Annotated in this window: 111 protein-coding genes, 3 tRNA genes and 2 pseudogenes (1 of these 116 cut by a window edge); 67 read left to right on the top strand and 49 right to left on the bottom strand. The window is 63.7% G+C overall.

Annotated elements, in window-relative coordinates:
* The 5 genes from ACJ70B_RS01125 to ACJ70B_RS01105 form a co-directional block, all read left to right on the top strand.
* Window positions 1-251, top strand: partial view of a cupin domain-containing protein gene (locus ACJ70B_RS01125; protein WP_408958582.1) — the 3' portion only. 226 nt of this gene lie to the left of the window's left edge; 251 of the gene's 477 nt are visible here — the last part of the coding sequence; its start codon lies beyond the left edge, outside the window; it ends in the stop codon at window positions 249-251.
* Between the two features lie 104 nt (window positions 252-355).
* A complete protein-coding gene (gene cmk, locus ACJ70B_RS01120; RefSeq protein WP_408958581.1) occupies window positions 356-967 on the top strand; it encodes a (d)CMP kinase in 612 nt (203 codons plus the stop codon).
* Window positions 968-1,229: 262 nt separating this feature from the next.
* Window positions 1,230-1,712, top strand: a complete 483-nt coding sequence (locus ACJ70B_RS01115) for a hypothetical protein (protein ID WP_408958580.1) — start codon at window positions 1,230-1,232, stop codon at window positions 1,710-1,712.
* Window positions 1,705-3,282 carry a sodium/proline symporter gene (locus ACJ70B_RS01110; protein WP_408958579.1) on the top strand — a complete coding sequence of 526 codons (1,578 nt, stop codon included), beginning with the start codon at window positions 1,705-1,707 and terminating at the stop codon, window positions 3,280-3,282. Before ACJ70B_RS01115 ends, ACJ70B_RS01110 begins: the two co-directional genes overlap by 8 nt.
* 4 nt (window positions 3,283-3,286) lie before the next feature.
* Entirely contained in the window at window positions 3,287-3,763 is a 477-nt protein-coding gene (locus tag ACJ70B_RS01105; RefSeq protein WP_408958578.1) for a hypothetical protein, read from the top strand.
* A gap of 81 nt (window positions 3,764-3,844) precedes the next feature.
* On the opposite strand, the gene guaB is transcribed toward ACJ70B_RS01105, so the two are convergent.
* The gene (gene guaB / locus ACJ70B_RS01100; RefSeq protein ID WP_408958577.1) at window positions 3,845-5,347 is read right to left on the bottom strand and encodes an IMP dehydrogenase; all 1,503 of its coding nucleotides are present in this window, start codon (window positions 5,345-5,347) and stop codon (window positions 3,845-3,847) included.
* A gap of 514 nt (window positions 5,348-5,861) precedes the next feature.
* Here guaB and ACJ70B_RS01095 point away from each other — a divergent pair.
* From ACJ70B_RS01095 to ACJ70B_RS01075, 5 genes are all read left to right on the top strand, one after another.
* Window positions 5,862-6,761: a DUF5794 domain-containing protein gene (locus tag ACJ70B_RS01095; RefSeq protein ID WP_408958576.1), complete on the top strand. Its 900-nt coding sequence runs from the start codon at window positions 5,862-5,864 to the stop codon at window positions 6,759-6,761.
* 57 nt (window positions 6,762-6,818) lie between these two features.
* A tRNA-Trp gene (locus ACJ70B_RS01090) sits at window positions 6,819-6,993 on the top strand.
* 302 nt (window positions 6,994-7,295) lie between these two features.
* The gene (locus tag ACJ70B_RS01085) at window positions 7,296-7,424 is read left to right on the top strand and encodes a hypothetical protein (RefSeq protein WP_408958575.1); all 129 of its coding nucleotides are present in this window, start codon (window positions 7,296-7,298) and stop codon (window positions 7,422-7,424) included.
* A 112-nt stretch (window positions 7,425-7,536) separates the two neighbouring features.
* Window positions 7,537-7,671, top strand: coding sequence for a hypothetical protein (locus ACJ70B_RS01080; protein ID WP_408958574.1), 135 nt, complete (start codon window positions 7,537-7,539; stop codon window positions 7,669-7,671).
* On the top strand, window positions 7,661-9,664 hold the full coding sequence (locus ACJ70B_RS01075; protein ID WP_408958573.1) for a hypothetical protein: 2,004 nt from the start codon (window positions 7,661-7,663) through the stop codon (window positions 9,662-9,664). Before ACJ70B_RS01080 ends, ACJ70B_RS01075 begins: the two co-directional genes overlap by 11 nt.
* 1,685 nt (window positions 9,665-11,349) lie before the next feature.
* Here ACJ70B_RS01075 and ACJ70B_RS01070 read toward each other — a convergent pair.
* The 3 genes from ACJ70B_RS01070 to ACJ70B_RS01060 form a co-directional block, all read right to left on the bottom strand.
* A complete protein-coding gene (locus tag ACJ70B_RS01070) occupies window positions 11,350-11,961 on the bottom strand; it encodes an HD domain-containing protein (protein WP_408958572.1) in 612 nt (203 codons plus the stop codon).
* Window positions 11,962-12,474: 513 nt separating this feature from the next.
* Entirely contained in the window at window positions 12,475-12,834 is a 360-nt protein-coding gene (locus ACJ70B_RS01065) for a hypothetical protein (RefSeq protein WP_408958571.1), read from the bottom strand.
* Between the two features lie 71 nt (window positions 12,835-12,905).
* Window positions 12,906-13,562 (bottom strand): bacterio-opsin activator domain-containing protein, encoded by a 657-nt coding sequence (locus ACJ70B_RS01060; protein WP_408960139.1) that lies wholly within the window; start codon window positions 13,560-13,562, stop codon window positions 12,906-12,908.
* Between the two features lie 267 nt (window positions 13,563-13,829).
* Between ACJ70B_RS01060 and ACJ70B_RS01055 the strand changes: the two genes are divergently transcribed.
* Both ACJ70B_RS01055 and ACJ70B_RS01050 read left to right on the top strand, forming a co-directional pair.
* A complete protein-coding gene (locus ACJ70B_RS01055; protein ID WP_408958570.1) occupies window positions 13,830-14,111 on the top strand; it encodes a winged helix-turn-helix domain-containing protein in 282 nt (93 codons plus the stop codon).
* A 529-nt stretch (window positions 14,112-14,640) separates the two neighbouring features.
* Complete coding sequence (locus ACJ70B_RS01050; protein ID WP_408958569.1) at window positions 14,641-14,838, top strand: hypothetical protein; 198 nt, start codon at window positions 14,641-14,643, stop codon at window positions 14,836-14,838.
* Between the two features lie 66 nt (window positions 14,839-14,904).
* Here the strand turns inward: ACJ70B_RS01050 and ACJ70B_RS01045 are convergent, their stop codons facing one another.
* From ACJ70B_RS01045 to ACJ70B_RS01035, 3 genes are all read right to left on the bottom strand, one after another.
* Window positions 14,905-16,083, bottom strand: coding sequence for a redox-regulated ATPase YchF (locus ACJ70B_RS01045; RefSeq protein ID WP_408958568.1), 1,179 nt, complete (start codon window positions 16,081-16,083; stop codon window positions 14,905-14,907).
* 94 nt (window positions 16,084-16,177) lie between these two features.
* On the bottom strand, window positions 16,178-17,239 hold the full coding sequence (locus ACJ70B_RS01040) for a hypothetical protein (RefSeq protein ID WP_408958567.1): 1,062 nt from the start codon (window positions 17,237-17,239) through the stop codon (window positions 16,178-16,180).
* A 43-nt stretch (window positions 17,240-17,282) separates the two neighbouring features.
* A complete protein-coding gene (locus tag ACJ70B_RS01035; RefSeq protein WP_408958566.1) occupies window positions 17,283-18,014 on the bottom strand; it encodes a GNAT family N-acetyltransferase in 732 nt (243 codons plus the stop codon).
* A 199-nt stretch (window positions 18,015-18,213) separates the two neighbouring features.
* Between ACJ70B_RS01035 and ACJ70B_RS01030 the strand changes: the two genes are divergently transcribed.
* Both ACJ70B_RS01030 and ACJ70B_RS01025 read left to right on the top strand, forming a co-directional pair.
* Complete coding sequence (locus tag ACJ70B_RS01030; protein WP_408958565.1) at window positions 18,214-19,929, top strand: RICIN domain-containing protein; 1,716 nt, start codon at window positions 18,214-18,216, stop codon at window positions 19,927-19,929.
* Window positions 19,930-20,062: 133 nt separating this feature from the next.
* Window positions 20,063-20,512 carry a hypothetical protein gene (locus ACJ70B_RS01025; protein WP_408958564.1) on the top strand — a complete coding sequence of 150 codons (450 nt, stop codon included), beginning with the start codon at window positions 20,063-20,065 and terminating at the stop codon, window positions 20,510-20,512.
* Window positions 20,513-20,554: 42 nt separating this feature from the next.
* On the opposite strand, the gene ACJ70B_RS01020 is transcribed toward ACJ70B_RS01025, so the two are convergent.
* From ACJ70B_RS01020 to ACJ70B_RS01005, 4 genes are all read right to left on the bottom strand, one after another.
* Entirely contained in the window at window positions 20,555-21,121 is a 567-nt protein-coding gene (locus ACJ70B_RS01020) for a hypothetical protein (RefSeq protein WP_408958563.1), read from the bottom strand.
* A gap of 467 nt (window positions 21,122-21,588) precedes the next feature.
* Entirely contained in the window at window positions 21,589-22,293 is a 705-nt protein-coding gene (locus ACJ70B_RS01015) for a helix-turn-helix domain-containing protein (protein ID WP_408958562.1), read from the bottom strand.
* Between the two features lie 416 nt (window positions 22,294-22,709).
* Entirely contained in the window at window positions 22,710-23,633 is a 924-nt protein-coding gene (locus tag ACJ70B_RS01010; RefSeq protein WP_408958561.1) for an A/G-specific adenine glycosylase, read from the bottom strand.
* Window positions 23,634-23,736: 103 nt separating this feature from the next.
* On the bottom strand, window positions 23,737-23,946 hold the full coding sequence (locus tag ACJ70B_RS01005) for a hypothetical protein (RefSeq protein WP_408958560.1): 210 nt from the start codon (window positions 23,944-23,946) through the stop codon (window positions 23,737-23,739).
* Window positions 23,947-24,011: 65 nt separating this feature from the next.
* Between ACJ70B_RS01005 and ACJ70B_RS01000 the strand changes: the two genes are divergently transcribed.
* Window positions 24,012-24,335, top strand: coding sequence for a hypothetical protein (locus ACJ70B_RS01000; protein WP_408958559.1), 324 nt, complete (start codon window positions 24,012-24,014; stop codon window positions 24,333-24,335).
* Window positions 24,336-24,474: 139 nt separating this feature from the next.
* Window positions 24,475-24,603, top strand: coding sequence for a hypothetical protein (locus ACJ70B_RS00995; RefSeq protein ID WP_408958558.1), 129 nt, complete (start codon window positions 24,475-24,477; stop codon window positions 24,601-24,603).
* Window positions 24,604-24,772: 169 nt separating this feature from the next.
* Here the strand turns inward: ACJ70B_RS00995 and ACJ70B_RS00990 are convergent, their stop codons facing one another.
* Window positions 24,773-26,677, bottom strand: a complete 1,905-nt coding sequence (locus tag ACJ70B_RS00990) for a DHH family phosphoesterase (RefSeq protein WP_408958557.1) — start codon at window positions 26,675-26,677, stop codon at window positions 24,773-24,775.
* Window positions 26,678-26,803: 126 nt separating this feature from the next.
* Window positions 26,804-27,922, bottom strand: a complete 1,119-nt coding sequence (locus tag ACJ70B_RS00985; protein WP_408958556.1) for a PQQ-binding-like beta-propeller repeat protein — start codon at window positions 27,920-27,922, stop codon at window positions 26,804-26,806.
* 167 nt (window positions 27,923-28,089) lie between these two features.
* Between ACJ70B_RS00985 and ACJ70B_RS00980 the strand changes: the two genes are divergently transcribed.
* From ACJ70B_RS00980 to ACJ70B_RS00970, 3 genes are all read left to right on the top strand, one after another.
* Window positions 28,090-28,500, top strand: a complete 411-nt coding sequence (locus tag ACJ70B_RS00980) for a dehydratase (RefSeq protein ID WP_408958555.1) — start codon at window positions 28,090-28,092, stop codon at window positions 28,498-28,500.
* A 66-nt stretch (window positions 28,501-28,566) separates the two neighbouring features.
* Complete coding sequence (locus ACJ70B_RS00975; protein ID WP_408958554.1) at window positions 28,567-29,064, top strand: Mov34/MPN/PAD-1 family protein; 498 nt, start codon at window positions 28,567-28,569, stop codon at window positions 29,062-29,064.
* Window positions 29,065-29,158: 94 nt separating this feature from the next.
* The gene (locus ACJ70B_RS00970; RefSeq protein WP_408958553.1) at window positions 29,159-29,590 is read left to right on the top strand and encodes an adenylyltransferase/cytidyltransferase family protein; all 432 of its coding nucleotides are present in this window, start codon (window positions 29,159-29,161) and stop codon (window positions 29,588-29,590) included.
* A gap of 86 nt (window positions 29,591-29,676) precedes the next feature.
* On the opposite strand, the gene ACJ70B_RS00965 is transcribed toward ACJ70B_RS00970, so the two are convergent.
* From ACJ70B_RS00965 to ACJ70B_RS00955, 3 genes are all read right to left on the bottom strand, one after another.
* Entirely contained in the window at window positions 29,677-29,832 is a 156-nt protein-coding gene (locus tag ACJ70B_RS00965) for a hypothetical protein (protein ID WP_408958552.1), read from the bottom strand.
* Between the two features lie 130 nt (window positions 29,833-29,962).
* Window positions 29,963-31,690 carry a dihydroxy-acid dehydratase gene (ilvD, locus tag ACJ70B_RS00960; RefSeq protein ID WP_408958551.1) on the bottom strand — a complete coding sequence of 576 codons (1,728 nt, stop codon included), beginning with the start codon at window positions 31,688-31,690 and terminating at the stop codon, window positions 29,963-29,965.
* A 117-nt stretch (window positions 31,691-31,807) separates the two neighbouring features.
* On the bottom strand, window positions 31,808-32,518 hold the full coding sequence (locus ACJ70B_RS00955) for a glycosyltransferase (protein WP_408958550.1): 711 nt from the start codon (window positions 32,516-32,518) through the stop codon (window positions 31,808-31,810).
* A gap of 202 nt (window positions 32,519-32,720) precedes the next feature.
* Between ACJ70B_RS00955 and ACJ70B_RS00950 the strand changes: the two genes are divergently transcribed.
* The 13 genes from ACJ70B_RS00950 (at window position 32,721) to ACJ70B_RS00890 (ending at window position 46,855) form a co-directional block, all read left to right on the top strand.
* Complete coding sequence (locus ACJ70B_RS00950) at window positions 32,721-34,040, top strand: alpha-amylase domain-containing protein (RefSeq protein ID WP_408958549.1); 1,320 nt, start codon at window positions 32,721-32,723, stop codon at window positions 34,038-34,040.
* 147 nt (window positions 34,041-34,187) lie between these two features.
* Entirely contained in the window at window positions 34,188-35,171 is a 984-nt protein-coding gene (locus tag ACJ70B_RS00945; protein WP_408958548.1) for a beta-ribofuranosylaminobenzene 5'-phosphate synthase family protein, read from the top strand.
* 155 nt (window positions 35,172-35,326) lie between these two features.
* On the top strand, window positions 35,327-36,163 hold the full coding sequence (locus ACJ70B_RS00940; protein ID WP_408958547.1) for an RAD55 family ATPase: 837 nt from the start codon (window positions 35,327-35,329) through the stop codon (window positions 36,161-36,163).
* A gap of 74 nt (window positions 36,164-36,237) precedes the next feature.
* Entirely contained in the window at window positions 36,238-37,095 is an 858-nt protein-coding gene (locus ACJ70B_RS00935) for a hypothetical protein (RefSeq protein WP_408958546.1), read from the top strand.
* Window positions 37,092-37,517 (top strand): hypothetical protein, encoded by a 426-nt coding sequence (locus ACJ70B_RS00930; protein ID WP_408958545.1) that lies wholly within the window; start codon window positions 37,092-37,094, stop codon window positions 37,515-37,517. The genes ACJ70B_RS00935 and ACJ70B_RS00930 overlap by 4 nt, the downstream gene beginning before the upstream one ends.
* Before the next feature lie 64 nt (window positions 37,518-37,581).
* Window positions 37,582-37,911, top strand: coding sequence for a transcription factor S (locus ACJ70B_RS00925; protein ID WP_408958544.1), 330 nt, complete (start codon window positions 37,582-37,584; stop codon window positions 37,909-37,911).
* A gap of 155 nt (window positions 37,912-38,066) precedes the next feature.
* The gene (locus ACJ70B_RS00920) at window positions 38,067-38,798 is read left to right on the top strand and encodes an N-acetyltransferase family protein (RefSeq protein ID WP_408958543.1); all 732 of its coding nucleotides are present in this window, start codon (window positions 38,067-38,069) and stop codon (window positions 38,796-38,798) included.
* A gap of 114 nt (window positions 38,799-38,912) precedes the next feature.
* On the top strand, window positions 38,913-40,238 hold the full coding sequence (locus ACJ70B_RS00915; protein WP_408958542.1) for a DNA polymerase IV: 1,326 nt from the start codon (window positions 38,913-38,915) through the stop codon (window positions 40,236-40,238).
* A 137-nt stretch (window positions 40,239-40,375) separates the two neighbouring features.
* Complete coding sequence (locus ACJ70B_RS00910; protein ID WP_408958541.1) at window positions 40,376-41,653, top strand: J domain-containing protein; 1,278 nt, start codon at window positions 40,376-40,378, stop codon at window positions 41,651-41,653.
* Window positions 41,654-41,754: 101 nt separating this feature from the next.
* Window positions 41,755-42,294 carry a multiprotein-bridging factor 1 family protein gene (locus tag ACJ70B_RS00905; RefSeq protein ID WP_408958540.1) on the top strand — a complete coding sequence of 180 codons (540 nt, stop codon included), beginning with the start codon at window positions 41,755-41,757 and terminating at the stop codon, window positions 42,292-42,294.
* Window positions 42,295-42,372: 78 nt separating this feature from the next.
* Complete coding sequence (locus ACJ70B_RS00900; protein WP_408958539.1) at window positions 42,373-43,242, top strand: alanyl-tRNA editing protein; 870 nt, start codon at window positions 42,373-42,375, stop codon at window positions 43,240-43,242.
* 158 nt (window positions 43,243-43,400) lie between these two features.
* Window positions 43,401-44,639, top strand: coding sequence for a mandelate racemase/muconate lactonizing enzyme family protein (locus ACJ70B_RS00895; protein WP_408958538.1), 1,239 nt, complete (start codon window positions 43,401-43,403; stop codon window positions 44,637-44,639).
* 113 nt (window positions 44,640-44,752) lie between these two features.
* Window positions 44,753-46,855, top strand: coding sequence for an alpha-amylase family glycosyl hydrolase (locus ACJ70B_RS00890; protein ID WP_408958537.1), 2,103 nt, complete (start codon window positions 44,753-44,755; stop codon window positions 46,853-46,855).
* A gap of 107 nt (window positions 46,856-46,962) precedes the next feature.
* Here ACJ70B_RS00890 and ACJ70B_RS00885 read toward each other — a convergent pair whose 3' ends face one another.
* The 4 genes from ACJ70B_RS00885 to ACJ70B_RS00870 all read right to left on the bottom strand — a co-directional run bounded on the left by ACJ70B_RS00885 (window position 46,963) and on the right by ACJ70B_RS00870 (window position 50,645).
* Window positions 46,963-47,340 carry a hypothetical protein gene (locus ACJ70B_RS00885; RefSeq protein ID WP_408958536.1) on the bottom strand — a complete coding sequence of 126 codons (378 nt, stop codon included), beginning with the start codon at window positions 47,338-47,340 and terminating at the stop codon, window positions 46,963-46,965.
* A 167-nt stretch (window positions 47,341-47,507) separates the two neighbouring features.
* Entirely contained in the window at window positions 47,508-48,401 is an 894-nt protein-coding gene (locus ACJ70B_RS00880) for a sugar ABC transporter permease (protein WP_408958535.1), read from the bottom strand.
* Between the two features lie 3 nt (window positions 48,402-48,404).
* Window positions 48,405-49,421, bottom strand: a complete 1,017-nt coding sequence (locus ACJ70B_RS00875; RefSeq protein ID WP_408958534.1) for a carbohydrate ABC transporter permease — start codon at window positions 49,419-49,421, stop codon at window positions 48,405-48,407.
* A gap of 24 nt (window positions 49,422-49,445) precedes the next feature.
* Window positions 49,446-50,645, bottom strand: a complete 1,200-nt coding sequence (locus tag ACJ70B_RS00870) for an extracellular solute-binding protein (RefSeq protein WP_408958533.1) — start codon at window positions 50,643-50,645, stop codon at window positions 49,446-49,448.
* Window positions 50,646-50,950: 305 nt separating this feature from the next.
* Between ACJ70B_RS00870 and ACJ70B_RS00865 the strand changes: the two genes are divergently transcribed.
* Window positions 50,951-52,087 carry an ABC transporter ATP-binding protein gene (locus ACJ70B_RS00865; RefSeq protein ID WP_408958532.1) on the top strand — a complete coding sequence of 379 codons (1,137 nt, stop codon included), beginning with the start codon at window positions 50,951-50,953 and terminating at the stop codon, window positions 52,085-52,087.
* A gap of 81 nt (window positions 52,088-52,168) precedes the next feature.
* On the opposite strand, the gene ACJ70B_RS00860 is transcribed toward ACJ70B_RS00865, so the two are convergent.
* Complete coding sequence (locus ACJ70B_RS00860; RefSeq protein ID WP_408958531.1) at window positions 52,169-54,214, bottom strand: glycoside hydrolase family 15 protein; 2,046 nt, start codon at window positions 54,212-54,214, stop codon at window positions 52,169-52,171.
* A 191-nt stretch (window positions 54,215-54,405) separates the two neighbouring features.
* Here ACJ70B_RS00860 and ACJ70B_RS00855 point away from each other — a divergent pair, with 191 nt between their 5' ends.
* Window positions 54,406-55,464, top strand: coding sequence for a TrmB family transcriptional regulator (locus tag ACJ70B_RS00855; RefSeq protein WP_408958530.1), 1,059 nt, complete (start codon window positions 54,406-54,408; stop codon window positions 55,462-55,464).
* A 158-nt stretch (window positions 55,465-55,622) separates the two neighbouring features.
* Window positions 55,623-56,276: a bifunctional 4-hydroxy-2-oxoglutarate aldolase/2-dehydro-3-deoxy-phosphogluconate aldolase gene (locus ACJ70B_RS00850; protein ID WP_408958529.1), complete on the top strand. Its 654-nt coding sequence runs from the start codon at window positions 55,623-55,625 to the stop codon at window positions 56,274-56,276.
* Window positions 56,277-56,355: 79 nt separating this feature from the next.
* Here ACJ70B_RS00850 and ACJ70B_RS00845 read toward each other — a convergent pair whose 3' ends face one another.
* Window positions 56,356-56,577, bottom strand: coding sequence for a hypothetical protein (locus ACJ70B_RS00845; protein ID WP_408958528.1), 222 nt, complete (start codon window positions 56,575-56,577; stop codon window positions 56,356-56,358).
* A 343-nt stretch (window positions 56,578-56,920) separates the two neighbouring features.
* Here ACJ70B_RS00845 and ACJ70B_RS00840 point away from each other — a divergent pair, with 343 nt between their 5' ends.
* Window positions 56,921-57,097, top strand: coding sequence for a protein translocase SEC61 complex subunit gamma (locus tag ACJ70B_RS00840; protein ID WP_408958527.1), 177 nt, complete (start codon window positions 56,921-56,923; stop codon window positions 57,095-57,097).
* On the top strand, window positions 57,097-57,534 hold the full coding sequence (locus tag ACJ70B_RS00835; protein ID WP_408958526.1) for a transcription elongation factor Spt5: 438 nt from the start codon (window positions 57,097-57,099) through the stop codon (window positions 57,532-57,534). The genes ACJ70B_RS00840 and ACJ70B_RS00835 overlap by 1 nt, the downstream gene beginning before the upstream one ends.
* 188 nt (window positions 57,535-57,722) lie before the next feature.
* Here ACJ70B_RS00835 and ACJ70B_RS00830 read toward each other — a convergent pair whose 3' ends face one another.
* Window positions 57,723-58,010 carry a hypothetical protein gene (locus ACJ70B_RS00830; protein WP_408958525.1) on the bottom strand — a complete coding sequence of 96 codons (288 nt, stop codon included), beginning with the start codon at window positions 58,008-58,010 and terminating at the stop codon, window positions 57,723-57,725.
* A 103-nt stretch (window positions 58,011-58,113) separates the two neighbouring features.
* Here ACJ70B_RS00830 and ACJ70B_RS00825 point away from each other — a divergent pair, with 103 nt between their 5' ends.
* Together ACJ70B_RS00825 and ACJ70B_RS00820 are read left to right on the top strand one after the other, a co-directional pair.
* Complete coding sequence (locus ACJ70B_RS00825; RefSeq protein ID WP_408958524.1) at window positions 58,114-58,542, top strand: hypothetical protein; 429 nt, start codon at window positions 58,114-58,116, stop codon at window positions 58,540-58,542.
* Between the two features lie 25 nt (window positions 58,543-58,567).
* Complete coding sequence (locus ACJ70B_RS00820; protein ID WP_408958523.1) at window positions 58,568-59,332, top strand: PHP-associated domain-containing protein; 765 nt, start codon at window positions 58,568-58,570, stop codon at window positions 59,330-59,332.
* 84 nt (window positions 59,333-59,416) lie between these two features.
* On the opposite strand, the gene ACJ70B_RS00815 is transcribed toward ACJ70B_RS00820, so the two are convergent.
* The 4 genes from ACJ70B_RS00815 to ACJ70B_RS00800 form a co-directional block, all read right to left on the bottom strand.
* On the bottom strand, window positions 59,417-59,884 hold the full coding sequence (locus ACJ70B_RS00815; RefSeq protein WP_408958522.1) for a Mut7-C RNAse domain-containing protein: 468 nt from the start codon (window positions 59,882-59,884) through the stop codon (window positions 59,417-59,419).
* A 40-nt stretch (window positions 59,885-59,924) separates the two neighbouring features.
* The gene (gene polX, locus ACJ70B_RS00810; protein WP_408958521.1) at window positions 59,925-61,676 is read right to left on the bottom strand and encodes a DNA polymerase/3'-5' exonuclease PolX; all 1,752 of its coding nucleotides are present in this window, start codon (window positions 61,674-61,676) and stop codon (window positions 59,925-59,927) included.
* Window positions 61,673-62,113: a DUF5788 family protein gene (locus tag ACJ70B_RS00805; protein ID WP_408958520.1), complete on the bottom strand. Its 441-nt coding sequence runs from the start codon at window positions 62,111-62,113 to the stop codon at window positions 61,673-61,675. The genes polX and ACJ70B_RS00805 overlap by 4 nt, the downstream gene beginning before the upstream one ends.
* 80 nt (window positions 62,114-62,193) lie before the next feature.
* Window positions 62,194-62,400 carry a hypothetical protein gene (locus ACJ70B_RS00800; protein WP_408958519.1) on the bottom strand — a complete coding sequence of 69 codons (207 nt, stop codon included), beginning with the start codon at window positions 62,398-62,400 and terminating at the stop codon, window positions 62,194-62,196.
* A 167-nt stretch (window positions 62,401-62,567) separates the two neighbouring features.
* On the opposite strand from ACJ70B_RS00800, the gene ACJ70B_RS00795 reads away from it, so the two are divergent.
* The 3 genes from ACJ70B_RS00795 (at window position 62,568) to ACJ70B_RS00785 (ending at window position 65,528) form a co-directional block, all read left to right on the top strand.
* On the top strand, window positions 62,568-63,515 hold the full coding sequence (locus ACJ70B_RS00795; RefSeq protein ID WP_408958518.1) for a rhomboid family intramembrane serine protease: 948 nt from the start codon (window positions 62,568-62,570) through the stop codon (window positions 63,513-63,515).
* A 75-nt stretch (window positions 63,516-63,590) separates the two neighbouring features.
* Window positions 63,591-64,379 (top strand): endonuclease V, encoded by a 789-nt coding sequence (locus ACJ70B_RS00790; protein WP_408958517.1) that lies wholly within the window; start codon window positions 63,591-63,593, stop codon window positions 64,377-64,379.
* 201 nt (window positions 64,380-64,580) lie between these two features.
* The gene (locus tag ACJ70B_RS00785) at window positions 64,581-65,528 is read left to right on the top strand and encodes an SDR family oxidoreductase (protein ID WP_408958516.1); all 948 of its coding nucleotides are present in this window, start codon (window positions 64,581-64,583) and stop codon (window positions 65,526-65,528) included.
* A gap of 3 nt (window positions 65,529-65,531) precedes the next feature.
* Here ACJ70B_RS00785 and ACJ70B_RS00780 read toward each other — a convergent pair whose 3' ends face one another.
* The gene (locus tag ACJ70B_RS00780; RefSeq protein ID WP_408958515.1) at window positions 65,532-66,062 is read right to left on the bottom strand and encodes a hypothetical protein; all 531 of its coding nucleotides are present in this window, start codon (window positions 66,060-66,062) and stop codon (window positions 65,532-65,534) included.
* 107 nt (window positions 66,063-66,169) lie between these two features.
* Here ACJ70B_RS00780 and ACJ70B_RS00775 point away from each other — a divergent pair, with 107 nt between their 5' ends.
* The 4 genes from ACJ70B_RS00775 (at window position 66,170) to ACJ70B_RS00760 (ending at window position 70,694) form a co-directional block, all read left to right on the top strand.
* On the top strand, window positions 66,170-66,520 hold the full coding sequence (locus ACJ70B_RS00775; RefSeq protein WP_408958514.1) for an ArsR family transcriptional regulator: 351 nt from the start codon (window positions 66,170-66,172) through the stop codon (window positions 66,518-66,520).
* A gap of 61 nt (window positions 66,521-66,581) precedes the next feature.
* Window positions 66,582-66,962, top strand: a complete 381-nt coding sequence (locus ACJ70B_RS00770) for a DUF192 domain-containing protein (RefSeq protein ID WP_408958513.1) — start codon at window positions 66,582-66,584, stop codon at window positions 66,960-66,962.
* A 206-nt stretch (window positions 66,963-67,168) separates the two neighbouring features.
* Complete coding sequence (locus ACJ70B_RS00765) at window positions 67,169-68,701, top strand: (R)-citramalate synthase (RefSeq protein WP_408958512.1); 1,533 nt, start codon at window positions 67,169-67,171, stop codon at window positions 68,699-68,701.
* Between the two features lie 340 nt (window positions 68,702-69,041).
* Window positions 69,042-70,694 carry a right-handed parallel beta-helix repeat-containing protein gene (locus ACJ70B_RS00760; RefSeq protein ID WP_408958511.1) on the top strand — a complete coding sequence of 551 codons (1,653 nt, stop codon included), beginning with the start codon at window positions 69,042-69,044 and terminating at the stop codon, window positions 70,692-70,694.
* 31 nt (window positions 70,695-70,725) lie between these two features.
* Here the strand turns inward: ACJ70B_RS00760 and ACJ70B_RS00755 are convergent, their stop codons facing one another.
* The 4 genes from ACJ70B_RS00755 to ACJ70B_RS00740 form a co-directional block, all read right to left on the bottom strand.
* On the bottom strand, window positions 70,726-72,399 hold the full coding sequence (locus ACJ70B_RS00755; protein WP_408958510.1) for a 4Fe-4S ferredoxin N-terminal domain-containing protein: 1,674 nt from the start codon (window positions 72,397-72,399) through the stop codon (window positions 70,726-70,728).
* A gap of 267 nt (window positions 72,400-72,666) precedes the next feature.
* Window positions 72,667-72,751 (bottom strand) — tRNA-Ser (locus ACJ70B_RS00750).
* A 147-nt stretch (window positions 72,752-72,898) separates the two neighbouring features.
* A complete protein-coding gene (ppc, locus tag ACJ70B_RS00745; RefSeq protein ID WP_408958509.1) occupies window positions 72,899-75,589 on the bottom strand; it encodes a phosphoenolpyruvate carboxylase in 2,691 nt (896 codons plus the stop codon).
* 958 nt (window positions 75,590-76,547) lie between these two features.
* Window positions 76,548-76,688, bottom strand: coding sequence for a hypothetical protein (locus tag ACJ70B_RS00740; RefSeq protein ID WP_408958508.1), 141 nt, complete (start codon window positions 76,686-76,688; stop codon window positions 76,548-76,550).
* 1,056 nt (window positions 76,689-77,744) lie between these two features.
* Here ACJ70B_RS00740 and ACJ70B_RS00735 point away from each other — a divergent pair.
* Complete coding sequence (locus tag ACJ70B_RS00735; RefSeq protein WP_408958507.1) at window positions 77,745-78,107, top strand: hypothetical protein; 363 nt, start codon at window positions 77,745-77,747, stop codon at window positions 78,105-78,107.
* Between the two features lie 141 nt (window positions 78,108-78,248).
* Here ACJ70B_RS00735 and ACJ70B_RS00730 read toward each other — a convergent pair whose 3' ends face one another.
* Window positions 78,249-79,178, bottom strand: coding sequence for an NAD-dependent epimerase/dehydratase family protein (locus ACJ70B_RS00730; RefSeq protein WP_408958506.1), 930 nt, complete (start codon window positions 79,176-79,178; stop codon window positions 78,249-78,251).
* Between the two features lie 274 nt (window positions 79,179-79,452).
* On the opposite strand from ACJ70B_RS00730, the gene ACJ70B_RS00725 reads away from it, so the two are divergent.
* The 9 genes from ACJ70B_RS00725 (at window position 79,453) to ACJ70B_RS00685 (ending at window position 85,162) form a co-directional block, all read left to right on the top strand.
* Window positions 79,453-80,778, top strand: a complete 1,326-nt coding sequence (locus tag ACJ70B_RS00725) for an MFS transporter (RefSeq protein WP_408958505.1) — start codon at window positions 79,453-79,455, stop codon at window positions 80,776-80,778.
* 115 nt (window positions 80,779-80,893) lie between these two features.
* The gene (locus tag ACJ70B_RS00720) at window positions 80,894-81,346 is read left to right on the top strand and encodes a MaoC family dehydratase (protein WP_408958504.1); all 453 of its coding nucleotides are present in this window, start codon (window positions 80,894-80,896) and stop codon (window positions 81,344-81,346) included.
* Between the two features lie 9 nt (window positions 81,347-81,355).
* Window positions 81,356-81,478, top strand: a complete 123-nt coding sequence (locus ACJ70B_RS00715) for a hypothetical protein (protein ID WP_408958503.1) — start codon at window positions 81,356-81,358, stop codon at window positions 81,476-81,478.
* Window positions 81,479-81,545: 67 nt separating this feature from the next.
* Window positions 81,546-81,965 (top strand): universal stress protein, encoded by a 420-nt coding sequence (locus ACJ70B_RS00710; protein WP_408960138.1) that lies wholly within the window; start codon window positions 81,546-81,548, stop codon window positions 81,963-81,965.
* A 59-nt stretch (window positions 81,966-82,024) separates the two neighbouring features.
* Complete coding sequence (locus ACJ70B_RS00705) at window positions 82,025-82,426, top strand: universal stress protein (RefSeq protein ID WP_408958502.1); 402 nt, start codon at window positions 82,025-82,027, stop codon at window positions 82,424-82,426.
* 170 nt (window positions 82,427-82,596) lie between these two features.
* Window positions 82,597-83,502, top strand: coding sequence for a universal stress protein (locus tag ACJ70B_RS00700; protein WP_408958501.1), 906 nt, complete (start codon window positions 82,597-82,599; stop codon window positions 83,500-83,502).
* Window positions 83,503-83,569: 67 nt separating this feature from the next.
* Window positions 83,570-84,190: a metal-dependent hydrolase gene (locus ACJ70B_RS00695; RefSeq protein WP_408958500.1), complete on the top strand. Its 621-nt coding sequence runs from the start codon at window positions 83,570-83,572 to the stop codon at window positions 84,188-84,190.
* Between the two features lie 101 nt (window positions 84,191-84,291).
* A complete protein-coding gene (locus ACJ70B_RS00690) occupies window positions 84,292-84,723 on the top strand; it encodes a pyridoxamine 5'-phosphate oxidase family protein (RefSeq protein WP_408958499.1) in 432 nt (143 codons plus the stop codon).
* A 109-nt stretch (window positions 84,724-84,832) separates the two neighbouring features.
* Window positions 84,833-85,162 carry an ArsR family transcriptional regulator gene (locus tag ACJ70B_RS00685; protein ID WP_408958498.1) on the top strand — a complete coding sequence of 110 codons (330 nt, stop codon included), beginning with the start codon at window positions 84,833-84,835 and terminating at the stop codon, window positions 85,160-85,162.
* Between the two features lie 65 nt (window positions 85,163-85,227).
* Here ACJ70B_RS00685 and ACJ70B_RS00680 read toward each other — a convergent pair whose 3' ends face one another.
* From ACJ70B_RS00680 to ACJ70B_RS00665, 4 genes are all read right to left on the bottom strand, one after another.
* Complete coding sequence (locus ACJ70B_RS00680) at window positions 85,228-85,632, bottom strand: universal stress protein (RefSeq protein ID WP_408958497.1); 405 nt, start codon at window positions 85,630-85,632, stop codon at window positions 85,228-85,230.
* A gap of 101 nt (window positions 85,633-85,733) precedes the next feature.
* A complete protein-coding gene (locus ACJ70B_RS00675) occupies window positions 85,734-86,777 on the bottom strand; it encodes an NAD(P)/FAD-dependent oxidoreductase (protein ID WP_408958496.1) in 1,044 nt (347 codons plus the stop codon).
* Entirely contained in the window at window positions 86,774-87,136 is a 363-nt protein-coding gene (gene trxA, locus ACJ70B_RS00670) for a thioredoxin (RefSeq protein WP_408958495.1), read from the bottom strand. Before trxA ends, ACJ70B_RS00675 begins: the two co-directional genes overlap by 4 nt.
* Window positions 87,137-87,536: 400 nt before the next feature.
* Window positions 87,537-87,959: a CBS domain-containing protein gene (locus ACJ70B_RS00665; RefSeq protein ID WP_408958494.1), complete on the bottom strand. Its 423-nt coding sequence runs from the start codon at window positions 87,957-87,959 to the stop codon at window positions 87,537-87,539.
* A 256-nt stretch (window positions 87,960-88,215) separates the two neighbouring features.
* On the opposite strand from ACJ70B_RS00665, the gene ACJ70B_RS00660 reads away from it, so the two are divergent.
* Window positions 88,216-89,565, top strand: coding sequence for a hypothetical protein (locus ACJ70B_RS00660; RefSeq protein WP_408958493.1), 1,350 nt, complete (start codon window positions 88,216-88,218; stop codon window positions 89,563-89,565).
* A gap of 26 nt (window positions 89,566-89,591) precedes the next feature.
* Here the strand turns inward: ACJ70B_RS00660 and ACJ70B_RS00655 are convergent.
* The 4 genes and pseudogenes from ACJ70B_RS00655 to ACJ70B_RS00640 form a co-directional block, all read right to left on the bottom strand.
* A pseudogene (locus ACJ70B_RS00655) lies at window positions 89,592-90,026 on the bottom strand (VIT1/CCC1 transporter family protein); the annotation flags it as partial.
* Window positions 90,027-90,224: 198 nt separating this feature from the next.
* Window positions 90,225-90,686, bottom strand: a complete 462-nt coding sequence (locus ACJ70B_RS00650) for a YeeE/YedE family protein (RefSeq protein ID WP_408958492.1) — start codon at window positions 90,684-90,686, stop codon at window positions 90,225-90,227.
* Window positions 90,687-90,732: 46 nt separating this feature from the next.
* Window positions 90,733-91,290 carry a YeeE/YedE family protein gene (locus tag ACJ70B_RS00645; RefSeq protein ID WP_408958491.1) on the bottom strand — a complete coding sequence of 186 codons (558 nt, stop codon included), beginning with the start codon at window positions 91,288-91,290 and terminating at the stop codon, window positions 90,733-90,735.
* 8 nt (window positions 91,291-91,298) lie between these two features.
* Entirely contained in the window at window positions 91,299-92,492 is a 1,194-nt protein-coding gene (locus ACJ70B_RS00640) for an MBL fold metallo-hydrolase (RefSeq protein WP_408958490.1), read from the bottom strand.
* A gap of 246 nt (window positions 92,493-92,738) precedes the next feature.
* On the opposite strand from ACJ70B_RS00640, the gene ACJ70B_RS00635 reads away from it, so the two are divergent.
* Together ACJ70B_RS00635 and ACJ70B_RS00630 are read left to right on the top strand one after the other, a co-directional pair.
* Window positions 92,739-92,984, top strand: coding sequence for a sulfurtransferase TusA family protein (locus ACJ70B_RS00635; RefSeq protein ID WP_408958489.1), 246 nt, complete (start codon window positions 92,739-92,741; stop codon window positions 92,982-92,984).
* A gap of 1 nt (window position 92,985) precedes the next feature.
* Window positions 92,986-93,576 (top strand): DsrE/DsrF/DrsH-like family protein, encoded by a 591-nt coding sequence (locus tag ACJ70B_RS00630; RefSeq protein WP_408958488.1) that lies wholly within the window; start codon window positions 92,986-92,988, stop codon window positions 93,574-93,576.
* A 102-nt stretch (window positions 93,577-93,678) separates the two neighbouring features.
* On the opposite strand, the gene ACJ70B_RS00625 is transcribed toward ACJ70B_RS00630, so the two are convergent.
* On the bottom strand, window positions 93,679-94,200 hold the full coding sequence (locus ACJ70B_RS00625) for a GbsR/MarR family transcriptional regulator (protein WP_408958487.1): 522 nt from the start codon (window positions 94,198-94,200) through the stop codon (window positions 93,679-93,681).
* A gap of 63 nt (window positions 94,201-94,263) precedes the next feature.
* Here ACJ70B_RS00625 and ACJ70B_RS00620 point away from each other — a divergent pair, with 63 nt between their 5' ends.
* The 5 genes from ACJ70B_RS00620 to ACJ70B_RS00600 all read left to right on the top strand — a co-directional run bounded on the left by ACJ70B_RS00620 (window position 94,264) and on the right by ACJ70B_RS00600 (window position 99,589).
* Complete coding sequence (locus ACJ70B_RS00620) at window positions 94,264-94,959, top strand: ABC transporter ATP-binding protein (RefSeq protein ID WP_408958486.1); 696 nt, start codon at window positions 94,264-94,266, stop codon at window positions 94,957-94,959.
* A gap of 1 nt (window position 94,960) precedes the next feature.
* The gene (locus ACJ70B_RS00615) at window positions 94,961-95,683 is read left to right on the top strand and encodes a hypothetical protein (protein WP_408958485.1); all 723 of its coding nucleotides are present in this window, start codon (window positions 94,961-94,963) and stop codon (window positions 95,681-95,683) included.
* Window positions 95,680-96,411, top strand: coding sequence for a hypothetical protein (locus ACJ70B_RS00610; RefSeq protein WP_408958484.1), 732 nt, complete (start codon window positions 95,680-95,682; stop codon window positions 96,409-96,411). Before ACJ70B_RS00615 ends, ACJ70B_RS00610 begins: the two co-directional genes overlap by 4 nt.
* 241 nt (window positions 96,412-96,652) lie before the next feature.
* Window positions 96,653-97,576, top strand: a complete 924-nt coding sequence (locus ACJ70B_RS00605; protein WP_408958483.1) for a TSUP family transporter — start codon at window positions 96,653-96,655, stop codon at window positions 97,574-97,576.
* Between the two features lie 615 nt (window positions 97,577-98,191).
* Window positions 98,192-99,589, top strand: a complete 1,398-nt coding sequence (locus ACJ70B_RS00600; protein WP_408958482.1) for an ATP-binding protein — start codon at window positions 98,192-98,194, stop codon at window positions 99,587-99,589.
* 498 nt (window positions 99,590-100,087) lie between these two features.
* Here ACJ70B_RS00600 and ACJ70B_RS00595 read toward each other — a convergent pair.
* From ACJ70B_RS00595 to ACJ70B_RS00585, 3 genes and pseudogenes are all read right to left on the bottom strand, one after another.
* Window positions 100,088-101,018: pseudogene (locus tag ACJ70B_RS00595) on the bottom strand (tyrosine-type recombinase/integrase); the annotation flags it as partial.
* A 247-nt stretch (window positions 101,019-101,265) separates the two neighbouring features.
* Window positions 101,266-101,340: transfer RNA gene (locus tag ACJ70B_RS00590), tRNA-Glu, on the bottom strand.
* Window positions 101,341-101,439: 99 nt separating this feature from the next.
* Entirely contained in the window at window positions 101,440-102,708 is a 1,269-nt protein-coding gene (locus tag ACJ70B_RS00585; RefSeq protein ID WP_408958481.1) for a helix-turn-helix transcriptional regulator, read from the bottom strand.
* 178 nt (window positions 102,709-102,886) lie between these two features.
* Here ACJ70B_RS00585 and ACJ70B_RS00580 point away from each other — a divergent pair, with 178 nt between their 5' ends.
* Window positions 102,887-103,465 carry an MBL fold metallo-hydrolase gene (locus tag ACJ70B_RS00580; protein ID WP_408958480.1) on the top strand — a complete coding sequence of 193 codons (579 nt, stop codon included), beginning with the start codon at window positions 102,887-102,889 and terminating at the stop codon, window positions 103,463-103,465.
* 15 nt (window positions 103,466-103,480) lie between these two features.
* On the opposite strand, the gene ACJ70B_RS00575 is transcribed toward ACJ70B_RS00580, so the two are convergent.
* Entirely contained in the window at window positions 103,481-104,311 is an 831-nt protein-coding gene (locus ACJ70B_RS00575) for an ATPase (protein WP_408958479.1), read from the bottom strand.
* On the bottom strand, window positions 104,308-104,574 hold the full coding sequence (locus ACJ70B_RS00570; RefSeq protein ID WP_408958478.1) for a DUF5827 family protein: 267 nt from the start codon (window positions 104,572-104,574) through the stop codon (window positions 104,308-104,310). The genes ACJ70B_RS00575 and ACJ70B_RS00570 overlap by 4 nt, the downstream gene beginning before the upstream one ends.
* A 212-nt stretch (window positions 104,575-104,786) precedes the next feature.
* On the opposite strand from ACJ70B_RS00570, the gene ACJ70B_RS00565 reads away from it, so the two are divergent.
* Window positions 104,787-106,541, top strand: coding sequence for a histidine kinase N-terminal 7TM domain-containing protein (locus ACJ70B_RS00565; RefSeq protein ID WP_408958477.1), 1,755 nt, complete (start codon window positions 104,787-104,789; stop codon window positions 106,539-106,541).
* A 45-nt stretch (window positions 106,542-106,586) separates the two neighbouring features.
* Here ACJ70B_RS00565 and ACJ70B_RS00560 read toward each other — a convergent pair whose 3' ends face one another.
* Window positions 106,587-107,717, bottom strand: a complete 1,131-nt coding sequence (locus tag ACJ70B_RS00560) for an RNA ligase (RefSeq protein ID WP_408958476.1) — start codon at window positions 107,715-107,717, stop codon at window positions 106,587-106,589.
* A 126-nt stretch (window positions 107,718-107,843) separates the two neighbouring features.
* Between ACJ70B_RS00560 and ACJ70B_RS00555 the strand changes: the two genes are divergently transcribed.
* Window positions 107,844-108,530 (top strand): RNA ligase partner protein, encoded by a 687-nt coding sequence (locus tag ACJ70B_RS00555; protein ID WP_408958475.1) that lies wholly within the window; start codon window positions 107,844-107,846, stop codon window positions 108,528-108,530.
* Between the two features lie 35 nt (window positions 108,531-108,565).
* Here the strand turns inward: ACJ70B_RS00555 and ACJ70B_RS00550 are convergent, their stop codons facing one another.
* Window positions 108,566-111,613: an FAD-binding and (Fe-S)-binding domain-containing protein gene (locus ACJ70B_RS00550; RefSeq protein WP_408958474.1), complete on the bottom strand. Its 3,048-nt coding sequence runs from the start codon at window positions 111,611-111,613 to the stop codon at window positions 108,566-108,568.
* Window positions 111,614-111,662: the final 49 nt, after the last annotated feature.

Raw genomic sequence — 111,662 nt, 5'->3', positions numbered from 1 at the left:
ACGTTTCGGTCGACGAGGGCGAGGTCGTTCGATTCGCGCCCGGCGACTTCCAGCACGGCTACAACGACACCGACGAGCGGGTCGTCGGCTTCGCATTCGGCGCACCCGAGTCCAAACACGACTGGGGGCAGATCGAATCGATGCTCTACTGTCGGAACTGCGAGGCCGAAATCGGACACGGCCTCGAGCTCACCGACGAGGGGAACTTCCGGATGACGTGTACCGAGTGCGGTCGCTCGTTCGTCCCCTGATCCCGATTCGAATCCTCGTCCGTGCGGCCCGTTGGCGAACGCTATCCCGACTCCCACCGAATTTGAGCCGGAACCTTTTCACGGGGGACCGAGTGGGAAAACGTATGGGCACGCAAGACAGTTCGACCGAGGGGATCGACACAACGCTTTTCATCACCGTCTCCGGCCCGCCGGGTTGTGGGGCGACGACGCTGTGTGAACGCCTCGCCGACGCGATGGGCTGTCCGTACGTCTCCGGTGGCGACATCTTCCGGGAACTCGCCGAGGACCGCGATATGAGCTTAAACCAGCTCACCGCGAAGGCCGACGAGTCCGACGAAATCGACCGCGCGTTAGATCAGCGCCTCCAGCAGATCGCCGAGAAGTGGGGCATGGCCAACAAACCGTTCATCCTCGAGTCCCGGCTCGCGGGCTGGCTGGCCGGCGACCGCGCGGACCTGCGGATCTGGCTCGATGCCCCCGAAGACGTCCGCCTCGAGCGCATCGACGACCGGGTCGAAACCGAGGCCGAGATGCGCGTCCGCGAAGTCAGCGAGGCCGGCCGCTATCAGTCTTACTACGAGATCGATATCGACGACCAGACGTTCTACGACCTCTATATCAACACCGCCCGTTGGAGCAAACGGGGCGTGTTCACTCTCGTCAAAGCTGCGATCGAGGAGTACGATCCCGAACTCGACGAAGGTGCGTTCTCGACACCGACCCTCGACCCCTGAGCGGTCCCGTGTGTCTCCGCTGCACAACGGTACCGAAAGCAGTGTAGGCCGTCGTTTACAGCGGTCTCGCAACGCTATCGGCGAACTACTGAAGTAGGCGAACCTGATTTCGGTTGTACTACCCGATGATGGTGGGCGGTGTCAATAATCCGGGCCGCTTCGATCGGACAGCAGCCGCTCTCAGTCCGTTTCGTGCGATCGCTCGGGGGGCCGGGGCCGAACGGTACGATCTCGAGGGGAGCTCGATACATGGAGGGTGTGGATGCCGCGAAACGCGTTGATGGGGGCCATCGGGCTCCTCGCGGCGGCAGCCCTCGTCGCCCCGAGTATCGGGCTGTATCGGGTGTTCTCGTACGTCGCGGCGGCGTTCATCCTCGCCGTAGTCGCGTCCGCGTCGATCGAACACCGCGGCTCGTCGCTCGAACCGTACACCGGTCTCGTCGCCGGGCTCGCCGGGACGTTCGTCGTCGGGCTCACGGGCATCTGGCTGCTATGGAGTCCGGGCGTGACGAACTACGCGTACGTCCTGGGCGTGCCGAGGCCGACGCTCGTCTACTTCGCGCTTCTGTGGCTCGCTCCCGCGCTCGCGTCGATCTATTACTCGCTGGTTTTCGATCGGATCGGCAGCGAGGAGATCGTCGACGAAATTATCGCCGACGCTCGAGACCACCAGCAGCGAGCAGCGCTTCCGCTGGCTCCCCAGCGGAGCGACCGAACGACCGACGTGGAGGGAGACGATGACTGACGCGGCCGTCGTCCCGCTTCAGGCCGAGGGGATTCCGGTTGCGGACGATCCGATCATCCTCGCCTTCGGGGCGGTATACCTGCTGATTGTCGTCCTGATCGGCGCGTGGGGATACGTGCGCACTCAGACGACCGGCGACTTCCTCATCACGGGCAAGAGCGTCGGAACCTGGGTTCTCGCGATGACCGCCTTCTCTGTCATCCAGTCCGGATTCGGCTTCGTCGGTGGTCCCGAACTCGTCTACGCGTTCGGAACGACGCCGCTCTGGATTTTCTTTACCGCACCGCTTGGGTTTCTCCTGACCTGGGTCGTCCTTGCCAAACGGCTCCGACTGCTCGCGGACATCCGAAACGTCCTCACGCTGGCCGACGGCATGTACGTCCGCTACGAGAGCGACTGGGTGCGCGGGCTCACCGGACTGGCCGTCATCGTCGGCGTCATCGCCTATCTGGCGACGAACCTCGCGGCACTACAGTTCGTCATGCGCGCGATATTCGGCGTTCCGGTCGTCTGGGGACTGTTCGGCGGTGCCTTCATCCTGCTGCTGTACAGTATGCTCGGCGGCATGATCGCCGGCGTCTGGACCGACTTCTTGCAGGCGCTGACGATGATAACCGGCGCGGTGTTCGTCTTCGCCTACGCGATGTCGTTCGGCGGCGGTATGGAGACGATCTCGAGGAATCTCGCGACCGCAGATCCAGCCCTCGTCTCGCCGTTCGGAGCGATGGGCGGGGCGACGACGGCCGTCCTCGTCGGCGTCGCATGGTGGATCCTCTTCTCGGTCGGTGCCGCCGGCCAACCTCACCTGATCACGAAATTCTACATGAGCCGTAACCTGGAGATCCTGAAATGGGGTGCACCGATCGCCGCCCTCTCCTATGCGATCTCGAGCCTGATCGCCTTCTCGGCGGGGCTCTCGATGCGGGCGATGGTCGAAGCCGGTGAGATCGGGGAGACGTTCAGCGCGAGCGAGGTCGGGCCGGTCTTCGTCCTCGAGCACACGCCGAGTCTCGTCGCCGGGCTCATTCTCGCGGCGCTGCTCGCGGCGATCATGTCGACGAGCGATTCGTTTCTCAATATCGGTGCCGCGGCCGTCTCACGAGATATTCCGAGAGCGATGGGGCGGTCGATCGAGGACGATCGGACGGAACTCCGAGTCACGCAAGCGGCGCTGGCCGGACTGACGGTACTCGCGACGGGCGTCGTCTACTTCTCCGACGCGCTGGTCGGCATTCTCGGAACGATCGGGTGGGGCTTCTTCGCCGCCGCGTTCGTTCCCGTCGTCGTCTTCGGGATGAACTGGAAAGGGGCGACGAAAGAGGGTGCGATCGCGGCGATTGTCGGTGGGCTCACCGTCAACGTCTTCTACAGCGCCGTTCCGATGGCCGCGGAGGCGGCCGGCTACGACGGGATCGCCGGCGGCATGACGGCGCTCTATCCGTACCCGGACGTGTTCCCGGTCGGCACCGTCGCGCTCTTGGTCGCGGTCGTCCTGTTCGTTGGCGTCTCGCTGACGACTCAGGACGGCACCGAACTCCCCGCGGATCTCCACGCACTGCTCGAGCGCTGATCGCATGACCGCCGACCCCGCGATAACGGCCGAGACGACGATCGCCCGATTGACACACTGGGTTCGCCAACGACCGAACTCGCTCGAGTTCTGGGAGCTGGTCCTCACCGACGAACGGCTCTTATGGTGTTTCGTCGGAGAATCCTTCCGATCGTTGCTTCTGCGGGCGGACGTGGGAGAGCGCGATCGGGCCGCGGTCGCGGAGCTCTCGCCCGACGACATCATCGCGTTCGACGACCGGAACTTCGCCGTCTCGCTCGAGGCCCTCGACGAACTCCGACTCGTCACCGGAACTCGGCTCCGCCGAGCGCGACTTGTCGTCAGGTGGCAAACGAGCGACGCCACCGAACGCGACGATCGGACGCTCTACCGGGCGCGAACCGCCGCTCCGCAGCGGATGGCCGTGACCGCACTCGAGTCGGATTCGCGGCTCGCCGATGTCGACGTGACCGTCGAGACCCCGCGGTTTCCCCGCCTCTGAGCCGAGCGCGTCGCGCCCGGCCGGTTCTCTGGCACGTCGTCGTGCTCATCATCACGAGCGGGTACCGCGCCGAATCGGGCGTTACTCGCTGTCGGGCGAGTAGTTCGGCGCTTCGTCGGTGATGACGACGTCGTGGGCGTGGCTCTCGGCCTGGCCGGCCGAGGAGACGCGGACGAACTCCGAGCGCTCTTTGAACGCAGGGATCGTCTCCGCGCCGACGTAGCCCATGCCCGACTGCATGCCGCCCGCGAGCTGGTGGAGTTCGGACTGTAGCGAGCCCTTGTACGGCGTCGCCGCCTCGACGCCCTCGGGGACGTACTCGTCTTCCTCGTCGGGTTCCTCTTTCAGGTAGCGGTCGCCGTCGCCGGATTTCATCGCGCCGACCGATCCCATGCCGCGGTACTGCTTGTACTTCTTGCCGTTCATCGTGACGACCCGTCCCGGTGCCTCGTCGGTACCGGCGAAGTAAGAACCGAGCATGACCGCGTCCGCGCCGGCGGCGACCGCTTTGATCGCGTCGCCGGAGTACCGGATCCCGCCGTCGGCGATCACGGGCACGTCGTGTTCGGCGGCCACGTCCGCGACCTGTGCGACGGCCGTGATCTGGGGCATGCCGGATCCGGAGACGACGCGGGTGGTACAGATCGACCCTGGACCGATGCCGACCTTCAGGCCGTCCGCGAACTCGACTAAGTCCGCGGCCGCCTCGCGAGTGCCGATGTTCCCGACGACGACGTCGGCCTCGACGGACTCCTTGATCTCTCGAGCGCCCTCGATGACGTTTCGATTATGCGCGTGTGCAGTGTCGATAAACAGCACGTCTGCGCCGGCCTCGTCGGCGGCTTCAGCGCGGTCCTGCTCGAACGGGCTGACGGCGACGCCACAGCGCAGGCGGCCGTCCGCGTCGCGGACCGCCTCCTTGTACTCGCGGCGCTGGAGGATGCCCTGCATCGTGACGAGGCCGACAAGCAGGTTCTCGTCGTCGACGACGGGGACGCGCTCGATCTTGTGGTCGTACATCAGGTCGAACGCGTCGCGAGCGTCGATGTCCTCCGGTGCGGTGATGACCTCGTCGGTCATCGCCTCGGTGACCGGATCGTCCTCGTTGACCTCGAGGTGGGGACGGATGTCCGTACTCGAGATGATGCCCAGCACTTCGCCGTTGGTGTTGACGACGGGTGCGCCGCCGACGCCCTGGCGGGCCATCAACTCGTCGACCTCGCGGACGGACATCTCCGGATCGGCGGTGACGACCTCGTCCAGCGGAATAATGAGTTCGTCGGCGCTTTTGACGCGTTCGATCTCTTCGACCATCTCGTCGACGTTCATATTCCGGTGGAGGACGCCCAGACCGCCGTGGCGGGCCATCGCGATCGCCATCCCGCTCTCGGTGACGGTGTCCATCGCCGCCGAGAGGATGGGGACCGAGACCTCGACGTTTCTCGAGACGTTCGACGTGAGGTCGGCGTCGTCAGGTTCGACGCGGCTCTCCTTCGGGCGGAGAAGGACATCGTCGAAGGTTAGCGCTTCCGGTACCTGCAGTTTCGAAGAATAGGGCTCGTGCTCGGGAACGTCGTTCGCCATGTAAACCGTCCGGACCCCCGAGCAAAAAGCGTTGCGAGATGAATACGGGTGCGAACTGTTGACGAGGCCGTCAACGGCCGATGCCGACGATTCGGACTCGCACAGCACGCGCTTCTGGTCGCCTCGTCGGCCGATCGACGTTCTAGTTGGCCGCCGGAGACACCCGGCGGCCGCGGTGATGGATGCCCACTTTTCGACCAGACCTGTGCATTTCTGTACGACTCTATTCGTTCTCGCCAAAACGCCGTCGGATCGTGAAAGGTCGTCCCACGCAACGTTTATTGATCGGCCATCCGTTTATCTGGGTATGTACGCTGTGAGTGCAGCCAAAGCCCGAACCGTTGGCCGGACGAGTTCCGACTCCGTCGCCAGCTTTGCGTTCGGGAATTTTACACAGAAACTCACAGCGCGAGGCCCTAAACCCAATGCGATCGCCCGGTATGCAGACCGGTCGGTACGGGAACGCCCGTTATATCGCCCACAGGCCTCGGGTCACGGCCATCGGCCCTGACCGATGAGTACGTCACGGCACCCGGTCGCGCTCCGCATGGAGCGCCTCGTCGGCGGTGACGTTAGGCTGCTCGCGCTGGTGATGTTGCTTCCGTTAGTCGACGGCGTCTTCCCCGCTTTGATCCTCGCGGGTGCGCTCAGCGAACCGCTCGGCGCAATTCAGGTCGGTCTGCTGATCTTCGGCGGGAGCGCGACGGTCGCCGTCATCCTCGCGGACATGGACGGCACGCCCGGCGAGCAGGCAGCGGTCGTCTTGCTCATCGGCCTGCCACTGCTCTTGCTTGCGGCCCTCGAGGCCGCGCTCGCGCCGACGATCGAGAGCGTCCTCAATATCAGCATCTTCGAGCGCTTCGCGGCGCTGGTCATCGCGACGATCGCGGCCCAGACCGCCAGCGCGACCATCGGCGACTACCTCCCCAACCCCGTTGTCGTCATCGGACTCGGACTGGTCGCCAGCATCGACCCCTCCGGCCTGACGATCCGGCTGATGACCGATCCCATCCTCGTCGCCCACGCGACGCTGGCGGCGGCCGTCGGGGTCGCCTTCGCACTGACGATCGCACTGACCAGCCCCTATCTGCGAGAGTACATGGACATCGACCGCTTCCGCTTCGGCAGCGCGGTTGCCCTGGGGCTTCTCCCGCTGTCCCTGCTCGGAATGGCCTTCGGACAGGCCCCGCTGGCCGCGCTGATCGTCGCCGCCCTGTTCGCGATCGACCTCCCGATCGGCGGCCGCGACGACTCGCGTCCCGATACCGACGCGGGCGACCCGGCCGTCGAAATGGGTGCAGTGACCGATGGTGGAGACGCCGATAACTCGAGCGAGCGTAATGCCAAAGATGACTCGAGTGCGTATTCGGGCGACGATAGCACGGACACGGCGGGTCGAGCTCCGTGGCTGTAGCGCAGTTCTATACCGAATCGAAACCACTTTAGGGTGGATGCCCCAACTGAGACTCGAGGGGTCGTGGCCAAGCCAGGCATGGCGGCTGACTCCAGAGGCAACGCGCCCGGGACGACACTCCAGACTGATATACTGATCGGACACCTGATCAGTGTCCGTGTGATGACCCTCTGGAGTTCCGAGGCGCACCGGAGATATCAGTAGATCGGGGGTTCAAATCCCTCCGACCCCACTCTCACCTTAATTATTGCGGTTTCGTACGGAATAAACCTGTCAGAAAGTATCTACACCTGACGGGGTGGTCGGCGTGACGCTTTCTGATGCGGAAGTGAAGCGTCTCCGAACCAATCTGGGGATCATACCCCTGCCGACGAAAAGCCGCGAGTTTCGCTGTTCTGAGTGCGGTGCGCGGTGTACCGTACTTCTCGACGGCCAGTCGGAAGCCGGTCACAAGCGAGGGTGTTCTCGTCGACTCGAGCGGACGGGCTCGAACCGGGTCCGTCCGGAACTGGTCGATGGCGAGGAGGTGCAGCGATGACGGGGTCCGTCCGAGCGAGTCGGCTATACGACGTCGAGAGTCGGACGTCAATAGATCACCCAGCGGCCCAGTTGACCGACGACGCCAGTGAGGTGATCGAGGCCACTGGAGGTGATCCAGCGTGACCCGGTTCGCCGAACGGGACGAGTGTCCTCAGTGCGAGGCGACCGTCCCCGCGACCCGGCCGCTGTGCCCCGACTGTTTTCGTGAGATCCGCCGTGTTCGGGGTGAGTTACTGTGAGCGAACCCATAGGTTCTCAGCTCACCGGACGGGTCTGGGCGGGGTCGTCGATTTCGGTTTCCGAGGGCAAATCGGTCGACGATGTTACCACGGTGACCGAGGCCAACGCCGGTGATGGTGATGACGCGTAAGCCCGATCGGGACGATCTCGAGGAGGCCGCCGACGAAGCGTTCGATCTGCTCGACAAAGCGATGGACGTTCCCGAAGCCGATGACGAGATCGAGGCCTCGATCGAGAACAAGGACGTCCCGACCGCCGGCGGTGACGAAGTCGACGGCGGTACCGAGCTCGCGTTCGACGAAGACGAGGACGTCGACGATGAGCCTCGAGCAGCGTGTCGGTTCTGCCAGCAGGAGTTCCATACGTGCGTGGCCGAACGCCGACACCACTCGGAGGATCACTGTGAGGAAGGCTCGCCGAAGTTCCGGCCCGACGGTCGGCCGCTGATCGATCCACAACTGCACAAGTTCGGCGGTCACTTCCTCTTCGCGCCTGGCCTCGGCGATCTCCGCGGGACCCAGGACGGGATGGCTCCGTACTTCGGGATCGTCTCGCAGTTCGATCGTTGCCTTCAGGAGGGCGGCGAGGACGACGTCGGTACATTCGAGAGTGCCAGCGACACCTGGCAGCTCAACCACGACGAGGACAAGGTCAAGTACTGGCAGGGACAGATCGAAACCCGACCGCAGGATACCGGTGACGCGTATTACGAGTACCAGATCGGTGTTGTGGCTGCTGATGCAGTTGGTCGAAAGCGCATCAACTTCCAGTTCCGCCCGTCGCTTCCGAACGCCACGAACTCCGAGAACGGTGAGCGCATTCAGTCGATGCCCGAGGATCTTCCCAAAGGGGTCCGAGTCCAGGTCGAAAGCGCGAACGTCGAGCCTGAGGAGATCTTCGAAGTCCTTCAGGACCTGATGGACGCGATCGACGTCGACCCGGCGTACTTCAAAGTCGAGAACCTCCACGAGCATTCCCGCGTAACTGGTCTCGAGTTGTACGTGCGCGCGGTTCGCGAGATCGTCGAGCAGCAGGTCGTTGAGAAGGGAGCGCTGTTCGATCGCCTCGCCCAGTTCTCGAGCGTGCGTCGCGGGCGCGGGGAGTACGCCTGGAACAACGAGGAGATCATCGGTCACCGCCACGCCGTCGCGATGAACGAGACCTCGCTCAAGAAGTTGTACGACAGCCACGATGTCGGGAAGCTGTTGAAGAGCTACCTGATGAAGAATCCCGAGAAGCAGGGAGGTGCAACGACTGAGCCGAAGATCGAGGTCCAGTGGAATAAGGAGTACAGCGATTTCTTCGATGGCAACGCCGTCCCCTGGAAGGATCCGAACGGCTACGATTTCGGGGACCTTCGCGACGAACTCGATACGCATCTCATGTTCGCGCTGAACGCTGCAGACTTACCGCTGCGTGCTGATCCGACCGTCTACGTGGCGGACGAGTACTGGGACGTCACCGAATCCGAACGCGATGTCGCCGTCCACAGTGATCCGACCGAGGAGTTACGCGAAGCAGAGGAAGATCTGACTCGAGCCCAGCTGGCTCGCGAGGATCTAACGCCGACCGATCGCGCTGTCGTCCAGGCGCTGTCCGACGGCGGACAGCAGCACTACGAGGAACTCGTCGAGAAGACCGACTCCTCGAGCAGCAGTGTGTACCGCGCGATCGGGAAGTGGGGTGATCTCGTCGAGAAGGTCGGCCGTGGCACCTACGACCTCGCCGACGAGGTCGTCCGCGAGAAGATCGAGGACGTCTTCGCCGCCCTCGAGGACGTCACCGAGTGGGTCGAGCAGGGCATCGACGCGATCGTTGAGGGCAACGAGGAGATCTCCGAAGACTCCCCGCTCATGAAGTGGGCGCGACGCCACGGCGCCGTCCTGGACGAACACTACGACGACCTCGAGGTCGAACTGACCGGCAGCTACTCGAAGTACGAACTCCAGAAGCTCCTCCGCCGTGGCCTCAAGGCGGCGCGGAAGACAGGCAAGAAGACTGCTGCACGGTTCATCGGCGGGACCTTCTCCTACCGCATGAACGGCAGCCGGAGAGAGAATCAGGAGCCGTTCCACTACGTCGGTGATCGCGTGTTCTGTCTCGGGAACCGCGCTGAGCGATGACTGGTTAGTGGCAACGCTGTTGGGGACCTTATTTTCTGAAACCTTACTTTCGTTCTGAACTGAATTATACAACCTAATTTTACTCCAGCGCCTCGAGAGGGATCCATCTCCGTCGCCACCACTATATCATTTAGGTATCATTTCCCGTCTTTTGGGCAGCCCCCCTTAGGGCGTGTACCTAACGGTACAAAATCTAAAAAACCGCGGCGGCTGGTCGGCTAGCAGTTCCAGTTGATCCAAATGAAACGTACCCTGCCCTTCGGACGGCGCGAAATTTTAGAGGCCAGCCTCCGCGTCTGGGTGGAGGGCTCGCTTTGTGTCTCGGGAGCTTCGGTCATACTCTCGTGGTCCGTCGCGACAGGGATACGATCGCCGCAGCGGGGACACTCCATGTAGAGCCAGACTCCCATACTCTATTGTCATTCTGATGTGGCTGAGTAATTACTTGACCCTTACAGAATTATCAATAACCATTATAGTCAAACGATAAGCTTGGCTGAGAATGGAGTTTGAGATGAAGTTGTTGTCCAATTCGTCACGCGCATACTCCGCTGCCTGTTTTACTGGATCAGAATACGGGTCATCGGCACTCATTATTGAGTTGTGACATACATTGAATCCTCAGATCAAGAGGGTAGTTGATTTCTGATGCTCGACATAGCGAGAGAAAGCGGTTCGTTAAGATTAGGGATCTCTTCCCTCAGGAAGACTTGGTCCTGTGTCGCGTTTGTGACGAGAAGATCCAGCTGCCTCTACAGGCAGAGCAGGCCGAGTGCCTTGGCCCTTGGCCCCGAGGCGGTTCACAGAAAGAAGCTCTGCTTGTGGTAGCGGATTCGGAAGTACGCCGTCTAAAGATGGATAGACTAAGGTCTTTGTGTCTTGTTCTGACTCAGAATATTCTCGAATTCTTTACTCACCTTCCACTATATCATATGGATGTAGAGAAAGATAATAGCAATCGGCTATCCAGGCAAAACGTCATCCGATCAACAGCAGGTCTCTCCAGTAACTAATAACGATGAGGGTGATGGCATCATAATCTACATCACTACGAGCATTATGGGGAATCTCAGAGGCGGAGGAATCGAACCTCAGTAATCGACTGAGACTGCCAGACTATCACATCGCAAAATACTTAGGTTTATTTGCATTTAAAATAACCAATGGTTCCTGAAACAGGACTCACGGAAGAGCCAAAATTGGCCGTGTTGCTGCTTGTAGTTTCGATCTATGCCATGGCTACGACGGTCCAGACCCAAGGCATTGGTGGTGTAATAAGAGTGGACTATTTTTGGGATACGCTCGTATTCTTCACTGGGGGAGCGGCTGGGCTACTTGCAGTGTTTTCTCTGGTATGGGTTGCTTTGCGTTAGGGGGCCAGAACAGTGTAGGAGAATATCGACAAAATCGTCTTTGATTCCTTCTGATCGATTGGGGCTTAAACGTCTATGCGGCCGTATTCCACTGACAACAGACTTCTATCGCAGTTTGGCAGCCATGAATTATTTAATAGTTTACACGTATACTTACCATGAGGGCCGTGTCCGAGAAATCTCCCAATATCGGACTCTTCTGTCGTCTCTTGTAGATCCGGGAATTGGGGGAGCATTGGACAGGAGATCGTGAATCAGCGGTAAGTACAGAGTGTACACTGACCGGGAAAGTTGCGAGTGACAAAGACGTGTTCAGAGTTGGCAGGGTCGTCCGAGTTCTCGTTCGTACTCCGATTTAATTCGCTCAAACAAGTCTTGGCCGAGCTCTGTCCGAAAGCGTGGCGCGGCGGTAGCAAAGAACTCGTCCAGATTCTCGAACTCGGCAAAGTGGTCATTCGTCTCGGCTTCGTCGTACCGATCTTGGCGCTCGTACTTGAGCGCTTGGAGACAATTATCGACCAGATCCATGTCCTTGACGAACTGTGCCGTGGGGATGTCACGGGCTTCATACTCTTCCCAGAGCGGCAGCAGTTCGGTGTCCTTGAATGGTCCGACGAGATCGGTTACCGCGCTCCGTTCAGCCGCCTCCTTCTCGGACGTGGGGATGGTCTGGCGTCCGTCCTCCGCGCGGGTTGCGATATCGCCCGTGCGAGCTTCACCGAGGTCGTGAATGAGCGCCATTGTCACTGCTTTCTGGCAGTCAACATCTTCCTGCTCGGCATGGAGCAGACAAAGAACCGCTGTCCCCCACGTGTGGGCTGCGACCGATTCAGGCGAGTCGATATTCCGGAGCACCCATCCCGTCCGAAGTTCGTCCTTCAGGTCGAACCATTCGAGCAAGGAGTCGAGTTCGTTGGTCATCATATCGGGGAGAAGGCAGGCGGCCAGTTCAAAATATCGAGGCCATTCCGCCGAGTAACCGACACTGAGTCAATAGGTCCGCATCTGTAGTTACCGCCAGCGCTGCGTCCGAGAAGTAGAGTATCATCGAACTCTTTGACCTTCACGGATAGATTTGGCCTACGAGCCGATTACTCGTCATTACATTATAAATAGATGAACGAAGAAATAGCGATAGGCATCGTATCGAGTAGTATCGGATCCATCGCAGGCGAACTTTTCCGAATTATGTTTGAAAGGTACCGAGATGAGAGGAGCACCTCTTCCAGATTCTATTCCCGTCAAGTTCGATAGGCCTTGGTTACGAGTTTATCGTGACACAAAGAGCTATGTCCGAGAATCTTCCCAAAGTCGAATACTTCTTTCAAAAGAGAATTTTCTGGATATTGCGCTAAGTACAAGTGCGAACTTACCGTCAGGTCCAGAGAAGTGAGTTGAATTGATGTATCTCGTCATCGCTGACCAGGGCGACAACGATTATAGCTCTACAGGCGATTCGAGATCATGATCTGCTTCTATGATCGCTGAGAGCTGTGGCTGCATCTGCTTGAACTGCTCGGTCGGCTCCACCAGCCCCCGCTCCTGATTGTAGTCAATGAGTCCAGATGCCTCCATCTTCGGGAGGTGTGCGTGGTGAAGCGAGATCTGCAACTCTGTGAGGCTTCCCTTAGGCATCTCCGTCACGGGTACGTGGTGGTTGTATTTGGCGATGGCCTTTGTAAGATCGTTCACTGTCAGGGAGCGCTGCTCGTTTGCGAGTGCTGCGAGAGCGATGCGACGGTGTTGATCCGCACACAGGTCAAGCACCGTGTCGAACGCAAGGGGTTTTTCGCTCATTACATCATTTTTAGACGACCTGCCCGGATTACCACCGCTTTTTAGTATCCAACACGCTTTTAAGTACCCTGTCAAGATGGAGCCGATATATCGGATAGTGTCTCACCGAGGATGTGCTTGATTCCGCGCCGGAGTCGGGATGCAACGGCCTGCTGTGAGATGCCGAGTTCGTTGCCGATTCCTTCCATCGTTGTCTCGCGCGGGGATTCGAAGTAGCCGCGCTCGTAGGCCAGCACCAGTGCCTCTTGCTGGGTACCAGTCAGCGCTGCCTCGGTAGCCGTCTCAACCGTCGTGAGCGCGTGCAGCTCCGTGAGCGTGATTGGGATATCCAACTCCCGACAACGGGATTGAAAATCAGCAATATCGCTACGGGCATCACCACGAATATCGAACGTCCACTGCTTGTTCGTCCCGACAGCTTCGATGAGCGCGACCTGCGTCTCTGTTAGCGTGGTTAACACGTCGTCGTAATCCACCGCCCACTCAACGCGCAACAGATGCTCATCTTCGACGGAGTCGATGAACTGGATTCGCTTCACGCCAGGATGCTCCGAGAACGCATCTTCGACATCGTCAACTCTGGTTCCCCGGACCCAGAAGTAGGGGATAACCACGTCTTGAGCAGGGATGATCCGCTCCAGTTCGACTGACACATCTGGCAATTGTTCGAACACCGTCCCCAGCGGGAACTGGTCCGATGGAACCGTAAAGGAAGCCTCTGTAGCCATCATCCAATCTGTGATGCCCTGAGCGTAAATGCCCTTTACAGGATTGTGCAACTACGTCACAAACAGATTTTCCGTTTCGTGTTCGCCACCGACTCGATATCTCTTTGACCTGTACTGAACAGTAGTAGTTGTTCGAGAATTCCTCCAGTGTCGGACTCTCTTGTCTTCTGTAACAGACTCAGAAATTAACTCTAGCTGCCGACCGATTGGTGGCACGATATCTACCAAGCCAACACATTCTTGAATCCATATATATATCACACATGTATGGGAGAATCAGACGATATCGACTGGGGTAAGGTAGGATTCGTGGATTCATCGACGTATCGGACAGAAGTACTAAGCCATCTAGTTGAGTCGCGGTTAACTCCTAAGGAACTCAGTAATGAGACTCCGATCGAACTTTCACATGTCTCACGGACACTTGGGGAACTGAAAGAGAAGGATCTCGTTGAACTTTTAGTTCCAGAGGATCAGCAGAAGGGGCGTATCTATGAGGCTACTGAGGAAGGGAAACGCGTCTGGGAGACTGTTGAATCCCGCAACTGAAGAACTTGGGTGCGGAGTTATCGACGTCCAATTCCTTCTCCAAAGTCGGACGGAATCCACCCCGATCGAGGCCTCAACCCCACCGAAAAGACTAGTATTCTGCCCAGAATTGACCGGGATACGCGCATTCCGGACACCATGAATCTTCGGCAACACAAGAACCGCGAGGACATGAAGGCTGGCTCAGCCAGAGCGAAGTCGAAGATTTCCTCGAGGCTGCCACCGATACCCAGCAACGAATCGCCTTCGCGTTCGGGCCCGCTACGGGCTCCGGTCCCACGAAGTTCTGGATATTACCGGTGGACGTCAGGTAGCAACATTTTCAGAGAACAAGTCCCTGCTTAGAGCCACACCAAATTGTGATCTGAAGTAATTACTATGACATTCTATCACCGGGAGAGGGTTTCAATAAGGCCGATTCAACAAGTCAACTTCGTTTGCTCCGTGTAATCTGTGCTGAATTAGCCGAGCAGTTGATCTGTAAATCCGGAAGTTGGAAAAGGTTAATCGCCTATAAATATTGTTATCTATGCCTTCCACAGCACGTTTCTCCGCGGAGATCCTCGTTTTCAAGAACAGCGGGATTCTTGGAGTTAAGTTCGAGAAAGACGTTGCTCCGCCATGGGACGCTGGTGAGGAGAGAGTCTATGAAATCCGTGTTGTGAACGAAACCGCTGATACCGTCGTTGACGCTGTAACTATAACAATCGAAAATAATGGTTCATGACACATTCTTTTCCTGTACTGACCGCTGTACTCCCCTCAAACGAAGAGCCGACTAGTTGAAAATGCGTCAGTTAGTGCTTACGATCTTGATCACGTCGCCTTCCTCGAGCTCGTAGTCCTCGCCGATTTCTCGGTTCGTCTCGGCGTTGACGGCGTGGAGATAGCCGTCGCCAATGTCGGAGTGGACGCTGTAGGCCAGATCGACCGGCGTCGAGCCGCGAGGCAGCAGGAAGGCGTCGGGGAGAATATTGCCACTGCCGTCGGACCACTTGGCGGCGTCTTCGACGGGGTAGGCGGTGAGGTGGTCAAGCAGGTCGTAGACCGCGTGATCGAGCGCGCCCTGGACGCCAGTGCCGCCATATTCGGCCATCGTCTCGGCGAGGTCCTCGAGTGCGCCTCGCTGGGCGTCGCTGACGCCGTCACCGATGGCGATCGTCTCGTCGCCTGGATCGTAGTCGACGAGGCCGTTGTCGGCCGCCCGGCGGAGCGCGAGTTCGCCTTCCGCGGTGGTGGGGATCACGGGTTTGTCCAGATCGAGCAGGCGCTCGACGTTCTCCTCGGGAGCGACGTCGATCTTGTTCGCGGCGACGACGATCGGTTTCGTCCGTCGGCGAACGTCGCGGGCGAGTGCCTCGCGGTGGTCGTCCTCCCATTGGATGGGGTCGTCGGGGTAGTCGAGATCGCGGAGGACGACCGCGATCTGTTTCGGCGAGGCACCGAAGCCGGAGAGCATTTCCGAGAGAGCGTCGTCGATGTCGAAGTCGGGGGAGCGAGACTTCCGTTCGACGGACTCCCAGTTGCGCTCGACGATGCCGGCGAGCCAGAGGTCCATCTCTTCCTCGATGAAGTCGATGTCCGCGAGCGGATCGTGCTCGCCGATATCGACGGGTTCGCCCTTTTCGTTGGTCCCGCCGGAGGCGTCGACGACGTTGACGATCACGTCCGCGTTCGTCAGTTCGTCCAGAAATTGATTGCCCAGTCCCTTTCCCTCGTGGGCACCCGGTACCAGCCCGGCCACGTCGATGAGTTCGATCGGAACGTAGCGCTTGCCGTCTTCGCAGTTATCGGCGTTACAGCGCTCGTCGCGCTCGAGGCAGGGACACTCGGTCCGGACGTAGCTCACCCCCCGATTGGCGTCGATCGTAGTAAACGGGTAGTTGGCGACGTCTACCTCCGCCATCGTCGCCGCCGTGTAGAACGTGGACTTGCCGGCGTTTGGCTTTCCGGCAAGCGCGATCGAAAGCATGGCTCAGGGTAGCAGGGTCCGGGAAAACTACCTTTCGATTCCCTATACCGGCGTCCGACGGAACTGCGCTGCCTCGATCGGAGTTCGGCGGCCGCTATCTAGTGCCCGGTTCGAACGACTCGAGGACGACCGACGCCTCGCGGACGCCTTCTTCGAAGACGGCGTGGTCCGACGCCGAGACGCGGTCGGTGTGTGGGTCCCAGTCGACGGCTCGGATCTCGCGCAGTTCAGGCAGCGTCGTGTGTCGAAGGCCGACCGCGACGGTATCGGTGGAGTCGTCCGTATGAGACGAGACGGCGCGGGCGAGCGCGTCGACAGATCGCGCCTCGCCGTTCCACTCGTGGTAGAGCACGGCGAGCGCAAGTCGAGCGTGCTCGTTTCGGCACACCTCGAGGACCGTCTCGGCCGTCGACGGAACGGTCGCGACGGCGTCGACGCCGGGATCCCGTGTCTCCGTCAGCGAGTCACGCGGATCGACGCTATCCGCGGACGCGTCACGGGCGGACGCATCGAACGCATCGAAGTCGGAATCGTCGGTCACGGTACCGTCGGACGGCTGCAGGGGACACACGGGGGCAGCGGTCCGACCCACGGGATCGGTGTCGTTCCAGACGGCAGCCGACCCCTTCGCCGTTGCTGCGGGGTCCGACGTGTCCGTCGTGTCGGATGCCGCCGCGGGGGTCTGCGTATTGGGCAGCGCCGTCCCGTCGCCCGCTGTCGGGTCGGTCGATTCGGCCGAAGCGACGTCCGGTCGCTCTCGCACGGCGGTGACGAAGCCGGCCGCGCCGCCGACGGGGGCAAGCGTCGTCGTCAGCGACAGGGGATCGCGAATCGCGCCGCCCTCGAGGGTGACGTACCCCGTCAGCCAGACGGCGAGCGCGCAGGCGACGACGATCCCGATCGACACCTGTGTCACGGCCCGCCAGCGCACGTCCGAGGAGACGTTTCGGCTGGCCAGCCAGTAGCCGCCGGTGGCCAGGCCGGTCGGCACGAGTAGCGAGACGAACAGTTCGAACGCGACGACCGGCTGCGAGGCCGGCGTCTCGAGCGTTCGGACGATTCCCCCGATCGCGAGTGCAAGCCCCATCGCGACGATCACGATGGTCGACTCCCCCCGTCCCGCTCGTTCGAACCACGTGGGGGTAGCGGAGCGCATACCCACCGGTTTCAGCGATGGTCACATAAATCGAATTGTCAACTCAGAGTTCGACAGCCATCATCACCTCGTCGACGTAGTGACCGTTGAGCTTGTAGTGATCCTCCCGGATGGCTTCGGTCTCCCACTCGTGGGCCTCGAGGAACGCGATCGCCTCCTCGTTGGTTGAGGGGACGCTTTGGTAGACCTTCTCGTAGCCGTTCGACCCGGCCCACTCGAGGCCTCGCGAGAGGAGGTGCGAGCCGACGCCGTGGCCGCGATACTCCTCTAAAACGCCGACGGTGAGTTCGGCGGTATGGGCCAGTTTCTCCAGCTCCGGTGCATAGAGGTGGACCCAGCCGACCACGTCGTCCTCGACGGTCGCGACGAAGAACATCCGTGACTCGAGTTCGTTGTGCCGGAGTAAGGCGTTCTCGTGGTCGATCTCGTCGGCGACGCTCTCGGCCTCGATGTAGGTCTTCTCCTCGACGACCCGCCGGATTGCGCCGACGATCCCCGTCAGGTCCTCTTGGCGCGCCGGTCGGATGTGGAACTCGAGATCCTCGGAGACGTACTCCTCTTCGGCGCCCGCGTCGATCGTTACCCGAAGCGTCCCGTCTTCTTCGTCGATTCGGCCGTCACGCTTCAAAATCGCGACGTGGTGGCGGAAGCCGCCGGGATCGAGGTCGAGTCGGTCGCGAGTCTCGTCGGGATCGACGGCCCCGTGACGCTCGACGTGCTCGTAGATCCGCTTGCGATCCTCGTGGCCGAACTCGAGCATGCCAGTTGTTTTCATGTGTCATTATACCACGGATCGCCACTTAACCTTTGGCCGACCGATGAGCCCGGTCGACTCGACCGGTTCGCCATATCGAAGCCGCAAGCGGTTCTGAGGAGTCCGTTTTCCGACGACTGGATCACTGTATCCGCTAGCGGATGTAAATCAAATAATAAAAATGCATATTTAGTTTAGTGTTGAGCAGTTAGTTGGTTTTATGAACCACTCACGACGGCGGTATCTGAAAGCGGCGGCGGCATCGGCGATGATTGGCGCAGGATCGACGGGCTCGTTTCTCGGGTCGGTGGCTGCCCAGTCCGGCAGCGCATACTACGGGCTCGACGACGGCTTTGCGGACACCTCGTGGCTCGAGAACGAGGACGTACAGGTAATCACGGTCACGGAACCGACGCGGAGCGCGGTCAAAGACGCGTTCCAGACGAGCGGGCCGCGCCTCGTCGTCTTCGAGACCAGCGGAACGATAGATCTCGAGAACGATAGTCTGGCGATCACGGAGGACAAGTGCTGGGTAGCCGGACAGACGGCCCCCTCGCCCGGAATCACGTTCATCAAGGGAGCCGTTCAGATCGATGCCAACGACTGCGTCGTCCAGCACATTCGGTCGCGGATCGGTCCCGGCGACGGCTCGATTCAAGGTAACGACGCGTTCAACACGCAAGACGGGACCCGGAACAACGTCGTCGACCACGTGACGGCCACGTGGGCCGTCGACGAGTGTCTCTCCGTCGGCTACGACACGCAGAACACGACGGTCATCAACTCGTTGATCTACGAGGGGCTATGGAACCCCTACGGTGACGAGGCCGACCACAACTACGGCTCGCTCATCGGCGACGGCGCGTCGAACGTCACGCTCGCGGGCAACGTCTGGGCGAAGTGTCGCGCTCGACTGCCGCGGCTCAAAGCTAACACCGAAACGGTCATCGTCAACAACCTCACGTACTTCTTCGACGAGTCGGCTAACGCCGACAGCTCCGTCACCACGAGCTTCGTCGGTAACGTCTACACCGGACTGACCGACACCGAAGATCCGATCCTCGAGGGGACGCCCACGGCCTACCACCGGGACAACGTGACGGCCGACCCGGCACTCGAGGGCCAGTCGTTCGCGGAAGTCTCGAGTACGAGTTCGCCGCCGCTGTGGCCAAGCGGCCTCTCCGAGATGCCCACGGGCGATGTCGAGAGTCACAACCTCGCGAACGCGGGCGCGCGCCCGGCAGACCGAACTGGCAACGACCAGCGCATCGTACAGGAGATTCGCGACCGTGCCGGCAACGATCGGCTCGATTCGCCGTATGACTACTGGGTCGGCCACCACGACGAAGTCGGCGGCTACCCGCAACTGCCGGTCAACACGCACTCACTGTCGGTCCCCGACAGCGGACGCCGTGACTGGCTCGCCCAGTGGGCAACCGCCGTCGAAAGCGGCGGCTCGTCGCCCGACTCCGGCGGCAGCAGCGGCGATGACGGCAGTACAAGCGGCCCCATCGCGACAGGCACCTACGAGATCGCCAACGCCCACAGCGGGAAACTGCTCGAAGTAGCCAACGCCTCGACGGCCGACGGGGCAAACGTCCAGCAGTGGTCCGCGAACGGCAACCCGACCCAGCAGTGGTCCGTCGAGGATCTGGGCAACGGCGAGTACCACATCCGAAACGAAAACAGCGGGAAGCTCCTCGAGGTAGCAAACGCCAGTACGAACGACAGCGCGAACGTCCGGCAATACGCCGCGACCGGCAGCGACTGCCAGCGCTGGCGCATCGTCGATGACGGTGGCCAGTACGTACTCGAGGCCGTCCATAGCGGCAAGGTCGCCGATGTCGAAGACTCGTCGACGGCCGACGGGGCGAACGTCATCCAGTGGCCCGACAGCGGGAGAGCCAACCAGCGCTGGACGTTCGAGTCGATCTGATCGACGATCGACTTAAGACGGCAACTGGTACAGCCGGACGGCCTTCCACCGCTAGCTCCTGTACTCGAGTGCGCGAGTGACCCCCCGGTTCGCCGGGGCACCCGATAGCCGATCGGTGTCTCGTGCGTTCCCCATGATCGGACCGACCGTGGCAGTCGCTGGTTGCGCACTCGCGCTCGCGGTAGCGGTCGGGCTGGTAGCCCACGAGTGGGCGCACGCGACGGCCCTCCGACTCGCTCGCGTCGAGTACTCCGTTTCCTATTTCCCCGGCCGGCCCGATGGGATCGCCGCGCTCCTGACGACTCGCCCCTGGGCCGCCGTCCACCCCCGGCCGACCGGCCGCGAGCCCGCGTGGGCCCTTCGACTCGCGGCCCTCGCACCAGTCGTCCTCGCGTTCCCTGTCTTCGGGCTCGCCGCCGCCGGCTACGTGACGACCGACACGCCGGTCGTCGCCGCGGCGGCCATCGGCTGGCTGGCCTGTGCACTCCCTAGCCCGCAGGATTTTTCGGTTGCGTTCCACGCCCGTCGGCTGCTCGAGCGGTCCCGCGAACGGAGCGCGTCAGCACCATCCCGTGCCGACTGACGGTCGTCACTAGCTGTGCTCCGTTCGCCGCCGGGTTCGAGACTACGCGAAGCGACCGGCCGACCACGCGTGGACGCCGGTCACGATTGCAAACAGGGAGAGGACGACCGCTCCGCTGGCGAGGCCGCCGATCGGGACGAGTCCCGCTGCGACCGCGGCGAGAAAGAGACCACAGAAGCCGACAGTTCCTGCGTACCGCAACGGCCATCGATCGATCGCCTCGGTCTCGTCGGGCGACTGAAGATACGGACCGAACTGGCTCGCGAGCGGCGTCGCCTCGACTCGGCCGCGATCCTTATCGTAATCGACGATCCCGTGATTGTCGAGTTTCGGTAAATGGGACTGATATAACGAAATGTAGACCCGCTGGCGTTCGTCCGATTGCAGATTGTCGACGGTGGTTTCCTGTTCCCAGGCAGCGATCTGTTCGGCGAGTTCGCGCAGTCGTACCTGTCCCTCCGCATCCTGCAGATAGCGGAGCACGTCGCGACGACGCTTCGTCTGTAGGAGGTGGTAGATATCGTCGAGATCCAAATCCGATGAGAGTGCGTCCGAATCGGACGCTCGAGTTGACCCGTCTACCGGATTCGTTTGACTGCGCCCGATCACGCTCGGTCCCGACAGACTGTAGTCCTGACGAACAGATAAATCTACGGACCGGTTTTGGGTGATAGTGACCGAGTAGATCGAAAACAGGGAGATGGGTCGTGAGACGACCCGACTGCGTCCGGTAGCACCGCGGTCACACAGCCACGAACGACCGCGTATCGGTGATTGAGCACGGGCGAGCCACCGGTGATTCCAGCGATTCTCAGTTCGGCGGGCAGTCAGTACCACACCGACACTGTACTGTTGTCATGTTCAACAATAAAGCTACCTATTGGTACAATTGTCTCTATATTCGGGAGAGTAGGACACATATGGGCTACAAATACACGTACTACACTCGACACCCTCAGAAGAGGGGGGGGAGTGAAGAGAAGGTGGAGGAAAAGGGTGAGGGAAGGAAGGAAAGGGATTGAGGAGCGGCGACGAGAGTAGGCTGTCGGTCTCGAGGGGAGAGCGAGCCAAGTCGGTCAGAGATCGATCTCCATCGGTGTCGTTCGATCGGAGAGTTCGGCGCTGACGAGGGCGTCGTGGCTGCGACGGAGCCGCTCGGAGAGCGCCTGATGGGAGATGCCCAGCTCCGACGCCAACTCCTTGAGCGTGACGCCTCGCGGGACGTCGAAATAGCCCAGCTCGTGGGCTTTGTGAATCGTCTCGTACTGCGTGTCGGTCAGCGGTGTCCGCGCCGTAGCGAGACCGTCGACGCCGCTGATCCGGGTGACGTTCGCCCGGAACTCGTACTGCTCGAAGCGTTCGTGACAGGTCGATACCGACTCGCGATCGTGAAACAGTAGCTTCAGCAGCCAACGCCCCTCGTATCCCCGCGCCGTCAAAATCACCCCGTCGTTTTCGGTCACGATCTCCTCGAACAGTTTCACGTCGTCTCCGAACTCGAGTCGAAACAGCCAGCGATCGTCCGGGCTGACAGTGGCCCCGCCTCCGTCGTCCGCCGGGGAATCACCGCTATCGTCGGCGACGATCCCGATCGGCTCGACCGACGGGTCCGACTCGAGCGCCTCGCGAACGGTCTCCCGATTTGATCCACTCGTCCAGACCAGCGGTGACGACCCACCGATCATCCCCCCGACCTGGAATTCGAACGCCGACACTCGATCGAACGTCCGGTCGAAACCGAGCCGATCAGCCGGTATCTCGAGTTCGACGACTGTAGTCATTACCGGACAGCACCACAGAGACGTATAGACGGATTTTGTTACCGGTAGCCTTTCCCGCCACCCACTCGCGGTGACTGTAATCTCGGGATGAGGATCGGTCGCGTCGACAATTCGACGGTGAACGCCCTCCGTGGCGTTCGCAGCGCCTCGCAGCCCTCGATTCGATCATATAGGTTTTATATCACGATCTCGTCCGCTGAAATGGGCGTGCCAGATTGCGGGGCCATCGCCACGACCGTTCTCAGTCCCTGCAACCGCTACGTAAGTACAAGTGTCGCTGTACCATCGTTTTACTTGGCCAACTACCGGAACGTGGCCGACAGGGAATGTACGGCATCTGCCGTCCGTTTTCACTCGCCGACCGCGGACACGCTCGAGGGAAGCCGCTGCCGATCGGGCCGGCGGGTTATTGAGGATTAGCGCTGGAGCCGCGCGACGAGGCCGTCGCCGGTTCGCTCGAGTTCGATCAGTTCGTCGGACTCGAGATCGGTGAGCAGGCCCTCGAGCCACTCGCGACCGTACTCACCGTCGGGCGCGTAGTCGACGCGGATGCGGTGACCCAGTGTATCGAGCTCCAGTTCGTCGTATTCACGGAGTGTGGCGATTACGCGGCCGCGGAACTGCCGGCGGCTGCCCTCGAAGCTCGGCTGGGTCGGGACGTCGGGGGCGGTGAAATCGCCGGTGGCGTAGGCGTCACACCACTCGCGCCACGGGCAGCCAGCTTCGTCGCACGCGGGCGTCTGCTCGCAGGCGACGCCGCCGAGTTCCATGATCGCGTTGTTCCAGACTCGAGAGCGGTTCGCGGGCATGAGAGCCTGCGCCGCGTTCTCGAAGGCCGCGTCGTCGTCCGGCACACCGAAGGCGCGGTAGAGTACTCGCTTGACGTTCGTGTCGACGACCGCGTCGCCGTTGTTGAACGCGAAACTCGCCACCGCGTTGGCCGTATATGGGCCGACGCCCATCAGCTCCTGGAGTTCGTCGGGCGTTTCCGGGAAGTCACCGCCGTACTCCTCCTCGACCTGCCGGGCCGCCTCGTGGAGGTACTTCGCTCGGTTGTTGTACCCCAGACTGTGATCGGTCCAGAACCCCACCACGTCCGCGCGATCGGCGTCGGCCAGCGCGGCGGTCGTCGGCCAGCGTTCGAGGAATCCCTCCCAGGCCTCGACGACGCGGCCGAGTTGGGTCTGTTGGCTCATCACCTCGCTGACGAGGATCTCGTAAGGGTCGTCGGTCCGTCGCCACGGAAAGTCGCGGTGGTCCTCTTCGTACCACGCGATCAGCGCTTCGCGAACGGCCCCGCGGTCGTCCGGCAACGCCCACTCCTCGGCCTCTGCTGTCATCGGCGGGGGTTAGGGAAGGGGCGATTTAGGGGTGGTGGTCGACGGCCGACCGCCCGGTCGCTTTTTTATACTGGAATGACAGCTCGACAATATGCGTTCGAGATCACTCGGCCCGGCACTGATGGCCCTCGGTGTCGTAATCATCTGTCTTCCGGCGGCGCTCTCCGTGTTGTTTTCTCTCGGCCCCGCTTGGTGGCTGATCATCGGTGGCAGTTGCGTACTCCTCGGCGCGATCGTCTCGATATTCGAACCGCTCGCAACGCCGTCTTGACCGATCGAACTCGCCGTTCATCGCCGCGCTGTCGGGACTCATGTGACAGCGTCGGGCAGTCGTCGCGACCAGAAAGGCCTATCCGGCCCGCTCGAGTCCCCTCCCCTATGAGCCTCGACGATCTCACCGAGGACGTAACGGACTCGTATACGGACATCGGCGACGACCTCACCGTCTCGCTCGATCGCGAGACACGCAACGAGTTGGCCCTGCTCGAGACCGCCTTAGAACCCGAAGCGACGGACGAACTCGTCCGTCGGGCGATCCACATGCTCTTTCAGTCGACCATCGATACGGGAAAACTCGACTTTCACCTCCGGTCGAGCTACGACGTGACCTACGACGAGTACCTCTCGGGGATGACCTTCGAAGAGATGACCGGCGCAGACCAGTACCCGTCGATGGACGACGAGCGCCGCTATCAGTTCTGACCGACCGTCGGTCGCCGATCCACTCGTCCGCCGCCTGGCGTGTCCGGCCTTCGCGACTCTAATATACAATTAATGTCGTTATTATTGTCACGGCTACATAATAGGCGAGCTTATCCGTACTCGTTCCCTCGAGTCGCACATGGCAATCAGTCAAGCACCCATCGACGGCACGTACTGCTGTCCCGAGTGTTCGGGGTCGATCGCAACTCGATACGAATCGCTCGTCTGCGACGATTGCGGGTATACGCCGCGCCACGGCGCTGATTAAGCCGTTGCCATCTCGAGCCGGTCGGCCGATATCATCTCCCACTTTTTCGTCGCGCTACCTCTCGGCCAACGTGCTCGAGTTCGTTCGCGACGGTGACCAGAATCGGCCGGTGACTGCCTCGTGAACGCAGCGATTCAAAATAGCGATGTCGTCCGCTCGCGTTAAGCCGTCAGTCGTCGATCGGTGCGGCGCTCGAGAGCGCCTCGTCGATGTCGGCCTCGGCCATCTTCTCGACTAAGGCGTCGATCACTTCTTCGCGCTTGCCGGTGACGAACTTGATCGAGCCGACGACGAGGTGGCCACCGCCGGAGACGCCGCCGCCTGCGATCTCGGCCTCGAGTTCCGAGACCATGTTCGGGATGTCCAGTCGGACGCCGTCACTGCGGAGGACGGCGAAGTCCGGGCCGTAGCCGACCGTGATGACCGGGTCACCGGTCTCCTCGATTTTGCGGTCGTGAATCTCGCCGGTGGTCTTCCCCGGCGCGGGGTAAGTAAATCGGTGGGCGTAGTTCTCGACATCGATCCGGTAGAGGTGTGCGCCGTTCTCGAGGGTCTCGTGCTCTAAGTGGGCCATCGCGGCCTCGAGCTGGTCGTCGACCTCTTCGCGGCCGCGCTCAGCGAAGAAGTCGACGAGATCGCGGTGGCGCTGTTCGTCGTCGTTATCGATCTGGAGCAGGTCCTGAATCAGCCGGTCGCCGGAGTTGTAGCGCAGCCAGAAGGCGGCGTAATCGAGCGCCTCGCTGACGTCTTGTAGGCGGTTTTCATCGTAGCCCTCCTCGGCAGCGAGCGTGAGATAATCGTCCATCGCATCGGCCTTTGAGCGGTCCGAGAGGCCGGCGACGGCCGGGATGTGCCGGAGCTCGTCGGTCATGTCGGGGTAGATCATCCGCGCGAGTTCGACACAGAGCATTCCCGTCGTGATCCGGTAGTCCTCGTCGTGGAGGTACGGATTAACGTGGGCGTCGAGCAGGTCGCCAACCGCGTCGGGGTCGGGGTGGTGGTGGTCGACCGCGACGATCGGGATGTCGTAGTGGGCCAGCGTCTCGTAGGCCGGCACGTCCTCGGCCGTCGAACCGTTGTCGAGCATGAGCAACAGGGGAAGCTGCTGGCCGTGTTTCTCGCGGTCTTCGAGCGCGAAGTTCAGGTCCCGCGTGGCGTCTTCCATCTCGTAGAAGGGGGCCTTCGCGGGCAGCCGCTTGATGAGGTGACGCGGCGCGTTTTCGTCCTCGTGGACCTCGGCGATGAACCGCTCTAGGGCGATCTGGACCGGCACCGCGGCGCACATTCCGTCACCGTCGGCGTGGTGGCGCACGCGGATAGGACGCCCCTCGAGCACCGTCCGTCGGAGCAGCCGGGCGACCTCCTCTAGGTCAGACCGGAGCTTCTCGAAGGCCGGCCAGTCGATCAGCGGTTCGACATCGTGGGGGTCGGCGCGGGCCTCGAGTGCGGTATCGAGCCGTTCGCGGGCCTCGTCGGCGTCCTCGTCCTCGAGTTTCGAGAGGTCGTCGACCTCGATCTGGACCGAACCTTCGCGGTGTTCCGGCATGCCGGTCACGCGGACGACGTCGCCGACCTCGATGGCGGGATAGGCGCGGACGCCAGCCTCTTCGAAGGCCGCACAGGGGACGACGCCGTGTTCGTCGGCGATATGGAAGACCGTCGGCCCGGCGGTCTGTTTGACCTGCGTGACCTCGCCCTCGAGGTGGATCTGTTCGCCGACGTTCGCCTCGAGGCGGTCGGTGCCGGTCAGGGCGTAGTCGTGGGAGACTTCAGCGAGCGTGTAGTCGTCGACGTCAACCGGCTCGAAGGCCATGTCGCCGTTGTCGCGGACGCTCTCGAGTTCGACGACGAGCTCGTCGCCGACGGCGTAGGTGCCCTCGAGAACGGATTCGTGGACGAGTCCGGAGACGGAATCGGAGAGATCGACGAAGACGCCGTAGTCGACGATGCCGTTGATTTCGGCGAGATAGGGGCGGCCTTGCTCTATATCCTCGGCGGTACAATCGGAAGCGAGATCGTAGACGACGGAATCCCCGTCGTCTGCGCCGGGTTCCCCGGCGGAGTCACGCGTCATCTTGAATCGGCGTTTAGGGGCCGTTGCGTATAACCCTTGTCAAGAAGCGGTGCCGACTCGAGGGGAGTCGATCAGCGGTTCGCACAGCCGGCTCCTGCTGCTCGATGTGTCGGACGCGAGGCGGCCTCATGCTGGCGGGGAGAGTGCCCAGAGCGTTCCTTCGCCGGTCTGAGCGAACGCCCGCTCGCCGGCGGCTCCGAGTACGAAGTTGTCGGCGGGGAGCGTCGTCTCGAACCGGCCGGAAAACGACGCGCCGTCGGTCCACGTGACGGTTCCATCGTCCGTTCCGACGACGAACGTCGCCGCCGTCGATGCTGCTTGAGTGACGGGCGCGTCGAACCGCATTTCGTACCGTTCGCTGCCGTCTTCCAACGAGAGTTCGTACACCGTACCGAAGGTGTCCGACGGCGCGTCGTCCGTCGCCTCTGCGACGAGCAGTGACGAGTCGGTCGCGTGGAATCCCGTGATCTCGGCACCTCGACCGAACGAAATCCGCCACCGAGCGGATCCATCCGCCGCGTCGAGTGCGGCGACGTCACCGCCACCGCCGACGTAGACCGCGTCGCCGGTCGGGGTCGGGCCGACGGCGGTCGTTTCCCACTGCGCCGGTCGCCAACTCCACGAGGGAGTGCCGTCGGTGGGTGAGAGCGCAACCACTCCGTCTGCGTCGCCGAAATAGACCGCGTGATCGTCGGCCGCCAACTGATCGTCCGGGGCGGCGACGACGGTAAAGCTCGTTTCGGCAACGCGGGACCGTTCCCATCGAATCGACCCGTCGGCGGTTTCGAGCGCGGCGAGGCCGCCGTTTGCAGTATACAGCGTTTCGTTCGCCACGGCCATTGCTGACGAGCGGTTGTCGACCGTTCGCGTCCACCGGCGCTCCCCCGTGCGAGCGTCGAACGCGAGGACTCGAGATCGGTTTGAGGCCCGTTTTTCGCCGACATACACAGTGCCGTCGGCGGCGGCGAGGCCGGTCATTCGTCCAAGCGCGTATTCCCACTGCTGGTTCCCCGTCTCGGTATCGAACGCGACCAGCCGACCCTTTTCTAACGCTTCGTCACGGCGGCCGCCAGCGGCAACGACTCCCTCGGTAGCAACTGGGGACTCGAGAATTCCCGATTTCGAAACCGAGGCCGACCAGTCAGTTCCGGCCGGCTTACGGAACCAAGAAACCGATACACAGCCGGCGGCAACGGCGGGGAGAACGCCGACGCCAGCAGCGAGGATCGAACGGCGGGAGGGCATAGCTCACTAGTGAGCGAGAAATATAGATATATCTTTTGAACTATCATATCCCGGGCGATAACACTTGATCGGCTTGTCTGCATCCTCGAACGGGCGGTGACCGGTCGAACGCGAGCCGCCTTCAGTCGTCCAATAGCTACAAAGGATGTCCGCTCGACCATCCGCCTGTGAACGTCTCACATCCGCCCGAAGAAGGGGACGAGTACACCGTCGCGCGGACGTTCGATCACGAGGATGTCCGCGCGTTCGGCGAACTCTCCGGCGACCAGCAGCCGATCCACACCGAACTGGACGAGGGTGGCCGTCTGATCGCTCAGGGGTTGCTCACCGCGACGCTACCGACGGAAATCGGCGGAAAACTCAACTACATCGCTCGCAACATGGCGTTCGAGTTTCTCCAGCCGGTCTACACCGGCGAGCGGATCTCCTGTACGTGTCGACTCGAGGCGGTGACCGAACGTGACGATCGCTACGAGGTCGAGAGTTCCGCGGTCTGTACGAACGAGGACGGCGAAGACGTGTTGCGAGCTGAGATCGACGGTATCGTGCCGAAAGACGCGGTCCCGGGCGAGACGTAGGGTCCGCGGGCCGAAGCGAACCGATGCATCGGAACGTTTAGCAACCGCAAAGCCTCAGATGGGTGTATGGGGCTGTTCGACGCGCTGTTTCGCTCGAGCGAGATCCTCGGCATCGCCGAGGAAACCCTCGAGTTCGCCCTCGAATCCTCTCAGGAGACCCACCCGAACGAGTACATGGGGTTTCTTCGGGGGACCGAGGCCGACCGGCTGGGAGTAGACCGGGACGGTCTGGTCATCACGGACGTGCTGGTGGTGCCGGGCACCGAGACCAACAGCGTCAGCGCGACGGTCAAGACACACCAGATCCCAAACGACGTGAAGGCGCTGGGTAGCATCCACTCCCACCCCAACGGCGTCATTCGACCGAGCGACGCGGATCTGGACACCTTCGGGCGGGGAAGCGTCCACGTCATCATCGGCGCGCCCTACCGCCGAACGGACTGGAAGGCATTTGACTCCCAGGGGAAGCCGACGCAACTGAACGTGATCGACGTCGACCTGCCCGACACCGAGGACTTCTTCGATTTCACGCAAGCGGACATCGACGAGGAACTGCGACGATGAGACTGCCGACGCTCGAGACGATGCTATCAGTGACTACCGGACGACGAACGGCGGAATCGACGGGGAAACGACGGACCGATTCGGTGGATCAGCCATGACGCGGACGGTCATCGCTCAAGGGACCTTCGATATCCTCCACCCCGGCCACGTCCACTACCTCGAGGAGGCCGCTACGATGGGCGACGAGCTGTACGTAATCGTCGCGCGCAAGGCGAACGTCGATCACAAGGAGAAGCCGATCTGTCCCGCGACCCAGCGCCGCGACGTTGTCGGCGCGCTCGCGGCCGTCGATGAGGCGCTGCTGGGCCACGAAGCGGACATCTTCGTTCCGATCGAGGAGATCGACCCCGACGTGATCGCGCTGGGCCACGACCAACACCACGACGACGCGGCTATCGAGGCCGAACTCGAGCGCCGCGGGATCGATTGCGAGGTCCGACGCGCGAGCGCTCGGGAACCGACGGACGACGAGGAGATCCTGTCGACGCGGCTGATTATCGATCGAATCCTCGAGCGACGGGGCTAGACGTCGGTGTGCGATATCTCGAGCCGGGCAGTTCGGAACCAGCCGCTGAACGTCGCGATTCGAGCCCGTTCGATGGCGCATCGGGATTAGTTCTCGAGGATCACCGGCGGCGGCAGGCGCAACGAGTCGACCGTGTGGCCCGTCTCGACGAAGTGCTCGATCGCTAGCTCCGACACCTCTTGTTCGGTGTATCCGTCGGCCGTGCTGACCTGCCAGTCGCACTCGAGACAGTATTTGCACATACGTCGGTCTATCTGGTATTCGGTCGCAAGGGCGGGAAAGATTCGTGCAGGAAATCGAAGGGAGCGCCCGGAGCCGCGACCAGCGTCTCGGGCGAGCGCCGACGAGTGGCAACCGGGCCGAATCGGTCGATCAGTCCTCTCTGACGCCGGGGTTGGTCACCGCACCGTTGGCCGCCGAGCCGAAGGCGCGGCCGAACTTCGCCAGCACGCCGTTCGTGTAGTTGGGCTCGGGCTGATCCCACTCCTCGCGTCGTTCCGCGAGTTCCTCGTCGGAGAGGTCGACCTCGAGGGTGCGCTCTTCGATGTCGATGGTGACCACGTCGCCGTCCTCGATGAGCCCGATGGGGCCGCCGGCAAACGCCTCGGGGGCGACGTGGCCGATCGAGAATCCACGCGTGGCACCGGAGAAGCGACCGTCGGTGATGAGCGCGACGTCTTCGGCGTGGCCCTGTCCGGCGACTGCGCTCGTGACGCCCAACATCTCGCGCATGCCGGGGCCGCCCTGTGGTCCCTCGTTGCGAATGATGATGACGTCTCCCGTCTCGACGTTCCCTTTCTGGACGTACTGCATGGCCTCGGCCTCCTCCTCGAAGACGCGGACGGGACCTTCGTGGTGGAGGTCGTCGTCGCCGGTCACCTTGAGGACGGCCCCGCCGGGCGCGAGGTTGCCCGTCAGGATGCGGATCGCACCCTGCTCGTCTTTCGGCTCGTCGACGGTGTAGAGGAAGTCGGCGTCGAGTGCTTCGATCGACGGCGGATCGAGCCGCTCGAGTTCCTCACCGATCGTGTTGCCCGTGACCGTCAGCGCGTCGCCGTGGAGCAGGTCGGCCTCGTAGAGGGCGTTCAGGACGACCGGAACGCCGCCGACCTCGTGGAGGTCCCGCATCACGCGCGTGCCGCCGGGCTGGAGATCGGCGATCTTCGGGGTGCGGCGGCTGATCTCGTCGAATTCCTCGATCGAGAGGTCGACGCCGGCCTCGGCGGCCATTGCGAGTAAGTGGAGGACGGCGTTCGTCGAGCCGCCGACGGCGACCTGCAACGCGATGGCGTTCTCGAACGACTCCTTGCTCAGGAAGTCCGAGGGCGTGCGCCCCGCTTCGACGGCCTCGACGGCGATCTCGCCGGCCTCGCGGGCGACGTCGTAGCGCGACTCGGCTTCCGCGGGCGGACTGGCGCTGCCAAGCGGTGCGAAGCCGATCGCTTCGGAGATCGAGGCCATCGTATTCGCGGTGAACATGCCGCCACAGGAGCCGGCTCCGGGGCAGGCGTTGCGCTCCATTTCGTCGAGTTCCTCGCTCGCCATCTCCCCGTCGGCCACGGCACCAACGCCCTCGAAGAGGTTCTGGACGGTGATCTCGCGACCCTCGTGCTCGCCGGGCATGATCGAGCCGCCGTAGCAGAACACGGAGGGGAGATCCGTCCGGATCGCGGCCATCATCATGCCGGGCATGTTCTTGTCGCAGCCGCCGATGGTGACCAGCCCGTCCATGCGCTCGCCGAACGAGACCAGTTCGACGGAGTCGGCGATCAGTTCCCGGGAGATCAGCGAGGCCTTCATCCCCTCGGTCCCCATCGAAATCGCGTCGGAGATGGTGATCGTCCCGAATTCGATGGGCATCCCGCCGGACTCGTCGACGCCCTCGAGCGCGGCCTCGGCCACGTCGTCTAAGTGCACGTTACACGGCGTGATGTCGGCCGCCGGGTTCGGCACGCCGATCATCGGCGAGCCAAAGTCCTCGTCGTCGAACCCCATCGCGCGGAACATCGCGCGGTGCGGGGCTTTGTCGGGACCCTCTGTCACCTCGCGACTCCGGAGGGACTCGTCTTTCCCGTAGTCGAACTCGTCGTCGCTGCTCATGCTCCTATCTTGATTTGAACGAGTATAAGTTCCCCTTTCTCGGTTACCCGTTCGACTCTCCCGAATTCGGCCGAATCCGTTCGCCCGGTCGGTGGGGATCGCCGTCCGAACTCGGTCTCACCGGAAGTGGTTCCGCGTCGGCGACAACCCGGGTACGGCGTACTCGAGGTAGCCAACGAGATACCACAGAAAGAGCCGCGCGTAGCCGATCCGGTCCTGTCGCCGCGCGGACGTCTCGACGGGACAGGTGTGGTCGTAGACGACTGTTCCCTCGCGAGAGAGCCGAAGCGAGAGATCGGTGTCCTCGAGATAGCGCAGCGATGCGTCAAATCCCCCGACTGATTCGAACGCCGTCCGGCGCACGCTGCAGTTGGGGCCGGGCTGCTGGACGAAGCCGACCGGCCAGCACGCCCGATACCACCAATCGGAGAGGACGCGAAAACACGCGCGGTGTCGGAGCCCACTCTCGAGCGGCCGAAGAGGGCCGCCGACGCCGACGACGTCGGGGGTGACGTAATGGCGACAGTGCCGCCGGACCCACGTCGGCGGGACGACCGTATCGGCGTCGGTAAAGAGCACCACGTCGCCGTCGGCCACTGTCGCACCCCAGTTTCGCGCGGGGCCGGGACCGGCCCGCTGCTCGTCGACCAGCACTTGGTCGACGATTGAGTGCCCGCGTGCTACCGATTCCGTCGTCTCGCCGCTCGTGACGACGACCACCTCGAGACGGCCGGCGAACCGCTGGGCCGCGAGCGAATCCAGCGTTCGCTCGAGACGGCGGCCCTCGTCGCGGGCGGGGACAACGACCGAGGCGTCGGTGTCCGGCATCGTCGGGGACTGTCGGTGCGAGCGACATAACCGCTGTGTCCACGGTCCGATTCCGTTCCTCCCAACTGCTGCCACCGTCACCGATTGTCGCGGCCGTTTCTGGGCGTTCTACGCCACCCCGACAGCAAATGATTATTATAATTAATAAAAATAGCTATATTTACTTAAATTTATCTACAACTGAGTAATATCTCGCAATTGAATGTCAGACAATACCAACCAATGGTCCGGTGATCGAAGCGATGACGCGATGAGCAGACGAACCCTCGTCGGTACCGCCGCGATGGCTGGGCTTTCCCTTGCCGGCGTCGGCTCCACCTCAGTAAGCGCGGCCGGCGGCGAGCAGGTGTTTTTCCAGTACTTCCACGAGACGTGGCCGACGATCACGGACGACCTCTCGACGGTCGCGGATTGCGGATACGACGGTATCTGGATCCAAGCACCCCAGAAAAGCGAGTTGACGTGGGGCGACCAGAACGGCCGGAATGATCCGCCGCTGGGCTATCAGCCGGTCGACTTCCGGTCCTTCGACAGCGAGTTCGGGACCGAATCGGAACTCACCCGACTCGTCGAGACCGCGCACGAACACGACCTCGAGGTGTACGTCGACTGTGTGATGAATCATATGGCCGCACAGCGCGGTTACGACTTCCCGCAGTTCGAGAAGAAACACTTCCACACCGATGTCGGGTCGATCGATGACTGGAACGACGAACAGCAAGTCGAGCACGGCAACCTCCTCGGCTTAAAAGACCTCGCACAACTCGAGGAACACGGACACGGGGACACTGCGCCGTACGTTCGCGAGCAACTACACGACTACATGAAAAAGATCGCGGACACCGGCGCCGACGGCTACCGGTACGACGCGGTCAAACACATCGATTCCAGATACTGGGAGCAGTATGCCAATCCGTGGGCCGACGAACTCGACATGGATCGAATCGGTGAGGTGCTCGACGGCGGCGTCGACTACGTGCAAAAGTACATCGACACCGGCATGAACGCCTTCGACTATCCACTGTACTTCGTCGTAAAGAGGGTCTTCGACCACGGAGACATGCGCACACTCGAAGGTGCGGGAGTCGTCGCCCAGGACCCGTTCCACTCCTGGCCGTTCGTCCAGAACCACGACAAGGGTGCGCCGCCGCAGTTCCACCTCGCACACGCCTTCGTTCTCACGATCGAGGGGACGCCGATGGTCTACGATCTCTCCCCGAACGAGATCCTCACCGACGATGCGATCAACAACATGGTGTGGGTCAAGACGAACCTCGCCGGCGGAGAGACCTACTGGCGACACACCGATTCCGACCTTGCAGTCTACGAACGGAAAAACACCCTGCTCGTCGGTCTCAACAACAATACTGACGACTGGCGAAATAAGTGGGTGTACACGACCTGGCGCAACGAGACGCTCAAGGACTACAGCGGCAGCGCCGACGATATCGACGTCAACGGAGACGGCTGGGTCGAGGTCTCGGTTCCGCCCGAGGGGTGGGTGTTCTACGCACCGTATTGATCTCACGAGCGGTGATCGGACCGCTCGCCGGCGATTCGTCGCCACGGCCTACCAGTATACCGGTAACGTCGGCGGACCGCGAGAGCGTTGTAACCGCTCGTTGCCACCGTCGAAATCCCCTTGACGGCGCTCCCCGTAAGCCGCGATATGGCGATCGTCAGCGCGGGGGCGCGCCTCCACGTCGGCTTTCAGAACCTCTCGCTCGCCCGCGAGCGACTCTACGGCGGCATCGGCGTCGGCCTCGCAGAGCCGCGAGTCACCGTCACCGCCGAACCGGCCGAGACCGTCACGACCGACGATCCGCTGGTCCGGGCGTACGCCCGCCGTGCGGCCGACCTCCTCGCGGTCCCCGGCGTCTCGATCGCACTCGAGGAGTCCCTGCCCCGCCACGTCGGCCTCGGTAGCGGCACCCAGATCGCGCTGGCCGTCCTGACGGCGACCGCGCGGGCGTACGGTCTCGAGCCCCACGTTCGCGAGCATGCGCCGGCGATGGGGCGAGGCGGTCGTAGCGGCGTCGGCGTCGCGACCTTCGAAGGCGGCGGCTTCGTCGTCGACGCCGGCCACCCGACGACCCGCTTTACCACCGAGCCGCCGTCGGAAGGCGACTGGACAGTGCCGCCGGTCGTCGCCCGCCACGACCTCCCCGCCGACTGGCGGTTCCTCGTCGTCGTCCCCGACGCCGCCTCCGGGCGCAGCGGAGACGACGAGGATGCGAGCATGCGTGCGGTCGTCGAGCGGGCCGATCCCGCGGTCGCCGACGAGATCGCCGGCGTCGTCACCCGGAAACTGCTCCCGGCCGCCGCAGCGGGCCGGCTCGAGGCCTTCGGCGAGGCCATCGGCGAGATCGGCCGCAAGAACGGGGCATGGTACGCCGACGCACAGGGTGGCGTTTTCCGACCGCCCGCCGGCGAACTCGTCGAGGCGCTCGAGGACTGTCCCGTCCTCTCCGGGATCGGCCAGTCGTCGTGGGGACCGGTCGTCTACGGCGTCACCGACGTCTGCCACGCCGACGAGGCCGAGGCGGCGGCCGAAGCCGCGCTCGCCGACCGCGGACTCGAGGGACGGGTTATTCTCGCGGAGCCGGCCGATGGCGGGGCTCGCATCGAGACGAACGACGATCACCGCGAGTAACCGACGTAAGCGAGCGGGCCGACGACTGACCCGAACGAGTGATACGAGCGGCGGGAGGATGTTCGATCGACCGGTTACCGAGGAGCAAGCAGCGCAGCAGAGCCCAGCGAACGGTCGGCCGTAATGCGTTTGTCGGTCCGTCGGAACGGACACGTATGAACCGGATGCCGCTTGGAATCTCGCGGCTCGACCGAATGATCGGCGGCGGCGCGCCGGCCGGCAGCGTCGTCTTACTGGCCGGCGAGTCCGGTGCCGGCGCACGGGAGTTCTGCTACACGAGCGCCGCGATGAACGGCCTCCGCGAGGCCGATCCCGAGCTGTTCGACCTCTACTACGGCGACCTCGAGCCGGGGGTGACGGTCCCCGAGGCGGTCCACTACGTCTCGTTTACCGACGAACGGGAGGCCGTCGTCAGCGAGATGGCGTTCGTCATGGACGACGACCTCGTCGACACGGGGATGACGGACGTCTCGTTCGTCGAACTCGCCGAAGAGTACTTCCAGCTGACGCCGGTCCCGACCGACTGGTACGCCGAGGGGATGGCCGACATCACCGAGCTCGGCACTCACAACGAACGAACCGACGTCCTCGAAGCGCTGGGCGACTATCTGACCGATCACGCCACCGGCAATCTCGTTGTGATCGACTCGCTGACCGACCTCGTCGCGGCGGCCGACGACCGGCTCGGCTGGGCGGATCTAACGGTTCTCCTGAAGGGGCTCAAACGGGCGTCACACCGCTGGGGCGGCGTGATCCTGCTGCTCGTCAACGCCGACATCCTCGAGCCGACCGATCTCGGCCGGCTCAAGGAAGCCACCGACGGCACGCTGCTGTTCGAGTGGGAAAGTGGCGGCTCCGAGCGCGCCCGAACGCTCGTCGTCGAGCAGTTCCGCGGCGTCCTCTCGCGACTCGAGGACGAGGACATCGTTCGGTTCGAGACGGAGATCCGCGACAGCGGGTTCGACATCAGTAACGTGCGCAAGATCCGGTAACCGACTCGAGCGGCCGAACTCAGCGACTGAGTCGGAACGAATCCTTATGCGACTACACTCCTTTTCTCCGGCAGATGTCGAGCCAGGACGACGACGGCGGTGTCTCTTTCTATCTTCCCCCCGAGGTCGACGACTGGCTCGCCGAGGAGGCGACTCGGCGAGACGAGAGCCGCGACGACGTCTGTCGTCGGCTCGTCTCTGCGGCACACGCCGTTGCAACCGACGACTTCGAGCCGGCCGACCGCACCGAGCTCGCCGAACTACGGGGCCAGCTCGAGGCCCAGCGCGAGGAGTTCACGGACCTCATCGAGGACGTCCGCGATCGGGTCGTTCAGGTCAAACGCGAGACCGACGCGAAGGCACCGGCCGAGCACGACCACCACGATCTCGCGAGTGCAGCGGCGTTCGAGACGCTCGACGAGGACCGTGCGGCCCTCGCCGACCGCGTCGATCGCGGGTTCGACAACTTTGAGACCGTCCTCGAGGAGCTACTCGACGAAACAGACGCGCTCGCAGAGCGGTCGACGGTCCTCGCACAGACCGTCCTCGAGCTTCGAGAACAGCGAGACGCCCTTGCCGAGCGGCGGCGTCGCCGTGTCGCAGCCGAGCGACTCCAGCTCGCGGCGAACCGGCTCGGAATCCGGACGGCGACCTGCGAGGACTGCGGCTCGAGCGTCGATATCGCGCTGCTGACCGCTCCCGAATGTCCCCGCTGTGCGAGTCAGTTCGCGGACGTGGCCGAACGGTCCTCGATCTTCGGCTCACATCGGCTGGTGACCGGCGATCCGCCCGCGATCGAGGGAGCCGACGACGCCGGCGACCCGCCGACCGACGAGGTCTTCGAGGCACTCGAGGCGGCCGCCGATCGCGAGGCGAGTGTGGCGCAGGCTCGATCGACTCGAGCGGCCGACGACGACGGTGACGAGCGATGACCGAGCGAAACGAGCGTGATGAGCAGGACGACGGAGCGCGAACCGAGGCCGAGCCGCTCGGCGACCTCGCGACGACGGTCGCGAATCGGTCGGACGCGGACCGCACGGACGCGAGCGAGCCGGCGTTCGACGACCTCTTCGATCGACAGGACGACGCCGACATCGACATCGATCGGCTCTGGGAACGGCTCGAGGCCGACGATGCGGCCGATCCGGCCGACGCCGAGCAATCGACCGATCGGACCGTTCGCGAAGTCGAGAAGCAGCCCTACTGTCACGACTGTGAGCACTTTGCCGAACCGCCGGAGACCGCGTGTACCCGCGACGGGACCGATATCCTCTCCGTGCCGACGACCACCACGTTTCGGGTCGCCGACTGTCCCATCGTCCGCGAGGACGAGGCGCTCGAGGACGCGTACTGACGGTGAGCGTCGCGCGGCCGGGCGAGTGGAGTACTTTTGCGTCTCGAGTTCGTACCTGATTTCGATGCAGTTTTGCGATGATTGCGGTTCGATGATGAAAGCGCGAGACGACCGCATGGTCTGTACGAACGACGACTGCGGGGCCTCGAGCGAGCGAGACCGCGAACAGGAGGACGCGTTCGTCACGACGGAGTCCCAGACCGACAACGACGTGATCGAATCCGACGAGAACGCCAACTTCGAGGGCAAACCGAAGGCCACCGACGTCGTCTGCGACGACTGTGGCAATCAGGAGGCGTGGTACACGCTCAAGCAGACCGCCTCGGCCGACGAGCCACCGACGCGGTTCTTCAAATGTACGCAGTGCGGTAAGAAATGGCGAGGGTACAACTGACCGAATACCGCTCGAGTTCGGCTCGAGCCGCGACCCGGTCGGCGCAACTCCCCCTCGAGTTTCACGTGAGGCCAGCGACAGCGACGGCGTCGAACCACCATACGTGTCATGCCAACGATGGACAAGGATAAGCGAACGTAGTCCATACCGTCAGTATGGACGCGAGAGAACGGCCAGCGTTTTCCTCGGACGTCAACAAACGCATGTACGAGTACGTCGAGCGACACGGAACCGCCGAACGCCACAAGCTCTTGGACGTCGTCTCCCTGCCCACCGAGGAGTTTCGAACGCGTCTCGAGGAACTCAAATCGGACGGCTACCTCGAGGAGGACGGCGGGACGCTCCGAGTGGCGCTCGAGTTCGGGGCTATCGAAAAGCACGAGTTGGACGAATTCACCCTGACCGTTCGTCCCGCTCGCCAGCGTGACTTCGACGGGCTCGTCGAGACGATCCGGGACGTTACGTCCGAAGAGACCTACGTCGTCGCCGAGACGATCGCCGAGCAACTACTGTACGAAAACGCGGTCACCAGACATAACGCGGTGGAATCGCGTCGATTTTTCGTCGCGACCGTCGACGGCGAAGTCGTTGGCTGGACCCACCTCGATCTTCACCAGCTCGATCCGGTGCGAGAGGTCGCCCGGCAGACGGTCGGCGTCCGCGAGGCCTATCGGGGCCACGGAATCGGGAGCACGCTCTTACAGCGCGGGATCGAGTGGGCCGAAGCGAACGGCTACCGGAAACTGTACAACAGCGTCCCCGTGGTCAACGATACCGCGCTCGAGTTCCTGACCACACACGGGTGGAACACCGAGGCGATCCGCAAGGACCACTACACGATCGACGGCGAGTACGTCGACGAAGTGATGATGGCGTACGAACTGTAGTCGTCGCCGTCGAAAGCGGCGTCGGCCGGTCGCCGCCCGGAGAGCCGTCACCGATCGGACACCGCACAGGGGCGCAACGTTCACGTCGGTTCGGACGAATCGACCGATAGACGAATGTCCGACGGGCCGCGGCTACCGGGCGTCGAAGGCGAGGACGACGAGGACCGGATCGTCTGCCACGTCGACGCCGACTGCTTCTACGCCTCCTGCGAGCGGCTTCGCGAGCCCGACCTCCGCGGTGAGCCCCTCGTCGTCGGCATGGGCTACGAAGAAGGCGAAACGATCGGCGCGGTCGCCACCGCCAGCTACGAGGCCCGCGAGTTCGGCGTCGAGAGCGCACAGGCCATCTCGACGGCCCTCGAGCGCCTCCCGAGACGTGCGGCCGACGAGAACGGCGAGATCGCCGATACGGACCTCGAGCGCGCTGCGACCGGCTACTACCGGCCCGTCGACATGGACTACTACGAGTCGGTCGCGGCCGACGTCCGCGAGATCCTCCACGACTGCGCGGACGTGGTCCGCGAGGTGAGCATCGACGAGGCCTACCTCGACGTGACCGAGCGGACCGCCTGGGAGGTCGCCGACGGCTTCGCCCGCCACATCAAGGACCGCATCCGCCGGGAGGTCGGCGTGACCGTCAGCGTCGGCGTCGCGCCGACGATGAGCGCCGCGAAGATCGCCAGCGACTTCGACAAACCCGACGGACTGACCGTCGTCGAACCCGGCGAACTCCGCGACTTTCTGGCCCCGCTCGAGGTCGATCTGCTCCACGGCGTCGGCCCCGTGACAGCCCGCGAACTCCGGGAGATGGGCCTCAAGACTGCAGGCGACGTGGCGGCGGCCGATCCCGAACCGCTGGTCGAGCGCTTCGGCGAGCGCGGCCGGGAGTTGTACTCTCGCGCACGCGGCGAGGACGACCGCCGGGTCGAGCCGAAGGGCGACCCCAAGAGCTTCTCCCGGGAGTCGGCGTTCGCCAAGCCCGTCGAAGCGCCTGATCCGAAGTACGAGTTGATCGAGACGCTCGCGGCGGCCGTCGCGGATCGCGCACGGCGCGAGGGCGCGCTGTATCGGACCATCGGCGTCAAGGCGGTCACGCCGCCCTACGACGTCAATACGCGCGAACGGTCGCTGTCCGGCCCGGTCGACGACCCTGAGTTGGTCGACCGGATCGCTCGCGATCTGTTCGCCGAGTTCGAGACCGAACCCGTCCGCAAACTCGGCGTCCGCGTCGCCAACCTCGAGTTCGCGGCCGCCGATCAGGCAAGTCTCGAGGGCTGGGGGACCGACGAGAGCGGCCATGATTCCGATTCCGGACTCGAGGATGGGACGGCCGCAACCGAGTCGGACACCGACCTGGAACCGGAGTCGGGCGATGCCGACGCGGACCCGACTCGCGGCGGGCCGTCGGCCGGCCAGTCCTCGCTTGCCGATTTCTCGTAACCGCCCGCAGCGGTCGGCGACGGCCACAACGTACTCGTACCTCGAGTCACGAGGGTAATCGAACCGACCGGAAAGAACACTGAAATTATAACCCCTCCCCGACAATCCCGTCACAGACTACACCGTCTCACGCTCATATGACAGAGGATTTTTACGACCTTCTCGAGATTCCCTCCGACGCCTCTCAGGACGAGATCAAAGACGCCTACCGCGAACAGGTCCGGGTCTACCACCCGGATCTGAACGACGACGACCGCGCGCAGGCCCAGTTCACCGCGGTCAAGACGGCCTACGATATCCTCGGCGATCCGGTCGAGCGCCAGGCCTACGACCGGCTCGGCCACGAGGAGTACGTCGCCAAGCGGACCAGCGGCCTGCCCTCGCCCGACGTCTGGAAGAGCGACGATGACGACGAGAAACAGGACGGAACGGAACTGAGTTACTCGGAGTCCGACGCAGCCTCGGCGACCGCGTCGGCGACGGCCGGCTCCGCGACCGCTAGCTCGGCCGGAGCGACGGCCGGCGCGGGCGGGACGACCGCGAGCCGCTCGTCAACGACGGCCGGCGCGAGCGGAACGGCATCGGGTACCGGTGGCGCGTCGACCGGGGCCGCCGGTGCCTCGAGCGCGGCCGGAACGGGGACCGGGACCGCCGGTGCGAGCGATTCGACGAGGTCGGGTTCGACCGACACCAGGAGCCGCGGAACCGGAACGCGATCTAGCTCCCGGTCTCGCTCGCGGACGGCCGACAACCCCCTCGTTCGCTGGTGGCGACGACAGAACTTCTCGCCCCCGTTAATCTGGCTGTCGGTGGTCGTCTACGCCGCCGGCCTCGGCCACTTCGCGCTCGCAAATCGGGGCGCGCTCGGCTCGCTCTGGGCCGCCGTCCGTGCGGCGGGTGGCTCGGAGGTCCCGACGCTGCTGACGGAGGGCCGCCACGGGATCGAGACGACCACGGCGTTCGTAAGCGGCGTCGAGTTCGTGACGCCGCCGCTCGAGCCGACGCTGTGGTACGCCGCGTTGGCGGGCGTCGTCGCGCTCGCGTCGGGTGCCCTGCTCGTCGCCCGCGCCGTCCGCCGAGAGGACACGTGGGGGGCCGTAACGATCAACGAGACGATCGTCGTCGCGCTCGCACTGGGGGCGACGACGACGCTGGTCGGCGGTCCGCTGCTCGCGGGGACGGTCCTCATGCCGTTCCTGTTCGGCGTGATCGTCCGCCACACGCGGCGGCTGCCCGGCTGGCAGCCGTCGTACCTGTACGTGGTACCGGTCCTTGCGCCGGCGGCCGGCTTCGGTGCTGCCGCGGCCGGCGCGGCCTCGCTGCCCGTCGACATCGCCGCGTTCGTGATCGTCCCACTGATCGGCGGGCTGGCGCTCCCGCTGCGGACGACGATCCGAAAGCACTTCGGCCGCTAAGTCCGGAGACACGTTTTCATCCTCGAGCGGCCGCTGCCGGCTACAGCGTCCGAAACTCGCCGTACCGAACGGTTAAAATGCGCCAGCGGCCAACGTGTCGCATGGCCAAATACTCGACCGGTTCGTCCGGCGGCGGCGGCGGGACGAACTGCGAACTCTGCGGTGCCGAGAGCGACTCGCTCAGGCTCGCGTCGGTCGCCGGCGCGGAACTCGAGGTCTGTCCGGACTGTGCGCCACACGACGATTCTCAGACTCACGGCCGAGACCGCAATCGGAGCGGGGGGAGCGGACAGGGCTCGAACTCGAGCGGCGGGACAGACGACGAGCCGAGCCGCACACAGAAGGCGGCCCAGAACGTCGCGAAGGCGAACCCGGTCTGGGACGGCGACTCCGAGCACTGGGAGAGCGAGGGGACGAACTACGACGACGATCCGCTCCCGTATCTCGTCTCTGACTACGGCGAGGCGCTCGTCGAAGCCCGACGGGAGGCCGGCCTCCAGCGCGAGGAACTCGCCGACGAACTCGGCGTGCCCGAGAAGGACATTCTCGCAGTCGAACAGGGCCGTGCCACGCAGGCCGGTGTCGGCGGTGGACTGATCGCGGCGCTCGAGGAGCGCCTCGACGTGACCCTCGCGGAGTAACGCGCTCTCGATCAGTCTTCGGATTTCGTGACTATCTCGGCGGGCAGACTTTTATTGGCGCACGACAGAGACCAACCGATGACCGGGCAACGGGCAGCGGCTGAGCCGTACGCGACGCGGTTCGAGACCGAAGTGACGTCGATCGACGGCCGACGGGTCTGGCTCGAGCGCAGTCACTTCTTCGGTGCAAGCGGTGGTCAGCCGGCCGATCGCGGGACGATCGCCGATATTGAGGTGGCTGACGTCGAACTGGTCGACGGCGAGGGAGTCCACGTCCTGGCCGACGAACCGTCGTTCAAGGTGGGCCATCGCGCGCTGTGTGCCGTCGACTGGTCGTTTCGCATGCACTGCATGCGAGCCCACACCGCCAGTCACGTCCTCGCCGGGGCCGCGAGCCAGGTGCTCGAGGACTCGTCCAGCACTGGCCTCGAGATCGGCCCGAAGACGGTCCGCGTCGACCTCGAGACGGATGCTCCGATCGACGACGAGACGCTGATCGAACTGGACGAGACGGTCAACCGCGTGGTCTGGGAGTCCCGACCGGTCTCGTGGGACGACGTGCCGGTCGCCGAGGCGCGCGAGCGCGACGACGTTCGCTTCGAGCCGGACGCCAACGAGGCCGCCGTCGAGAAGGGCCGCGTTCGTCTCGTTTCCATCGAGGCCGAGAACGATAGCGGAAACGGAAATCGCCTCCCTGGAACGAACGGGAAAACGGAGCCGTGGGACACCAGGGCCTGTGCCGGCACCCACGTCCGGAACACGCGCGAAATCGGTCCCGTGACGGTGCTCGGCCGCTCGAGCCCCGCCGAAGGCGTGACTCGGATCGAGTTCGCCGTCGGCCCGCAGGCGATCGCCCGGCGGACTGCGGAAAAGCGGGCCGCGTTCGCCGCGACGGCAGCGCTGGACGTCGGTCTCGAGGAGGTCGGCGACGAACTCGAGCGGGTCTGAGAGCCCCGCGGTCGACGGTGCTCGCTCGCAAGGCGACGGCGTCGCTTGCAAGCAGCGGGTTCATTGCGCTCAGTCTCGACTCGTCGATCGGAATCGACGTCGTCACCTTGCCAGCGGAAGGTGGAAACTATTACTATCTCTGGAGTGAATTTCAATCTATGGGAGTCGACTACTCGCAGTTGCACGACCCGAACGCCGAGTACACGATGCGAGACCTCTCTGCGGAGACGATGGGGGTCACGCGCGATCGCGGACAGGGCCGGGACGTCGAGATCACCGACATCCAGACGACGATGGTCGACGGCAACTTCCCGTGGACGCTCGTGCGGATCTACACCGACGCGGGGATCACCGGCACCGGTGAGGCCTACTGGGGGGCCGGCACGCCCGAACTGATCGAGCGGATGACACCCTTCCTCCAGGGAGAGAACCCGCTCGATATCGACCGACTGACCGAACACCTCGTCCAGAAGATGTCCGGCGAGGGCTCGATCGGCGGTGTCACCGTCACCGCGATCTCCGGCATCGAGGTCGCGCTGCACGATCTGGCCGGGAAGATACTCGAGGTACCGGCCTATCAGCTCCTCGGCGGGAAGTACCGCGACGAGGTGCGGGTCTACTGCGATTGCCACACCGAAGCGGAGGCAGACCCAGACGCCTGTGCGGACGAGGCCGAACGCGTCGTCGAGGATCTGGGCTACGACGCGCTGAAGTTCGACCTCGACGTGCCAAGCGGCCACGAGAAAGACCGCGCGAACCGCCACCTCCGCGAGCCCGAAATCGAGCACAAGGCCGACATCGTCGAGGCGGTCACCGAACGCGTCGGCTCGCGGGCCGACGTCGCCTTCGACTGCCACTGGACCTTCTCGGGAGGCAGCGCGAAACGGCTCGCGAAACGACTCGAGGAATACGACGTCTGGTGGCTCGAAGATCCCGTTCCGCCGGAGAACCACGATGTCCAGCGGACGATCACGCAGTCGACGTCGACGCCGATCACCGTCGGCGAGAACGTCTACCGGAAACACGGGCAGCGTCGCCTGCTCGAGGAGCAGGCCGTCGACATCATCGCGCCGGACATGCCCAAGGTCGGCGGAATGCGCGAGACGGCCAAGATCGCCAACCTCGCCGACATGTACTACGTGCCGGTCGCGATGCACAACGTCGCATCGCCGGTCGCGACGGTCGCCAGCGCCCACGTCGGCGCGTCACTCTCGAACGCACTCGCCGTGGAGTACCACTCCTACGAACTCGGCTGGTGGGCGGAGCTGGTCGAGGAAGACGTCATCGAAGACGGCTACATCGAGGTTCCCGAGGAGCCCGGGCTCGGGGTTACGCTGGACATGGACGCCGTCGAGGAACACATGGTCGAGGGCGAGGAGCTCTTCGACGAAGCGTAAGGCATCGAGTCGGCGCACTTCCGCAGTTTACCGAAGCCGTCCGTCGACGACTACGCCCAGTCGTGATGAACTAGTACACCACAGATTTACTTTCAGGAGCGAAAAGGGGTGATATGGACCGACGACCCCATCGACTACTCGCTCCTGACGGGGGAGCGGGAGGAAATCGGCGACGGGTATCCGCGGACGACAGCGGAACCGACTCCGATCGCCCGTTCGAGAGCGGAGACGGCTCGCACCATCCCGGCCCACCGCGGTTCGTCACGGTCGGCGAAGGGATCGTCGACCCGAACGGGAACGAGATGGAGACGCGCGACGATCTCGCGCCGTGGAACCCGGACGGCGATGCCGCGTACACCTGGGACGTGCGCGAGGCACCCGACGGCTCGACCGCGACACCGACCGACGGGCCGGTCGCCGCGTTCGAACCCGACGTTCCGGGCGAGCACACCCTCGCGCTCGAGGCGCCCGATGGAACGCACGAAGTGACGGTCCGCGCGTTTCCCGAGGCGGACGACGACGCGCCACGACCGCAGGTCGAACTCGACGCGACGGTCGACGAGCAGACGGTTCACCTCTCGGCGACCGCGACCGTCGTCGGCGACGGCGATCCCGGCGTCGAGTTCTACGTCGACGATCGAAACGAGGACGTGCTCGAGGACGACACCATTCCGCTCGATGCGATCGACGAACCGATCCGCGTCTACGCCGTCGCCGTGGACGACCGCCACTCGGTCCCGGACGCGATCGACCTCGTTCCCGACGATCGGACGGGGAACCCATCCGTCCGCGTCGAACGACCGTTCGAACCGCCGGAGTGGGCCGTCGACGCGGTCGTATACGAAATCTTCACGCGGCGGTTCCCCGACCAGGACGATCCCACGTTCGAGACGATTGCGGACCGACTCGACCACCTCGAGGGCCTCGGGATCGACGTCCTCTGGCTGACGCCGTTTCTCGAGGCCGAGAGCGGATTCGGGACGCCGATGGAGCTCGGCGGACCACACGGGTACAACACGACGGACTACTTCAGCGTCGATCCGGACCTCGGGACGATAGCCGACGTCGAAGCGCTCGTCCACGCATGCCACGAGCGGGATATCAGGGTCGTCTTCGACCTCGTGATCAACCACACCGCGGACACGCATCCGTTCTACGAGGCCGCCGTCGACGAGACACACCCCGACCACGATCGATTCCGCGACTGGTATCGCTGGGAGGAGTTCGATGAGCGGGACGCGGACACCTACTTCGGCTGGGACGGGATCCCGAATCTGAATTACGGCAATCCAGCGGTTCGGGAGTATCTGCTCGAGGTCGTCGACTTCTGGGCGGACAAGGTCGACGGCTTTCGAGCAGACGTCGCCTGGGGCGTCCCCCTGAGCTTCTGGACCGAAGTGTACGATCGCGTGTGCGGCGCGAACAGCGACTTCTTCCTGTTAGACGAAACCCTCCCCTCCGACGTCGAGATGGGTGGCGGTCGGTTCCACATGCACCACGACGACGTCCTCCACGACACGCTTGAGCGGTTGGGCGAGTCGATTACGGGCGACGACGGGGACGCATCGGGCGTCGAGACGGCAACGACCGACGAAGAGGTCGATGCGGTTGCGGACGAGTTTACGGATTCGGCGGCCGATCTGGACACGACGACCGCCGATGCGATTCTCGAGGCGGTCGAGCAGCGAACCCGGCGCGGAGCCCATCCGGACTCCGAGTGGTTGCTGTACGTCGAAAACCACGACACCGATCGGTATCTCACCGAATACGGTCGCGACGCACAACTGGCAGCCGGCGCTGCGACGTGTACCCTTCCCGGCTCGCCGATGCTCTACTACGGGCAGGAGACCGGCCTGACAGGACGGCGCGATCCGATGAACTGGGGTTCGTTCGACGATGCCCTGCTCGAGTACTATCGGCGACTGATCGAGCTTCGAAAGTCACATCCGGCCCTCCAGTCCGCTGCACGGCTCGAGCGCATCCCGTACGAGGCCGATACCGACGCCGCGGTCGCGTTCGCTCGTACGGACCCGGCGAGCGGTCGCCGCGTCGTCGTGGCGCTTCACTTCGGCGATGGGACGGCGACGGTAGCGCTCGACGAACTCGTCGATGGGGCCGACCTCCTGACCGGGACGGACGTACTCGACGAAGCCGGCGGCGAGGTGCGTCCGTCGGTCGCCGTCGAAACGGCAGTCGTTCTCGAAGTCCGGCGCTGACAGCGACAGCGACAGTTCGAGCGACGCGATCGGGACCGCCGGTCCAGTTCCTTCGTGTCCCGACGACAGCGCCGAGGTCGTGGCGAGCACGGTCGTCGGTGTCGTCCTTACCGAGGCTCGGAGACGATCGCACTCGTGACCAGCAGCACTGTCATCACGGCCACTTCGAACGAGACGATCTCGCAGGCCCACAGCAAGACGATGAGGGTGTTGAGGCCGAGCGCGATACTCGGAAACTGATCGACGACCACACTGCGCAGCAATTCCGATGTCGTTTCCGCGCTGTGCCCGTCGGTGGTGGTGCTCCAGTCCGCGGCCGTCGCAGTCCACGGTGCTCGAGCGTCATCCGGCGCGACGAACTCGGCTCCACAGCGTCGACACGTGATCTGGCGGCTCGAAAACGGGGTCGGATAATCTGCCGGACAGTTCGGGCAGAGGACGCGTTCGGACGCTCGTTCGGACTCCCCCTGCTCTGACATTTTCACTGACTGTTGTGAAATCCGAGCGCGTCGGTATATGCTTTCCCCGTAGTGTCTCGTCGATCTGAGCGCTGTCGGGTTGTCGTCGTGCGACGGTGCCTCGTCCGTGCGTTCACGGGCGCGGTGACGGGGACGGATCGACTGCGAACGAAACAGGAGGAAAGCGAATACGCTTAGCCTTCCATGCCTCCGAAGGAGAGTCCGCTCTCGACCTGCTTCTGGGCGATAAAGTAGATGATCGCGACCGGTAACGCGAACAGGAGCGCGAACGCGGCGAACTGCGACCACGGCGTTCCCCGCCGGTCGCTGATAATACCGTACAACTCTACCGAGAGCGGGTAGAGATCGGGATCGTGGATCAGCGTCTGTGCGACGATGAACTCGTTCCAGCCGGCAGTCCACGCGAATACTAACACAGCGGCGATCCCGGGCTTCGAGAGCGGCAGGATGACTTCACGGACGACTTGCCACTGGCTTGCACCGTCAACGATGGCCGCTTCCTCGTAGGAGATCGGAATGTTGTCCATAAAGGTCTTCAACAACCACGTGTTGAACGGTATCGCACCGGCCCCGTAGAAGAGGCCGAGAACCAGGAGGTTGTTAGTCAGTCCGAAGTCCGAGAATAACGCATAGAGCGCGATGAGCACGGCAATCGAGAGACCGGCACCCATCTGGGTGAACAGGATGTAGCCGTAGAGGAGCTTGCGCCGCCCGAAGAACTCGCGCCGCGAGAGCGCGTAGGCCCCGGGAATCGAAAACATTAGCGTGACGGTGACCGTCACGGTAACGACGAACAAGCTGTTTATCAGTCCCCGCCGGAAGTTCTCGTTCTCGAGGACCCACCTGAACGAATCCAGGTTGTACGTGGACGGATCGGCGAACATCCCGTTGGAGGAGATCAACGTCGTCCCGTCGGACAGAGAGACGGTGATGATCCAGTAGACCGGGAACATCAAGACGAGGAGTACGCCGATGGCGAACGAGGTCGTGAGGGCCGAGATGCCGACATCCATCGGACTCCGTCGACCCGCTTTGACGTCAGCTATCGTGTCGGATATTTTCCCCATTGTTCACACCCCCTCTGCGAGATTCGATTTTCTGACGGCCAACCACATGAACATCCCAATAAATCCGATCGCGACGATCATGATCGCCGATGACAGTGCGTAATTATCGAACGTGAGCGCTTCTCGGTAGCCGTAGACTAAGAGCAGTTCGTTGCTTCGTCCGGGTCCACCTTCGTTGAACACCCACGGAATCAAGAAATTCTGGAATGACGTGGCAGCGGTGAGAATCGCGGCGAACACTAGCGGGCCCTTGATCGCAGGGAGCGTCACGTGACGGAACCGAGTGAGATAGCCTGCGCCGTCGACTTTCGCGGCGTCGTGGAGTTCCATCGGAACGTCTTGGAGCGCGCTGACGATGATAATCACCATAAACGGATACGCGAGCCACGTCTCGGTGACGATATATGCGGAGAACGCGGCCCATCTGCTCCCCGTCCAATTTATCGGGACGTTGATGAGAAATAGCTCGGGAGCGTTGATGGTCACGAAGAAAACGATATTGTCGATAAACCCGACTATCCCAGTCACAATATCGTTATACATCGAAATGAAGGTGTTGAACGGCCCGAACTGAGCCGGACTGAACATGGCTCGCCAGACCGAGATCGTGAAGATCGGCGGGAACCCCATCGGAACGATAATGAGCGCTCGCATGTACCGCTTCCCAGCCACTCGATCGTGCGTGAGAAGCGTGGCTAACCCGATCGTAAGCAGGAGTTTGAGCCCGAGACTCGTCCCGACGTAGAGCCAGGTTATCCCGAGGGAGTTCCAAAACGACGGGTCGGTAAAGATTTGGATATAGTTTCCGAACCCGATTACCGACAGCTCACCGCCGATAACGTCCGCCGCACTGCCCGCATCGGTTAGCGATAGATAAGCGAGATACGCAATCGGATAGATCATAAACAGCATAAACAGGAGCAACCCCGGCAAGACGAGCATCACGCCGATGTCCTTTGCGTCGGAGGGGATGCTGCGACGGACCCGTTCCAGTGGACCTTCGGATGTTTCCAAAGACATCTTTTTATAAATTTGATAACGGAGTTATTCCCAAGAGGACCGGATCTTTTCGGCTGCTTTCTCGAGTTGCTTCTGCGGATCGCCCGACGAACCGAGGACCACGTCGAGCGCGGACTGAACCGGGTCCCAGACGGCGTCCATCTTCTTGCTAGCAGGCATCGGCATCCCCATCGCCACGCTCTTACTGAACGCATCGACATCTGCGCCGAGATTTCCGCTATCGACGACCTCACTGAGAACGGGAATCATCGCGTGTTTCTGCGCGTTGGTCTCGACGACGTCCTTGTTTGTGGTGTACCACTCTGCCCACTTGATCACCGCGTCGCGGACGCTCTCGTCTGCATTCTCGAGGCGGGACGTGAGATACCACATCTTGACACCCGTCAGCGGCGTCGGTTCGCCACCCTCGGGCTTTGGCAACGGTGCGACGCCGACGTTGAGTCCTTTATCGCGGAACCCGCCGAGGTTCCACGGACCAGTGATGACGAACGGCGCATTCTCATCCTCGAACACGGCGAGGTTTGCGCTTTTGTTCAAGTCGCTCGGACTGTACTTGTAGATGCTCTCTTTGATGAGCTTGAGTCCCTCGACGACCGAATCGTCGTCGACGCCCAGCGTGTCGGATTCTTCGTCGTAGAGAACACCGCCAAACCCTTGTAGGTAGGCACTGAGGTGATAGGTATCACCTGGCACACCGATGCCGTACTGGCCGTCACCGTTGTACTCTTGCATGATCTCGACCATCTCAGGGATCGTCTCCGGCGGTGTCTCGACCATGTCCTTGTTGTACATCAGCGTCACCGTTTCTGCGGCGTAGGGAAGGCCGTACACGTTGCCCTTCCACTGGACCGCATTGGCAGCCGCCTCCGAATACGTTGAACCGATGTCGACCCCGATCGAATCAGACGCATCGTAGAGGGTCCCGTTTTCGTGCTGGGTACCGATCCAGTCGTGTGCCCAGACGAACCCCATCGGCCCATCGCCCGCGGGAAGGGCGGTCTCCAATTGCTTCTGCAGATTGGAGACGCTGGACGCATCGAGGCTGTGATCGGTTTCCTCGTTAAAACTCTTCAGATGGCTGTCGAACGTCTCTTTTTCCGAGTCCGTAAAATCGTGCCACAGCTCCGCACTGTTCCCGCTGCTGCTGAAATACCCCATACAGCCTGCAAGCGCGGTTCCCGCCACTGCTCCACCGATCCCTTTGAGCACCGGTCTGCGTCGCATTGTCATGATGCAATCGATGATGAATAATATCTTCACTTGTTTAGTCGTTTGGGTTCTACGACACGGACCGTGTGACAATATGGAACACAGTTCTCCCGAGGAACCGTTTCGGGTGGGAGAATATATGCGAACTGGCCATCTCACCTCGAGTAGGAGCTGACTACTAGTGAGAACTGTTCGAAATTAATCGAAATGGATTACATTCTCGCGGGTAGACGTCCGTTCAGAGAATTTAGGCTGAGATATTACTTCAAAGATAGCTCGTTGTGGAAAGGGTTTTACCGTCCCTCGATAATTGAGGTGATATGTCACGGGTCACAGTCGACGCACTACGAAAAGAATACGATGCCGGGTCGGTCGTTGCCGTCAACGATCTCGACCTCGAGATCGAGGACGGCGAGTTCGTCACCGTGGTCGGCCCGTCGGGCTGTGGAAAGACGACGACGCTGCGGATGCTCTCCGGCCTCGAACAACCGACCTCCGGGCGAATTGAGATCGGCGACGAGGACGTCACCGATGTCCACGCGAAAAACCGAGACGTCGCGATGGTGTTCCAGAACTACGCGCTCTATCCCCACAAAACCGTCTCCGAGAACATGGAATTCGGGCTCCGGATGAGCACCGACTTGAGTAAGGACGAGCGCGAAGAGAGAGTCGTCGAAACGGCCGAAATGATGGATATCGAGGACCTCCTCGACGACAAACCGGACGAGCTCTCCGGCGGCCAGAAACAGCGCGTCGCGCTCGGTCGTGCGATCGTCAGGGAACCCGACCTGTTCCTGTTCGACGAGCCGCTCAGTAACCTCGACGCCAAACTTCGAACGAGCATGCGCGCGGAGATCCAACGACTTCAGAACGAACTCGGGATCACGGCCGTCTACGTCACGCACGACCAGCACGAGGCGATGACGATGGGCGACCGAATCGTGATCCTCAACGGCGGCAAACTTCAACAGCAGGGGAACCCGACCGAGGTCTACGAGAACCCCGTCAACAAGTTCGTCGGCGGATTCATCGGTTCACCGTCGATGAACTTTATCGATGTTACCGTCGAACCCGACGGTGACCAACTGCACTTGACCGGACCCGACGGTGAGTTCGAGTTCGACCTCTCAGCTGCATACGTCTCCGGAAACGAGGACGAGCTCGAGTCGAGTCGGTACACACTCGGTATCCGGCCCGAGAACGTCTCCGTCACGGAGAAGAGCACGCCAAATTCGATTACAGCGGCGATCGACGTGGTCGAACCCGTCGGCTCCGACAACTTCCTCCACCTCGACGTGAGTAGTGAATTTATCGCCCGCGTCGACTCCGACATCGACCTCGAACCGGGCGATCGCGTAACTATCACGTTCGACGAATCGGACATTCATCTGTTCGATGCCGAAACCGGTCGCAACGTCTTCGTTCGGGAACGCAACGTCCCGACTATCGCGTCCTGAATCGGACGAACTCGATCCCGTTCTCCAGACGGTACCGCGAGCCCGAAAATACGTGTCGGACTACCAGATCGGCGTCTCGACTCAGTCGTGAAGCGGTGCGCGATCCACGGTATCGGCGAGTGTCGACGAGACGGACGCCTCGAGTGCGCTCGCCGTCGCGAGCCGGATCGCGTGGGGCCAGCCCAGCGGCGTCGCACTGTCGGGCGTACCGTCGTCGAACACCTGCTCGGGGAGATAGCCGCCGGGTCGACGGAGAGCCCCGCCGGGACCAACGAGTGCCAGCAAGGCACGGCCGCGCTCTTCGAACAGTTCGGCCTCCTTCCGGCCGTTCGCCGCCAGTAATTCACCGAGGCTGACGGCGGCGTGGGCACCCCACGCCGTCGTCACCGTCCAGATCTTTTCGGCGTCCTGTTCGCGGACGCGCCAGGGGTCACCCTCGAAGCGCACGAGTCCTTCGACCGGCCCGTCCGGATCCCGGTAGAGCCCGTCGAGCGTCGTCTCGACGTGGGAGCCGAGTCGATCAAGCCGCTCGTCGTCGACGCTCTCGAGTGCGTCGTACTCCTGATGGGCCGTGACCAGTGCGAGCGTGCTCCCGTCGAGTCTATCGTCACGGATGCCGTCGTCTTTCCGCATGGCGTAGATCCCGCGATCGGGAACCCACAGGTCATCGATCGCCTCGTAGATCGTTCGGGCGCGCTCCTGTGCGCGCGCCGCGAGCGAGTCGTCGACCGGCGCTCGAGCGATTGCCGCGTACGCCTCGAGGAACGTCGCGGCCGTGTGTGCAAAGCGCCCGGTCATGTTTTCCCACGCGTTCTGGACGCGTCCGGGGAGGCCGTCGGCGTCGAGCGAATCGTCCAACCCGTCGAGGGCGGCCGCGAGCGTCTCCTGTACCGCTTCGTCGGCGGGATCGACGTACCGAAGGTACGTCGCGAGAAACGCCGCCACGCTCGCCGTCTGGTCAGCCTGGTACTCGTCCGACTCGCTGTCTTCCAGTCGGCCGTGTGCCCATCCGGGGGCGAGATCACCGTTGTGTGGCCAGACTCGGTGGGGCCAGGTCCCGTCGGGGAGCTGCGTCTCGCGGTAAAAGCGGGCGCTCTTCGCGTGCCACTCTTCGAGTCCGAGCCCGAGTCGTAGATCGGCATCGAGCAGGAACGTGGCGATCTCGGCGTCGTCGCGGAACCAGGTGTAACCGTACCCGCCGGAGTACCGATAGAACGGGTCGAACTCGGGTCCGGCTATCCGCGCACCCGTCGATGCCCGCAAAAGCGAGAGAGCGCGGATATCAGAAACCGCGCCCTCGATGCCGTGGCCGGAGTCGGGTAGCCGGTCGCGAGCCTGTTCGCGGCCCGCCTCGAGCACCGCCTCGCGGTCGGCGTGATCGGCCGCGGCGGCCCGGACGCGCTCGAGCGCATCCGTTCGGTCGCCGTCATCCGTCAGAAGCGTCGCAACGGTCGTGCTCGGCGACGACCCGGTGACCGCTATTTCGCTCATTACGATCGGGCTAAGTCGTCCCTCCTCGTAACGGTCGTCAGTCGGTGAGCGGGGGAAATCGACCGATTCCGCCGCGAGCAACTCCGCGAACCGTTCTGGGACCTGGCCGCTTACGGAGAGGTCGGTCGAGGTCGCGAGGAAGTCGTGCTCGGCGTTGTGGTGTACCTCGGCGGCGTCACCGTGCCAAAGTTGGCCGGTCCGTCCCGTCCGACCCTCCGGAGCGAACCCGAAGCACGCCTGGAGACGCACGTCGTCAGCGGCCACCACTTCCTCGTCGAATTCGAAGTGAGTCAGGTGGAGCGGACCGATCGTGATGTCGTATTGGATGCAGGTCGCTTCACCGACGGTGTGAGTCGTCTCGACGACCGCAGTATCATCGACGTAGCGCTGTTCGCTGCCGTCGGCGTCGAACCAGTGGACGTCGCCGTCTCGTTCGAGTCCGAATCGGGAGCGTTCGATGCCGGCAAGTCCGGAGAGCGGATAGGAATAATCTCTGAGCGACCCGTCGAGGGCGACGTGAACGAGCCGTTCGTCGAGTCCGGAAAAGAGCCCCGTTGTCGATCGACGTTCGCCAGGAAACCGCTGTGGATCACCCTGCAACCGTTTAAAATCGTTAAGGGCACCGTGTAGTTCCATCGTTCTCTCAGATTACTCCTGGAGCAATAAACTTTGTTGAAAAATCTATTCCCACTTTTCCGAAAGGACGTTCGTGCGTTTTATAGATTGTTGATGGATATCCGACGAACCGACCGACGAGCAGCGTATTCGAGGTGGCGGACCGTACATATTTTACACCGACCGCCTAATCTGTGAGGTACTGAATACACATGGATGACGACGAGCTCGCCGGGCTACTCGAGCGATTCGGCCTCTCGGAAAAGGAGACAGACACCTACCTCGCGATCCTCGAACACGGGGACTCGAAAGCGAGTACGATCGCCGACGCCGCCGACGTGTCCAAACGGTACGTCTACAGCATCAGCGAGGAACTCGAGAAGCGCGGCTTCGTCGAGGTCGACGATCACTCGGTGCCGACGGTGATCCGGCCCGTCCAGCCCGACACCGTCGTCGCCCAACTCACGGAAAGCGTCGAGGAGATCGAGCCGGCGCTCCAATCGAGGTACACGACGACCGAGCGTTCCGGCGAGCAGTTCGAGGTGATCAAGTCACGACAGACGGTACTCAAACGAATCGAGAGCTTGCTGACCGAGGCCGAAACGGAAGTGACCCTCTCCTTGCCGGCGGCGGTCCTCCCGCAAATACGGTCGACGCTCGAAGCGACGGTCGATCGGGGCGTGCTCGTCCTCCTGTTGCTCGGCGCGACCGAGGGGGAACAGGACATCGCATCGCTGGCCGGCACGGCCAGTACGGTCCGCACGTGGGACGCGCTCGTCCCGACGATGTTGACGGTCGACGGCCGCCACGGCCTGCTCGCACCCAGTCAGATACTCACGACGTCCACGAGCGATACGCGGGCGATCGCCCTCTCTCAGGACCAGCTGGTACCGGTCCTCGCCGGCTCGTTTCTGGCGAACTACTGGCCGACCGCCGAAGAACGATACGTCACCACGCCCGCCGAGCTTCCCTGTACCTACGAGGGGTTCCGAAGCGCGGTCTTCCAGATCGCCCTCCACCGGGCGACGGACACGCGCATCGAAGCGTCGGTCACCGGCTCGCCGGTCGGCGAACGGGACCTCCCGTCGTCGCTCTCTGGGGAAGTCGTCGACGTCCGACAGAGTCTCGTCCGACCCGTCACCTCGACGCTTCCGATCGAAAACGCGTTCGAACTCGAGGTCGACGGCGACCAATACACCATCGGCGGCACGGGTGCGTTCCTCGAGGACTTCGAGGCAGAGTCGGTCACCATCAGCGCACTCGAGGAGTGATCGATCCGTCGACCTTGTTTCGGTTGTGAGTAAATCTCTTTAGTATCGGATCCGAATCACAGCCTGATGGAACGTCCACCGAGACCGACCGTACAGGTAGCGCATAGATGTCGAGTGCCGGCCGGCGTACAGCGCTGGGGCGCTGGAGGTCTCAACCGATGACAGAGAAATACGCGGTTCGGGAGCGAATCGTCGAGAGTGGCGTCATCGCGGTCCTGCGCGGTATCGACGGGGAACGGATCGTCCCGGTCGCTCGCGCGATTCATGAGGCTGGCGTCGACGCACTCGAGATCACAGCGGACGGAACACGCGCAGCCGAGAAGATCGCCGCGGTCGACCGAGAACTCGCTGACACCGATGCGGTCGTCGGTGCGGGGACTGTTCTCGACGCACCGACCGCACAGTCCGTGATCGACGCCGGGGCATCGTTCGTCGTCTCGCCGCATACCGATCCGGACGTGGTTCGGACCTGCAACCGACACGACGTTCTCGTCGCCCCCGGAGTCATGACGCCGACGGAGGCGGTGACAGCGATGGCGGCCGGTGCGGATCTTCTCAAAATGTTCCCCGCATCGACGGTCGGTCCGGATCACATCGGCGCGCTCGCAGGACCCCTGGGCGATGTCGACATCATTCCGACGGGCGGCGTGTCGGACAGCAACGTCGACGCGTTCTTCGACGCCGGCGCTGTGGCCGTTGGTGCCGGCGGCGCTCTCGTCGACGACGAGGCCGTCGCCGACGGTGACATGGATCGCGTCCGGAAAACGGCTGCGTCGTTCGTCGACGCAGTCGAGGCAGCACGAAGCGAGTAGTCTACCGCAGCGCTCCGAGGGTGTTGTCCACTCGCCGTGTCACGGCTCTCGGCACCGCCCGTCGGTTGCCGTCGTCGTTTTAGCGGTCGTCCGTCGCCGATTCCTCAGCCGTTTCAGTGTCTTCCTCCTCGAGGTCCTCGAGATCGTCCGCCTCCTCTCGAGGCGCGTTCTGCGTGCCAAGATCGTCGTCGCCGTCGTCGACCTCGTCGGGATCGCGGTCGATTCGCTCGAGTTCCTCGTCGATTTCGGCGTCCCGTTCCGCTTCGTACTCGTTCGCTTTATTGGAATCGTCTTCGGCCATAAAACGGCGTTAGTGACCGAGCGGTTTGGACGCGGGGCCGTCGAATGCAACGTCGGCACCGCCTAACGTGCTCGCTCGCAAACGCCCGGTAGCTCGACGTAGCGTCCAGTGTAGTGGACGGAGCAACTCCCTCTTTGACCCCGAGCGAACGGGTGTTGCGCCAGAATCCCGTCCTCCGATGCATCGCGGTCGAAGCCGATGACAGGTGGACACCCTCGAGTCCGCGAGGTAGCGTCGACACTCTGATCCGTTCGATAGGGTCATCGCGGTGCAACGGGCGAATACGGGTCGGTCGTGGGACACGAAAGACAGATAAAAGACCCCGCGTTGTGAATAGACAGATATGGACGTTCCGTACGACCTCACCTCGTACGTTCGGGTGTTGAAGATGGCGACGACGCCCACGAGCGAGGAGTTCCTTCAGGTGTCGAAGATCGCCGGCGCGGGGGTCCTCTTGATCGGTCTCCTCGGCTTCCTCATCGGCGCGGTCATGCTGTTGTTGACCGGTGGTGGCATCTAATGGGCATCTACGCTGTCAAAACGACGGCGAGTCAAGAGCGCACCGTCGCCGACATGATCATCAACCGCGAGGAGGCGGAGATCCACGCTGCACTCGCGCCCGACTCGCTGACCTCCTACGTGATGGTCGAGGCCGACGGTGACGCGGTCCTCAATCGCGTACTCGAGGACATTCCCCACGCCCGGAGCATCGTCCCCGGCGAATCGGATATTTCGGAAGTCGAACACTTCCTCTCGCCGAAGCCGGACGTCGAGGGGATCGCCGAGGGCGATATCGTCGAACTCATCGCCGGCCCGTTCAAAGGCGAGAAGGCACAGGTACAGCGGATCGACGAAGGAAAGGATCAGGTGACGGTCGAACTGTACGAGGCGACCGTTCCCATTCCGGTCACGGTGCGCGGCGATCAGATTCGCGTTCTCGATTCCGACGAACGATAGTTCGTCGGACGACGCGAGCGGCCACGAAGTGGCCGCTCGCAGACAGCGACGAGCGCTAGCGTTCGTCAGACAGTCAGTACGGGGCCAAACGCGGTGGGGCCGACGGCAGCCGATATCGGCAACTACGAGAACGCGACTCCGGTTTTCTCGGGGCGTGGTGCGAGAACGCGAGTGCCGAGTCGATGCACCTACCGTTTCAGTTCCGTCGCGATCGCCTGCATGTCCGCGACGGATTCGATCTCCTCGAGCAACTCCTCGCGCTCGCGAACGTCCGCAGAGCTCGCCCCGTAGGCGCGGACGTACTCGGCGCGGCTGTGTTCGGTGAAGGCGTGGCGAATCGCGAGGTAGCCGTCGGGGACGACGGTGCCACAGACCGCACACTCGCGGCGCTGGTGTTCCGTCGCCTGATGGACGACGGCCGACTCGACGTCCTCGAACACCGATCCACAGCCGTCGATTCCGCATTCCCAGGCCATTCGATACTGCAACTCTACGGGCCGCACTAATGATTGTTTCGCAGGGGTCCCCTCGAGCGGAACGTCCGGTAGACCTTCCCTCTTCGAGACCCGCCGTTTCCGTATGCCGGCGACTAATGAGTCGGAACTGGCGGCGTTCGACGCCGATCTGGTACGTCGAGCCGTCCAGAAGACCGTTTCGGGCCCGCTGTATGCGTTCTGTGAGTACGACACGGAGTCGTTTCGACCGCTCTATCTCAGCGACGAGACCGTCTCGATGTATGACAGCCGAGACGCGATGCTCGAGCACTTCGAGACGATCCACACGAACGTCCACATGGATTTCATGCAGATCAAACTGTTTCGGAACACGCTGTTCCCGGACGCGGAACGCGTCGAGTACATCACGACGGCGATGGACGTCATGAAAATCGTTCGCGTCTACGTCGGCGAGACCGGGTTGTTCGTCTCGGTCGATCCCGACGAACCCGTCGTCCCCATCGTCGACGCGATCAAGGACGCGATCGAGTGGCCGCCGAATCAGAATTCATAACTCGGCTGTCCCGAAAGTGAGCGTCGTGATCGACGGAGCGCCGTACCGAGTCGACTGCCACGTGAAGGTGCTCGACGATCAGGTGGTCGAGCGAGCCAGACGGGCCGGCCTCGACGCGATCGTCTACGCACCCCATTTCACCCGTCTGCCGGAAATTCGCGAGCGGGCCGCAGCCTACTCCACCGATGACCTGCTGGTGATCCCCGCTCGAGAGGTGTTCACCGGCTCGTGGCGAAACCGCAAGCACGTCCTCGCGCTCGGTCTCGACGAGCCCGTACCCGATTTCATCCCGCTCGAGGCGGCGATGGCCGAGTTCGACCGTCAGGACGCGACCGTCCTCGTCCCGCATCCGGAGTTCGCGACGGTGAGCCTCGGCGAGGCCGACCTACGACGGCACGCCGACACCATCGACGCGCTCGAGATTTTCAATCCGAAACACTTCCCCACTCACAACCGCCGCGCTCGAGAACTCGCCGAGACGCTTTCGATACCGCCGTTTACCTCCTCGTACGCTCACCTCTCACGATCGGTCGGCATCGCCCACACCGCGTTTAAAACGGCGATCGAGAGCGAGGCCGACCTCTTAACGACGCTCGCCGACGGCGTTGCCCGCCGAGTCAGCTACGACAACGGTCTCGAGCGCTGGCGGACGACCACGACGGAACTCGCTCACCTTCTTTACGAAAACACTTGGGAGAAAGTCGACCGGCTCTTTCTCTCCGGGACGGAGCCGACACATCCCAAGCACATCGCCTACGACGGTCGGTTCGACGACGTTGCGGTCTACTGACGGGTCCCGATAGAGAGTGGCTTCCAGCTGGCGGTAGCCGACTGATACCGGCGGTTAGCTAGTTTCAAGCAATCGTACAACCGTCTATTGCTGTCCGTCGGCCGACTCGCAGACTCGAGCGAGCGTCTCTTCGACCCGCTCCCAGTGGCTGCCCCGCCAGAAGTGCTGGCCACAGTCCATACAGACCCACGTCTCGAACTCGGCCGGGTCGGGCGCGTACTCCGGTGTCGAGGCCGTCGGATCAACGCGCTTGAGCGGGCCGTTACACCGTCCGCAGAACGCCGGTTCGTCCGTGAGCGTGATATCGACGCCCGCCGCGGCGAGTTCGGCGAGTTGGGCCTCGACCTCGCGGGACTCGAGAAGGATCGCCTCGTCAGCGCGGTCCGCGAGTGCCGTATCGCGGGTGACGATCGTCCGACCCTCGTCCCCGGCGACGGCGAGGGCGTCGTCGTCTTCCTCGAGGTCCCGATCGCCGGCGTAGACGGTGTTGTGGTTGCACATCCGCAGGTACGAGACGAGACCGCCGCACATGACGTCGACGAGCAAGTGCATGGGATGGTGGGTGGAGAGGGCGATGGAGGGGACGGGTCGGTCAGTGGAGGAACTCCCGAATCCGCTCTACGTCCCAGGTGTTGATCACGTCGTCCGGTTCGGCCCAGCCCCGTCGCGCGGTGTGGACGCCCCAGCGCATGAACTCGAGCGTCGAGGGCTGGTGGGAGTCGGTATCGATTGCGATCCGCGCGCCCTCCTCGAGGGCGGCCTGGACGGCGCTGCCCCAGAGGTCGAGCCGTCGGGGATCGCTGTTGACCTCGAGTGCGGTGCCGTGGTCGGCGGCGGCCTGTGCGACCGCCGTCACGTCGTAGTCGAGCCCGGAGCGCTGGTTGAGCAGGCGGCCGCTGGGATGACCCAGCACGTCGATCGCCGGGCTCTCGACGGCGGTGACGAGTCGCTCCGTCGCGGTCTCGGCGTCTTGGTCGAGCGCGCTGTGGGTCGAGGCGACGATCACGTCGAGTGCATCGATCACGTCATCAGAGAGGCCGATCTCGCCGTCGGCGTCGACGTTGGCCTCGATCCCGGCGAAGACCTCGATCTCCGCGTCGTCACCGACCGCGCGGATCTCCGCGATCTCCTCGAGGATTTCGTCGTCCGACAGGCCCATCCCGCCGACGATCCCGGGGCCTTCGGCGTGGTCGGCGATCCCGAAGTAGTCGTACTCCCGCTCGGCGGCGGCCTCGACCATCTCCGCAATGGTGTTGTTGCCGTCGGACCACTCCGTGTGGCTGTGCAGATCGCCCCGCATATCGTCGCGAGTGACGAGGTCCGGCAATTCGCCGTTCTCGGCGGCGGCGATCTCGCCGCGGTCCTCCCGCAGTTCCGATGGGATCCACGGCAGTCCGAGGGCCTCGTACATCCCTTCTTCCGTCTCGCCGGCAACGCGCTCGCCGACGCGCTGTCCCGCGTCGGGGTCGTCGATCTCGCTGATATCGAACGCGCCGTACTCGTTTAGCTTCATTCCGCGGTCGATCGCGTAGTTGCGCAGGCGAAGGTTGTGATCCTTGCTCCCCGTGAAATACTGTAAGGCGGAGCCGAACTCGTCGGGGACGACCACGCGCAAGTCGACCCTGATCTCGCCGACGCGGACGCTAGCCTTCTCCGGGCCGGACTCGATCTCGTTGTCGACCGAGTCCCAGCCGACGAACCGTTCGACCACGTCCTCGCCCGCCTCGGTCGCCGCGAGGGCGTCCACGTCGCCGATCGTCTCGCGCCACCGGCGAATCGAGCCCGCCACCTCGTAGCGCTCGACCGCCTCGAGCGACTCGAGAAAGTCGAGGACGTCGTCGGCCAGCGGGCGCGCCTCGCCGACGAGGTGACGCTGGCCGACGCTGCGAGCGAACTCGAGGTTGTCAAGAATATTCTGTTCCGTCTTCTCCCCGAACCCCTTGACCGCTTTGACCTCGCCGGCCTCGGCGGCCTCCTCGAGGTCGTCTAACGTCTGCACCCCGAGTTCGCGGTAGAGCTTTCCGGCTGTTTTCGGGCCGACGCCCTCGATGCGGGTCAAATCGGCGATGTCGATCGGCAGCTCCACGCGGAGTTCCTCGAGTTCCTCGATTTCGCCGGTCTCGACGTATTCGACGATCTTCGAGGCGATCGCGTCGCCGACACCGTCGATGTTCTCGACCGCCTCGCGGTCGCCGGCCTCGATGCGATCGGCGATCGGCGACGGAAATGAGCGGACGTTCTCGGCCGCTCGGCGATACGCGCGGGGTTTATACTCGACGTCGTCGGCCTCGAGCAGGTCGGCGAACTCGTCGAGCCGACCGGCGATCTCGGCGTTGGTTGTCATCGGCCCCTCCGCGTAGCCTGATCGTTGTCCTGGCCCAGCGCCTTCTTGAGGAAGGACATCCAGCGTTTGCGATCCTGTGCCTGCTGGAGTTTCTGTTCGCGCTCGAGGTCCGTCGGCCCCAGACTCTCGAGGGCGTTTAGCGCCCGGTCGATGCCGATGATGCTCCGGGCGAGCTCCTCGCCTCTTTCGTGGGAAATTTCGCCCTCCTCGATCTGCTCGAGGCGCTCGAGGCGCTCACGGCGGAGATTCTTCTTGGCCTGCTCGACGCGCTCGCGCTCTCCCGTGGGCACCGTCTCGCGGCGCTTGATCTCGAAGACGAACGTCTGGAGGTCGATCTCCTCGCCCTGGACCGTGATCGTCTCCGGGATGTCAGCGCCGACGGTCGCGCCCTCGCGCTCGACGCGCTCGAGCAGTTGCTTTCGCTCGTACTCTTGCACGGTCGAATGTGGGTGCTCGGGAGGCAAAAATGTACAGTCCGCCAAGGCTGGCCCCGTAATCGTTTCCGAGTTACCGACTCTCACGGCTCCCAGATCCGCGCACCGACGATCGAGAGGACGGTGAGGACCGGATACCCTACGACGACACCGGTACAGACCCAGAGTACCGCGTCCAGAGGAGTTACGACGGCGTCTCCGTAGTTGAAGAGTAGCGAGAGGAGCGCGAGTCCGAGCGCCAGTCCGCCCCGCCGGTAGTCGACGAGATCGACCGCTGTGTTGTCCCGCATCGTCCACTGCGTTTGTCGGAAGATGACAACTATCTGTCGACCAGTGCTCCGGCTCTGTCTCGTGACGGTTCTCGGCCGTCAGACATCAAGATACGTCACCCGTTCGACCCGAAAAAAGGCGGTGAAAACCCCAAATCCCTTAGCGGCTCCCCACATACCCCCGGTCAATGGCCAAGTGCGACGTGTGTGGGAAAGACGAAAACATGCCGTACAACTGTCGGCACTGCGGTGGCACCTACTGTGCCGACCATCGGCTTCCCGAGAACCACGACTGCTCGGGCCTCCAGAACTGGAACGACCCGCAGGGCGTTTTCGACAGCGGGTTCGACGACAGCGTCAGCGCCGGCAAAAGTAGGTCTCGCGTCTCGCGCGCCGCTGACAAGATACCGATAAACACCGGCGCTGGCGGGCCGCTGGCGTACTTCCGCGGGAACGCGACCTATACGTTCCTCTTGCTGATCTGGGTGACGTACGTAGCACAGTTAGTGACGGCGCTTGTCGCTCCGTCACTTTACAGCTCGCTCTTTCTCCTCACGACCGATCACCTCGGGTACGTCTGGACATGGGTGATGTCGATCTTTGCGCATTCGCTATTCATCCTTCCGGGGGGTTCCTTCATGCACATCGTTGGGAACAGTATCGTGATATTCTTCTTCGGCCCGCTCGTCGAGCGCTACGTCGGGTCGCGGAACTTCGCGATCCTCTTTATCGTCAGCGGCGTCGTCGCCGGACTCAGTCAGGTCGGGATTTCGATTGCACAAGGTGCCCCGACCGCCGTCCTCGGAGCGAGCGGTGCCGCACTCGCCATCCTCGGCGTCCTGACGGTCTTGAACCCTAGTCTCAAGGTGTACATCTACTTCATCCTTCCAGTGCCGATCTGGGTACTCACTGCCGGGTACGCCGTCCTCAGCATCACCTTCCTCTCCGGCGCTGTCGGCGGTGGCGAAGGCATCGCCAATATGGCACACCTCGTCGGTCTCGCGATCGGCCTCGCCTACGGCCAGTACGTCAAGCAAAACCGTAACGTCAGCGCGCCCAACCAACTCGAGTTCGGCGGTGGCGGCCCCGGTGGCCCGGGCGGTCCGGGCGGTCCCGGCGGTCGTCGCCGGTTCTGATCACGTTGGTTCCCACGCTCGCCCCGCCGCAACCCCGCAACTGATTTTCACAGGGTGTCTATCACCGCCAAACCGATGAGTCAGCCCCGACCAGATCTCGCACCCGATCCCAGTCTCTCGCGTCAGGAGATGGAGGACCTCCAGCGCGAAATCGCCTCGGTCGCCGTCTTCGAGGACGACTTCCCGTTCGAAACTGATGCGCTCTCGAGTCCGCTCGAGGCGACCGCCACCGGCGGCTCACCGCCGGTCGTCGTCGGCGTCGATCAGTCGTTTCTCACGAACGAGGCCGGCGACCAAGACCGCGCGCTGTCCGCCGTCGTCGCCATGCGCGGCGGCGAGGTCATCGAACGCGTCCATGCGGTGACCGGCCTCGAGATCCCCTATATCCCCGGCCTCCTCTCCTTTCGCGAGGGCGGGCCAATCATCGCGGCGCTCGAGGAGCTTTCCGTCGACCCCGATCTCGTCCTGTTCGACGGCAGCGGCCGCATCCACTTTCGGCAGGCCGGCATCGCGACCCACATGGGCGTCGTCCGCGACGTGCCGAGCATCGGGGTCGCAAAGAGCCTCCTCTGTGGGACGCCGCGCGAGGACACCGACGGCCTGCCCGCGGGCTCAAGGGTCCCCATCGACGCGAACTCGAGAGTCGACGCCCCCGACGGGACGCTCATCGGCTACGCGGTCCAGACGCGCCAGTACGACTCGCCGAACCGGCACATCAACCCGCTGTACGTCAGCGCCGGTCACCGCGTCGGCCCCGAGACGGCGGCCGAGGTCGTCCTCGAGTTGGCCTCGTCGTACAAACTCCCAGAGCCGGTCCGTCTCGCGGATCAGTACGCCGACGAGGCCAAGAAATCGCTCGACTAAACCTGCTACTCGGCCGCCGACGACAGCCGGCCGACCACCCGTTCGCGGCGGGTGGGACTGCAAGGGGCTACTTAGGGGCTTTCGGCGTGGTTGCCATCCCGCGCTGACCATTCGAGTCTCACCATCCTACTCGCGTCTTGAAATTACGGATGGCGCGACAAACCGTCGATACTTAGGTATCGTCTCCCGAACCGGTCACACATGGCCACCGCTGAGGACGTCGAGAGGACAGCCGATGACGAGCCGGACGGCACCGCCGTCGAGGACGACCGCGACCGAAATCGCGAGACGGCGGGGAGCGACACCAACCGCTACGCGCGCAAGAAGTCGGTGCTGATCACCGGCTGCTCGTCGGGGATCGGCCGCGCGACCGCCCGCGCCTTCCTCGCCGAAGACTGGCAGGTGTTCGCCACGGCGCGCAACGTCGACGATATCGACGATCTCGAGGAGGCCGGCTGCGAGACCATGGCGCTCGACGTGACCGACCCGGAGCAGGTCGCGACGGCCGTCGAGGAGACCGTCGACATCGCGGGCTCGATCGACTGCGTCGTCAACAACGCCGGCTACGCCCAGATGGGGCCACTCGAGGACGTCTCGACGGTCGATCTCCACCGACAGTTCGACGTCAACGTCTACGGCCCACACCGGCTCACGCGCGCCGCGTTGCCGCACATGCGCGCCCAAGGCGAGGGCCGAATCGTCAACATCTCGAGCGTCATCGGCCGGATCTCGTTCCCCGGCGCGGGTTCCTACGCCGGCTCGAAACACGCTCTCGAGGCGATGAGCGACTCCCTGCGCGGCGAGGTCGAGGAGTTCGGTATCGACGTCGTCGTAGTCGAACCTGGGCCGGTCGAGACGAACTTCACCGAGCGCGCGAGCGACGAACTCCCCGAGGATGAGCGGACGCCGGCCTACGAGTCGCTGTACGAACTCTACGACGAGCTCGAACTGATCGGCGGCGGCGGAGCTGGCGGCCCCTTCGCGTCCGACCCCGAAGACGTCGCGGAGGCGGTTCTCGAGGCCGCGACCAGTCCCGACCCGCCGGCGCGGTACCCGGTCGGTTCGCTGGCCCAGTACGGGCTCTACGCGCGGTATCTGCCGGACCGGCTGCGCGACGCGGTGTTCGGTCTCCTGCGAAAACTCGCGTAGCTCCTATTCGTCGCCCGTCTCGTAACGCTCCGCGGCCGACTCGAAGCCGAGTTCCGACTGTTCGCGGCTACGGCGGCCCTCGAGCGCCGCGATCGCCGCCGCGTCCGGCGCGGCGTCGTCGGTGATCCGCGCCCACGAGTCGTGGACCTTGGCGTGACACCACCGACAGAGGTAGATCGTGATCTCGTGGGAGAGGGTCTCGCCAGTGTGGGCATACGAAAGATGGTGTTCCTCGAGCAGCGGGCGCTCGTCGTCGTGGGCCATTCGTTTTTCCGCGAGCCCACAGCGGACACACTCGCGGTCGCGGTTGCGCGAGCGAAAGTGCGGGCAGTCGGCCCACGACCAGTCCGATTCGGGGTCGATCACGGGACACTCGTAGTCGTCCGCGGCGCGCTTGCGGGCGAACTCGGGATCGTGCCCGTAGTGATCGACGGCATACCGACACGTCCCCTCGCCGGTCAGGTAGTCGCAGACGCCCGCGAACTCGTAGGGGTCGTCGACGCCGACTGGTGTCCCCTGCGGCGTTTTCTCCATCGTCGGCATGGCGTAGGGAGCGAGGGGTGTTCAATCGTGCGCCCGATCGTCGTCCCAGATCGCCGTCGTCGATGGGGTTTTGTAGTCCGCCTCCGTCGCCATCGATCGTGCTTCCGACCGACGACCGCGATACGATCCTGTCGACCGCGGACGTACTCGAGGCTGTCACGGCGATCGGCGACCGCGGCCGGCTCGAGGTCGCGTACGCGGTGTACGCTCACCCAGCAGACGGCCTCACGGTGACCGAGATCGCCGCCGAGGTCGCGGGAAGCGAAGCGGCGGTCGCGGCCCGCGTCGACGCGCTCGTCGCGGGCGGCGTGCTCGCCGAGCGGATGCCCTGCCTCGTCGATCCGTCGGTCGAGGGAACCGAGTACGAACTGACCGAATTCGGTCGTCTATTGCTCGAGGAGGGCGTGCTGGCGCTGTTCGACGCCGCGCAAGCGGTTCAGGACCTTTAGCACTGCCGCGTAGCGTGCTCCGGCCGAGAGCTTTTTCTCGTCGCCGTTCGCACCCCACGCTGTGCGACTCGTCCACGAGCCCGTCACCGACGCTGACGACGATGTCTTCGAACAGCGGACGGAGTCGCTGGCGACGAACGTCGATCTCGCGGATTCGCTGGTGAGTCAGACCCGCGGCCTCATGTTCCGCCGATCGATTCCGGACGACTACGCGCTCGTCTTCCGGTTTGGCCCCGCGAAAGTCCGCGACCTTCACATGCTGTTCGTCTTCTTCCCCATCGACGCCGTCTGGGTCGTCGACGATATCGTCCGGCGCGTCGAGCGGCTGCGACCGTGGCGAAGTTTCGCTCGCGCGCGAGCCGACCTGATCGTCGAACTGCCAGCGGGCGCTGCGGCCGAGGTCGAACCCGGCGATCGGCTGACGCTCGAGGACGACCCCTGAATGGGTGCTCCTCGAGGGCTCCTGACCGCGGGGTGACAACCGATACCGCGAGCCGCGACCGGCGGATTTAAGTCACAATGATACGTTAGCCTGCAGTACAATGGCACGCCATACGCCATCTGACGAGGATAGAGGAAGTCGGGGCGACCCGGCTGGGCGTGAAATTCTCCGACGAAGATAACCGCAGTTCCCGTAATTCACCACTCTTGCCTGTAACTCACTCCCCCGAACAGACGATCGCATCGGACCGTACAGTGCGCCTTCTCGACACGACGCTTCGCGATGGCGAGCAAGCGCCGGGCGTCTCGCTGTCTCCCGACGAGAAAGTCGAGATCGCCCGCTCGCTCGAGCGCGCCGGCGTCTCGGTCATCGAGGCCGGCAGTGCCTGTACGGGCGCGGGTGAGCGACAGGCCATCTCACGGGTGACCGACCTCGATCTCGACGCCCGCGTCACCAGTTTCTGTCGCGGGATGCGAGCCGACATCGACCTCGCTCTCGACTGCGACGTCGACGGCGTCCACATCGTCGTTCCCGCCAGCGACCGCCACGTCGAGGGCAAAGTCGGCACCTCCCGCGAGGACAACCTCGAGAAAACGGCCGAGCTCGTCGCCTACGCCAAAGACCACGACCTCTGGGTCGAGGTCATCGGCGAGGACGGCTCGCGGGCCGACCTCGACTATCTCGAGGAACTAGCCGCGGCCTCTCTCGAGGCGGGTGCAGACCGATTCTGCTTTGCCGACACGGTCGGCCACACCGGCCCGGAGCACACCCACGAAGCGGTCTCCCGACTCGCCGAACTCGGGCCCGTCAGCGCCCACACCCACGACGACCTCGGGCTGGGCGTGACCAACGCGCTCGCGGCCGTTTCGGCCGGTGCCGACCTCGTTCACTGTACCGTCGACGGACTCGGCGAGCGCGCCGGCAACGTCGCCTTAGAGGAGGTCGCCATCGCACTCGACCACGTCTACGACGTCGAGACGCTCGACCTCGAGGAACTGTACGACCTCGCGCAGGTCGTCTCCCGGGCGACGGGGATTCAGCTCCCGCCGAACAAGGCCGTCATCGGCGAGAACGCCTTCACCCACGAGAGCGGAATCCACACCGACGGGACGCTCAAGGACGACAAGATGTACGAGCCCTACGCGCCCGAGACCGTCGGGCGCGAACGCCGACTCGCGCTTGGCAAACACACCGGCCGCGCGGGCGTCGATGCCGCACTCGAGGAACATGGCGTACAGGCCGACGACGACGATATCGCGGAGATCGCCCAGCTGGTGACCGAACTCGGCGACCGCGGCCGCCGCGTGACCGACGCCGACCTACTGGCTATCGCCGAGGACGTCACCGGCGACGACCGCGATCGCGCCGTCGACCTGCTTGATGTCACTGCCACCAGCGGCGGGGCCGTCCCGACCGCCAGCGTCCGCCTCGACGTCGACGGCGAGGAACGCGTCGCCAGCGGCACCGGCTCCGGCCCCGTCGACGCCGCCGTCTCTGCCGTTCGCGAGGCGCTGGGATCGATGGCTGACGCCGAACTCGAGTCCTACCACGTCGACGCGGTGACGGGCGGGACGGACGCCGTCGTCACCGTCGAAGTGACCATGGTCAATAACGATCGCTCGGTGACGGTCGCTCGCAGCGAGGCCGACATCACCCGCGCGAGCGTCACAGCGATGGTCGACGCGCTCGACCGACTGCTCGCGGCCGACCAGCAGCCGCTGACGCCGGCCGACGATTAACGCGGCGAGCACGACCACGACGACTGCCAAGCGTCGGCGACCGCCGCTCGATCCGTCGCCGCCCGTCGGCGGGCGATCGATCGACGCGAAGGCACACTACAGTTGGATTTTCTATACGTCTCCCGACGAGCGATGGGCGACCGATATCGGCGGCGATCGGAATGTCTGACTCGAAATAGGCGGTGATTTCTCCGGGACGGAAGCGGGCCGATGTGGGGGTGCTTACCGATCGCAATCGAGACCGTTGCAGGGGAACAACGGGCCGAAGAGTGTTCGCAATGCTATAATTGTCAGTAGCTTGTCCATAACGAACTAACGGATTCGAGACTGTTCGCTCGCGATGGAAGACGACCATCAGACAGATCGATCGACTCGCACGTCCGGGACGACCACGCGCCGTTCGTACGTCGGGCTGCTCGCCGCTATGGGCCTCGGCGGTGCCGTCGCCGCGACGGGGCAACGAGGGAACGGTATTGCTGCGGCCCAATCTGGCGGAGCCGCAGACGGGCTCAGCGTCAGTGACTCGGGGACGACCGTCGGCGACGGGGTGACGGGGTTGGACTTCGCGGAGAACCTCTCTGCGACCCAATCCGGGGAGAACGAAGTTACCGTTCGGGGCGAGACGAACCCGAACGTCGTCGACGTACGCGACGATCTCGGCGTCACCCCCGAGGATGACGATCTCTGGGGTGCAATCGAGGACCACTATCACTCGTTCGAACCGACCGAACGGAACCACTGTTACAAGATACCGGCCGGAACGTGGCACGTCGAGACAGACAACGTCCACTTCGAGGCCCACGAGTCCCTCGGGATCGTCGGCGCGCCGTTTGCCGTTCTCAAGGTGACCGACCAGGACGTCGACCGGCTGATGACCGTCGGCACGTTAGACACGTCGCTCCCGCACGCACAGCGGACCGTCATGCGCAACATCCAAGTCGATATTCGCGGCGAGTACGATACCGGTATCGCGCGCTGGTACACGTACACGTACGGTCACATGGAGAACGTCTCGATGCGCGGCCGGCGGGACAAACTGAACCCGACGTACGGTGGCGACCGCTACACGATCATGGTCGACGGCGTCAAGCACACGACGACCAACGTGATCTGCGGCTGCACCCTCACTAACGGAGACACGCGGTACGACCGATCGACGCACGTCGGCCACGCGATTCCCTTCAGTTCGGACATCTACAATCACGGGACGAACTTCTGGGAGGGGTGTCAGGTCGCGGACTACATCGACAACGGGATCTACGTCTCCGGCGACGACGGCCGGAACGTCGTCACCGGCTGTTACGTCCGGAACTGCGCCGGTGCCGGTATCCGAATCGGTCCCAACGACTACGTCCAGGACTGCCAGATCACGATGACCGACCACCCCGGCTATCCGTGGTCCGGTCTCTGGCTCGAGAACGGCGGCGGCCAACTCGTCTCACAGCTACTGATCGACAGCCAGATCGAGACGGAAACCGAAATCGTCCGCCTCACACAGGACGGACCGGCCCGCCTAACTGACGTTCACATCACCGACGAAGGAACCGACGGCCGTGCGATCCGTGTCAACGACGACGACGTCAAACCGACGATTTTCGACGGCTGTACGATCACCGATCGCTCGAGTCCGACGGTGGCCGACTACGCGGTCTACGTGCAGTCGTCGGACGTCACCTTCGATAACTGTGAGTTCGACATCAGTTCTCAGTCGTCGACGGACCGATACGGCGTCTTCGTCACCAACGGCGGCGACGGGATCGATCGACTCGCGCTCGACGGCTGTACGATCGACGCCGACGCGAGCCTCCGGTTTGCCGAGAGCGGCGAGGGACACACCGTCGAGAGCTCGTTCTTCGAGGGGCTCGTGATGAGCGATACGGGAACGACGCTCTCGTCGGTGCTCTGGATCGGCAACCGCCACAACGGAGAGACCAACTTCGGCGGTGAACGGGACGGCTGGCAGGGCGACTTCAACTTCGGCTTCGACGTGTGAACGCACAGGCCCATGGCGAAGGCCAGCGGCGTTAGTGGCCGGACTCCGACGTCTCGCCCACGCCCAGGTCCACGTCTCGCCCGAGGGGGCCAACGGTTTCGTCCTCGAGGGCCTTCTGTCGAACGTTGAGCATCCCGACGTCCTCGTAAGAGGTCGGACCGGGAACCTGATGGGCTTCGGGGCCGGGCTGGTGTCCGAGGTAATCGACGTTCGGGTTCGTTCCCATTTCCGCGAGTAACTCGAACTGGTTTTCGGGCGCATCGACGTAATCGTCGAACAGCTGCTGTGCGACGTCCTCCCGGTCGGAAACCTGGATGTCCTGACTCGGCCCTTGGAACTGCTCGACCGTCAGTCCGAGCTGTTGGAGCGTCTGCTGGCTGTCGAGGGTCAGCCCGGTACTTTCGATCGCGCTCACGACCTCGAGGATGCTCTGTTCTTTGTCCGGGAGGGTATCTCCCGGCGGCGCTTCCTCCTCGTAGTTTTCCTGCGTAAGCTGGATCGCCGTTGCAAGCGCGATGCGCCCCCTGTTGAGTTCGTCGACGGCGTTGATAACGGCATCTAAGTTCCCATCGACGCCCTGAAGCGACGATCTGGCCGCGTCCGGCGACGGGAGTGCCGCGTACAGATTAATGATGGTCCGTGCCCTGGCGGGATTGTCGTTGTATCGCTCCGGGTCGCTCGCGGGGTTGTTCTTGTCGCCAAACTGGATTACGTTCGGCGGACAGGCCATCTCGCAGGCGGTGGTACCGACCAGTTCGTCGCCCATGTTCCCGTCCTGTCGGGGCGGATCGAAGACGCACTTCGACATGGTACCGCGGGGTGCGCGGCTGCTGACCCAGCGGTCGCGCTGGTCATACATCATCTCCGGATCGATCTCCTCGACGTCCACGTTCGGTTCGTCCCACTGGAAGTAGTTGACGCCGTACGGGCAGGCGACCTGACAGTACCGACAGCCGATACAGACATCGTAGTCGGTCAACACCAGCCCGCCCTGATCGCGCGTGTGACGCGCCGTCGTCGGACAGACCTTCTCGCAGGGCGCGTCCGTGCAGTGCTGGCACGGCCGGACCAGGTAGTTGAAGTCGTGAACGCTCACGCCCGAATCCTCGAGTTGCCCGGGATCGGGCGATTCGACCTGGTTGTCCTCGTAGGCGAGAACGTACATCCAGTTGGCACCCTTATCCCAGTTGTGCTCTTCGTTACAGGCGACGACGCAGGAGAGGCAGCCGTCGCAGTTCTCGAGGTCGATCGTCATCCCCCACTGCGTCGCGTCCTCCTCGTGTTTGACGTCGCTCGTCTCTTCGACGGTTTCCTGCTCCGGCTCCTGTTGGTCGATGGCCCCCCAGCCGAGGCTGGCGAAGCCAGCGCCGGCGGCCCCCTTCTTGAGCACCTCGCGTCGGGACTCGTCGCCGGTGAGCGACGAGAGCAACGATTCCGACTCCACCTCGTCGACGTCGTCCGGACTGGCAATCGGACGCTCGTCCTCTCCGAACTCCGCCATCACGTCTTCGTGATAGCGCTCGTGGAACTCCTCCTCGGAGAGGTCCCCTTTCGTGACCCGCATCGCGTCTTTCCCCATCTCCATTCCGAGTTCGGTGTCGTACTCGGTGTCGTCGAGCATGTCCTCAAGGTCGTCTTGCCACGCCTCACCGAGCGGGTGGAACGGTTCCTCGTCCGCTCCCTCGTCGGAATCCTCGGAACTCATCGTCCTCCCCACGTTCTCGCTGACGAATCTCGGGTTACGTACATTGCTTTCTAGTAACACGAACGCTACCGCGAGGACGGCCGTAGGCGTCCGCCCTGCGAGTGACGGGTCGAGACTACCGCTTCTATTCAGGGGACGAACAGTATGAAATCGACAGTATAGGTGGTGTGCGTCGGTGGGGCGCTGAGACGCAATACGACGGCGTGTGGCTTCGCTGCCCGCGTTTCGCAGACGGAACGCTCGTCAGTCGTATTACATCGGGAAAAGCGCCGAGAGGGAGATTTGAACTCCCGAGTCCGTGAGGACAGCAGATTTCGAATCTGCCGCCTTGGCCGGGCTAGGCTATCTCGGCTCACTCTCCCTTACTCGAGAGACGTTTTTACCCGTTTCGATTTTTCACGTCCCTGCGACTGACTCTCGTCCGAGCGCGGTCGACGGTGTCGGCCGACCGCAGCGAAGGCGAACCGGCGGTAGTCAGCATCTTCCAGCTGGTCATCTCTCAGCCGGTGTTTTTCATTCCGGCGGCGATACCTTTGACCGTCAGCCGCAGCGTCCGCTCTTCGATGTCGGTTCGATGAGTCCGCCCGAGCAGATAGACTTGCAGCATGTTCAGCGGGTCGACGTAGGGATTACGCCGCTCTAAGTTTTCGCCGAGCCAATCGCGAGTGTGGAGGCGGTCGCGTCGACCGATCTCTTGGATGAGGGCGGCCGCCCGCTCGTACTCGTCGGTCAGCCGCGGGAAGAACCGTTCGCGAAGCTCCGTGTCGGCCATGTCAGCGTAGCGGTCGGCGATCTCGAGTTCGGTGCGGGACAGCGAGAGCGCGGCGTTGTCGAGCGTCGTTTGGAAGAACGGCCACTCGTCGTACATCTCCTGGAGGGTCTCCATCGAGCCGCCCGCTTGCAAGAACGCGTCGACACCGGTCGCGATCGCGTACCAGCCCGGCAAGATGCACCGCGACTGGGTCCAGGAAAACACCCACGGGATCGCCCGGAGATCCTCGACCGTCCGCTCACCGCTACGAGAGGCCGGCCGCGAGCCCAGATCGAGGTCTTCGATGACCGTAATCGGCGTCGCCTGCTCGAAGTACCGCACGAACCCCTCGCTCTCGAGGAGGTCGCGATACTCTTGTCGGGCAGCGTCGGCCATCGTCTCCATGGCCTCGAGCCACTCCTCGCGGACCGCTTCCTCGGGTTGGTCGATCGCCTGTTTGCGCGCGCGGAGTTGGGCGTTGAGCATCTGCTCGATGTTGCGCTCGGCGATGCGGGGGTTGCCGTACTTTTCGGCGATGGCCTCGCCCTGTTCGGTGAACTTGACCTGTCCCGTCACGGTCGAGTTCGGCAGCGCTAGCAGCGCCTCGTTCATCGGGCCGCCGCCTCGCGAGATCGAGCCGCCGCGGCCGTGGAACAGCCGCATCGTCACGTCGTGATCGTCGCAGATCTCCCCGAGTCGGCGCTGGTTTTTGTACAGCGACCAGTTGGCCGCCAGAAAGCCGTTCTCCTTGTTCGAGTCCGAGTAGCCCAGCATGATCTCCTGGGTCTTGCCGCGGGCTTCAAGTGCCTGGCTGTAGGCTTCGTTCTCGAAGAGGGTGCCCATGATCCGACGGGCTCCCGAGAGCGCATACTCGGTTTCGAGCAGCGGGACGATGTCGATCCCGGAGTGTTCGGGGAGGGAAACGACGCCGGCCTGATCAGCCAGAAACAGCACCTCGAGGACGTGGCTGGGTTCCTCGGTCATGGAGATGGCGTAGGTGTCGATAGCCTCGACGCCATACTCGGTCTGCCAGTCGGCGAGGCTGTCGAAGAGTTCGAGGACACGAGCTGAGTCCTCGGAGAGCCCCTCGGTCTCGCTCAGGTCAACCACAGGCTCGTCCTGCAACACGGCGTCGGTCAGAAATTCGACGCGCTCGTCCTCGCTCAGCGACGTATAGTCGATCCCCTCGCGCTCGAGGGCTTCGGCGATGGCGTCAGTGTGTTTCTGCTGGTGGTCGCGCAGATCGAGACTGGCCAGCGAGAAGCCGAAGGTGGCGATCTGCCGGCGGATCGGGTCGACGTGGGCCTCGACGACGCTCTCGGCCCCGTTGTCCCGCAGACTCTGTGCGATCCCCTCGAGATCGGAGAGAAGATCGTCGACGTCGTCGTAGCCGCCCGGGCGGACGTCACCGACGCGGTCGAGGCGCTCGCGCATGAGTTTGAGCTTCTGGCGGTAGGGTTCGTCGGGATAGCGTTCCTCGGCCGTGCGAGCACTGCCGGGGAGGCGCTCGCGGTCGCGCTCGAGGGCGGCCTGAAAGGCTGAACCGGGGTCGATCCGGCTGCCGTCCTGACTGAGGACACCCGAGAGGCGTTTAAGCTGTTCCCGATACTTCTCGAGGATGACCGACCGCTGGCGCTCAAGCGTATTGGCGGTCACCTCAGGGGTGACGTAGGGGTTGCCGTCGCGGTCGCTGCCGGCCCACGAGCGGAACTCGAAGAGCTTCGGAATCTCGATATCGGCCGGCACTTCGGCGTCGATGGCGTCGTCGAGTTCGTCGTAGACTTCGCCGACGACATCGAACAGCGTGTTCTCTAAGTACCACTGGACGTTGCGCGCTTCGTCTTCGGGTTCGGGCTGGCGGTTGCGTACCTGCGGGGTCTGCCAGAGGCTAGTGACTTCGGCGTCGATGTCCCGCCAGACTTGCTCTTCTTCCTTCTCGGTCAACAGCCGCTCGTCCAGCGTCTCGAGAGAGGTCGAGATATCTCTGAGTTTGGCTTTGACCGTTTTCCGCCGAGCCTCGGTCGGGTGAGCGGTGAACGTCGGTTCGATGAGGACGTCGTCTAAGATCCGCTGGACGGTCTCGACGTCGGCCTCGCCGAGCTCGTCGGCCGCGGTCTCGAGGCTATCCGCGAGAGTGCCCTCGTGAGAGTCGGTGCGAATCGTTCGTACGCGCTCGCGCTCCTCGGCGAGATTGATCAACTCGAAGTAGGTCGTGAATGCGCGCGAGACGACTCGTTGGTGATGGGGCGAGAGCCCCTCGAGGTCGGCGACCAGCGAGTCGCGCGAGTCGCGCTCACCGGAGCGGTATTCGATCGCGGCCCGCCGAGACGATTCGACCGTCTCGAACCCCTGTCGAGACGTCTGCTTCTCGAGGACGTCGCCCAGCAGCGCGCCGAGTTCGCGGACGTCCTGGCGAACGTCTCTGTTATGGAGTCGCATGTCATGTGCATAGACACGCCGCGTCAAAACTCCTTGTACAGTGCGGCCGTTCGCGCGTCCTCATCCCGGCTTTCGACGGCTCGCGGTGAGCAAACCGCTGATACTTTTTCCGGCCTCTTTGTCGACCATCTCCGCAGACTATCGGCGGCGTCAGTCACCACTCGAGAAGCGATGTTCGTCGATCCGCGGCGCGGTAAGCGGTTCACTGCGGCGACCGTGTCACAGCGGAACCGACACATGGGATTTCGTAGCCGGTCGAACAAGTCTTGATTGGTATGTTGTAACATACCACGATTTATTTGGTTGGACGATCACGTCTTAGACGCACCGATGGAAACCGAAACGCGCGAGTGTAGTGGCTGTGGAACGCATACCCGACACATCATCGACGACGAGTCGACCTACTGCACGGTCTGTAGCGGCACCGATACGAGCAAGTCACCCGAGACCTGCGAAATCACATATTGTTCTGCCGACGCGACTCATCTCGTCGTCCTTAAGCCGGGTCGGGCGGCCCACCGGGGCGAACGATACTGTGCGTCTCACGTCGCGGTGGCTGCCGACGATGCGCACGCGGATCCGACCAGAGAGGTGGTCCGTGGGCCCGTAGTACTCGAGTAGCAAGTTACGAGACGGCCGGCATTTCCCGCTCGTACCGTCAGCCGCGTAACTCGGCCGTGTCCGCTCGTTAGGTGACCGAAATACCGAGAAGGACGAGGGTCGTCTGCCATGATAGTCGGAGGGACGTGTGTCGTGAAGCTGCCCTCGTCCTCCTCGTTTTTCGGTCCCGCTATCGCTATGTAATAGTTTTGGATGATGGTCTCTGTCTCGAGCACGAGACATCTATGGCGGTCCGTGACGCGTACTAGAACGGTTGACCGGCGGCCGTGTGGCCGTGGGGCGATCATGTTCGTGTCGGTTCGAGACGCCTCTTCGTCGCTTGCCCGAATCGCTCGGCTCAGGCGGATCGACTCTCGACGATGGTCACCCAGTGAGTCGGGTTGTCGGCCTCGTGGGTACTGGCGGCCCGATTCGCGTCGGCCCAGTCGGTGAATTCTTGATCGAACGCACACCGATCGCATTGCAGTTCGTATGCCATATGATATCGTTCACCGCGAGTGTCCTTAACAGTACCTTGGCGGAATCGGGAGTGGACTCCGTACTCGGCGACGAGAGCTGAGGGGGAACGTAGAAACAGCTATGCTGTGCTAGGTAGTACCATACACTATGAAAGCTACCTGTACGCTGTGTCGGCACACGATTCCGGACCGATCCCTCCAGCGGTGGTGCGCGTGTGGGTGGTGTATGGACCCTACCTGTGACCGCAACCACCGGACGTTCTGCCCTGTGCATGGGAGCGATCGCTGGATCGGAACGGTCGAACTCTAACGTTTTCGGACGAACGGCGCGACGGTCATGCCCGGTTGAAGCGCGACGTAGTGCAGAGCGTAATCGACCGCGTCGCTTACGAACGGACGTAGAATCGTCGACTTCAAAGACGGCCACCGTCTAATCTTCGACGTGGACCGTTCCGGTCGCATCGGCGTCGAGCGGTGCGATCTTCGAGCGGCCGTTTTCCGGACCGGTCAGAGAGCACGGAAAAACGCTTATGTCATGTGGTGACGTACCATGTAATGTAGTCCAGTCGCGAGGGCCAACCGGACGGCTCCCGTCGGTCTGATAACCCGATCGAACCGACGGCTGCTCGAGGCATAACCGAAGGTCCGATAACACGGACACGAGATGAACGCCTCGAAGGAGACCCGTAGCGATCCGGAACGTCGCCACAACGGTGGCGTGCGAAGGCCAAGTATCGGAACTCGAGTAATCGAGTTTCGTGAACCTGGTTCCGCCAGCACGGCCGTACGGATCGTGGAAAGGCTCCCGTCCGGGCCCGAATCGCGGCTGGACGATCTTTCTTATCGCATCGTCGACTGGCTACCGTCTGGTCCGTCGCGTTCGACATTCGTCGATGTCGTCAGTTGGCCCTCGATAATAACGGTCGGTGTAGACACGACCTCCCGGCGTTTCCGGAGATTCGTGCAGGAATTTCGATTGATAACATCCCCCATCGACGACTGCCGCACTAACGACTGCCGTCGGGTTCCGGCGTGAGTTTCAAGCCGTCTGCCGTCGACACTCGACAGTGACGGCCATGACGTCCTCGAGCAACGACGGCCGGGCGATCCGTCCGGGAGACCGCGTTCGCGCTGACGACCGCTCCGGTCTCCTTTTCGTCGTCTGCTATACCGGACTGACGGCTGCGGAGTGGGCCACCGGAGCGGCAGAGACCATTGCCACCGCGTATCGACGGCCGAGCGGCGATACGCCGCGGAACGACGAGTGGGACGACGAAATCGTCGTCACGGTCAACGACCTCGGGCTCGAACTGCGTTACGGCGACGAGATCCGCGACCTGGACCCGTGGGATGTCGGCGAGCGCGTACGCGCCGATCGAGCGGCGGACGCCCCGTCGCTCGTGGCCTATCCACGCTCCCGACTCGAGCCGGTCGACTGACTCCCGTCGGGCGTCTGGCGGCCCGCGTTGCCATCCGGTTTCACGTGGGTGTCTCTCGCTCGAGGTGCTCTGCTACGTACGCCGTCGCGCGAGACCCGTCTCGAGCGGGCCGGTTACGGCCGCCGTTTCCTGCCGTTCCTGTTAGTCGTCCGTATACTGCGCACAGACCCGCCGAATCCCCTCTTCGAAGTCGATTTCGGGCTCCCAGCCGGTTTCGTCCCGGATCTTCGAGGAATCGGCGCACGTGTCGTGGACGTACACCGACTCGGGGATCGGGTTCTCGACGTATTCGGGCTCGATGTCGGTCCCGAGTTCGTCGGTTAGCATCTCGACGACGGTGTTGAAGTCGTAGGCCTCGCCGGTTCCAAGGTTGTAGATCCCGTCGAGTTCGTGCGCGGCGGCTAACTCGAGGCCGCGGACGATATCGGAGACGTGTGTGAAATCGCGGGTCTGGGTCCCGTCGCCGTAGAGGACAGGCGGCTCGCCGTTGGCGATATCGTCGGCGAACTGGGCGATCACGTTGGCGTACTCGCCTTTGTGTTCCTCGGCTCCGCCGTAGCCCTGATAGACGGAGAAAAAGCGCATGCCGGCCGCAGTCATATCGTAATGGTTGGCGAAGTACTCGCCGTAGCGCTCGCGGGCGAGCTTCGAGGCCTCGTAGCCGGTGTTGACCGCCACCGGCATGTCCTCCGGCGAGGGCTCGGTCCGGCTGCCGTAGATCGACGAGGTCGACGCGTAGACGACCGTCTCACAGCCGTCCTGTCGGGCCTGTTCGACGACGTTGACGAATCCCTCGACGTTGACCCGCGCCCCCGTCGTAGGATCCTCTTCGTGCATCGCGTACGACGACAGCGCCGCCAGATGGAAGACGACGTCTACGTCGGTCGGCAGGTCGTCGTCGAGCACGCTCGCATCGACGAATTCGACGCTGTCGGAGAGGTTCTCCGGCGTCCCCAGATAGCAGTCGTCAATGACGGTCACGTCGTTTTCCTCGGCCAGGTGGTTCGCCAGATTCGAACCGATGAACCCCGCCCCGCCGGTAACGAGAACGGATCGATCCTCGAGGTGCATACAGAAATCCCCCGTGCGGCGACGCATAGGTGTTGTGAAAGCCGGTACGGTAGTAGCGAGCGCAGAGACCGGAGCACGGAGACCAGTTCAACGGTGCCGCCTTGGAACGCCGAACGCGTCTGAATCCGAGGACGACGAATCTGGGTGGTCTACCTTCCGTGAGGAGAGTGAACACTCATCATTCGTGGCGTCTCGAGTTAGTTTAACGCTATAGAAGCTCTGACGCTCCGGATTCGGACCTAGATTTAGTATAACCGATAGCAAAGGTCCGCAGGTGAATCCACTCTCGGATCCGTATCGGCGACGGTGGTTCGGGTGGGGGTTGCTCGTCGGGGCGTTCTTCCTCGTAAGCCTCTATCGCACATCGACCGCGGTCCTGTCCGAACAGTTGATGCGGTCGTTCGATACGACGGCGACGAGTCTGGGGCTGCTCCACTCGTCGTTTTTCTACCTCTACGCGGTCTTCCAGGTGCCAGCCGGACTGCTGACGGACCGCTACGGGGCACGTGTGATCGCAGCGGCGGGGACGGTCCTGATGAGCGCCGGGGCGATAGCGTTCGGCGTCGCACCGACGTACGCGCTGGCGTTCGTCGGGCGACTGTGTATCGGACTCGGGGCCAGCGTGCTGTTCGTCGCGGTGTTGCGGTTCTGTGCGAACTGGTTCCGGCCGGACGAGTTTGGGACGATGACCGGCGTGACATTCAGCGTCGGCATTCTGGGCGGACTGGCCGCGACGACGCCGCTGGCGGTCGCCGTCACGACCGTCGGCTGGCGGAACTCGATGCTCGGTCTCGGTGTGATCGGACTCGCGGTCGCCGTCGGCATCGCCCTCTTCGCTCACGATTCACCGTCAGACGCGGGCCTACCGCCACTCGAGAACGTGCCCGATCGGCCGGACGTGACCTCGGCCGCGACGCTCAAGCGGTACGTCGCGGACGCGGTTCGAGAACCCGAGACCTGGCTGCTCGGGACGATGCTCTTTTTCATGACCGGTATCGGGATCACCATCTTCGGCCTGTGGGGGATCCCGTATTTGGTCCAGACCCACGACAACGTGACCGTGACCGAGGCGTCGGTCTACCTTCTCGTAGGCAACGTCGGCGGCATGATCGGCCCGACGCTGTTCGGCTGGCTCTCCGATCGATCGGGCAGACGCACCGGGCTCATCGTCCTCTCGACGGTCGTCTTCGGGCTCACCTGGGGCGTCTTCGCCTTCTTCGGGACCCTCCCTCTGCTATTCGTCGGCGTGATCTTCCTCTTCTCGCGGGTCCTGCGCGGCGGGCTGCCGCTTGCCTTTGCGGTTATCAAGGAGCGCCATCCGGAGGGGGCGAGCGGCACCGTCATCGGCCTGATCAACACGATGGGCTGGATCGGCGCGGCCGTTTTCCCCGTCGTTCTCGGAGCCGCGCTCGATGTCTATTGGACCGGTCAGACCGTCAACGGCACTCGGACCTACACGGAGTTCGGCTACCGGGTCGCGTTCGCCATCGCAACGGTCGCCGGGCTGATCGCCGCGGCCTGCGCGGTCGCCCTCCACCTGCGGATGCAGGACCAACGACCGCTCGAGTCGGCTTGCGACGTCGAGCGGTCGACGAGTTGACGCCGGTCGGGGCACCGAACGCTGACGGTCCCCACCTCGATGCAAGAGTCCACGACAGCGGGCGACTCTGCCTCGGCCCACAAGTTCTTGCTGGTCCGTCCCACACCACTCGGCGATGCGCTATTACGAGGACATCGAGATCGGGGACACCAACGAATTCGGCGAGTATCACGTCACGAAAGAGGAAATCATCGACTTCGCCGAAATGTACGATCCACAACCATTTCACGTCGACGAAGACGCAGCCGAGGACTCCGCGTTCGGGGAACTCGTCGCCTCTGGCTGGCACACCGCCGCGATGTGTATGCGACTGCTCGTCGACGGTCCGATCCAGGATCAAGCGAGCATGGGCGCTCGCGGCGTCGACGAACTCCGGTGGAAACAACCCGTGAAACCGGGCGATACGCTCTCGATCAGGACCGAAGTGATCGACAAGCGCGTCTCCGAAAGCGACCCCCAGCGAGGGTACGTCGACAGTCGACTCGAGGGAATCACCCAGGACGGTGACGTCGTCGTCTCCTGGATTAGCCTGGGTATGGTCGCGCGACGCGAGCCGGGGGCGGAGTGACACAGCGCGGTGTGGGCGCTGGGTGAGCCGCGCGCCGGCGACCACGACCGGTTCGGCGAGTTCTCCGATCGCGGAGCCGTTCGTCGGCTGGACGACGTAACCGGCGATCCGGACTCGCCGACGGTCATCTGACGGACCTGTCAGCGGATGTGGTGAAAGCTATTTCCCTCGACCTCGCGTCAGAAGTGTTGACCCAGTGATGTATGAAACGATCCTCGTTTCCGCGGACGGCAGCGACCCGGCGAACCGCGCCGTCGAACACACGCTGGCGCTGGCCGACGAGTACGGCTCGCAGCTGGAGTTCCTCTACTGCGTCGAGACACACCGCTACGGCGAACCGGCGCTAAGCAGCGCCGAGATCGTGCTCAACGACCTCGAGGATCGCGGTCAGGACCTGCTTTCGGAGCTCGCCGACCGCGCCGACAACTACGGGATCGACGCGTCGACGTGTCTCTGTCACGGTCGCCCCTGGGAGGAGATCCGAAAGCGGGCCGACGCCGTCGACGCCGATCTCATCGCGATCGGCTATCAGGGCCAGAGCCACAGCCGCGACGGGAAAATCGGCAGCACCGCAGAACGGGTCGTCCGCTCGGCCGATCGGCCGGTGTTGACCGCGTAACCGGCGCGTGCAGTCGCGCGGGACCAGCCCTTATCTGGCTCCTCGGTGGACTGCGTCGCATGTATCACGACGTACTCATCCCGACCGACGGCCGCGAGAGCACCGAACGGGCGATCGACGAAGCGATCGAACTCGCGGCCGAAACCGACGCGACGCTTCACGCGCTCTACGTGATCAATTCCGCCGCGATCGCCCCGGGAATCGCCTTCGCGGACCTCGAGACGATCGGCCGGCAGGCGGTCGACTACGTCCGCGAACGGGCGCTCGAGGCCGGCGTCGACCGCGTCGAAGAGTGCGTAACCCACGGCCTCAGGGGCAAGGCAATCCTTGGATACGCGGCCGATCACGATATCGATCTGATCGTGATGGGGAGACACAGGGAACTCGACCACCTCGTCCGCGGGAGCGTCTCGAAGCAGGTCGCTGAGGAGGCGACGGCGAAAGTGCTGATCGTCGACTGAGACGATCCCTTGGAACTAGTTACCGACGCCCCCGGCAGCGGATCCGGGAACGCCGGAACTGCCTTCTGGTGGGTCCACCGGAAGACCATCTGTGCCGGTAGTCGCGACACTCCCACTGTTCGAGACCGCCGCCAATAGTGAAGGGTGCGGAGGTCGAAGTCGTTCCACGAATGACCGACCATATCGTGATCGCCGTCGACGGGAGCGAGGAGGCCACGCGAGCCGCACAGCGGGGTCTCGAACTGGCGACCGTCGTCGACGCGACCGTGGACGTGCTCTACGTCGTCGAACGGAAATCGCTCCGGCTCGCGGCGTCGGCCGACGAAGAAACACGGCTTCGAGAGCGCGGCGAGTCGGTCCTCGCGGAGATCGAGGACCTCGCTTCGGCTCTCGACCAACCGGTGACGACGGAACTGCGGGAGGGACGGCCCGGTGCTCGGATCTGCGAGTACGCGGACGAGGCGGACGCGACGCTGCTTGTCATCGGACGACAGGGGCTGACGGGGCTCGGCAAACGACTGCTCGGCGGCGTCACGGAACACGTCCTCCACAGTAGCGAGGTGCCCGTCTTCGTCGTCCCGGCCGGCGACGCGGCGGCGACACCGGCCGCCGACTACGAACGCGTCCTCGTCCTGACCGATGGGAGCGAGAACGCCGAACGGGCCGTCGAACACGGAACGACGATCGCCAGTCACTGCGACACGGCTGTCCACGTGCTGAACGTCGTCGACCTCCAGAGCGCGGGCGGCGTGTTCAGCGCCGGCGGCCTCGAGACCGACTTCGTCGAGCGCCTCGAGGCCCAGGGGACCGAGGCCGTCGACGCGGCCGCGAACGCGATCGGCGAGACGGCACCCGAACTGACGGTCACGACCGACGTCGTCCGGACGACCGCGGGTGAGGGTGCCGCCGCGGGTATCCGCGAATACGTCGCCGACCGCGATATCGATCTGATCGTGATGGGGTCTCACGGCCGCTCGAACCTCGGCCGGCAACTCCTCGGCAGCGTGACCTCGACCCTGCTGCGGACGGTCGACGTGCCGATGCTGGTCGTCGGTCGGTCGGCATCGGGATCGTGATCCGCCGGCGGACGGCACTCGAGTCACCGATGCGTTGAAACGGTCCCGACCCCTGCAATGGGACACGATGATGCTCCCTACCCACGCGTTCACCGGGCTGGTGCTCGCGCTCCCGGTCGCGCTCGCGATGCCGGAGGTCGGCACCGCGGCACTCGTCGCGGGCTTTCTCGGCGGCGTCTTCCCGGACTTCGATATGTACGTCGGCCACCGGAAGACGCTGCACTACCCGGTGTACTTCTCGACGCTCGCCGTGGCGGTCGCGACGCTTGCTCTCCTCTTGCCGACGGCGGCAACGGTCGCAGCGGCCGTATTCCTGCTCGCCGCGGCCGTCCACAGCGTCACGGACGTCTTCGGCGGCGGCCTCGAATTGCGTCCGTGGGAGGGGACCTCGGATCGCGGCGTCTACGACCACTACCGCGAGCGGTGGATCGCACCGTACCGGTGGGTCCGCTACGACGGCGCACCCGAGGACCTCCTGCTCTCGGTGACGCTCGCCGTCCCGCTGTTGTACACGCTCGAGGGGAGTCTCCAGTGGCTCGTCGTCGCTTCGCTGGCCGTGGCGGTCGTCTACACCGCCGTCCGTCGGCTCCTCCCGCGGATCGCCGAGACACTGTTCAATAGGGACGTCGTCTCGAAGCTCCCGAACCCCGCCCTCGCGTACGTGCCGACACGATACCGCGAGGAGTGAGCACCCATCGGCCGGGCCGACTCGAGGACGTGACACTCGAGGCCGCTGCTCTCGAGCGCGCCTGCTAAGCGTACTTGGCGTTTCGTCCCGTTTCGTTCGATATGGAACATGCCAACTACGTCTACACGACGGGGATGAACGACGCTGAGCTCGAGGATCGTCTGCGAACCGGCAGTCACGGTGTCCTCGCGCTGGCTGACGGCGACGACGCGTACGCGGTGTCGCTGCACTACCACTACGACGGAGACCGGTTCCTGCTTCGCATGAGCGATCACGACGGCGACGCCGAGAAGCGCCGGTATTTAGAGACTACCGACACCGCCACGTTCATCTGCCACGAGACGACGGCTGACGATTCCTGGAGCGTTCACGTCCGCGGCCCCGTCTGCCGGTCGGACCGCGACGTCGACGAGACGACGCTCAACGAGTGGTTCCCGCCGTTTCGCCTGTTCGACGAGGCAGTCGAAGACGTCGAGTTTGCGCTCTACGAACTCGAGCCGGCGTCGGTTACCGGGCGGGTAACGATCGACTAATGCCGGCCGTTCGGTTATCTGGACGAACAGTCCGGCCGGACTGGTGCTTTCATCGCGTGGGAACTCGCTGTGTGGCTTTATTCGACAGTCCCGACACGTCGACCGAACCATGAGCGAGTGCCAGATTGTCGATTCGGACGGCACCGTCCGCTGTACGTGTGACGTTGACAAGATCCTGTCGTTGCTCGCCGATTCCGATCGCCGGACCGTCGTTCGGACCCTCGACACAGCGGAGCGAGACTGGTTAGACCGCGAGTCGCTGCTCGAGTCCGTATCGGCGACCGGATCGATGACCGCCGAGGACTGGGCGCTGGACCTCGCTCACGTCCACCTCCCGCTGCTCGAGGAACGCGGACTCATCGAGTACGATGCCCACAGCGAGACGATCCGCTACTACGAGTGCGAACTCGTCTCGGACGTACTCGCCGCGGTCGAGTGAGCGCCTCGCCGTACTCGACGGCCCTGACGAAGGCGAGTCACTCGAGGGGCCGCTTGCACATCCCCTCAGGCCGTGATCACCGGTCGGTTGACGTATCTGACGACCCGTTCGGCGGTGCTGCCGATCTCGCCGCCGGAGCCGAGGCCGCGATTGCCGATGACGACCAGATCGGCGTCGATCTCGTCGGCGTACTCGCCGATCAGTTGGGAGGGACGGCCGCTGCGGAGTTCGGTCGTCACGTTCACGTCGGCTCGAGCCGCGATGTTGTCGAGCAGTTCGCGGCTGCGCTCTGCTAAGTCCGCGGTGACCGCGTCCGCGTCCGACACCATCGATCCGCCGTACCGTCGCGTGTCGACGACGGACAGCGCGTGGAGGTCGGCGTCGAACGTCGACGCGAGGTCGAGTGCGTGATCCGCCGCCCGCTCCGCGGGAGCACTCCCGTCCGTCGCGATGAGGATCGTCTCGTACATGGGCAGACCCATTCACCACTGGCCGCGACATGTAAGTACCAGGTCCGCGAGAACAGTGAGCGGGAGCCGCCGAGACCGACGCGCTCGCTCGTCTGGCCGCGCTAGTCGTCCGCCAGGGCCTCGGCGGTGTCCGCTGATCGGCCGTCCGCCGCTCGCTCGTCGAGCCACGCCTCGGCGTCGAGGGCGGCCATGCTACCGGTTCCCGCGGCCGTGATGGCCTGCCGGTACTCGGGGTCCGCCACGTCGCCGGCACCGAAGACACCCGGGACCGCGGTCTCGGTTGTCCGCCCCTCGAGCGTCCGCAGGTGGTCCGACGCATCGAGTTTGACGGCGGTGTCCGCGAGAAAGTCCGTGTTCGGGACGTGGCCGACGCCGTAGAAGATCCCGCCGACGGCGACCCCCTCGCGCTCGACCTCGTCGCCTACTTCGAGTTTCTCGGTCGGGTGTCCGTCGGGATGGGACACCAGCGTCGCGCCGGTGACGCCCGCCTCCTGTGAGCCGTGGATCTCGAGCAGTTCCGTGTTCCAGCGAAAGTCGATCGTCTCGTTGTCGCGGGCACGTCGGGCCATGACCTCGGAGGCGCGCAGTTCGTCGCGGCGGTGGACGACCGTTACGCTGTCGGCGAACTTCGTGAGGAAGAGCGCCTCCTCCATCGCGCTGTCGCCGCCGCCGATCACGAGCACGTCGTCGCCGCGGTGGAACGCGCCGTCACAGGTCGCACACGTCGAGAGGCCATAGCCCATCAGTTCGTCTTCGTTCTCGGCACCGACCAAGCGGGCGCTCGCGCCGGTCGCGACGATCAGCGCCCGCGTCCGCAGGACATCGCCACTCGAGAGCTCGAGTTCGAACGGCCGCTCGTCGAGCGTCGTCCGTTCGACGGTGCCGTGGCTGAACTCGGCCCCGAACCGCTCGGCCTGCTCTTTGCCGCGCTGGATTAGCTCCATGCCGCCGACGCCCTCGGGGAAGCCGAGGTAGTTCTCCACGTCGGTCGTCAGCGTCAGCTGGCCACCCGGCTCCGGCCCTTCGAGCACCAGCGGCTCGAGGTCGGCCCGCGCGGCATAGACTGCGGCCGAGAGGCCGGCCACGCCCGAGCCGACGATGACCACGTCGCGGACGGTCTCGGTGTCGCCGTTCGAGCCGTTCATTCGGCCGTGTATCCCTCGATCAGACTTCGCAGGCGGTCCGCCGGCAGCGCGCCGGTGTGTTGTTCGACCTGCTCGCCGTCCGCGAACAGCGCGAGCGTCGGGACGCCCCGAACGCCGTACGCGCCGGCGAGTTGCTGGTTCGCGTCGACGTCGATCTTGGCGATCACCGCTTCGGTCTCATCCGCCAGTCGTTCGAGGACCGGCTCGAGCATCTGACAGGGGCCACACCAGTCGGCATAGAAGTCCGCAAGGACGACGTCGTGTTCGTCGACGACCGTCTCGAGGTGGCCCTCGCCCTCGATGAAGACGGGGTCGTCGGTCGACTCTCCGGCTGCGTCGTGGTTCGTCTCAGTTGCCATTACCCTCCGTACGAACCGGCGGCGTTTAAAGGTTTTGCAAACACTATACAATACAATGGGGAGAGGGTGAGGGCGGAGACAACCGAACGGGTTCCACAACGTCAGCTATCGATCTTCTTTCGAGCAACATCGGCGTGTGGTTGTTTTCCTACTGCAGTCAGTAGTGCCTATTTCAAACAATACAACTGTCGCGTACAGGATTACTCGACCGCCGATCGAACGCACTGGCACCAGCGTGCGACAGACGCCGCGCCGATCGATCCAGACGCGGTGGCTAGGAACTGCTCGAGTGGAATTCGCCGATCGATGTACACACCGCTGTGTTCGTTCGACCGGCAGGTCGACCCGGCCGCTCCGTATCGTGACGAGCACCGCCGACGGTCGCATCGACGACGAGTGTTCAGTACGGCGGTCGCTGTTTTCGGATGATCTCCGCCAGTTCCTGATGTTCGTCGGCGAGCAGTTCGTTCAGGTCGTCGACCGTGATGATGCCCGCCAGTTCGCCGTCCGGTCCCGTGACCGGAAGTCGTCGAACGCCGCGTTCGCTCATCAACTCCGTCGCCTGGTAGAAACCAGCGTCGTGGTCGATGGTATGCGGGTCATCGGCCATCACGTCCTCGGCGACGACGTCGTCCGGATCTGTTCCGGCAGCGAGCACCTGCGTCACCAGATCTCGGTCGGTGACGATGCCCGCCGGCGTCCCGTCGTCGGTGATGACCACGCTGCCGACGGCTTCGTCCTGCATCGTCGCCGCGAGGTCGCGAATCGACTCGTCGGGCGGGGCCGTGATCACGTCGCTCCGGGCGAGGTTTTCGACTGGCATGGCTGCGTGGATATCCCACGACGAGCGACATAACCGCTATCGGCAGTTAGGGTGACACTCGAGACGACTGATACGTCTGAGATACGTCGGCTAACCGGCTCCCGTCGTCGCTCGTCGATGCTCGCGGCGATCGAGGCGGAGTTCATCGTCGCCAGTTCGGCGACGGCGACCCGCGAGAGCGGCTCCGCCGAACACGTTCGCATCCTCCAAGATGTTCGCGACAACGGAGAAACCCTCGCCGCTCGTTCGAACGCGTATGACAGAAGACGCGCCGCCCGAACCGCGCGGGTCCGCTTCCGAACGTCCCGTCGGCCGCCGAACGGGCGACGAGACCGCGCTATCGCCGACCCCGTTTCACTTTGCAGCCCTCCTCTTTCTGATCGCCGGGTTCGCGCTCGCGCTCTATCAGGGGCTCCAGCAGTTCGCGCTCGTGCCCCGGGTGTCGTGGCTCACGTGGACGCACATCCACTTCGTCACGATCGGCGCGTTCACCCAGTTACTATTCGGCACGCTCCCCACACTGGCCGCCCGGAAACTCGAGCAGCCGGTTCCGTCGAGAGGTGCGACTCGAGCGCGCTTTCTCGGGCTAAACGGCGCGCTCTTCCTTGCCTGGTACGGCCGCGCCGTCGGTTCGCCACTCGCGTTCGACGTCGGACTCGCCGCGGTCTGGCTGCTCGCGCTGTGGCTGTTCGCCGTCGTACTCGGCATGGTCCGGCACAGCGACGGGCGTCGGGTTCGGAACCCGACCGTCGGCTTCTACCTGCTCTCGCCGCTCGTCTATCTGTGCGGGCTCTCGTTCGCGTTCGGGTTGTTCAGCCACAGCGTCCCCGTTCCTGGCGGTTGGGCCGGGCTTCGAGAGGCGCACGTCCACGCCAACGCGTGGGGCTTCTTCGGGCTCGCGGCGATCGGGACGCTGTACGACCTGTTTCCCCGGCTCGTCGACACCGAACTGTACAGCGACCGTCTGCAGCGCTCCTCTTTCGTCCTGTTTGCACTCGGGATCGGTCCGCTCGTCTTCGGTCCGGTCCTCGCCGTGGGCTGGGCGGTCACCGGCGTCGGCCTCGCGCTGTACGCCGGCGGCTATCTGCTGTACATCTACACGCTCGCGCGGACCTATCTGGCGGGTACGCCCGACGGGATCGCCCGCTCGATCCTCGCCGCACAGCTCTGGGTCCTCGCGCCGGCGAGCGTCGCGCCGTTCATCCTGTTCGGCGTCCCGCTCGGTGTTCCTCGCGCGTGGATCGAGGCCGGCGCGCTTCACTTCCTCTTTACGGGCTGGGCGCTCCCCGTCGCGCTGGCCGGCTCGCTACTCGCCGTTCATCCCCTCGAGCGACCGTCAAACGCCGAGCTGAAGCCGGGAGCGTCGGACCGCTCCGCAGCGCTCCTCGCCGGCGACTCCGTTCCGTCGGTCGTCGGCCCATCGACCGTCCTGCTCTGGAATGCGGCGGTGCTGGCCGTCGGCGTCGGCTTCGTCTACCAGGGTCGGTCGTGGTCGGTGCTCCTTCATGGCCCCGGCTATGCCGTGTTGCTCGGCGTCTGGGGCTACTACATCGTTCGAATCGTCGGCCGGCTGGTGCGCTCGAGACCGATCGCCGCGACGCTCTAATGGGATCGACCGTCCTTAATTTCCGCTTATCCGGGCAAAAACAGGGTGAGCACAGCGACCACGACGCCAGCGAGCCCCATTCGAACGCCGGCGACGATCCAGTTTTACCGCGAGATCAAGCCGAGATACGCCCTGAACGTAAAGCGGACGGCCACACCGATGGCGACCGCGGCCAGCGTCGCCTCGAGCAGCGAGAAGCGGACGCCGTGGGCGAGAAACGGAAGTAACAGAAGAATAACACCGACTAGCAGGCTGATACCGCTCGCGACGGCGTTGTTCTTGCGGGTGTCTGCCCGTCGCTGCTGGAGCGTCGTGTCCTGCAAGTCGGTCAGCATGGCCCGTTCGATCCGCAGTAGTTCGGTCTACTTCTCGGCGCGCTCGATTTCCTAGACGGTCCAGACGCCGGACGTCCCGAGGCCGACGGCGGCTCCCAGTCCGATGGTGACCACGGTGAGTCCGTCGTCGCCCTCGAGGGTCTCCTTGAGGTTCTGGACGTCCCGATCGGTTTCGGTCAGCGCGACGTTGACGCTCGCAACGGCGACTCGGCCATTGCATCCGTCTTCCGTCCGACTTCCAAAGACGTACCAGATGAGCGCGACGACAGGTGAGAAAGCGGTCTCGCGGTCGGTTTCGCCGCGGTCGTGGGTGCGACCGACGCGTTAGTCGGCGCTCGAGGCGGGGCGCTCGGCCGTCGCCCGTCTGCTTCGCCAGGCACCTTGCAGGTACGCGCCGATGAACATGCCGCCGATGGCCCACAGGATGGCGACGTTACCGACGCCGAGGCTGGCGTAGGCCGCGCCGGGGCAGATCCCCGAGAGGCCCCAGCCGACGCCGAAGATCGCCCCGCCGATCAGGACGTTCCGATCGAAGGATTTCAACCGGCGTTCGTACCGGTCGCCGGTCAGCGGCGCGCTATCGCGGAGTCGGGGCATGACCGCGAAGGCGATCCCGGAGACGATCGCCGCGCCGAACATGACGAACAGCAGTCCGAAGTCCTCGAACTGCAGGAAGTTCAACACGACCTCCGGACGCGCCATCTGGCTGAATCCGAGTCCGAAACCGAAGATCAGGCCGCCGACGAAGATCAGCGGCATGAACAGCGGATGGCGGTCCCCGCTCATCGGTCGTCACCTCCCCGTTTGCCGCCTCGAGACGCGACCAGCTCGCTCATGGTGACACCCCCAGTGCCGCGACGGCTTGGGCAGTCACGATCGCGACGGTCAGGAACGTCAGCACGCCGATGATCGAGGTCTTCGACGCCGAGCCGACGCCGCAGACGCCGTGACCGGACGTACACCCTTTGCCGATGCGGGTGCCGATGCCGACGAACACGCCGCCGACCAGCAGCCGCCAGGCCTGCACGTCGGTCGACCAGAGCGTCACGCCGGCGACCTCGTACAGTTCGCCAGTCGTTCCGGGTTCGTAGAGCGCGGTCGTGATCACCCCCGACTGGACCGTCGCCGCGAACGCCAGCGCGCCCAGGATGATCCCCAGCGTGAACACGACCCGCCAATCGCGCGAGGAGACGTACTGCTGGAAGCGCGACTGTTCGGAGGCGTACGACAGCGTCGACTCGAGGAAGGTGCTCGCGCCCGCGGGGATGCCGGTCCCGACGTAGATCACGACCGCGCCGAGGCCGACGAGCAGCCCACCGATGGCGTAGCGACTGATCCCGTTGGGAAACAATTCGGCGGCCGACTGGAGCGGTATCGGATCGACTACCATCGGTCGAGTTAGTCACCCGCAAGCGAGTCCTGACTCGCCGCGCAGTTGTTCGGCCCGAGCTCGAGTTCGAACGCCTCGTCGTCGTCGATGTCCTGCTGGCCGAGGTTCGTCGCGATGATGTCCTCGTAGTTGGCCGGCCGCGGCGGCATGTCGGCGAGGGCCAACTCGACGAACGCGTCCTCGTCCATCGTCAGCGCGGCCATCTCGTCCTCGAGTCGGCCGATCGGTGCGGTGTAGGTTCCGTCGTCAGCGGGTACGGCGGAGTCGCTTGCGTGTGCGCCGCCGATCAGCGTGTCGTCGGGCAGGGTGAGCACGCGCTCTTGAAGCGACTCGTAGAGCTGTCTGGCGGCGTCTTCAGCGCCCTCGTCGCCTTCCTCTAAGTCGGGGCGGGCGACGCTCTCGACGAACAGCCCGTCGCCGGTCGCGAGTAGGCGCTCGTCGACGAGATACGAGGTCATCCCGGTCGTGTGGCCGGGCGTGTGGACTGCCTCGATGGTGGCATCGCCGACCGCGAAAGTATCGCCGTCGGCGGCCGTCGTTAGCTCGTCGGCGTAGGTGATGCCGCGATCGGCCGCGGCCGCGGGGACGACACCCTCGACGTCGGCCGCGTCGAGCGCGCGGACACCGGAGATGTGATCGGCGTGGACGTGGGTATCAATCGCATATTTCAGCTCGACGCCTAACTCCGCGGCGTCTTCGAGGTACCGGTCGGTGAACGCGCGAAGCGGATCGATCACGGCCGCTTCGCCGTCGTCGTAGACGAGGTAGCCGAGACAGCCCGAGGAGGGACGCTGGTACTGGCGCACCGTCCCCGCGCCGTCGTAGCGCTCGACTTCGACGCCCTCGTAGATGCGCGCCCAGCCGTTCATCCCCTCCTCGAGGTGTGCCGTGTCGTAACCGCGCTCGTTCAACGCCCCGGCGACGTACTCGCTCGAGCCGCCTTTCGCACAAAGCACGATAATTTCGCGGTCGTTGGGAATCTGTGCAAGAACGTCGTCGCCGATCTCCTCGTCAAGGAACTCGAAGTAGGGAATGTTGATCGAGTCGACGGTCTCACCGTCAACGTGCCACTCGTCGTACTCCGATTCCATGCGCGCATCGAGGATCGTCACGTTCTCGCCGGCGTCGATTCGCCGCTTCAACTCCTCGGGAGCGATCGATTCGACCGGAACGTCTGGCGTTGGGAAGTCCGTGTCGTCCATCGTGTACACCGTTTAGTATCGGCCGCGTCCACATAAGGGTTCGGATGGTATTTCGACAATTGCACAATATAGTATCTGGTCCGATCACGCTCGGACTACGCTCGATAGCGTGTATAGGTGCGATGATTCGTGCATTCTCTACTTCTACGCTCGCCATAGCTGTTCGAATACTGTGCAATCGCCGATATCCTTTTATGGCCGCGACCTATATTGTGTGGTAGCTCCAAGACAGAGCACACAACTACCATGAGCTCGGAATACACTACCACGGAGACGCTCGACGTGAAAGGACAGTCCTGCCCGATGCCCATCGTGAAGACCAAAGGCGCGATCGACGACCTCGAGGCCGGCGACGTACTCGAGGTCGTCGCGACGGACGCGGGCAGCATGAGCGACGTTCGAGGGTGGGCCGACGGCACCGACGGCGTCGAACTGCTCGATCAGGTTGAGGACGATGACCTGTACACCCACTACGTGAAGAAGACGGCGTAAGATGAGCACCGACAACCCCACCGCCCCGGTAGACGACGTCGACGGCGAGTTCGACGCTGCGGAGTTGCAGGCACTTCGCGAGCGCGTCGACGAGTTAGAGGAATCGATCGCCGAGATCGACGACGCCGACGACCAAGGGAAGATGACGATCGTCGCGACACAGGGCACGTTCGATATGGCGTACCCGCCGCTGATCCTCGCAAGCACAGCGGCCGCGTTCGGTTGGGAGGTCGTCGTCTTCCACACCTTCTGGGGACTCGATATCCTCCACGAGGAGAAGTCCCAGGACCTCAAGCTGAGCGCCGTTGGCAATCCGAACATGCCAGTTCCGAACGCGCTCGCCGCGTTGCCCGGTATGGACGCGATGGCGACGAAAATGATGCAAAAGCGCATCGACGACAACGGCACGGCCACCATCGAGGAGCTGATCGACCTCTCGCTCGAGAGCGGGGTCGACCTACAGGCCTGTCAGATGACGATCGATCTGATGGACTACGAGGAAGATGACTTCTACGACGGCGTCACCACCGGCGTCGGCGCGGCGACCGCGCTGCAGCATATGGCCGAGTCCGACGTCCAGCTCCTCGTCTGAGACACCACCGTGACTGTCGCTCGTGCGGGCGCGCCCCGGTCGAGTAACGACGGGTTCCGACCGACAGATTTTGACCGACGGATCTCGACGGCCCCGTTCCGATCAGCGCAGTCGATCGATCAGGTCAGCGAGGCGCTCGGTCGACTTGCTCGTAAGCAGGGTCACTAGCGTCTGGCTCCGGTCGTAGGTCGTTTTCAGCGAGCGGATTCGCTCGAGATCCTCTTCGGCCTGCTCGGAGTCGGCGTCCTCGAGTTTCGTTTCGGCGGACTCGAGCGCCCGGGACATCAGGTCGATCTCGCGTTGAACTTCCCGCCGCAGGAACTCCTGAACGACGTGCCAGAAATCGGTCTCGGCCTCGTAGAACGCCTTTTTTCCCTCGCCGGGGATTGAACGACGGTGGACGAGGTGGAGCCGTTCCATCGCTTTCATCGCGGTGCTCACCGTGGACTTGGCGTAGCTGCTCTGGTCGACCAGTTCGTCGAGGGACACCGGCTCGTTCTCGAAGAAGAGAATCCCGTACAGTCGGCCGTAGCTCCGATTTAGACCATAGAGCTCGGCGCTGCGTTCCAGCGCCTCGATGACCTCCTCGCGGGCAGCGGCCACGGGGTCGCCGTCTTCGTTCATGAAATTCGCTATCTGCCGAAAATACTAAACGGTTTGCTTCTGCATATTCGGAATGGACCGAATATGGTGGACGCTACGACCGAGAGAACGAATCACGGAAAGGCGGACGAAACGGAACCCGAAGTGGCGCTTCGCGGAGACGAACTGCACAAGACCTACGGCTCTCAGCTTCCGTTTACGCGGACCGTCGACGTCCTCGAGGGAGCGACCATCGAGGTCCGGTCGAGCGAAATCGTGGGTATCGTGGGCGCAAACGGCTCGGGCAAGTCCACGCTCATGAAGATTCTCGTCGGTGCGCTCGAGGCGGACGCCGGAACGGTCGAGACCGGCGGCCGGGTGGGGTGGTGTCCTCAGGAGGGGCTGTTGTACGACCGACTCACGATCCGAGAAACGTTCCGACTCTTCGGAGCGGCCTACGAGATGACCGACGAGGAGATCGTAGCGGCCCGCGACAGGCTCGCCGCGAAACTCGACTTCGAGCGGTTCCTCGACTACCGAATCGACCACCTCTCGGGGGGCAACCGCCAGAAAGTCAACCTCGGCGTCGCGCTGATGCACGACCCCGATGTGCTCTTGCTCGACGAACCCTACACGGGGTTCGACTGGGACACCTACCTCGCGTTCTGGGACCTCACCGAGGACCTCGTCGAGCGCGGGACCGCGATCGCGGTCATCAGCCACCTCATCAACGAGCGCGAGCGCTTCGACCGCATCTACGAACTCCGCGACGGACGACTCCATCCCGACGAGGTGGCCTGAGATGCGCGCGGTGACCGGCACCAGAGCACGCCTCGCAGAGTTCGCCCGTCAGCCGACAACGCTCGCGCTGCTCGTCTTCCTGCCTCCGGTCGCGATCGAGGTCTACGGCACCGCACTCGAGTCGTTCCCGGCGCTCCCCGGCCTCGGGGCCGACCCCGCCACGGTCGGGCGAATGACGGGGACCCTGTTCGCGGTCGCCTTCCTCGCTGGCCTCATCGGCCTCTTCCAGGTGATCAGCGCCAGAAGCGGCGATGAGCGCCTCGCGCTCTGTGGCTTCCCCCGTCACACCCTCCTCGTGACGCGGCTCGTGACGATGCTCGTCGTCTCAGGTTTCGGTGCCGTCGTCGCCTTCGGCGTCTTCACGTGGCGGATCGACGTCGCCGCGCCCGCACTCGCGTTCGGCGTGTTGGTACTCGCCGGCCTGCTCTACGGACTCTTCGGCGTGATCGTGGGAACGCTGCTCCCGCGGGACCTCGAGGGGTCGCTCGTCCTTGTTTTCCTCGCCGATCTCGATAACGTCCTCTCGAGTGACTTGTTCGACATCGGCCGAGTCGCCGAGTTCGCCCCGCTGTACCATCCCCACGCCCTCTTCGAGGCCGCCGTCCTCGAGGGGACACTCGCCGACGGCCACCTCGTCCCGGCGCTTGCGTATCTGGCCGTCCTGCTCGCGGCCGCGTTCGTCGCGTACGCCACCGTCACCGGCGAGAAGGGGGTGCTGACATGAGTCGGACGCTGCGATCGGCCGCGATGGGGGCGCGCCAGATCAAACGGACCCCCGTTTTGATCGGCCTACTCGTCGCCCTGCCGGCTTACCTCGTCGGCGTCTTCACCATCGTCGCACCGGACTCGCGGGTCGCCTTCGAACTCGAGGGGGGCGAGACGGTCCGCGTGACCCTGACGGAGGTGTTCCCCGCGTTCACGACGCCGATGGTCGCGGCGCTGCTCGCGGGCATCGCCGGCCTGTTCCTGATCCAGTCGACCGCCGATGCCGACGCGCGGCTCGTGACCGCCGGCTACCGCCCTCTCGAGGTCGTTCTCGCCAGACTCGCGCTGCTGGCCGGCGTGAGCGCGATCGCCACGCTGGTCGCCGTGAGCGTACTGCGCGTCGCCTTCGCGCCCGACCGCCTCGGCTGGTTCGCCGTCGCGGTTCTCCTGACGGCCCTGATCTATGGCACGATCGGCGTCCTCGTCGGTACGCTGTTGGACCGGCTTCCCGGCGTCTACCTGGTGCTCTTCGGCTCGATGATCGATCTTTTCCTCTTCCAGAATCCGATGGCCACGGAGACGCCCGCCGTCGCGCGGGTCGCGCCCGGCCACTACCCGCTTCGGCTCGCGATGGACGCCGGTTTCAGTGGCCACGTCTCCCTCGAACCCCTCGCCTGGAGCCTCGCGATCCTCGCCGTTTACGGAGCGCTCGCAGTCGCCGCATTCTATCGATCCGTCCGGGCGTAGCGTCCGTTTTCGGCGACGGCTCGCGGACTGACTCGAGAATGGATTGCCGCTATCTATGACGGTCACCAACCGGCGGCTGGGGCGATACCGACGTTACTGCGGCCGCCACCGACCGAAACGCGAGTCCAGCCCCGACGCCTCAGGCAGTACATATCGCCGAATCGAACAGGGGAATAGGGGTCCGACCCTGTGACTCTACATCGGCGGGACCGTGTCGACCGCGCCGAAAATTCGTCAATCTATGAGTTCACCGGAGTCTACGATACGCGTTGACAGATTCGCTTCGAATCTCCGCTCGTTCAGGTATCGCGAGGTGATGATGACCCTCGCGACGCTCAGCGTGATCGCGGGATCGATCGTCTTCTTCCCCGGGGCCGGCAACGTAAGTGCCGGCATCCAGTCCGACATCTCGCTCGGCCTGCTCGCGGCGTTCGTCCTCGTCGCGATCGTCGCCGGCATCGTCAAGGGAATGCTCGGGTTTGGATACGCGCTGATCACGACGCCGATCTTCGCGTCGGTGATCGACCCGACCTTTGCGGTCGTCGTCCTGACGATTCCGCCGTGGATGATCAACATGTTCCAGATCGGCGAGACTGACACCGGACTCGCCTTCGTCCGAGAGGAGTGGCCCCTCATGGCGCTGGCCGCCGGCGGGACCGTCCTCGGCGTCGCCTTCCTCGCCGAGTTCAGTACCGGCCCCATCGTCCCCTTCGTCATCGGCCTGATCATCTTCGGCTACGTCGTCTTCCAACTCGTCCAGAACTTCGTGACCGTCGAGGAAGCCCACCACCCGTTCGCGCTCAGTACGGCCGGGTTTCTCGAGGGCTTCTTGCTCGCCGTGGCGAACCTCGGCCCGCTCCTCCCCGTCTATTTTCACACCTTCGAACGCGACGCCGAGCGATACATTGGCGGACTCTCGATGGTGCTCGGGACGGTGTTTACGATCCGTATCGTCCAGATGGCGCTGTTCACCGACCTGCTGACGACGTACCGACTGTGGCTCGGCTCGGTGATCGCCGTGGTCACAATCATCGGCCTCGTACTCGGCACGTCCCTCCGCCGGCTCGAGGTCGACGAGGCCCTGTTCAACCGATTCGTCGTCGGGCTCCTCTTTCTCATCTCGCTCAACATCTTCCGGAACACCGTTCCCGTGCTGTTCTTCTAAAGACCGTTTCCGTTCGTCCGTGAACGAACACGGTCACCGCCGTTACGCTTCGGAACGACAAATGCGACCAGCCGCGTGCCGGGCTAATCGAACCAGACTATGAGCAACCAATGGCTCTCGTAACGCGTGAAAACAGGAGGATTCTCCGACAGGGATTCGGACTCTGGTCATTGCCGTGAGAGGCCGGCATCCACTGTACTGTGATTTGATCATTCTCTCGAGTTGACTTCCTCCTATATCGGGCTTTGACCTGCTACAGAGCACATATTGGATGCCCTCCCTAATAAAACACGCAGAGAATTGCCACCTCGGCAAGTTAGATTCGCAGGATTGAATCCTGCTCAGCAGTAGTTAAGATCCCTATTGAGTGCGGTTTCAATGGGACCGTGACGGGTACCAGTACCGTGATGCCGTACCGTCGCCTGTGCCGTTCGCTGGATCAATCCAGGGGGTATAGAGACGGAGAATCCCACGGCATGCAAAGGATTGGGACTCGTTTTCAAGTGTCTGTGACATTCACCTTCAGCTCCTCTCACTCCGAAAGGAAACCACAAGTTTGGAAATCGCGATTTCCGAAATCAGAAATTCTATTTAGTCGGAGATGCTACTGGCTGTATGGAGCAATTCGTTGATCGAGACATCGAACTCGATCAACTCACGGACTGCTATGAGTCCGAGACGGGGGATTTCGTTGTGATCTACGGCCGCCGTCGCCTCGGTAAGAGTGAGCTCGTTCGCCAGTCTATCGCTGAGCGGGACAACGCTATCTACTACCAAGCAGTCGAATCCACGGCACAGAACCAGCTCGAACAGTTCGTTGACGCCGCCACCGCACAGTTCCCGTCGCTACGGAACGTCCGCCGTGACTGGGAAGCACTCCTTGAAGTACTCGGCGAGGAAGACGCGATCGTCGTCATCGACGAGTTTCCGTTCCTTATCGAGGAGGACGAGTCGTTGCCTTCCCGAATTCAACGCGTTTGGGATACGGAGTTACAGGAGACGGGGATGACGCTCGTGCTCGTCGGCTCGTCGATCAGTGTCATGGAGGACAAGGTGCTTTCTGGAAGCGCACCGCTGTACGGTCGGCGGACAGCGACGATCGATCTCAAACCACTCGACGTAGCCGATGCACGCCAGTTCTTCCCGAAGTACGACCCCGAGACCGCCATCACCGCGTGGTCGATCTACGGGGGCACACCGTACTACCTCCAGACCATTGATCCCGACCAACCGTTAGGAGCGAACGTCCAGCAGTCAATTCTGTCGGAGCGTGGCCTCCTGTACTCCGAGCCCGAGTTCCTGCTCCGCACCGAACTCCGACAGCTGAATACGTATTTCAGTATCCTTCGTGCGCTCGCCCACGGGCGTCGCACCCCGAACGAGATCGCGGGCATGGCCGGCGCGGACTCCGGATCGCTCAGCACGTACCTCCAGAAACTCCGCCGGCTCCGCCTCGTCGAACGCCACATCCCTGTAACGGAATCGCCGACGTCTTCAAAACGCGGCCGATATCGCATCGCAGCTCCGCTGTTCCGGTTCTGGTTCCGGTTCGTGTACGGAACCCAGGACCAACTTCGTATACTCGGCGACGACGCGTACGACGAACTCGTCGCACCCGAGCTAGCGGATTACGTGAGCCCATTGTTTGAACGCCTCTGCCAACGCGAGCTTCCGGACCTCATCGATCGACGGTTCCGTGATGTCGGGCAGTGGTGGTTCAAGGAGCACGAACTGGACGTCCTCGGCCTCACCGATGAGGGGCTCGTCGCTGGCGAATGCAAGTTCACTTCTCGACCCGTGAGCGAAGGTATCCTCGCCGATCTCGAACGAACTTCGTCGGAAGTACGATGGTCAGAAGAGCCAGCAGACGGGGAGACGCTGTACGTCTTGTTCAGTCGCTCCGGATACACCGACGACCTCGAACGAGCTGCCGATGCGCGTGACGACGTCCTTCTCGTCGAGCTATCTGATCTGGTCACTCCCGATAGCAACTCCCGAGTACAGAGAGGGTAGAATTCGAAGCTCCTTGTAATGGCAGAAGGAGTGATTTGACGGGGATTAGTACGGTTCTTCTTGGGCTACTTTGACGCTAGTGCAGTTCGGGATATGATCGGAGTAGCTTGAGATAGTGCTAAGTGGGACGCGCTGGACTTACGGAAGTTCGTAAACGTCACTGGCTTACTCACTCCTGCTCGGTCTGCGGCGTCCTTCACAGCTGTTCGAAGAGCGTTGTAGCTCGGTGCCTCTGGCTCGCTCAATTTACTCCAGAGGTGTCTGGGGATCATCGCTCGGGTGAGCCGCAAGCCATCGCTGGAGAAACGGAACAATGGGAATGAGTGGAACTGTTCGCTGCCCTGTTTTCCCTTGGACAGTGATCTGATAGCCGTGTTCGTAGTTAGTGACATCCCCGATTGTGAGGTTCTGTAGCTCACCTGAGCGCGGCCCTGCATCCTATCCGACAGCAATGAGGGCTGCATCACGGGGATTCCGAGTAGCGTCAATTAGTGGAAGGTGTTTTGTATCGATGCCAGCGATGTCGCACAGCCGGTGGAGTACATCACGAAGTGCTGATTTCCCGTACGGGTTCCGCTTCCGGGTTAACCACAGCGTATCGGTTCCGTCGTACTGCGGGTACGTTCGCCGCTTCTGACACTACCCCCAGAGGATCTCCGCAGTTCGATCCCGCAGCCCGACGACCCAGTGTTCCTCGTTTTTCGCGCTCTCTTCTTTCGGAATCCGCAGTACGCTGTTGTCAGCGTCAACCCACGAGATCGTTGCGCGTTCGACTTCAATAGGGCGAAGCCCAGCATCCAGGCTCGTCCACACGAGCGATGGAATCATCCAGCCGTTCGCTCGGTCCAGTCCTCTGGTGTGACTTCTGATTTCGGTTTCTCGAACCGTTGTGCTAGGTACTGCTTCCAGCGATCGCGCTCGGTTGGTGTAAGGTTGTTGTAACTGGGAACGGATCCATACTCAAGCGCCGCATCACGGATTGCTCGCCGCTCGTCTTTCGTCAGGTAATCGCGTGGCTGCGTGCTGTTGTCTGCGGAGAACCTGAACTCTGGTTCCCACTCGCTGCGCCCGCGCTCGTGATGCAGCCATTTGTACAGCATCATGAGCGACTTCATGCAGTTCCGCTTGTGCGTCGCGCTGACGTCACGACGTGTGAGGTGGTTCATCCAGGAGTCCGCATGCTTGTGTGTGAGATTCGCTGTATAACCGCCTTCGAGCTCCCAGACATACCGATAGAAGCGATCCATGCGGTAGCAACGAGGTTTCACGGTCCCCGGCACGTACCCAACCGCTTCGGCTGGTTTCTTCCCGAACGTCAGCAGCCACTCCAAACACTCCTCCGCTCAGAGCGGTAGTCGAGCAACTGCCGTTTGTTCAGGTATGATTCCGAATCTTCAGTGGTGACTGGGTAGTCATCGAGATCAATCATTGTCGTCCCTCCGTCGTGCGGTTTTGGGCGTAGCCCTGCGAATCCGCTAATAGTGGGCAAATTCCGGACTCACCCGACGGAACCGGGATGTCGTGAGAGTCCTGTGAATCGCATAGCCCGGCAAAACCGGGAAACCGCAAGACGGCGTAGCTGTGTGTAAATCCTTCGAATCTACTTGGCCTGAGCGTTGAGTCGAACATTGGTGACCTCCGCAGGCCAAAACCGCAAGAAGGAATCGGGTTAGGAGTGCTCCGACAGGGATTCGAACCCTGGTCATTGCCGTGAGAGGGCAATATGATTGGCCGGACTACACCATCGGAGCGGGCGTCGTCTACACTCATTCGTTACGCGGTACGATGTTTAAGGATTCCGTTTCGATTCGAGGGTGACGTGCCCTCCCACGCGTTAGCGGGAGACGGCACTATTCGTCGAACGGTGATTTCGTCGCCTCGGGTTCGAACCCCTCGAGGCTGATGATGTTCTCGCGACCGACCCGGAGTTTGCTGATGGTGCCATCGTCTTCCATGTCTGAGAGGAGCATACTAACCTTGGACTTCGACCAGCCGGTCTCCTCGACGATGTTGACCTGTTTCATTCGACCGCCGTTTTCGCGGATGAGTTTGACGACGCGGTCTTCGTCCGTCATCAACTCTTCTTCCGACAGCGGGTCGGCGACGCCGCCGTTCTGATCTGGCGCGGCGGTCGTCGCCGCTGCCGAGGAAGGCTGCTCGTCCGCGCTCGGTGGCTCGCCGGCGTCCGTCGACGCCGCGTCCGGTTCGGTCGTTCCGTCGGTCTCGTCGGTGGGTCCGGACTCGTTCCGCCGATACCAGACGATGGCCGCGGCTGCGAGGATGGCGATGACGAGACCGCCGGCGAGATACGGGGCGGAACCGGCGACGGACGACGTTCCGTTCGGTTCACTGCCGCTTCCGACGACAGAGCCGGGGCGGTCGAATACCGCGCGCGGACGGCCCTCGACGAACTCCTGTGCACCGTTCCAACTGACCGAGTCCGTGTCCTCGAGCGAGGCCCCGGCGTACTCGCTGTTGGGTTCGACAGTGCGGAACGTGAGATCCCCACCGGCCTCGATGACGATCTGCTGATCGGGGCCGATATAGAGGTCTTTGAAGACATCGCCGACGATGATTCGGTCTCCCTCGACGGCGGCGAAGTTTTTCCAGAGGAACGACATCTCGACGACGCCGGTCGGGTTGATTCGTTCTTCGATCCGGGCGGATCGGTGATGGTTCGTCGCTTCCATCTCCCGACCGGACTCTTGGGCGCCGGCTTGGGTCAGCAGCTGTGACTGGTTGCGAAACCCATCGTAGAGTGCCGTCTCGTTTGTCTCGAACTCCTCGGCGAATGCTTTGAAGTTCCGGCGCGCTTTGGTCTCGTTCTCGTCGTTCGCGAACCGCTGTTCGTGTCGGATCGTCCACGTCGCGCTCCCGTTTTCGTGAACGGTGATTTCGAACGTCGTCGTATCGACGGTCGAAGTGAAATCCTGCGTTCCCCGGACGGCAAACCGTGAGTCCTCGAGATGGCTCGTTGCGGTCCCCGTTTCCTCGGGAGCCGTTCCCATCGCCGTGGGTGCGGTCTGGTCTGGCGGTGCGAGAACGGCCGATCCGCTGACGCCCGCAGCGACCGCGAGGATGACGAAAACGACGAGACCGACGGAGACCGGCCGATTCATTCGTCTACCCACTACGTGCCGGAGCTAAAAATGCTTGTGAATACAGAGACGGTACCGACACGGGGTCTCGTCACGGGCTTCCGAGGCCGCTCGCGGCCGTTTCAGGGTGCCAGTGAGTGATCGAGCGCTGTGCAGCCGTGCCGACACTCACAAATCGATCGCCTACGTAGCGGTCGCCATGATCACTAACCTCGCACAGGGCGTACAGGCGTTTACGAGCAACGTCTTTCTTATCGACGGCGACCGACCAGTCGTCGTCGATACGGGTGCGAACTTCGATGTCGTTGACGCCGTCCGCTCACACGTCGACGACCTCGACGCGGTCGTCCTCACGCACACCCATCGCGATCACGTCGGCAACCTCGAGGGGGTCACAGATGCCTTCGGCGTCGACACATGGGGCTACGATACCGCAATCGACGGCGTCGACCACGCGATCGAAGACGAAGAGACGGTCCGGCTAGGTGACCACGAGTACGTCGCGCTCCACACGCCCGGCCACAAGAACGACCATCTCTGCTTTTACGCCGAAGAGGCGGGCGTGCTGTTTGCGGGCGACCTCGTCTTCCAGAACGGGAGCTTCGGTCGTACCGACTTAGCGGAGGGCGACCGAGACACGCTGATCGAGAGCGTCGACCGCGTGCTCGAGCGGATCGATCCCACCCTCGAGGCGATGCATACCGGCCACGGACCGAGCGTGACGGAAGACCCGTACGAGCACGTCGAACTCGCGGCCCAGATGGCGCGCCAGATGTAGCGACCGGGGCGCGAGCTATACTCGTCCGGCGGCGTCGAGCAGCGCGTCGTAGGCGTTCGCGTAGGCGCGAGCGATCCGCGCAGGATCGTCTCGCTCGTCGCCGCCGAGCGCCGGCAGCCGAACCCGTTCGAGCGGGTCGAGGTAATCGAGGACGTCCGGGACGCGCTTTTCGATCGCACCGTCTTTGGGGCTCGAGCTGGCGATCTCGCAGGCGCGACAGTAGCGCTCGCCGGAGTAGATTCGGGTGCGGCCGGGTTCGACAGCCGCAACGGCGGCGATCGACGCTGGATCCAGCGACGAGAGCGGGAGCGCGATATCGCTATAGGACTCGATGACAGCGATGTCGGTCGCCTCGATCTCGTCGGCCAGGCGCTCGAACGCGGGGACGTACTCGCGCTCGGCGAGGTCATTGAACTCGGCGATGGTCTCGACGGGGATCGCCTCCGCGAGCGGGAGCGCCTCGGCGACTGCGTCCGGTACGTCCGCGGTGGCGTTGCGAACGAACAGCGGCTCGTCGGCTCCGCGCCCGATCCGGTCGACGACGAACTCGCGGTCCGTCCGGCCGAGGAGCCCGCTACCGCCGCCGGGCGCGGGCCGCCACAGTCGGTGGACGGGGTTCAGTCGCTCTGGCGGCCGGCCGCGGCCGTCGGCCGTCGAGAGCCGCGCCGCGTCCTTGCCGTAGAGTCGGCCGTCGGCGAGCGCCTTCTGGCAGTCGTCGTGGTCGAACCAGAAGTCGTTGCCGGCACGGGGCTTGTAGCCGACCGCGCCGGTCCGCTCGAGCAGGCCGGCCGAAAAGGTGGTCTTGCCGGCGTCGACCCGGTCGGCACCGACGACGAGGAGGTTCATTCTTTCAGTCCGTAGTAGCCGGGTTCGTCCTCGTCGCGTGGCTCGGCGACGACGAGCTCGTCGGCGTTGGTCATGATCCAGGGAATCGCCCAGTCGAGCAGGATGTCCTCCGTCTCACGGTCGATGTCGGCGTCGGGCTCTAGGCCCTGCAGGAGTCGTGCGATCTCGTAGACGGTGTACATCTGGTCGTCCGCCAGCAGCTCTGCGGGCGTGTAGAAGTCACACGGCGGGAGCGAGTCGAACTCGTCCTTCGGCACGGGCATGGGCGACCGTAGACGCGCGTGCCACAAGACCGCACCGATCCCGGCTCTCAGTTCCAGTTCCGGTTCCGGATTCACCCGTCGAGACGCCGATTCGATCTGACGGCTTTCGAGAGCGGAACCCGACTGTCGACAGATAGTTGATCGCCGTACTCGGCGCCGTTTTGCCCGCCGACCGAACGGCCAGTGCACTTTACGTACTCGACGCTCGAGTGATGACGATGTCCGCGGCCCCCGGAAGCCCGATCGTGCAGGCGATGTACGCGATCACGGTCCTCAACAGCATCGCCCTCGCCGGCGTGCTGTGGCGCCATCGCGATCGGCCGGGCGCGCGGCCACTGCTCGGGAACGTCCTCGGGTCAGGACTGTGGACCGTCTGCGGGCTCGCTCTCATGCGGATCGATCCGGGCCCCCTCGCCCTCGCATTCCTCGCACTCCTGTTCCTCGGCGTGGGGGGCGGAACGATGGCGCTGCTCGTCTTCACGCTCGAGTATACCGGTCGAGAGGAGCTGACCAGGCCGCCGATCCTGGCCGCGCTGTCGATCGAACCGGTGCTGGTCGTCTTCACCGTGCTCGCGAATCCGGGGAACCTCTTCTACGCCCTGAGAGACGGAACGGTCGAGTGGGGGCCCGCGTTCTGGATCCACACGGCATACTCCTACGCCGTCCTCGCCGTCGTGACGGCGCTGATCGTCGAGTTTCTGGTTCGCTCACGGTCGCTGTACCGCGGGCAGAGTACGGCGCTGCTCGCCGGCACGCTCGCTACCTGGGTCGGGAACGCCGCCTACGTCTTCGGATTGATCGAAGTCGATACGACGCCGATCGGGTTCGCCGCCGCCGGGATCCTGTACGCGGTCGCGATCCTTCGCTACCAACTGGTTGACGTCGTCCCGATCGCCCGCGATCGGGTGCTCGACACCGTCACTGACGCGGTCTTCGTCGTCGACGACGAGGACCGGCTGATCGACGCCAATCCCGTCGGTCGCCGCCTGCTCACGTGCGTCGACGGCTCGCCGATCGGGACCGGCGTCGACTCCCTACTCGCCGACCGGCCCGCGTTGCGCGAGGAGGTCCGCGCACTGACCGCGACTCACGACTCCGCGGAACGCGAACTCGCGGTCGGCGACGACTACTACCTCGTGCGAACGACGCCTATCGAGGACGGCCGCGATCGCCACGCCGGCCGGCTGTTCGTCGCTCGCGAGATTACCGACCGGAAACGCCGAGAGACGCGACTCGAGCGACAAAACGAGCGCTTAGCGGAGTTCGCGAACATCGTTTCCCACGACCTCAGAAATCCGCTGACGGTCGCCGGCGGCCACCTGCAACTGGCCCGCGAGGCCGACGATCCCGACCCACACCTCAACGAGATCGAGCGCTCCCACGAGCGGATGGAGACGATCATCGAGGACGTCCTCGCGCTCGCCCGCGAGGGACGGGATGTAACGGATGCCGAACCCGTCGACCTCGTGGCGCTCGCGGACCACGCGTGGGCGAGCGTCGACACCGGCGACGCGACTCTCGCGATCGACTCGAGCGCGCAGATATTGGCCGATTCTGACAGGCTTCGGCGACTGCTCGAGAACTTGTTTCGCAATTCCCTCGAGCACGGGACCGACCGTGCTGACGGCGCCGAACTCGAGATTTCGGTGGGAACGCTCAGTGGCGCCCACGACGGATCCGGCGCGGGATTTTACGTCGCGGACGACGGCGTCGGAATCCCGCCGTCCCAGCGCGATCGGGTCTTCGAGGGCGGCTACACGACCGACGTAGATGGAACGGGATTCGGCCTCTCGATCGTCGACGAGATCGCGACGGCCCACGGCTGGTCCAGCACCGTCGCAGAGAGCGAGTCCGGCGGCGCCAGATTCGAGTTCCGCGGCGTCGAACCGGCCGCCGCTGCGAATCCCTCGGATACCGATTCGGAACCTGGCGAGTCGGCTCTCGGGGCCGACTCGTCTCAGTCCTGAGCCGCCCATCTACTCGGCGGTCGATCCGAACGTGAGCGCTACTCCTCATTCGTCTCGCGTGCCGCCGTCCAGATAGTACCGAATCCGATCCCGACTCGATTCGGCCACTTTCACGAACGTGACGACGCGCTTGCCGTCCTCGCGGCGGTCGTCCTCGAGGTCGATCGTCATCGACTGGCCGTGCAGGTGGTCGAACAGCGCGTCGATCGCGTCCGGATCGCCGCGGACCGTGTGCCGTTCGCCGACGGGTTCGCCGTCGGCTACGTCACGGATGGTCGCCACCATCGGACGAAGGATCGATTCGCCGAGGTCCCCCGCGCGTTCCCGTAGTCGGTCGTCGTCTTCGTCGAACTCCGCGGCCTGGAACGCATCGCGAACGATCCGCGAGAAGACGAAGTCGCGGCCGTGATCGAACGGCAGTGAGAACGCGTACGCAAGTTCGTCGTGGTGCTGTGACTCCGTCGTGTACTTGACCAGCGCCGTCCCGTCCGCCGATTTGAGGACGACACCCTCCCGGCCCGCCGCGTTGAGCTCCTCGATGGCGTTTCTGATCGCCACGACGGCGTCGACCGACGGCTCGACCAGCCCGAACAGCCGCGGCTGGCCGAAGTCGTACGCCGCACACAGCTCGCGCCGGTCGGTCACCGGAAGCGCCTCGCCGGACTCGCGATCACGGACGTCGAACACCCGGAAATCGTGAGTGTCGACGTCCGCGTAGTCGTGGGTCGTATACGGCGTCTCCGGCCCGATCAGTTCGGCACAGATCGTCTTCTCCGGGTAGTCCGCGAAGAACTCCTCGAGCGCCAGCAGTTCGTGCGCCCGCGCCGTGGTGTACGGACAGACGTAGCCGCTTCTAGTAAACGCCAGCGGCTCCCCCACGTCTGCGATCCGGACGTTGAACCCATCGAGTTTCTCCTCGATCGCGACGCGCTCGTCCTCCTCGAAGAACGATGGGACGCCGGGGTCGAGCACGAGGATTCGGGGAACGCTCGGATAGCCGCGGACGACGGCGTCGGCCTCCTCGACGATGACGGTCCCGCGCTCGAGGCCGTGGCGCGCGGCGGTGAGGACGTGGTGGGTCCGGCCGGCCACCGACCGCCGCTCGAAGTGCTCGAAGAGATCGTCGGCGTCTCCGGTGGTGGCGTCGAGGCGCTCGAGGTAGGCGTCCCGGTCCATACGTCGTCGGACGACGCTCGCGGTGAAAAACACCGGGTCGGTCGCTGATTCCGGCGGCCGGTCGGCGACCGCCGCGACGGCCCGCGCGGGATGACACCTATATGGCGTCTCGTCTAATCCACGACCATGCCCGGGGAACTGCCGCGCCAACGGTTCGTCCTCGATACGTCGCTGTTCATTACCGAGGAGATCCGCGCGGACGACGAATCGCTCGAGGACGCCGTCACCCGCCTGCTCGACCTGATCGCGACCGCGCGTCTCGAGCTCAACATCTCCTGTTACGTGCCGCCGTCGATCCACGACGAGCTCGCGACGATGCTACGCGAGCGCGACGTCGACGAGGCCGTGTTCTCGCGGCTCAATACGTGGGTCGTCCGCAAGAGTCCAGATCGGTACGGCGTCACGATCCCGGCGAACGTCGTCTACAACTTCATCGACGAGATGAGCGATCGGGTCGACCGCGGCCTCCGCGTCTCGGAGAAGGCGATCCGTGAGGTCGAGCAACTCAACCCGGACGAACTCACCGCCGGAACGGACACCGACGGCCGGGAGGAGTACATGACCGACGCCGACAAGATCCTCTCGGATCTGCGAGACAAGTATCGGCGCGCCCTCCGGCAGGGCGTCCTCGACTCTCGAGAGGACTTCGATCTGCTGATCCTCGCTCGAGAACTGGACGCCGGCGTGGTCACCGAAGACCGGGGCATCATCTCCTGGGCCGACGAGTTCGGCCTCCGATACGTCCGCGGAGGGCAGTTCCCGACGCTGCTTGAGGAATACCTGCGAGCGACCGGGCTCGAGGACGAGGAGTAACCGCTCGCTGGCACTTTTCGCCAGGTATGTGGGTGTTATCGCTCCCCCTCGAGTCCCCGCGCGAGCACCTCGATCGGGTGTGCAGGCCGCTCGTAGCCGTCGAAATCGTCGATCTGCGTCCGACAGGAGGTGCCCGGTGCAACGACGGTCGGCCGGTCGTTCGCACCGGTCTCCCCGTCCGCGGCTATGCGAGCGGCACTCTCCTCGAGTTGCTCCCGCAGTAGCGATCCAATCGCCTTCGAGAGGTCGTGGTGTTCGGCCTCGTAGCCGAAGCTGCCGGCCATGCCACAGCAGCCCGAGTCGACGGGGTCGACGGCGTAGCCAGCCCGCCGGAGGACGCCGACGGCGTGGTGGTCCGCACCGCGAGCCTTCTGGTGGCAGTGGCCGTGGACGGTCACCGCGGTGGCCGCCGTTTCGGACTCGTCGAACGCGAGGTCTTCGTCCAGACGGTTCCGGTCTAGATACTCACAGACCCCGTAGGCGTTGGCCGCGAGCGTCTTGACGCGGTCGTCCTCGAGCAGCGAGCGATACTCGTCGACAACCATCGCTGCGTCCGAGGGCTCGACGAACAGGACCGACCAACCGCGCTCGAGGTACGGTTCGAGGTCATCGAGCAGCGCTCGGCCCTGATCGGCCGCGACCTCGAGCAGCCCCTGGGAGTAGGCCGCGCGCCCGGTCGGCCCGAGATTCGGAATTGCGACGCGGATTTCCGCTGCCTCGAGGACCTCGACGGCCGCCTTCCCGACCGCCGGATTCGAGTAGTTGGTGTCCGTGTCGGGGTAGAGGACCACACCCGCGGCCGCAGTCTCGGGATCGACGCGGGAGCCCCGGTCGTCGTACCAGTCGACCAGCGTCTCCCGTCGGAACGTCGGCAGAGTCCGATCGGATGCGATCCCGACGGTCTTCTCGAGGAGGGTCCGCGCACCCGGTAGCTCCGTGGCGCGGTTCGCCAGCGGCGCGAACGCACTCCCCAGTGACGCCAGCCGGTCGACGTTGGCGAATAGCCGCTCCCGGCGGCTCGCCCCCTCGCGCTCGTGGTACTGGTGTTTGACCTCCGTCTTTATCTTCGCGAGGTCGACCCCCGTCGGACAGTCGCTTTGACAGCCCTTGCAGCCGATACAGAGGTCGAGCACCTCCGTCTGGAACCGCTCGTCGTAGAGTTCCTCGGGCTCGATCTCGCCGCTGATCGCCGCCCGGAGCAGGTTGGCTCGCCCCCGCGTGGTCGCGATCTCCTCTTCGGTCGCCCGGTAGGTCGGACACATCACATCGCCGTCGGTCTGCCGGCAGGTGCCACAGCCGTTACAGAGTTCCACGAGCTGCGAGAAGCCGCCGTCGTCGTCGAAGTCGAGCGCGGTCCGCGGCTCGAGCGAGGCGTAGTCCGGTCCGTACCGGAGGTGCTCGCGGATGTCGGTCGGGTCGTCCTCGCGGTAGACGACCTTCCCCGGATTCATTCGCCAGTCCGGGTCGAACGCCGACTTGAGGTCCTGAAAGGCCGCCCAGAGGGCCGGGCCGTACAGCTTCGGGTTGAACGCCGTCCGCGCGAGGCCGTCGCCGTGCTCGCCCGAAAAGGAACCGTTGTGTTCGACGACGAGGTCGGTCACGTCGTCGGCGATCGCGCGCATTTTCTCGATGTCGTCCCCCTCTTTGAGGTTCAACACCGGCCGAATGTGGAGCGTCCCGACGCCCGCGTGCGCGAAGTAGGCAGCCGTGGTGTCGTGCTTTTCGAGGATCTCCTGAAAGCCTGCGACGTACTCGGCGAGTTCGTCGGGCGGAACGGAGGCGTCCTCGACGAACGGATACGGCTTCGGATCGCCGTCCATGCTCATCAACAGCGGGATCGCGGCTTTCCGGAGCTTCCAGAGCGCTTCCTGTCTCGCCGGCGAGAACGCCTCGAGCGCCTCGAACGCGTCCCCGTCGTCGACGAGCCGGCCGGTCGCCGCCGCGATCGCGCCCGGGAGATCGTCGACGACCTCGGAGTCGAACTCGAGCATCAGCGCCGCCGCCGTGCCGTCGGGAATCGGCTCCGCGTACTCGGCGTACTCCGTCGACTCCGCGGCCAGCCGGAACACTTCCTCGTCCATGAGTTCGACCGCGCTGGCCTCGCACGCGAGGGCGTCGGGGACGGCCGCGAGGGCCTCGAGCAAGTCGTCGTAACAGCACACGGTGAGGGCGGTCTCGTCGGGCCGGGTCACGAGCGAGAGCGTGGCCTCGACGACGACGCCGAGGGTTCCCTCCGCGCCGACGAGCAGTTTCGAGAGATTCATCACCCGATCCCCGCCGTCCGTCGTCCGGACGACTTTCTGCAGGTTGTACCCGCTGACGCTGCGCTTGAGTTCCGGATAGCGCTCCTCGATCTCCGCGGCGTTGTCCTCGACGAGCGCTCGTACCGTCCGGTAGATCGCGGCCTCGCGGTCGTCTTTCGAGACGATCCGTTCCCACTCGGGGCCGTCGAGGACGACGTCTCGCGTGCGAATCAGCGACCCGTCTGCGAGGACGACCTCGCACTCCTCGACGTAGGCGTCGGTGATCCCGTAGCGCACCGAGTGAGCACCCGTCGAATTGTTCCCGATCCCGCCACCGATCGTCGCCCGGTTCGAGGAGGCCGGATCGGGCGCGAACCGGAGGCCGTGGGGCTCGAGCGCGGCGTCCAGGTCGTCCTGCACGACGCCCGGCTGGACGACGGCTCGCTGCGCGTCGCGATCGATATCGCGGATCGCGTCCATGTGACGCGATAGATCGAGGACGACACAGCCCGGGCCGACCGCCTGACCGGCCAGCGAGGAGCCTGCCCCGCGGGGCAAGACCGGCGCGCCGTGGTCGGCCGCGACGCGGACCGCCGCCCGCACGTCATTCGTCTCTCGCGGGAAGACGACGCCGGCCGGCTGTGCACCGTAGACGCTGCCGTCCGTCGCATAGAGGACTCGAGTGTACTCGTCGAAGCGAACGTCACCGTCGCACGCGGCGCGGAGATCGGCCGCGAGCGCCTCGCTGTCCTCCTCTCGGTCGGTCCCGTCGGACGATTGTTGCGGCTGTCGGTCTTGGTCCTCGGCCCTCGCGTCAACGCCGCTGGTATCGGCAGCCATATGGGATGTTGAATCGTCCCACACACAGTTAAACGGTGACAGTCACCCA

Origin of the sequence: Natrinema sp. 74, assembly GCF_046097095.1 — an archaeon.
GTDB lineage: Archaea > Halobacteriota > Halobacteria > Halobacteriales > Natrialbaceae > Natrinema.
The sequence above is the reverse complement of the archived record's forward strand: the minus strand, read 5'-3'. Positions and strand labels throughout refer to the sequence as shown.

Excerpts from the sequence above, each read along its gene's own strand:
- cmk (WP_408958581.1), top strand. The coding sequence starts at position 356 with ATGGGCACGCAAGACAGTTCGACCGAGGGGATCGACACAACGCTTTTC.
- ACJ70B_RS01115 (WP_408958580.1), top strand. The coding sequence starts at position 1,230 with ATGCCGCGAAACGCGTTGATGGGGGCCATCGGGCTCCTCGCGGCGGCA.
- ACJ70B_RS01110 (WP_408958579.1), top strand. The coding sequence starts at position 1,705 with ATGACTGACGCGGCCGTCGTCCCGCTTCAGGCCGAGGGGATTCCGGTT.
- ACJ70B_RS01105 (WP_408958578.1), top strand. The coding sequence starts at position 3,287 with ATGACCGCCGACCCCGCGATAACGGCCGAGACGACGATCGCCCGATTG.
- guaB (WP_408958577.1), bottom strand. The coding sequence starts at position 5,347 with ATGGCGAACGACGTTCCCGAGCACGAGCCCTATTCTTCGAAACTGCAG.
- ACJ70B_RS01095 (WP_408958576.1), top strand. The coding sequence starts at position 5,862 with ATGAGTACGTCACGGCACCCGGTCGCGCTCCGCATGGAGCGCCTCGTC.
- ACJ70B_RS01085 (WP_408958575.1), top strand. The coding sequence starts at position 7,296 with ATGACGGGGTCCGTCCGAGCGAGTCGGCTATACGACGTCGAGAGTCGG.
- ACJ70B_RS01075 (WP_408958573.1), top strand. The coding sequence starts at position 7,661 with ATGACGCGTAAGCCCGATCGGGACGATCTCGAGGAGGCCGCCGACGAA.
- ACJ70B_RS01070 (WP_408958572.1), bottom strand. The coding sequence starts at position 11,961 with ATGATGACCAACGAACTCGACTCCTTGCTCGAATGGTTCGACCTGAAG.
- ACJ70B_RS01065 (WP_408958571.1), bottom strand. The coding sequence starts at position 12,834 with ATGAGCGAAAAACCCCTTGCGTTCGACACGGTGCTTGACCTGTGTGCG.
- ACJ70B_RS01060 (WP_408960139.1), bottom strand. The coding sequence starts at position 13,562 with ATGGCTACAGAGGCTTCCTTTACGGTTCCATCGGACCAGTTCCCGCTG.
- ACJ70B_RS01055 (WP_408958570.1), top strand. The coding sequence starts at position 13,830 with ATGGGAGAATCAGACGATATCGACTGGGGTAAGGTAGGATTCGTGGAT.
- ACJ70B_RS01050 (WP_408958569.1), top strand. The coding sequence starts at position 14,641 with ATGCCTTCCACAGCACGTTTCTCCGCGGAGATCCTCGTTTTCAAGAAC.
- ACJ70B_RS01045 (WP_408958568.1), bottom strand. The coding sequence starts at position 16,083 with ATGCTTTCGATCGCGCTTGCCGGAAAGCCAAACGCCGGCAAGTCCACG.
- ACJ70B_RS01040 (WP_408958567.1), bottom strand. The coding sequence starts at position 17,239 with ATGCGCTCCGCTACCCCCACGTGGTTCGAACGAGCGGGACGGGGGGAG.
- ACJ70B_RS01035 (WP_408958566.1), bottom strand. The coding sequence starts at position 18,014 with ATGAAAACAACTGGCATGCTCGAGTTCGGCCACGAGGATCGCAAGCGG.
- ACJ70B_RS01030 (WP_408958565.1), top strand. The coding sequence starts at position 18,214 with ATGAACCACTCACGACGGCGGTATCTGAAAGCGGCGGCGGCATCGGCG.
- ACJ70B_RS01025 (WP_408958564.1), top strand. The coding sequence starts at position 20,063 with ATGATCGGACCGACCGTGGCAGTCGCTGGTTGCGCACTCGCGCTCGCG.
- ACJ70B_RS01015 (WP_408958562.1), bottom strand. The coding sequence starts at position 22,293 with ATGACTACAGTCGTCGAACTCGAGATACCGGCTGATCGGCTCGGTTTC.
- ACJ70B_RS01010 (WP_408958561.1), bottom strand. The coding sequence starts at position 23,633 with ATGACAGCAGAGGCCGAGGAGTGGGCGTTGCCGGACGACCGCGGGGCC.
- ACJ70B_RS01005 (WP_408958560.1), bottom strand. The coding sequence starts at position 23,946 with ATGAGTCCCGACAGCGCGGCGATGAACGGCGAGTTCGATCGGTCAAGA.
- ACJ70B_RS01000 (WP_408958559.1), top strand. The coding sequence starts at position 24,012 with ATGAGCCTCGACGATCTCACCGAGGACGTAACGGACTCGTATACGGAC.
- ACJ70B_RS00995 (WP_408958558.1), top strand. The coding sequence starts at position 24,475 with ATGGCAATCAGTCAAGCACCCATCGACGGCACGTACTGCTGTCCCGAG.
- ACJ70B_RS00990 (WP_408958557.1), bottom strand. The coding sequence starts at position 26,677 with ATGACGCGTGACTCCGCCGGGGAACCCGGCGCAGACGACGGGGATTCC.
- ACJ70B_RS00985 (WP_408958556.1), bottom strand. The coding sequence starts at position 27,922 with ATGCCCTCCCGCCGTTCGATCCTCGCTGCTGGCGTCGGCGTTCTCCCC.
- ACJ70B_RS00975 (WP_408958554.1), top strand. The coding sequence starts at position 28,567 with ATGGGGCTGTTCGACGCGCTGTTTCGCTCGAGCGAGATCCTCGGCATC.
- ACJ70B_RS00970 (WP_408958553.1), top strand. The coding sequence starts at position 29,159 with ATGACGCGGACGGTCATCGCTCAAGGGACCTTCGATATCCTCCACCCC.
- ACJ70B_RS00965 (WP_408958552.1), bottom strand. The coding sequence starts at position 29,832 with ATGTGCAAATACTGTCTCGAGTGCGACTGGCAGGTCAGCACGGCCGAC.
- ilvD (WP_408958551.1), bottom strand. The coding sequence starts at position 31,690 with ATGAGCAGCGACGACGAGTTCGACTACGGGAAAGACGAGTCCCTCCGG.
- ACJ70B_RS00955 (WP_408958550.1), bottom strand. The coding sequence starts at position 32,518 with ATGCCGGACACCGACGCCTCGGTCGTTGTCCCCGCCCGCGACGAGGGC.
- ACJ70B_RS00950 (WP_408958549.1), top strand. The coding sequence starts at position 32,721 with ATGTCAGACAATACCAACCAATGGTCCGGTGATCGAAGCGATGACGCG.
- ACJ70B_RS00945 (WP_408958548.1), top strand. The coding sequence starts at position 34,188 with ATGGCGATCGTCAGCGCGGGGGCGCGCCTCCACGTCGGCTTTCAGAAC.
- ACJ70B_RS00940 (WP_408958547.1), top strand. The coding sequence starts at position 35,327 with ATGAACCGGATGCCGCTTGGAATCTCGCGGCTCGACCGAATGATCGGC.
- ACJ70B_RS00935 (WP_408958546.1), top strand. The coding sequence starts at position 36,238 with ATGTCGAGCCAGGACGACGACGGCGGTGTCTCTTTCTATCTTCCCCCC.
- ACJ70B_RS00930 (WP_408958545.1), top strand. The coding sequence starts at position 37,092 with ATGACCGAGCGAAACGAGCGTGATGAGCAGGACGACGGAGCGCGAACC.
- ACJ70B_RS00925 (WP_408958544.1), top strand. The coding sequence starts at position 37,582 with ATGCAGTTTTGCGATGATTGCGGTTCGATGATGAAAGCGCGAGACGAC.
- ACJ70B_RS00920 (WP_408958543.1), top strand. The coding sequence starts at position 38,067 with ATGGACGCGAGAGAACGGCCAGCGTTTTCCTCGGACGTCAACAAACGC.
- ACJ70B_RS00915 (WP_408958542.1), top strand. The coding sequence starts at position 38,913 with ATGTCCGACGGGCCGCGGCTACCGGGCGTCGAAGGCGAGGACGACGAG.
- ACJ70B_RS00910 (WP_408958541.1), top strand. The coding sequence starts at position 40,376 with ATGACAGAGGATTTTTACGACCTTCTCGAGATTCCCTCCGACGCCTCT.
- ACJ70B_RS00905 (WP_408958540.1), top strand. The coding sequence starts at position 41,755 with ATGGCCAAATACTCGACCGGTTCGTCCGGCGGCGGCGGCGGGACGAAC.
- ACJ70B_RS00900 (WP_408958539.1), top strand. The coding sequence starts at position 42,373 with ATGACCGGGCAACGGGCAGCGGCTGAGCCGTACGCGACGCGGTTCGAG.
- ACJ70B_RS00895 (WP_408958538.1), top strand. The coding sequence starts at position 43,401 with ATGGGAGTCGACTACTCGCAGTTGCACGACCCGAACGCCGAGTACACG.
- ACJ70B_RS00890 (WP_408958537.1), top strand. The coding sequence starts at position 44,753 with ATGGACCGACGACCCCATCGACTACTCGCTCCTGACGGGGGAGCGGGA.
- ACJ70B_RS00880 (WP_408958535.1), bottom strand. The coding sequence starts at position 48,401 with ATGGGGAAAATATCCGACACGATAGCTGACGTCAAAGCGGGTCGACGG.
- ACJ70B_RS00875 (WP_408958534.1), bottom strand. The coding sequence starts at position 49,421 with ATGTCTTTGGAAACATCCGAAGGTCCACTGGAACGGGTCCGTCGCAGC.
- ACJ70B_RS00870 (WP_408958533.1), bottom strand. The coding sequence starts at position 50,645 with ATGCGACGCAGACCGGTGCTCAAAGGGATCGGTGGAGCAGTGGCGGGA.
- ACJ70B_RS00865 (WP_408958532.1), top strand. The coding sequence starts at position 50,951 with ATGTCACGGGTCACAGTCGACGCACTACGAAAAGAATACGATGCCGGG.
- ACJ70B_RS00860 (WP_408958531.1), bottom strand. The coding sequence starts at position 54,214 with ATGGAACTACACGGTGCCCTTAACGATTTTAAACGGTTGCAGGGTGAT.
- ACJ70B_RS00855 (WP_408958530.1), top strand. The coding sequence starts at position 54,406 with ATGGATGACGACGAGCTCGCCGGGCTACTCGAGCGATTCGGCCTCTCG.
- ACJ70B_RS00850 (WP_408958529.1), top strand. The coding sequence starts at position 55,623 with ATGACAGAGAAATACGCGGTTCGGGAGCGAATCGTCGAGAGTGGCGTC.
- ACJ70B_RS00845 (WP_408958528.1), bottom strand. The coding sequence starts at position 56,577 with ATGGCCGAAGACGATTCCAATAAAGCGAACGAGTACGAAGCGGAACGG.
- ACJ70B_RS00840 (WP_408958527.1), top strand. The coding sequence starts at position 56,921 with ATGGACGTTCCGTACGACCTCACCTCGTACGTTCGGGTGTTGAAGATG.
- ACJ70B_RS00835 (WP_408958526.1), top strand. The coding sequence starts at position 57,097 with ATGGGCATCTACGCTGTCAAAACGACGGCGAGTCAAGAGCGCACCGTC.
- ACJ70B_RS00830 (WP_408958525.1), bottom strand. The coding sequence starts at position 58,010 with ATGGCCTGGGAATGCGGAATCGACGGCTGTGGATCGGTGTTCGAGGAC.
- ACJ70B_RS00825 (WP_408958524.1), top strand. The coding sequence starts at position 58,114 with ATGCCGGCGACTAATGAGTCGGAACTGGCGGCGTTCGACGCCGATCTG.
- ACJ70B_RS00815 (WP_408958522.1), bottom strand. The coding sequence starts at position 59,884 with ATGCACTTGCTCGTCGACGTCATGTGCGGCGGTCTCGTCTCGTACCTG.
- polX (WP_408958521.1), bottom strand. The coding sequence starts at position 61,676 with ATGACAACCAACGCCGAGATCGCCGGTCGGCTCGACGAGTTCGCCGAC.
- ACJ70B_RS00800 (WP_408958519.1), bottom strand. The coding sequence starts at position 62,400 with ATGCGGGACAACACAGCGGTCGATCTCGTCGACTACCGGCGGGGCGGA.
- ACJ70B_RS00795 (WP_408958518.1), top strand. The coding sequence starts at position 62,568 with ATGGCCAAGTGCGACGTGTGTGGGAAAGACGAAAACATGCCGTACAAC.
- ACJ70B_RS00790 (WP_408958517.1), top strand. The coding sequence starts at position 63,591 with ATGAGTCAGCCCCGACCAGATCTCGCACCCGATCCCAGTCTCTCGCGT.
- ACJ70B_RS00785 (WP_408958516.1), top strand. The coding sequence starts at position 64,581 with ATGGCCACCGCTGAGGACGTCGAGAGGACAGCCGATGACGAGCCGGAC.
- ACJ70B_RS00780 (WP_408958515.1), bottom strand. The coding sequence starts at position 66,062 with ATGGAGAAAACGCCGCAGGGGACACCAGTCGGCGTCGACGACCCCTAC.
- ACJ70B_RS00760 (WP_408958511.1), top strand. The coding sequence starts at position 69,042 with ATGGAAGACGACCATCAGACAGATCGATCGACTCGCACGTCCGGGACG.
- ACJ70B_RS00755 (WP_408958510.1), bottom strand. The coding sequence starts at position 72,399 with ATGAGTTCCGAGGATTCCGACGAGGGAGCGGACGAGGAACCGTTCCAC.
- ppc (WP_408958509.1), bottom strand. The coding sequence starts at position 75,589 with ATGCGACTCCATAACAGAGACGTTCGCCAGGACGTCCGCGAACTCGGC.
- ACJ70B_RS00740 (WP_408958508.1), bottom strand. The coding sequence starts at position 76,688 with ATGGCATACGAACTGCAATGCGATCGGTGTGCGTTCGATCAAGAATTC.
- ACJ70B_RS00735 (WP_408958507.1), top strand. The coding sequence starts at position 77,745 with ATGACGTCCTCGAGCAACGACGGCCGGGCGATCCGTCCGGGAGACCGC.
- ACJ70B_RS00730 (WP_408958506.1), bottom strand. The coding sequence starts at position 79,178 with ATGCACCTCGAGGATCGATCCGTTCTCGTTACCGGCGGGGCGGGGTTC.
- ACJ70B_RS00720 (WP_408958504.1), top strand. The coding sequence starts at position 80,894 with ATGCGCTATTACGAGGACATCGAGATCGGGGACACCAACGAATTCGGC.
- ACJ70B_RS00710 (WP_408960138.1), top strand. The coding sequence starts at position 81,546 with ATGTATGAAACGATCCTCGTTTCCGCGGACGGCAGCGACCCGGCGAAC.
- ACJ70B_RS00705 (WP_408958502.1), top strand. The coding sequence starts at position 82,025 with ATGTATCACGACGTACTCATCCCGACCGACGGCCGCGAGAGCACCGAA.
- ACJ70B_RS00700 (WP_408958501.1), top strand. The coding sequence starts at position 82,597 with ATGACCGACCATATCGTGATCGCCGTCGACGGGAGCGAGGAGGCCACG.
- ACJ70B_RS00695 (WP_408958500.1), top strand. The coding sequence starts at position 83,570 with ATGATGCTCCCTACCCACGCGTTCACCGGGCTGGTGCTCGCGCTCCCG.
- ACJ70B_RS00690 (WP_408958499.1), top strand. The coding sequence starts at position 84,292 with ATGGAACATGCCAACTACGTCTACACGACGGGGATGAACGACGCTGAG.
- ACJ70B_RS00685 (WP_408958498.1), top strand. The coding sequence starts at position 84,833 with ATGAGCGAGTGCCAGATTGTCGATTCGGACGGCACCGTCCGCTGTACG.
- ACJ70B_RS00680 (WP_408958497.1), bottom strand. The coding sequence starts at position 85,632 with ATGTACGAGACGATCCTCATCGCGACGGACGGGAGTGCTCCCGCGGAG.
- ACJ70B_RS00675 (WP_408958496.1), bottom strand. The coding sequence starts at position 86,777 with ATGAACGGCTCGAACGGCGACACCGAGACCGTCCGCGACGTGGTCATC.
- trxA (WP_408958495.1), bottom strand. The coding sequence starts at position 87,136 with ATGGCAACTGAGACGAACCACGACGCAGCCGGAGAGTCGACCGACGAC.
- ACJ70B_RS00665 (WP_408958494.1), bottom strand. The coding sequence starts at position 87,959 with ATGCCAGTCGAAAACCTCGCCCGGAGCGACGTGATCACGGCCCCGCCC.
- ACJ70B_RS00660 (WP_408958493.1), top strand. The coding sequence starts at position 88,216 with ATGACAGAAGACGCGCCGCCCGAACCGCGCGGGTCCGCTTCCGAACGT.
- ACJ70B_RS00650 (WP_408958492.1), bottom strand. The coding sequence starts at position 90,686 with ATGAGCGGGGACCGCCATCCGCTGTTCATGCCGCTGATCTTCGTCGGC.
- ACJ70B_RS00645 (WP_408958491.1), bottom strand. The coding sequence starts at position 91,290 with ATGGTAGTCGATCCGATACCGCTCCAGTCGGCCGCCGAATTGTTTCCC.
- ACJ70B_RS00640 (WP_408958490.1), bottom strand. The coding sequence starts at position 92,492 with ATGGACGACACGGACTTCCCAACGCCAGACGTTCCGGTCGAATCGATC.
- ACJ70B_RS00635 (WP_408958489.1), top strand. The coding sequence starts at position 92,739 with ATGAGCTCGGAATACACTACCACGGAGACGCTCGACGTGAAAGGACAG.
- ACJ70B_RS00630 (WP_408958488.1), top strand. The coding sequence starts at position 92,986 with ATGAGCACCGACAACCCCACCGCCCCGGTAGACGACGTCGACGGCGAG.
- ACJ70B_RS00625 (WP_408958487.1), bottom strand. The coding sequence starts at position 94,200 with ATGAACGAAGACGGCGACCCCGTGGCCGCTGCCCGCGAGGAGGTCATC.
- ACJ70B_RS00620 (WP_408958486.1), top strand. The coding sequence starts at position 94,264 with ATGGTGGACGCTACGACCGAGAGAACGAATCACGGAAAGGCGGACGAA.
- ACJ70B_RS00615 (WP_408958485.1), top strand. The coding sequence starts at position 94,961 with ATGCGCGCGGTGACCGGCACCAGAGCACGCCTCGCAGAGTTCGCCCGT.
- ACJ70B_RS00610 (WP_408958484.1), top strand. The coding sequence starts at position 95,680 with ATGAGTCGGACGCTGCGATCGGCCGCGATGGGGGCGCGCCAGATCAAA.
- ACJ70B_RS00605 (WP_408958483.1), top strand. The coding sequence starts at position 96,653 with ATGAGTTCACCGGAGTCTACGATACGCGTTGACAGATTCGCTTCGAAT.
- ACJ70B_RS00600 (WP_408958482.1), top strand. The coding sequence starts at position 98,192 with ATGGAGCAATTCGTTGATCGAGACATCGAACTCGATCAACTCACGGAC.
- ACJ70B_RS00585 (WP_408958481.1), bottom strand. The coding sequence starts at position 102,708 with ATGAATCGGCCGGTCTCCGTCGGTCTCGTCGTTTTCGTCATCCTCGCG.
- ACJ70B_RS00580 (WP_408958480.1), top strand. The coding sequence starts at position 102,887 with ATGATCACTAACCTCGCACAGGGCGTACAGGCGTTTACGAGCAACGTC.
- ACJ70B_RS00575 (WP_408958479.1), bottom strand. The coding sequence starts at position 104,311 with ATGAACCTCCTCGTCGTCGGTGCCGACCGGGTCGACGCCGGCAAGACC.
- ACJ70B_RS00570 (WP_408958478.1), bottom strand. The coding sequence starts at position 104,574 with ATGCCCGTGCCGAAGGACGAGTTCGACTCGCTCCCGCCGTGTGACTTC.
- ACJ70B_RS00565 (WP_408958477.1), top strand. The coding sequence starts at position 104,787 with ATGACGATGTCCGCGGCCCCCGGAAGCCCGATCGTGCAGGCGATGTAC.
- ACJ70B_RS00560 (WP_408958476.1), bottom strand. The coding sequence starts at position 107,717 with ATGGACCGGGACGCCTACCTCGAGCGCCTCGACGCCACCACCGGAGAC.
- ACJ70B_RS00555 (WP_408958475.1), top strand. The coding sequence starts at position 107,844 with ATGCCCGGGGAACTGCCGCGCCAACGGTTCGTCCTCGATACGTCGCTG.
- ACJ70B_RS00550 (WP_408958474.1), bottom strand. The coding sequence starts at position 111,613 with ATGGCTGCCGATACCAGCGGCGTTGACGCGAGGGCCGAGGACCAAGAC.